This window comes from Candidatus Margulisiibacteriota bacterium, from assembly GCA_003242895.1.
Taxonomy (GTDB): Bacteria; Margulisbacteria; Riflemargulisbacteria; order GWF2-39-127; family GWF2-39-127; genus GWF2-39-127.
This window is the reverse complement of sequence record QKMY01000057.1, coordinates 57,672-149,428: the sequence shown is the minus strand read 5'-3', so window position 1 is coordinate 149,428 and position 91,757 is coordinate 57,672. Positions and strand designations below refer to the sequence as shown.

The window sequence follows — 91,757 nt, the reverse complement described above, 5'->3', positions numbered from 1 at the left end:
ATCCATTAGGTTGTTTTAATTATGGAAAGTATCTTTTCAGGTTGGGTTATCTTGAGAAAATGCAGGACGTTTTAGTTGCTTTATTTTAGGATATTACAGCTGGGCTCTTCATAGAAATATGATGCCGGTATTTGCAATGAAAACCCAAATTTACTTTTAAGAAGTTTTGTAGTTTCTTTTGCTTCTACAAATGATGTGCTCATAAAGATTGTTATTAATAACAGCCATATTTGTACTTGATGATTTAATTTTTTGATTGAGAACATATAAATATATTAACACTTATGTTACTTTAGTAAATATAATAGTTCGACAGGATGAGGTTTGTTTTCTGTCAAAAGAGGTTATTTAGCAAACTATAAAAAGGGGAGGGAGGGCGCGGAAATATGCGAGTTGGTAATAGAAAAAAATAAGTTATTTCTAACACTATTATTAAGTGTTTTTATCTTTTGTTTAATTGATAATCAGATATTAGGGTGTCGCTGCATAAGCGGTCAAAATCTGTAATAGAATTTAGAAAAACCGCCTAATAGTTGTAATAAAATATTTCTATTAACACAGAAAATACATAACGTTAGATTCTGAGATGATGAGTTTGCGTTTTATCTTGTAACGCAGTAAAACAATTGTAAAACAAACGAAACAAGTCAAGGGCTTCTCTTGAAGGTAATGGTTAAGCAATTGTTTTTAGATCGAATTTTGACAAAATTAAGCACGCTGTTATTTCAACTGCCGATTTTGACCGCTTATGCGGTAGAACCCCACTGTCTTGAAAAATAGCCGTTGGTGCTTTTTGAAAAAACCAGAAAACTTGACCGAAAAACAAGAGCAGCGGATGAAGGAACTTGCCAAGCAAAATTTAATGACCTATAAAACCAATTTGCTTAGAGAATCCTTTCAAAAATTCTGGCTTTATACCTGTCGGACTTCTGCTGAAAAATTCCTTGAAGATTGGGTGTTTATAGCTATGCGATCTAAAATTGAGCCTATAAAAAAAGTGGCAAAAATGCTTCGTAAACATAAGGAAAATATTCTTAATTGGTTTACAGTTTCTCCGCAAATATCTAATGGTACAGTTGAAGGATTTAATAACAATAATTCGTCAGCATTATGGCTTTAGGACATTTTCAGCTTTAGAGTTGGCTCTTTATCATTCTATGGGAGATTTGCCTATGCATCAACTTACCCACAGTTTTGTCTGAGGAGCCATAAAAATCTAATCCAGACATAATTTTATCATTTAACGAGGTTGCATTTGTATCAACATTTTCAGCGATATTTGAAGTATTTATCACGATGTAATTTTTTAGCACTTTATTTATATCCATAACTTCATTTATGTTCTGTTGTAAGCTTTGAGTATACACATCCAAATCTATAGAACCATCCTCAATCCCCATTTCAGAAAGCATTTTCTTCCGAGCCTCTTCATCTGTCATCTTCATGAGGTATGTTGCCTGTTTTATTAACTTCTCCTGTGTTTTCTGCAATATATCCACCTTATCTGAAACGGATAAAACATCTGTCTTGAGAGACTTATTTTCGGCTCTCAAAGCTTCATTCTCTCGTGTAAGATTTGCATTTTTTGTAAGTAGCTTATCTACAGTCTCTCTGGTCTCTACAATCATCTTCCTCTGCAATGATGTAGGTTGTTCCATAAAAGTGTCTATGTTCGATGCTTTTAGTAAGCAATTTGTATTGATGCTTACAGTAAGACTGCGGGATTTATTTATTTCTTCCATCCTAACAGTACAAAGTTTTGGTCTTTCCACCATCTTTCCTATCTTTTCATCCTTTTCTTTAATAGGACGGGTAAAATGATAATCCCTGACCTCTTCTAAACCTTCTATGTTATCCCTGCACCACTTTGCAAGTTCTGTAGTTTTTATCTTTTTCTTTTCTATTTCAGAAAACCTTATAACAGCCTCTAGTAGCTGGTCTTCTGTATATTTCTGAGTCTTTGCCATTCGTTATATTTCTCCTCTGCTTTAATGTTGCATCCCATACGATAGCGTGTGGCGTCTGTCTGAACCGATAAGAATACCTCTTCAAGTGCCGAGTCCTTACTTTTAATACTCATGGCATTGTTCATGAACTCAATTACACGCTTTGCACTATCATCAGCCTTCTTTTGCTGGAATTGCAAAAAGCATTCAAGTTCTGCCTTAGTCGGTCTATAATATTTACAACCCATACAGTCTGCAAGATGTCCCTGTTCGATGCAGTCGCTTAAATCCTCTTCATCTGCCAATCTCTTATGTGATATGCAGATAGACTTTCCAGTATCAACAGCAGTTTTTTCGCCCTGCTCGTATTGCTCTTTGGAATATCGCCATTCATAATCAAACTTTTTCTGAAGCTGTACTACTGAAGAAGCCCATATGGTCTCAGATATATTTGTGTAATATCCAGAACTTGTATTTATATTTATATGGTCTGCAAGCTGCCTGCATATATCCTCACCTAACTTCTGGAAATACAGGTTAGCCATTGCAATCGGTCTGCTATCGCCTGCCGTAACAGGCACAAACTCTGTGATTCCTGTTGCATACTTAGCAAAGTCATATCGGCTATTTCCAATGATATGTTCCTCTACGAAAGCTACTACAAGATGATTAAAAGCCTGCAACGAAAGCATGTCATTTATCATCAACTCGTTATACTCAAAAAGGAAACGTCTTTCCTGACCTTTGGTAAGTTCCACATATCTCTCGACATTTCTCATAACCTCTGAATAAGGGATCGCGTAAGTGAACTCCTTGTAATCCTTATTTACATCGTAATATACAGTCCTTGTTCCTTTTTTTAGCCTTGAGCGCCTTATTCTGAGATATGTCTTGCCATTCTCATGATAAATGCATTCCTTCGGCGTGAGAAGCATTTCTGTGGCTCTTATAGGAAGGATAAATGTTATATTTACCCAGAAATATATAGGAAACCATTTCTTGAACATATTATCATCAGGGTTTTTCCTATAAATACTGTTGACCTCGTTTTCAATCACCAGATAATTTATTATTGGTGAAAGAAGTCTCTGCGATGATTCCTTACTTTTTATCAGCTTTATGTTGGACGTTATCAGCTCAATCTGTGTATCAGGTGTATTTATGAAGCCAAGGAAATCTTCCAAGGTAGTAATAACAGTAGTTGTCAGTCTAAAATCTTTATCTGTGTACTTTTGAAGGAATTCCTTGATGGTATTTATCTTGTCTCTGGCAATGGTCTGATAAACATAGACTCCGTTGCAATAAATAGCATAGCATCTAAGCATGTTTTTCATTGTTTCTTCGGTAATTCCGAATTCCTTACCAATGTGCTTTTTGTAAGCTTCTGAATCAAGGGAGAAATCAAGACCATACTTTTTAACGTCTGAATAGCCCATCCATTTATCAGCCTCAAATATGCCTTCAAGCTTTCCACCATTTACAAGTGATTTATGTATCTCACGGCATTTGTTCAACAATTCAACACTGTAGACTTGATCTGTGTAGAGTATTACTTCTTCAGACTCTATTTTTCTTAAAATGTTATCCATTCAGAGCCTCCACAATAAGTTTTCGTGTTCCTGCTTTATCTTCTTCTGACATTTCCTTTATAATTGCGTTTATTATTTCCTGAAAAGCAGGTATTATCTGTGTTCTAAGTGCTATACCGTACTTTCTATTACCTGTAATAAGCTCTTTTTCCATGTAATCCTTTATCACTTTTACAAGTGAAGGAATTCCATCACTTGTGAACACATGATATGGGCAGAGATTTGCAAGACATGACTCGTATGTAGGATTCTCACAGCAAAAGCCTAATGCTTTCTTTTTACAGTAAATACCTGCATCCTTTGCCTTACCTTTTCCTTGTGCAAGAGCAAACATGGCTTTCAATATCTCAGTTGGTTCTTCTGATTTGCCCTGAGATAAAATCTCAGTCATTCTATTTGAAGCTACCAATGAAGTTCCTACTGTCTCCAGTTCATAAGCCGAGAGTGGAATCTGTTCCATTATCAGAGTCTGCTCTTTTGCAGAAAGCTTTTCAAAAGCATCTGGAAATGCTGCTATAAGTGCATTGTACAATGAAACGCTGAATACACCTCTCTGCATCATCATGTATAAAACAACTTCTGCGCTCTCACCCGTCAGACCGTGATCTTTCAGATAAATAGCTGTAGTATCTACATTTGCATGATTGCGGGCAAATGATGCTATCACATTAGCAACCAAAGTGGTATTCCCGTTATTCCTTGCCGACTGCTCAATTCCCTGCAAATATGATTTATTGAGCCTTCTTGAAGAAATGGAATGTTTTCCTGTTATATTAAATATGTCGTCTCCAAAGAAGTCCCTACAGATAATCCAATTTCTATAACGACTTGCTCTATGAGCATTCATGTATCCCTCGCCCGAAGTTATGTGATGATACTCTGCTATAAGAGCAAGTTTTCCAAAAATTGTCCTGAGGTCTGGCACAATCTCAGAACGGAGCTTTCCAAGTCCTGTCTTTTGCGGGACATTGTATGCCATTTCAATTTTTCTTATAGTGTATAGAGCAACACCGTCATATGTTTCATTAGAAATATTTCCATTCAGGATATCTGCCTTTAATGTATCTATGTTGATTTTAAATGGATTATCATTACTCTTAAAGTTTGGATAAACCCATCTGTCGCAGATATCTGAAGAACGCCAACCGCACACATAGTGACATGCTAAGAACATCCACATCTCTGCATAATTACTGTTTTCTAATGCCTTAAGAGTCAGGTTATGATCTTTGTCGTAATCACTGTTAAATAATATCTTTGCCAGTCTGACAAAGTCTTCATAAGGATACGCAGGCTCTGCATCACTTTCTCTCTTCTTCAAGTCGATGTTGTGGTATTTTACATTTTCATACTTAGCAACAAACTTAAAGAATTCTGTTAGAAGTTCCTTGGTTCTTACAGTTTCAGCATCTTCGATAGAAGAAACAAAATCCTCATCAATAAGCTGCTTTATATCAGGCATATCAAATATGGTTCTTACAAAGGCTGTAAGTGAAGGAGTGTATACATTATCCTCGTCTTCAATATAAGCAATGTATTTATTTATATAATCAAGGGCTACAGGATGTCCTTTGGAATGATTTATAATCCATCTTGCTTTTTCTTCTTCAGTCAGCCCAAATTCTCGAAAAAACTGTCTGCTCTTATAATCCAGAAATAAGGCATCTTCTTTTGTGATATAGAATTCTTCACGTTCAGGGATGTCGAATAGTATCTCTGTTGGTTCTTTTATTTCAATACCGAAATAGTCATATTCCTCAAGAAAGTCGATATATTTGTTTCTGTTTTTTACATACTTTGATTCAAATCTGTCATCATTATGCTGTTTCAAAAAATTCTTGATGCCAACATAGTTTGCTTTTTGTATCTGTATTTCATTGCAGGCAGATTTTAGAATCGAACCATCTCTGCTCTCTATAGCACCATTATCAATGTGGTACTGTAATACATCTGTCTTTATGCTAAGAGACCGTGAAGCATTGGGTATTGTAATGATGTTTTGGTTTGACCATGCATCCGCCAAAGCCATCATCTCCTAATAAATATCTTCCAATATCTGCGACTGGAATGTGTATGAGCTTTCTCTATATATATCTATAAGGTCAGCATTCTCATGTATGTAGTCATTCATGGACTCCTGACTCGAGTCCCCACGCCACTTCATGATTTCTCCGCTTGTAAGCTTTGCTTTTGTAAGCAGATACATTGTAAACCAATGTCTGAACATATGTGCACCTGGATACTCGACCTCATAGGTTTCTATAAACGCTGCATTATCTGCATATGTTCCCTGCTTTTCACAGGAAGTCTTTAATGCCGGTAAAAATCTTTCATAAAACAACGTCTTTACCCTGTCGGAATAAGTCTGCACTGTCATTGGATTACCCTGCTTATTAACAAACAACGGTGCATCAGGACTTGTTTTAAAGCCTTTACGCTCCATTATTTTGATATGCGTTTCATACAATTCATTTATATCAGCAACAAAGTCATTATAGACTTTCTGTACCCTGTTCTTCTTTATCGCGCCAGGATCTGTTTTACCTTTCCAATTTTTTAAGTATGGCGCTTTGTTTGTAATGTCTATCTCGATGCCTGATACCATTCCAAAACTTTTTCTGATTGTGCTAAGCCTTCCACAGCTTATATTGACTACTTCACCTTCTCGTATTCCTGCATAAGCTCCAAGGGCTATTCCAAGTGTAATATTAGGCTCATACTTCTTTGCTTCATAAATGAGAAGGTCTAAGTATCCATCTATAAGAATTCTATTCTTCTTATGAGTCGTTTTTGGAGCTGACACGTGCATTGAAGAATTGTGCGATATAACTGCTTTCTTATGATGCTTATCATCCTTTACAATAGTCAACGTCTTCAGTTCTCCTCCTTCATAGTTGAACGGAAGACTGTCTCTATTTGAACTGTAGTAAAGGATAAGGAAATCAACTACATAATCTCTGTATCTCAGCCATGTTCCTCTGTTATACTCTTTTTCTTCATCTTGCATCTTAATATGCTTTAAGAAACCTCTTATCGTTTCAAGGCTGCACTCATGTATCGAGTTTATATCAGTCTCTCTAAGCAGATAATTCAGAAAGTGACACACAGCATATGCTTTATACGATAGTGTCTTTCCATTCAGCAGTTCACTCTTTACCAAGTGACACAGGTATCTTTCCAATCCTGTGTAAAGAATAGGGATATCAGCATCCTCTTCATAAAGAACTATACATGGGTAGTTGTGCTTCTCTCCATCTTCTCCTTCCACGAATACCATCCTGTTCATAAACAAACACTTGCTTCTATCCTCTTTTACATCACCGTTTGGGAACTGAATAACGCTGTTCATCTTGTACCCATCTTCATAAAAATATACTTTATTTATCGTCTATCTTTAGAATAACGTCTATTTTATGTTATATCAACTTTATTCATTCATCCTTATATAATCAGTATTTATTCTATATATTATAAAGTATATTTATTTTTAGTTACCAACTATTGTCTCATATTATGAACGAAAACTCAAGAAAAGTACCAACCATTCACGATTCAAAATTTAGAATTGACGTGTGCGTTACCGTGAGACAAATAAAGATATCGGGATATAAAACCCGAATCTTTTGACATATCGACGAATACTAAAACTCATTAATGCAATCGATCATTTGCCTGAGTGTTCCGTAATCCCGCTGGATAAATTGCAATCCCAGGTAATGCATGTCTTTCATCTTGGGATTGTTCTTATCAAAAAACGGTTGTTCCTTTATACGGTGGATAGTCTTATCTTCCGTTAAGTCCTTAAATCGGCTAGAGAGAAATGACAATTGATTATCATTAAGATATTTCTTCACCCGAATGATTAATATATTGTCTTTCCAGTAACGATATGAATGAAAATTCTTATAAAAATTGAGGATTTCGTCACGTGCCTCTTCAGCGCTTGCCAAAATCTTATACAAACTTCGATCATTTGGCGAAACCAGATTATGGCGAACGTACTGTTTCACTGCGAACTCATCCCAGGATTTCCAGAAATCACTTCCCGGACAGTTGAGAAGGACAATCGGTACTATTGCGGTTTTTCCGTTCTGAATCATGGTCAGTGTCTCATATAATTCATCCATAGTCCCATACCCACCTGGGCATACGACAATCCCGGAGGATTCTTTTAAAAACATCAGTTTTCTGGTGAAGAAATACCGAAAGGTATAATCTTTAAGATCACCCTCGATGACCGGGTTCGAGGATTGCTCAAACGGCAGCATGATATTAAGCCCGAAACTATAATCCCGGCCAGCCCCTTCATTGCCGGCTTCCATTATCCCTGGCCCTGCCCCGGTTATAACGTAATAGCCAGCTTCACGTATGAGCTGCCCGAATCGCCTGGCAAGTTCATATTCTTCATGGCCTTTTTTTATCCTGGCTGAACCGAAAATAGTTATTTTGGCAACGCCTTTGTAGATTGAAAACATCCCAAAAGCGCCGAGAAGCTCTTGAACAGCTTTCACTATTGACATTAATTCCCATCGTTCAAGCTTGTAGAGGTTTGAAGTACGAGCAATAGAAAAAAGCATTTCGGTAATTACATCTTTATGATTTCCATGAAAAGGCAATTTAGATACCACTGCCTTGACTTTACCTATCAATTCATCCGTTAATTGATAGCCTGGCTTAGTATCATGCATATCCTCGCCTCCTAGTGTAATTAATCCTTATCAATCGTAGCGACAGCCATTCATAAGCATCAGCTACCTATCTATAATTTACTATTTATAATTTATACCCAGGAACTAATTTAATTAAACATTTTGAAAATAAATCTCATAACGTTAACAAGAGAAAAAAACATATCCGACGACATCCAACCAACAAGTCAATGCTGACTCCATCCCATTTAATCAGGACCCAGAAAGAAATTAATTCAATGAATAAACTGCTTGGTTATTCTGTGCGATCCTTTATAGTTCATGTTAACTTAAAATTGATTTATAGTATCAATCAATTGTCGAAGTGCACCAAAATCTCTCTGATTAAAATGCAATCCTAAATAATGCATATTCTTGAATCGAAGATTGTTTTTATCAAAAAATGGCTGGTCTTTGATGTTATGTACCCGTCCATCTTTACATATATCTTTGTAGGTTTTTGACAGATATTGTATTTCTGATTCCTTGAGTTGCTTCTTTACACGTATTATTAAGATATTTTCTTTCCAGTAACGATACGAGTGAAAATTCTTATAAAAATTAAGTATCTCATCACGGGCTTCCTCAGCACTGGTAATAATCCTATAAAGACTTCTGTCGTGTTTTGAAATAAGATTATGTTGAAGGTACTGTTTCACTGCGAACTCATCCCACGATTTCCAGAAATCACTTCCCGGACAGTTGAGCAGGACAATCGGTACTATTGCGGTTTTTCCGTTCTGGATCAGTGTCAGCGTCTCGTACAATTCATCCATGGTCCCATACCCACCTGGGCACACAACGATCCCGGAAGATTCTTTTACGAACATCAGTTTTCTGGTGAAGAAATACCGGAAGGTATAATCTTTCAGATCACCCTCGATAACCGGGTTCGATGATTGTTCAAACGGCAGCATTATATTAAGCCCGAAACTATTATCCCGTCCCGCGCCTTCATTCCCGGCTTCCATTATGCCAGGTCCGGCACCGGTTATAACGTAATAGCCAGCTTCGCGGATAAGCTGCCCGAATTGCCTGGCGAGCGCATATTCTTCATGATCCTTCGAAATTCGAGCTGAACCGAAAATACTTATTTTGGAGACATCTCTATAGATTGAAAACATTCCAAAGGCTCCAAGAAGCTCCTGGACTGCCCTGGCAATCGACATTAATTCCCATCGTTCTAATTTGTAAAGGTTTGTCGAACGGGCTATAGAAAAAAACATCTCTGTAATAACGTCTTTGTATTTACCTTGAAGTGGTAATTTGGAAACAATTGCTCTTACTTTATCTACGAGATCATCAGTTAATTGTCGACTAGCAATACTATCACGCATAATAACGCCTCCCTGCTATTTATTATAAAATCTCACATTCAAAAAAAGCATCAAATCCAGTTCATAATTTTATGCTAGTTACATGTATCCGGATTATCTACGTTTCAGGCTAATCTTTTGTGCTCTTTCCCATCCGGTTTTGAAATTTAATTTACTGCATCTAATCCAGGGCTAGTGATGAAATACAATTTCCTTGAAATAGAGACAATCCGTAATTTAAACTCTAAAAAATACCGGAACCTTTAAAAACGAAATGTGATAAGCTTAATTGTTTATCATGTCTGCTGAATTCTCATTATTAATTGTGAGCTTTTTGCTCATCGACAACAAGGTGCTAACTCCAGGAGAGAATATATATCGTACCTCATCCATAAACTGCTTAATAAGGAAAATGCCTCTTCCGCCTTTTCCCCAATTCTTTTTTGCTGCAATCCGCTCAAAAAATTCCGGATTAAAAGCTTTCCCGCCAAAATCTTTAACAGTAATCGTCAAATAGGCATCTTCTAAGACAAAATTGATATCGACGTTCATTTGCATATTATTAGCAGAACCATGATCGATAGCATTAATTACCGCCTCGTCGATGACTAATTGGAGATTAAATAATTCTTCTTCATCAACGTTCTGCCCTTCCAAGAGTTCACGCAAGCATTCCTTTACAACTCTCACTTGTTTCACGCTGCAAGGCACTGATAGGTTTTTGGCTCTCGATACCATAATCATCATTCCTTTGGTAAAGTTATTATTGTTACGTTCTTTTGATTATTACTGCCGATAGTTATGTTTCCACCATGCGCAGACAGAATGTAGCTTGCAAAAGCATGCGTTAAGTTAAGGTCCTTTAGCTCATCTTCGCTATCCATAAACTTATCAATCTGCTTTTCAAGAGAAAAAATCCGTTGCTTTTCATCATGAGAAAAAGATTTTCCATCATCCTCGATAATAAGCCTAACATAATTGACCTCAGGACCTACAGCAGCCGTATCCAAGACAACGCTAATGGAGCTGCCTTCAGATGACCTTAAAATCGCGTCAAGCAAAAGGTTCCGCAGTGTTTCTGCTATTGTTTCCTGATCAAATTTGATTTTTAAGTTTGCATCAATATTGATTACCATTTGAATTTGTTTTAAATGAATATATTCCTGAACATCGTTCATTATAGATTCAAATACTGGCAAAACTAATTGCGGTTTTCTTTCCAGCCGCATAGGCCCAGTATCAATATGAGCATAATAAATGAGCTTCGTGATAAGTTCTGATATAAACTCTATCCGCTTAAGCATTAGGACTTCCTGTTTCTTGACTGTCTCATCAGCGGTGCTGACAATCTTCTCTTTTTGAACATTGATAAGCTTGGCAATCGGCTCCTTTAACTGATAGGCTATAAGCATTAAAATTTCTGATTTTCTTCTTTCTTTCTCTTTTATTTTGGTAATATTTCTTAGAGCTACGATAATCCCTTCTCTTTCGTGCTCAGATGACTGTAGATACGTTATCTTACAAGAAAGAACAGTTCCTTCCGGCTTCAGAAGCACCACATCCAAGAGATCCGGCATTGAAATGCTACTTATCTCGGAAATCAAAGTGTTCAGTGCATTTGTATTTGATCCGCTATCCTGACTGAAATTGAATATCTGGTTAGCTGCCGGGTTTGCAACCGTGACTTTATAATTTTTATCAAGTAACATCACTCCATCAGCCATACCGTTAATTATAGACTCAATTTTTTTCTTTGATTCCTCAACTTCCTTAAAAAGAATTAAATTGTAAATTGTTGTTGCAGCTAACGCGCCTAAAATGTTAAGTATCTGTTCATCTCGGACATCATAAAGGCCTCCATTACGTTTGTTCAAAACTTCAATAGCGCCAAAAACATTGTCATCCATAGCTAGTGGGACGCAGATAATCGACTTTGTCTGGAATCCGGTTTCTTTATCTGACTTGTTGTACCACCTGGTATCAGTCGCAACATCTGAGATAAGAAGCGAGGCATTGTTCATAACAGTCCAGCCTACAATCCCTTTATTAACCGGAATTTTAACTCCTTTGAACTGCTCGGCTTTATCTCCTATTGCAGCTTTAATAGTAAAAAAGCCTGTCTCTTTCTCTTTGAGAATAATTGACCCGGCTTCAGCATCTATTAATATCACTGCGGCGTTTAGGATTTCATCTAACAAACGACTAATCTCTCTAATGGTATTTAGACTGGAGATTACGTTTATTATCTTTAAATAGTCTTCTTGCGTACCAAGAACTTTATCCAAGTAGGGCCTCCTATAATATTGTTAAGATAGAATGCAATTTTTTATACGTGATATAGCGATTATATCAAATGTACAATTATAATAAAATAAGTGCTCTCTATTATTGTAGCAGATATTAATATTTCTTGTTTATACTCTTTATTTTTCAATGTAATCATATTAACTTTTCGATAATTACGTTCCATCAATCTTTTTAAAAATTACCAGTATACATTTGTCTGGTGTTCTCCGAGAGACTTGCTCCTGCATACCTGTGAAGAATCAGGTTTTCGATTTATACTTGCATTAGCCCCTCTTCACGAACGGAATAAAGAATATAACTACTAAAGAAATGAATTAGCCGAGCGAGAGTATAAATTGTTCTTTTCAAAATATACCCAATCTCTTATAATAGATCTGTTTACAATACCAGACACATTACATTGCTTCATCATCAGAACATATTTGAAGCTCATAAATATATTTTGTGCATTAAAACCAATAACGGAGCAAAAAATCATGGTAAAAATCGGATATCGTCACATTGTCGACGAACTTAATACCTATATTCCTGGCAAACCTATAGAAGATGTCAAAAAAGAGTTTAAAATTACCGAAGTAATCAAGCTCGCATCGAACGAAAACCCACTCGGACCATCCTCAAAAGTCATCGACTCACTAAAAAATCATATCTCTTCAGTGAGTCTTTACCCTGATGGCAGCTGTAATTGTCTAAGGGATAATCTTGCACAAACCTATAATCTACCTCCGGAATGTTTTATTATCGGAAATGGCTCTGACGAAATACTCATGCTCATCGCTCAAACATTTATTAATCCTGGGGATGAGGTGCTTATTTCCAGTCAAACATTCTCAGAATACCTATTTACTTCAAAATGCCTGGAAGCTTCGATTAAAATAATTCCCCAGAAGGATTTCCGCTATGATATAGCAAGTTTCCCTCGCTATCTCACGGAAAAGACAAAGGTTATTTATCTGTGCAACCCGAATAATCCGACAGGAACAATCTACTCAAAAAAAGATTTTGATGACTTCATAGCTCAAATCCCCGCCAATGTATTAATTGTAATTGACGAAGCATATTACGAATATGTCAATAAAAGTGATTACCCGGAATCAATCAACTATCTCAGTACGCACAATAATGTATTAATACTTCGTACTTTTTCAAAAGTCTACGGCCTTGCAGGTCTGAGGATCGGGTATGCGATAGGAAATAAAAAACTCGTTGATCTCATTCATAAAGTAAGAGAGCCTTTCAATGTCAATAGCCTAGCCCAAATAGCTGCGATTGCTGCACTGAAAGATCAGGAGTATGTGCAAAAGATAAAATTGCTCAATGAGCAATCCCGGCAATATCTTTATGATCAATTTGACAAGCTGGAAATCACCTATATAGAAAGCGAAGCTAATTTCGTTCTCTTTGAAGTCAAAGAAAATGCTCAGGATATTTTCCAAAAGCTTCTCAAAAAAGGGATCATTGTTCGGCCTATGAACGGCTTTGGCTTACCGAATCACGTCCGGGTAACCACAGGTACGCTTGAAGAAACAAAAGAATTCATTGAAAAACTAAAAGAAATCTTAACAGAAAAGAATGTTGATGCAGTAATGAAAAGCCATTAGAGCTTCTTCTTACACTCCACAAAAAAAGGATATAACATGTTACTACATACCGAATTAAATGAAGAGCATAAAAAACTCAAAGCCAAAATGGTAAATTTTGGCGGATGGGAAATGCCGGTTATCTATAAGAGTGTCATCGATGAGCACAATGCAGTAAGAACTGAAGCCGGAATATTTGATGTCGGGCATATGGGGATTATTACCCTCGAAGGTCCGGAATGTTTACAATTCATACAAAAAGTAACCACCAATAACGCTAAAAACCTGGAAGTAGGCCAAATCCAATACTCGATGATCTGTAATGAAAACGGCGGTATTATTGATGACATTCTGGTATCCCGCCTTGCAGATAAATATATGCTAGTTATAAATGCTTCAAATACCAAAAAAGTATTATATTGGCTGGAAAAAAACAAAAAAGAAGAAGTCATTACCACCCAACTCAACCATACCCATTCAATGCTGGCAATCCAAGGGCCAAAATCTGAAGAGATACTCTCACGCATAGTAAATATCGATCTTGCAAACCTGAAATACTATCGATTGTCTCAAGGATTTGTTCTTGGAAAAAAAGCAATTATATCTCGCACAGGGTACACAGGCGAAGATGGCTTCGAATTGATCCTACGCCGTGATGAAATCAAAATTGTATGGAAGTATTTCATCGAAAATAATATTCAACCGTGCGGGCTTGGTGCGCGAGACACACTCCGGCTTGAGGCAGGAATGCCGTTATATGGGCATGAGCTGAATGAGAATACGACCCCGCTTTCAACACACCTAGACTGGGTCGTTAAATTCGACAAAGATTTTATCGGGAAATCGGCTATTGAAAAACAAAAGGAACTTGGTGTAACATCAAAAATAGCAGGAATTGAGATGCTCAGCAAAGCAATCCCCCGGGAAGGGTACGCAATTGCCAGCGGCGGAGTTGTAACTAGCGGAACATTCTCCCCAACGCTACAAAAACCTATTGGCATGGTATTAATAAAAAAAGAAGAAACTAACCCTGGAACAATAATCGAAGTTTCGATCAGAAACAAATTACACCAGGCAAGAACAATAGAGCTTCCTTTCTATAAAAGGAAGAAATAATTATTAAAGGCAATTATTAAATTGCCTCATTTATGCTCATAAAAATATAATCAAGGGGGCTAAAATTATGACGCCGGAAAATCTAAGATATAGCAAAGAACATGAATGGGTACAAGTAAAAAAAGATATAGCAATTATAGGAATAACCTATTATGCCCAAAAAGAATTGGGTGAACTGGTATATGTCGAACTACCTGAAGTTGGTGGTCAAGTTGAGCAAATGCAAGAATGCGGTGTTGTCGAATCAGTTAAGACCGTCAGCAATATTTACTCCCCGGTAACCGGAGAAGTGATCGCAATCAACGAAAATGCGATTGATACCCCAGATATCATCAATGATAGCCCATACGAAAATGGATGGCTCATGAAAGTCAAAATAGAAGATGAAGGCGAGATCGATGATCTTATGACAGCAGAAGAATATGACGCATATTTAGAAGAAAAGGGCTAATGGAATGAAATACAGTCCAATAACTGAAATTGATAAAACAATAATGTTCGAGGAAATGAAAATTACCGGATTTTCTTCATTAGTCGAAGATATCTCAGTTAAAACAGAAATCTCACATATACCTGATTTAAGTGAGATGGAAGTGAAATCCCACTTCCAGTCATTGATACAAAAAAACATAATTGGGTCCAAAACGTTTCTTGGAGCGGGAGCTTATAATCATTATATACCCAGTGTTATTAACCACATTGCCGGGAGATCGGAATACTATACAGCGTATACTCCTTACCAGCCGGAGATTAGCCAAGGAACTCTACAAGCGATCTTTGAGTTCCAAAGCATGATTTGCTCGCTTACCGGAATGGATATTGCCAATGCCTCAATGTATGACGGAGCAACGGCGGTAGCTGAAGCTGCAATTCTTGCCTGCAGCTCAACAAACCGATCAAAAATAATCGTTTCGGAAACGTTACATCCGGAATACATTAAAGTACTGGAAACTTACCTTATAAATAGAAACATAAGCGTAGAGATAACCAACATTCATCAAAATCAGTTCGATGAAAACACTGCTGCGGTTGTTAATGCCTGCCCTGATTTCTTTGGAGTTATCAAAGATTATCGGTCGGTAATTGATGCTATCCACAGTTGTAAAGGACTGTATATTGCAGTTGCAGACCCGATATCACTTGCGTTGCTGGAATCCCCCGGGAAGCTCAATGCGGATATTGTTGTTGGAGAAGGTCAGCCACTTGGAATTCCCATAAGTTTCGGAGGACCATATCTCGGTTTCATGGCAGCAAAAAAAGAATATCTTCGACTTCTTCCCGGAAGAATCATCGGGGCAACTATTGATAAAGAAGGAAAACAAGCGTTTGTTCTGACCTTCCAAACCCGGGAACAACATATCAGAAGAGAGAAGGCCACGTCAAATATCTGTTCAAATCAGGCCTTGTGCGCATTAAGAGCTACACTCTACATGGCACTAATGGGAGATAAGGGCATGACATCGGTTGCGCAAAGATGTTTGGAAAATAACCGATATTTTAAAGAAACTATATCAAAAATACCAGGTTTTCACATTAACGAAAATGAAATTACTTATAAAGAATTTGTGTTACAAACCCCCGTTCCAGCAGAAGAGATCAACAAAAAACTTCTTGCTGATTTCGGAATGATCGGCGGACTACCCCTCTCTAAATATTTTCCTGAGAGAAATAATGAAATGCTTATCTGTACGACAGAGATACTTACTTTCGATGACATTAACCAGTTTGTTTCTATCTGTAAATCTTTCGCGGCTTAGAGGAGTTAATTTTGAGTAAACTAATTTTTGAACATAGCCAAAAGGGGAAATCATCAAATATTATAAAAACCACTAAGGCTCCAATAAAATCGTTACCAAAAGAGCTTGTCAGGCAGGAGCCTATAGGACTTCCGGAAATAGCAGAAATAGACGTTGTAAGACATTATACTCAATTATCAACGCTCAATTTTGGAGTTGATTCTGGGTTCTACCCATTAGGCTCTTGCACCATGAAGTACAATCCCAAAATTAACGAAGATATGTCAGCACTTTCTGAGTTTGCAAATGTACATCCGCTACAGGATGAGTCTACTATTCAGGGAATACTTGAACTTCTTTATAATATGCAGCAGCATCTAAACAGCATATTCGGCTACGATGCATTCACACTTCAGCCAGTGGCCGGTGCTCACGGAGAGCTTACCGGATTGCTTATCATAAAGAAATATTTCGAGTCCAAATCCGAAAGCTTCAGGAATATTATTCTTATACCAGACTCAGCACATGGCACCAACCCTGCAAGTGCCACCAGTGTTGGCTATAGAACAAAATCAATTCCTTCCGGCCCACGAGGCGGAGTCGATATCGAAGCATTGAAAAAAGTGGTCTCTTCCACCCCAAATCTTGCAGGTTTAATGCTTACGAATCCGAATACGCTTGGCCTTTTTGACGAAAACATTATCGAAATCGCTGCAATAATCCATCAAGCCGGCGGTTTGCTTTATTATGACGGCGCGAATGCAAACGCCACCCTGGGAATTACTAAACCAGCGGAACTTGGATTCGATGTTGCACATATTAATTTACATAAAACGTTCGCAACACCTCATGGCGGCGGCGGTCCAGGCTCCGGGCCGGTCGGCGTCACAAAAGAATTAGCACCGTTTCTACCAGGTCCTATGATAACGAAAACTGCCAACGGATATACCTTTAATAATCCTGCGCAATCTATTGGCAAAGTACATTCATTCTACGGTAACGTAGGCGTCGTGATTAAAGCCTATGCTTATATTGTTACACTAGGCAGTCAAGGACTCCGAGAAGTATCGGAAAACGCTATTATTAATGCAAACTATATGATGGAACGACTAAAACCATACTATACTATCCCGTTTGGTTTTCGAACGTGTAAACACGAATTTGTAATCAGTATGAGCAAAGAAAAAAAAGAACACGGAGTAAGAGCATTGGATGTTGCGAAACGACTCATCGATTATGGATTCCACCCGCCAACAATTTATTTCCCGCTCATTGTCTCTGAATGTCTGATGATCGAGCCAACAGAAACAGAAAGCCGCGAATCACTCGACACGTTTTGTGACGCGATGATAGCTATCTCAAAAGAAATCAGAGAGACTCCCGAGCTTCTTCTCGAAGCGCCTCATAACACTCCGGTAAAACGGCTGGACGAAGCAAAAGCGGTTAAAGAACCGAAACTAACCTTCGCTTCATTTTGTAAGTAACCTTCGGAGTAAAACACATGAACGAGGTTGAAAGGCCACATCACTGGAACCTAATAATTGATTCACCTGATAATGCATGTAATAACATGCGCAAAGACATGGATCTTTTTTCTAATATTGAAGCAAATGAAATACCTGCAACACTTCGAATTTATTCCTGGGATCAACCATGTATTACTTATGGGTACAGTCAATCATTGGAAAACGACTTCTATATCGAGAAGATACCCAACCGCACACAGATAGCCGCCAAAAGACCTACCGGAGGCGGAATAGTATTTCATAATAGCGGAGATTTAACCTACAGTATTGTTACGAAACTTGAAACAACGAGACTACCGAAGGGAATAGAACAAAGCTGCACGCATATTCATAAAGCCATTGCTGGAATGCTATTGGAGCTGGGGATTATTGCCTCCATTGCAAAATCAACTCTATACAACAAAAATAAACATACTTTTGAAAGAATCTGTTTTGCAACACCGGCACGTTATGAGCTTGTCACCATCCAAGGTCAAAAAATAGCTGGAAGTGCACAAAAACGAGGGAAAAAAGCATTATTACAACAAGGTACTATTCCTTTTTCTTCCGATTATTCTTTTTGGATACCATTCTGTAAAAATACTGGATTCATTACTTCGCTGAAATCAAAATCAGCGGATATGGAATCATTAACTACCACAAACTTTACTTTTGATTATCTTGCTAAACTTCTGGCAGCTCATTTTGAAAAAAACTTAGGGATTATACTTACCGAAACCTCCGAAATAGACACAAAAACCCTCGATTGAGGGGATAACTCTCGAGGGTTTTATATTTATTTATTTTTATAAGTAACTATATTATAGACGTATTTAGTTGGCTGTTCACTGCGGCTGATAAACTATCAGCTTCGCTTGTATTTCCATATACAGTACTGATAGCATTTTTTATTGTCTCACCTAATATGGCTGTCATGGGTACCTGAGCGGCCATTTGCTTGGTCTCAGAAACAAAGCCAGGGCTTTCCCATACTGGAGTTGAAGAAACAAGACTTATTTTGCTAGGATTAATTCCTGGTGCACTTGCAATCATTCCGGCTAAATACTGATTTCCGGCTTCATCTGTAGATGTTTTTTTGGCTGGTGCTGCTGGTGCATCATCAGTCGGCTTATCATTCTTAACTGGTCCTCTATTTGTTAATATTCTTGGATTTTCTGGATTAATACCAAATGATGTCATAATATCCATCCCCTTTAATGATTATTTTCCACCTATATATATATCGTAAGCTATTCAATTTTGTTGCATTTTATTATCTGTTTTTTTTGCTATAGCTATATACTTTTTAAAACAACACAAAATATAGGTGCGAATACTAAGCTATTATCAATATTTCTTTACTATCTATATATCGTATTAACTTTTCATTTGTTGCAGTTAATCTTTTGTGTTATCGTTTCAAATAGTGAGTAAATAGCAATACTAATCCTGGACATCTAATATTTTCCCATAATTATTTTCGCTTAAACATAAAAAAGGGCAAAATTAATTGCCCTTTTTGTCAGATATGTTAATCTTCTTATACAACACTTACATATCTGTAACCTCCATGCTGTCTAAAGAAGATCCGGAGGAAATATCATGTTGGGTGTATTTGTAAATAAATACATAACAGACCTCCCAACACTTTTAATGTAATGATATTCTAGCATTATTTTTTAATAATGATAAGAAGAGATTATCATTATCTCAGGGCAATTGACTTTTTAAATCGCAATCTTCATAAAATTCTTAATTAAATACATCGGCTCGATATCACCTTCGGTTACGCTAAGGATCCCATGAGCAACTGGCATTGGCACATGCAGTTTCTCCGAAAGATAGACTGCATTCCGCAGAGCATTCATTCCTTCCGGCAGCGTTCCCATTTCTTCTTGCGCCCTGTCCAGCGAGTATCCTTCTGCCAAGAGCTGGCCAAGCCTCTTATTATAACTATGAGGGCTTAATGTAGTAGCTAACAGATCACCTAGACCTGCGAGATAATACACGCTCTCACTCTTTCCTCCAAGTGCTGTAACCAGAGCAACCATTTCCTCTAAGGCTTTTGTTAGAAACGCCGATTTGAAGTTAATACTATCCATCTCCATTCCGTCTATTATTCCTATTCCGATAACGTACAAATTCTTCAGGATTCCTGCCCACTCAACACCAATAGCATCCGAACTGAACCGGGCTCTGAAGGCTTGTGTCTCGATAGCACTCGCAACTTTGTACAAGGATTTTTGATTTTTTCCAGCTATGACTACCCCACAAGGAAGATCCTTAACAAATTCCGTGGCGATAGTAGGACCTGAGAGTACGAGCACTTCATTTCTAGGATAGATATCTTGAATCATTTCGGATGCTGTCATGCCTGTTTCGGCATCAACTCCTTTAACCAGGCTTACAAGCAGACAGTTATCTTTCAGTCGATGCCTGCAAGGATTCAATACGCGGGGAATATGACTCGATGGAATAGTGATAAATACGATATCTTTATTGTCGAAAGCTTCTTCGAGGTTACTTGTTGCTTCCAATTTCTCACTTAGCTCCATGTCAGGCAGGTATCTAGAGTTTGATTGTTGAGCATTAATTTCGTCTACTACTTCCTTTAAAAAATCCCAGCCCTTAACTTTGACTCCGCTTTCCGCCATCATGTTTGCAATCGCGGTCCCGATATTTCCCATACCTATGACTGCAATATTCAACTCGTTTTGCATATAGTCCTCCCCCTACCATTTTTGCAAGATTTAAACACTTTCAAGCCTTAAATTCAACACAAAAATTTCGGACGTTATATATACCTAAATCAATGTAGTTTTCGAAAAAGAAATGCAACTACCCCGCGCGAAACGCGGGGTAGTGATATTAAAAAATCCGAAAACCTAATCAATTTGGGTATTAAAGACTTTGCTATTACTTAATACAATAAACCTCGATCCTAAAGGTTGTTCCTGATCCTGGAATTGAATCCGCCACATATAGCTCGGCTTCATGTCTTTTGATTATCTCGGAACATAACATTAGCCCGATTCCGGTTCCATTTTCCTTTGTCGTAAACCTGTCTTTAAATACTCGATTCTTCTGTTCTTCCGACATCCCCATTCCATTATCTTTTATTTCTATTATGACCTGCGATCTTCCTTCGATGATCTGATTGAACGTCTTTATTGATACGATGCCTTTCTGCTCTTTCGGGATCGACTCAATTCCATTGACGATAAGGTTCATGAATACTTGATTCATTTCAGCAGCACTTCCGTACACTTTTGGAATTCCTTCCCCTAATTCAGTTTCTATTGACACATTTGATGGCAGCTTGAAATTCACAATGTTTAAGGTGGTAATTATTTCTTTATTGATATCAAACTCGCCTTTCGCCGCTTCCTGGAACTTAATAAACGATTTCATATTCGTTATGTGCATCCGAATGCGGTCCAATGCATCAAATAAGCTATCAATATCTTCGGAATATCGCTCATGGTTTACTTCGAAGAATTTGTCGCCAGAGTATTCGATCTTTGTTTTATTTGTTTCGAATATAGATCTAAGGTCATCAGTATAACGTTTATAGCCATTCATTCCGATAGTGATTGCAAGCAAGGGGGTATTAATTTCATGAGCTACACCAGCTACGATATCGCCTAATGCAGCCAATTTCTCTTTTTGTACCAGCATCGATTCCTGTCTTTTGATCTGCTCGTTTTGCTCGACGAGTATTTTATTTTTATCGGCCAGTTCTTCTGTACGCTCTTTTACTTTTTCTTCCAGTATTTCGGCATGCCGGGCAAGTTCCCTGTGCATATTCATGAGCTCCTCAGTGGTCCGGGCATTCTCAATTGAAATTGAGGCCTGTACCAGTATTGTTCCCAGGACTTCTCTCTTCTTCTCTGTAAACAATCCTCCGACTAACTTATTATCCAAATAGACTATCCCGATCAGCTCATCCCTTGTTCTCAGAGGGATACACAGGATACTCTTCAACCCATATTTCATAACGACATCATCGTTCTTCAACCAGGATTCCTCTCCCGCGTCTCCTACCAATACAGTATTTTCACTTTCAGTTGCCTTCTCGATCACTCTCCGGCATACTGGAATGTCGTTTATTTTTGACTCCCCGCCTACTTCACGGATCACCTTGATTGAAAGATCTCGTTCAGTCCCAGAATACAGGTACAAATATCCTCGTTGTGCACCAGTTATTTCTATCGAGACATCCATAATCTTTTCGAGAAGCTTGTCTAGTTCGAGGATGGAACTCAAATTATTGCTTACCTCAATGATTGAGGTCAAATCCCGCCTATCTGTTAATCGATCCTGAACACTTTCTGCTTGAACATCTTTGATACCCAGAATGTGAGTCAATCGTTCCAGGTAGGCAGTAGAATTGATTTCTTTGAATATCTGGAAGGCTTTGTCAAATTTTGGTCGAGAAGCCTTTTGACCTATCTCCTCATGTAAAAACCTGCCATATTCGTAATATGTCTTAGCTAATTCGTATTTACGACTAATGCTTTCAAGGTGCGCAATACTTTTTAAAAAATATGAATTCGCGGCTTTGTTATTCTTGACTAACGCAGAGTGTTTTGCTGCAATACGTAGCGATCCTCCATGATGGTTCGGCCACGGCTTCGTAGCTTTTAGGGCTTCGTTGATTGCCACCTTTATCTGTTTGATGGCTATTTTCCGGTCTGATTTACTAATTCCGAAACCGTCGCGCCGATATTTCTCAATATAGGAGTCTGCCAGAGAAATATAGAGATAAACGACCATATCCTTAAAAAAACTTTTGCCGGTTTTGCGATGGATATCTCTGGCTTTCTCTAAATGCTGTATCGCCAGGTCATAATCGCCTGACTCGAGGTACAGCAGTCCAATATCTGCATTTGCCCGGCAATGTACATACCAAATCTTCTTATCTTCACTGACCTGCAAACTTTTTTCACCGTATTTCCTGGCCTTCTCAAAGTCGCCGGTTTCGACAAACGCTCGCACCAACATATCGGCGGCACAGCAGATCCCATGTTCATCTTTATTCATTGTGCTTACATTAAAGTAAATAAAGTAACATTCCAGTGCTTTTTTATAATTCCCCTGAAACATGTTCGAAGTACCGCTCCATGCCATCGTATAAGCATACTCCCACATACTACCTATACGTTTCAAGGTTTCAGCCGCTGCTTTTTCAATTTCCAGGACATTTTCGTAATCACACGAACTTAGATAGCTAAACCCTGTCCACATTTTTACCTTTGCTAACTCTACTTCTTCGTCCAGCTCATTAAGCATTTTTATTGCACGATCACTAATTTTTTCTGCCTTCTTAAACAACCCGACAGTTACATATCCAATACTTACCATATTTAACGCCAATCCCAACTCTTTTGAAGTGCCGATTTTTGATTCCGCGATATTTACTGCCCGAAGTATTGACCATAGAAGCTTATTCACATTCATCATCGAGTATAGCGCTGCCATCTCCAGATACAACTGGGTAACTTCTTTAGCTGTTATTATTGAAGCATTATCGTTACCTAGCTTAACTTTCGGGGGGATTAGATTTCGGTATAAAAAAACCACCAACTCTTTCAAAAGAAATTTGATCTCCGAATATTTTCCTAAAGGAACCTTCTCGCCAAGAAGGGTTATGCTTTTGGTTAAACTCTCTTCACAGGCGTTAAGCTCGCCCAGCTTGAACCATGCACCGCCGATTTTCCGATAAATTGCGGCTTGATCAAGAGAAGTGTTTTTATATGGCAATAACGCGGTGTAAATTCGAACAGCATCTGCCATTTTTCCCATTACCTCGTATACTTCAGCAGTTTCATTATGAGCAGATATCCATACCTCTTCACCTACTTTTTGCTGCTCTTCCAGCAAAGCTATTGCTATTTCGAAATATTTGACCGCCTCTTCATTAGCATATCCCTCTTTTGCCTTTGCAGCCGCAGGAAGGCTATATAGTAACGACTTCTCTTTATTTTTTCCCGCCGTATAATGGTAAGCCAGATCAAATACTACTTTGTCTATTGTTTCTTTATTTATTTTCTCGATAGCGTCTGCTATTCGTACATGCAATTCTTCGATATTATTTCTATCGATCTTGCGATAAAAAGCATCACGGACCCTATCATGGACGAAAAGCAATTTACCACGCTCGCTGCTCAGTTCCAGCAGTTGCAGGCCAACACCTTCGTCGATCAGCTTAATAATTGTTTCTTTGTCATTATCAATAAGCTCAAATAACAGCTCCAGATCGAATTCTCTGCCGATTATTGCGCCGATTATCAAAACATTTAACAACTCATCATTTATCTTATTGATTCTACGCAAAATGAGATCGACCATGTTGGTGGGAATGATTAATTCTCTTATTTTATTCCACTTCTTCTCCCAGAGACCATCTATCCACTCAACTGCATTTTTATCGATAAGTTCCCGGACTACATTGATTGCATAAAACGGGTTGCCTTTTGTCTTTTCAAGGATATATTCACTCAATTCCTTAGATTTTTCCTGAGCCTCTCCCAGCAGGTTCGCGATTAACTTATTCATACGATTCAAATCGAAAGGCAGCAATTGTATTTCCGCTAAACCCTGGTCTTTCATTTTGTTCTTAATCTTGCTAAGACTATGCTCGGCATCAACCTCATTATCACGGTAGGTCCCAAGCATTACCAAGTGACTTTGGTTAATACGCTCACAGATTTCCTCCATCAAGCTCAAAGAACCTTCGTCAGCCCATTGCAGATCATCAATAAAGAGAACACAGACTTTGTTATTGCTACGCATGAGTTGACAGAAAAAATCAGCAGCGACCATCAAAAAACGTTTATTATCCTTCGTAGGATCTAAAGGCACTAATTTGGGAACATTTTCGAAAACGGAACTTATTCCGCTATTTATTTTTAATATTATTTCGCCTAGCTCCCCAACAACCTCTTTTAGTGCAGCTATTTCCTGTGCCTTTTGCGCATCCGGTAATTTGTCGAGAACTCTTAGATACTCATTTAATATATCCTTAAACGGCAAATATGGTATTTTGTTTACCTGGTCAACACATCTACCTCGGAACACCACTCCTTCAAGACTAAAAACCTCTCCCCGGACCTCTTCCGCAAGCCGGCTCTTTCCAATACCAGCCTCGCCACCGATCAGGCAGATCCCTCCTTTGCCGCCTTTGGCTTCTTTTATTAATTGCTTTACCGTAAAAAGCTCTTCGTCTCGACCAACCAGATTCGTCTGATAATTCAATTTTACTTTTTTGTCCTTTTCGCCAACGACGAAGGACTTCTCTCCCTTGCTGTACCGGTCCAGATCATACAATAGCCCGCCTATCTCTTGATATCTCAGTTCCGGCTCTTTCTCTATCAACTTCATGACGATCTTTGAGATTACCGCAGGGACCGCCCGGTCACTGCTTCCCGGACTAGGAGCTACCACCGCTACCTGTTCATGTAATAACCGGTTCACATCCCGCCCTTTAAACGGCTTCTCCCCGGTTAATAATTCATAAAAAATTATCCCTAATGAATACAGATCACTTCGTTCATCGATCCGTTTATTTACCACTCCCGTTGCTTCCGGTGACATATACCCGAAAATCATCACGATCTCGTTTTCTTCTTTTATCTTCCCCAACTCGAGTATCTGGGCCACCCCATAATCTCCTACCTTTACTTCCTGCGTTCCTTCATTCACCATGACATTCCGGGTGCTCAAGTCCCGATGCACTTTCCCAGACCTATGCAGGTACTCAATCCCGTGCCCAATCTGTTTGATTATCTCAATTGCCTCATCGACACTATGCCGCTTCCCTCGCTCCAGGACTTTGTCCAGACTTTCCCCAGCAAGTTTCTCGACTACCAGATACTGGCGTTCCTGATAATCTCCCGCCCCATATACCCTTACCAGGTTTTCATGTTCGAGCTTTACCGAGCCTTCCATGTCTTTTTTATATCTGAGAAGATCTTCGATGTATTTCGAGCTGACGTCCTCTTTGAGCAGCTTGATTACAACCTCGTTCTTCGCCTGGATATCTTCTGCTTCCCAGACTTCACTGGCGATTCCCATCCCCAGCCTCCGGACCAGCTGATACCGACCACCTATTGTTTGATTTTCTGCTATTAAAACACTCATAATTGTTACCCCCTCTTCCCCTTTATCATTTTTCTGCCAGTAAAATAATCGTATCAAGTACATAAAAAGGACGTTCAATTGACGTCCTTTTCTAAAACACACTATCATAATTCAATAACAACGCCTCATTTTAACCCTTTTGGAAGTTCCTCAATGTTTCTTACCAACTCCCTCGCATCTTTAATCACATTTTTATCTATAATTAAATTATAAATGCCTTTTTGATCTTTTTCATCAACAGCATCAATATATCCGGTCAACAACAATCTAATACTGTGTGGAGCTGCCTCTTTTGCTGCTTTCAAGACTTCAATACCATTATAGAGAGGCATCTTATAATCACTAACAATAATATTTAACTCTTTTGCATTACTCTGAATAAATTCGATAGCCAGCTTAGATTCCGAAAAACTTATGACATCATAATATATCGACAAATCTCTCGCTAAAAAATTAAGCAAAGTCAAATTATCATCTATTAATAACAACTTTTTCATAAGTCCATTCCTTAATCTTAAAATATTTTTGTTGTATCGATCATTTTTCGAGCAAATTAAAGAAACATAGCTAGCCCATGTCGATATTTGTGCAAATTTGAGTAAATAAGCATTGTCGTCGTTCTTATCCGTATCTAAATTATCTTAAAAATAAAAAAAAGTTTTTTCTCTTGTTTTTATTATATATTATTTAAAGTATACTTCAAATTTTTATTATCATTTTTCGTATTCATTCATCTACAATTGGGATTAAGAGCAAACACGACCTCATCATGGAGGGATTATTTACCGGAGGTGAATTTTTGTTCGTTAGATAACCGACTAGCCTCATTATTACTTACACTATATAATCATCTAAGTAGAAGCATCTTTTTGTTCTCATTTAAACAAAGATAAATACGCAGTTATCGCCTATTATACCGGAGGCAAGTTATACGTGAACATATTGCAAAAGATTATATCACGCAGTCGCTCTTCGTTACGAATACGATCGCTTTTGGTATCATTGTCTATACTCCTGCTACTCACTTTTCTGGGAATCGCGTCACTTTACAGCAATTATCGTATGAGAGAGCAAGATGTTGTGCAGCACAATCTTGATTTGACAAAAAGCGCCACCATCCTGATTAATGAATGGGTAAATGGAAATATCCGGGCATTAAGGGCGATTACTCTCTCCCGGTTTATGAATATCTCCAATATCAATGATATTAATTCCGATTTCATAACGTTCTATCTCACGAAGCAACCGGACTGGAAAGGAATCGCAATATTCAATCCCAGTGGCCATGCCATTGTGAGTACATTAACCAACGATAGTTTTATCAGTGATGATGATTTTTTTCTACGGACCAAACGCAATCTTGCAGGTACCGTGTCTAATCTAAAGATCGATCCCGTTACTCATAAGCGCTACTTGATCATTACCTATCCAATTACAAAAAAAGGCGTCTTAAAGGGAATTTTAGCCGTCTATCTAAGTCCGCACGAAATTGTTAGGCTGCTCGGCAAGCTCACGAAAAACGAAGCAACATTTATAAGCCTGTGGGGAAATGACCAGAATCTTATTGCTTCATCAAAAACCGGCATGGAAAAATTAGCAGAACCCTTTCAATATAAAGATTCCAGAAACATTTTTTCTGGTCGACATGGAACAATAAAGCTATTCGACACAACCAGCAATACCAAGCAGGTCCTGGGGTATGCCCCTATTCCTTCATATTTTCTTACGGTTATGACGATGACACCTCTTTCATCAGCCCATTATCAGGTTGCAAGAGATATGGAACCCTTCTTTCTTATAACACTTGTAATTGTTATCGTGAGCAGCTCTCTACTATTTCTCTCAGCAGCAACTATTAGCAAGCATCTGGATACACTGATGAAAGGCGCTCAATCGATAGAGAATGATAAATACGAGGGGACACTTACAATAAAGAGCACAAGAGAACTAGAAAATATGGCCAAAGCACTCAATGCCATAGCCCTTAAATGCGACCATCACAACAGAATAATGCGTGGATTAATGCACGAAAAGTCTTCTCAATCCGAATTACTAGATAAAGCGTTATCTTCTTTCAACCAATCTCTCGCCCATCTTAAATCCCCATTGCGAAGAATTAAGGCTGTCAGCAACATCCTGTTGTCTGAATATAGTCGGGGATTAGATGAACATGGGAAAAAATATCTTACCAGAATGGGTTCCGCAGCCCACTACTTAACACGGGCAACAGATGACCTGCTCCTCTTAGCTCATATTTCACGCAGCAAACTTAACTATAGAGAACTAAATCTCTCTTCTATCGCGACTAAAATAGTTAATGAACTGAAGAAAGCACATCCTGTCAGTACTACGCAATTTTATATTCAAGAGAAGCTGATAGCTCATGGAGATAATCACTTAATAAAAATAATGCTGGCAAATCTTCTTGTTAATGCCTGGAAATTTTCATCAAAAAACCAGCTTGCTCATATCGAGTTCGGGGCCAATGATACTGAAGGAAAAACAATATATTTTGTAAAAGATAATGGAATCGGCTTTGATATGGCCTATGCGAGCAAACTATTTACGCCCTTTCAACGTCTCCATAGAAAGGAAGAGTTTCCGGGGACTGGAATAGGACTAACTATCGTACATCATATACTACAACGTCTTGACGGAGAGATTTGGGTTGAAAGTTCAGTCAACCAAGGTACGACATTCTATTTTACTCTACCAGCACATTAGAATTTCCGATCAAGGCCACGATATTGAATTGCTTCCGCGAGATGGACAGACTTGATCGATGCTTCTCCTGCAAGATCAGCAATAGTCCTGGCCACTTTGATGATTTTATCAAACGACCTGGCGGATAGGCTCAAGCTGCGAATGGCATTTCTCATCAGCTGAGCGCAAGAATCATCCAGCGAACACGATTCCTTTATATGCTTTGGCGCCATCTGCGCATTACAATGGATCGGCTCACCATGAAGCCGCTTCTGCTGGATAGCTCGTGCACGCTCTACTCTTTTTCTTATATCCACGGAGGATTCTCCCGTCTTCTTCTGCATTAATTCATCCTCATTTAACCGACGTACTTCAATCTGAATATCAATTCTATCGAGCAAAGGCCCTGATAATTTCTGCCAGTATCTATCGCGGTTAGCAGGAGAACACGTGCATTCGATGGTCTGGTCGAACGCATACCCGCACGGACATGGATTCACAGCCGCAACAAACATAAACTGAGCCGGATAGGTAAGTGTTGACTTAGCCCTTGAGATCGTTACAACTCCATCTTCCAAAGGCTGACGAAGCACTTCCAAAGCTTCTCGCTTAAATTCGGCTAGTTCATCGAGAAAAAGCACACCGTTATGAGCAAGAGATACCGCACCTGGCCGAGGAACAGAAGAACCTCCAACCAGCGCAATATTGGATACGGTATGATGAGGACTCCTAAAAGGACGGGCAGTTATTAGGCTTTTATGCATAGGAAGCTGTCCTATAATGCTATAGATCTTCGTTATTTCTAAGGCTTCTTCCATAGTCATTGGCGGAAGTACAGTAGGAATGCGCTTGGCAATCATCGTTTTGCCACATCCGGGAGAACCGATCATGAGAAGGTTATGACCACCGGCCGCAGCGATTTCGATTCCACGCTTCACAAACTCCTGCCCTTTCACTTCCGAAAAGTCTACGGTATCTGTTACTGCCTCCTCAAACAATTTTTCGAAATCTATCTGGTATTTTTCCATTGGTTCGTAGTCACCTAAAATAGCCGCAGCTTGAGCAAGATTATTAAGGGGAATAATATCTATTCCCTGGACTAAAGCTCCTTCCTCTACATTCTTTTCCGGCAGAAAAACACGCCGGAAACCCTTTTCTTTTGCATACAGGCACATCGAAAGCACGCCCTGAATCGGCTTAATCCTCCCTTCCAGAGAAAGCTCCCCCAAGACTATAGAATCTTCAAGGTATTTCTTTGATATCTGGCCCGTCACAGCAAGGATACCGAATGCCATAGGCAAATCGTACATCGGTCCTTCTTTCCGTAAATAGGCCGGTGCCAGGTTAATCGTGAAATACTTATTTAAAGGAAATACATAGCCTGAATTTGTTATCGCTGCTTCAACCCTGTTTTTGCTCTCTTTCACTGCTGCATCGGGCAAACCGACAATATTGTGTCCAGGAAGCCCATGTTTGACATCTATTTCAACTTCAACGATATGTGCCTCAAGACCTTGAAGTGATGCACTAAATATTTTACCGAACATTTTTCATCCTCCGGGTTTTATTTACGTCAATGAATATATAACTATATTTTTATTGCGTCAAGCATGAAAAAAGATGCACAGCTAAGCATCTCTACTACAAAACATGAGATAAATGCTGTGAACTATCAGGAAACCGCATCACTTTTTAATATTGAAAATAACCTGAATCTCATGATACTCTTAGTATTAAGGGAAAATGAAAAAGCACAATATCATATCTATTATTTCTAATATTTCCTTAGTTACGGCTCTATTATTCAATGGCAATCTCCTCTGGAGTGACCGTGCCCAGGATATTGTTTCCGGTGCAGGAATTTTGTATCATAAGGCTTATCAAGATTATGCAGAGGAAAACTATGTCTCAGCTATCCATTATTTAAACAAAATAAAACAGGCAAGTGATCGCGAGCTACAAGGTAAGATGCTGTTCCTGCTAGGGAAGTCCTATGCAAACCAGAAGAAACCAGATAACGCCCTGAAATATTTTGATAAAGCAGCGAAGCAGGAAGTACCAATCAAGGATGCGATTCTTTATGAGCGGGCAAAAATATATTCTGCAAAAAAAAATTATATCGCTGCCAGAAAAGCATACACAGGTATAATTGAGAAATTTCCTCAAAGTCCTTTTATTCCCAAAGCCCTTTTTGATCTGGGCGAACTACATTTCAAAAACAACCAGTTCGCAAACGCGGAAAAAGAATACACTACGTTATTGCAGAAGTATCCAAACTTCATCAAAAACGACACCGTATTTTTCAACCTGGCTGTCATTTGCGAAAAAAATCAGAACTATCGGAAAGCCTATGAACACTATCAGAAAATTTTTTACAACTATCCCGATAGTGAGTACTCCGATAAAATACCAGGAAAACTCTACCACCTTTCGAATTACCTTCAAAATAGCAGACCGTTGCCAAAACCGGAAGATCTTTTGAACGCGGCGAAACTTCTGCATCAAAAAAGTCGCTTTAAAGAAAGTAATGATATGCTGGACAGATTACTTTCGTATTATCCGAAATCACCGCTAGCCCCTGAAGCAATGTATCGCATAGGGTTTAATAAGTATTCATACTATGCTTACGATTCTTCACTTATAGCATTCCAAGAGTTAATTGTTCGGTATCCCGCAGACAAGCATATCGACGAGGCCTATTTTTATCGAGCTAAAATATTTCAAATCCAAAAAAATACGAGCGCAGCAGTACAAGCATACAAAAAAATAATAGATTCATTTCCTCATGGCGACATAACCGATAAAGCGATTTACAATCTAGCGGCAATTTATTTAGAAAAAAAGGATAAGGTCCTCGCATATAATTATTATGAAAAGTTATACGAGCGTTACCCGGAATCTCCTCTTGCCGATGACGCAATTTGGGAACAAGGCTGGTTTTATTATATTACAGAACAATATAATCGAGCGTATAATGTGCTCAAAGTAGCTGCAACACTTCCTCAAGCTGACGATTTTACCGCAAAATGTGTTTTCTGGGCGGCAAAAGCTGCACAAAAAGATGGGAATGAAGAAGAAGCCTTTAGGCTCTATTCAAAACTATTTGATAAATTCGCGCATACTTACTATGCTTTTCGAGTATGGGACAAATTTTCAACGAACCAGGAACACAGACAAACGCTTCTTGCATTGCCAGGAAACAGCCTCAATCTTACGACCTCTGAAAATTATTCAATGGAGTCAAATTTAAGACTGAATATGCTGCGAGAATTCGGTTATGAAAGCGAATTTTTTGCTGAAGTCAGTCATTACAAGGAGACTAACGCACTCTCAGAACTATTTTCTAAAACGCTCATTAGCAAATACAAGTACTTTCAAGGAGATTATTATAATTGTGTCAAAGGTATTGAGAATATAGTTTATGAGGAATTTCAGAAATATAACCAGGTCCCAAAAGATGCTATAAAATTTGCGTATCCCAAAGTATACTGGAATTTAATTAATAAATATGCACAAGAATATTCTACCGACCCGTATCTTGTAATCGCTCTGATACGAGAGGAAAGCAGATTCAAAAAAGATGCCAAATCATGTACCAATGCGCAAGGGCTAATGCAGATAATGCCGGGAACAGCTAAGGACATTGCAAAACGCCTTCTGAAAAAAAATGCTTCAACTTATGATCTTACCTCAGCCGAAACAAATATAAGTATGGGCACCTATTATTTCACGAAGCTTCTTAGCAGATTTAATAATAATGTCATCCTTGCACTCGCTGGTTATAACGGTGGTCCTACAAATGCTTTAAAATGGTGGGATGGCAAAAAAAATGACGATATCGACGAGTTCATCGAAACCATACCTTTTAGCGAAACCCGTAATTACGTTCAGAAAGTCCTCAAAAGCTATTGGATGTATAAGAAAATATATTCAGATGATGAGCAGGCATTTATACTGTCAATGACTGACAACCACTAGCGGATTTCCTTAATATCTACGAAGTAATGAAAACGAAAAAGTAACCGTGGCCGAAAAATATACCTATTAAATTTTTGAAAGGTCTGTATTTGAAATAGAGCACATATACTGACATCTTATCGGATATATGGTAGTATATCTTATAAAAAATGATACATATAAATGATAGGGAAATTTCTCCGGAATCGTTACAAAATGAACAAAGAGTTGAAAAAAGTCTTCGTCCGTCTTCTCTTGATCAATACATTGGACAGGACACAATTAAAGATAATTTAAATATCATTATCCAGTCAGCATTAACACGAAAAGAACCTATCGACCACCTACTGTTTTATGGCCCACCAGGGTTAGGAAAGACTACCTTATCAACAATCATTGCCCATGAAATGAAAGTGAATATAAAAATCACATCCGGACCAGCAATCGAAAAACCAGGAGATATTGCTGCGATACTCACCAACTTACAGCAAAACGATATTTTGTTTATTGACGAAATACATCGTCTTAACCGATCTGTCGAAGAGATTCTTTACCCTGCCATGGAAGACTTTCAGCTTGATATCATAATTGGAAAAGGACCTTCCGCGCGATCGATCCGGCTAGATATTCCGGCTTTCACGTTAATAGGAGCAACAACCCAGGCAGGTAGAATATCCTCACCGCTTAGAGACAGATTCGGTTCGGTTAACCGGCTCGAATTCTATACCAATGAACAACTGCAAACAATCGTCATCCAAGCAGCTTCCTTTCTCAATGTACAAATCACCAAAGAAGGTGCCACAGAAATAGCGAAAAGAAGTAGAGGGACCCCAAGAATAGCCAACCGTCTTCTACGAAGAACACGCGACTGGGCCCTGGTAAAATCAGACGGAATAATCGATAAAAAAATTGCTATCGATGCGCTCACTGCACTTGAAATAGATGATCGCGGCCTCGACAAAACCGACAAGCGATTCCTGCTAGCTATCATCAATAACTATCAAGGCGGTCCGGTAGGCATAGATACGGTAGCTGCTTCAATAGCGGAAGAATCTATAACTATCGAAGACGTCGTCGAACCCTATCTCATGCAACTCGGGTTTATTAACAGGACTGCAAGAGGAAGAGTTGTCACCAAGTCAGCTTATGATTATCTAAAAATCGAACCATTAAGAGGGCAATTTGGGCAACAGGAATTGCTCTAGCATTAAGATATTTCTATATATTTAGTATAATGTTTTACATAACCAAAAAGCACACTACAAAAGGAGACACTCATGAGAGCAGCAACAATTGAACGAAAAACCTTTGAAACAGAAATAAAACTAACAATTAATCTGGATGGATCCGGGACTTCCCAAATAAATACTAAGATCCCATTCTTCGATCATATGCTCACACTTTTTTCCAAGCATGGAAGCTTTGATCTGATGGTTGAAGCAAATGGTGATATTGATGTTGATTTACACCACACGATTGAGGACATCGGAATATGCCTCGGACAAGCGTTGAAACAAGCCCTTGGCACAAAAAAAGGCATCAATCGATATGGATTTTTCATCCTGCCGATGGATGAAGCGCAATGCAAAACCGTTATTGATATAAGTAATCGTCCATATCTCAAATATTCCGTGTTATTTCCAACAGAAAAAACTGGGAATTTTGATGCGCAACTGGTTCAGGAATTCTTCCAGGCGTTAGTAGTTAATGGAGGGCTCACGCTCCATATCGATGTTGCACATGGAGAGAATGTCCATCATATTATCGAGGCGATTTTTAAATGTTTTGCCAGAGCACTATCACATGCGAGTTCAATTAATCCCAAAAGCGATGAAATCCCTTCAACTAAGGGCATACTATAAGGCTTGCCAATTAGTATAATAATGGTAAAATTAAATGGGTGAAATTTTATGCAATCGAAAGCTGGAGCAAAAGTTATACTTACAAAAAGAAACGTTAATAACGTAATTAATAGGCTTGCTCATGAAATTATCGAATCAATACCGGATTATCAAAATGTAGCTTTTATAGGAATAGTAAGCGGAGGAATACCAATCGCTGAAAAAACAGCCGCTGCAATAAAACGATTCGAAGGAATATCAATCCCTATCGGACAACTCGATGTATCATTTTACCGAGACGATCTCCAGATAAAAAAAGAGCAGGTTGCAGTAAGAGAAACTAGCATCCCTTGCGACTTACATCAAAAGGATGTAATATTATTCGACAATGTTATTTGCTCTGGAAGAACAATCCGGGCAGCGATGGACGCACTACTCGATTGGGGAAGGCCGAAGTCCATTAAATTAGCAGTGCTTATTGATAGAGAACATAGGGAATTCCCTATACAAGCTAACTTTGTCGGCAAAAAAATCGCTACTGAAAGAAACGACCTTGTCGTCACTAACTTTGAGGAATCTGAAAATGTAGTAATACTCATTGAAAATCAAAAAAAATAAGGTAAGGAATTATAAATGGTTCTTGATGGAAAAAAAACAAACAATAATGATAAACAAAAAAAAACAAACAAGAAAAGTAAAAAGCCTAAAATGATACCTGTTAATAATGATAAAAAAGGCTGGAAATCATTTTTCCTCTATATAGTTATATTTCTAGCTATTATTTCACTTCTTACTCCTTTCTGGAGTGAAAACCAAAAAGTGAAAGACATTTCATTTAGTGAATTCGCAAATGATGTCGATACCGGCAAAGTACAGAGTGTTGTTATTGACAGGTCATCCCTTAAGCTTAATGGAAAGTTTAAGGATGGCACGCTTTTCAAAACCAACATCATAGACTATCCGGGATTTGTTAGTTCTTTGCGAGAAAAAGGAGTCGAGATAAAAGTTAAATCTCAGGAATCTAATATGCTGGTAGGGTTTCTTATACAGTTACTACCTTTTATATTCATTATCGGTTTATGGTTTTTTATATTTCGACAAGCACAAGGCGCTAACAATCAAGCACTTTCTTTTGGAAAAAGCAGAGCTCGTCCCTGGGACTCAAAAGTAAAACAACAAATCACATTCAAAGATATCGGTGGTGCCGATGAAGCAGTCGAAGAGCTGCATGAGATTGTTGAGTTCTTAAAAGCACCACAGAAATTCCAGGCACTAGGCGCAAAAATACCTAAAGGCGTATTACTGATGGGCGCACCTGGCACAGGAAAGACTTTGCTTGCCAGAGCTGTCGCAGGAGAAGCTGACGTAGCTTTCTTCAGTCTCAGCGGTTCTGATTTTGTTGAAATGTTCGTCGGTGTCGGAGCAAGCAGGGTAAGAGACCTTTTTAAGCAAGCAAAAAAAAGCCAGCCGAGTATTATCTTCGTTGATGAAATTGATGCGGTAGGACGACAAAGAGGTGCTGGCCTGGGTGGAGGTCACGATGAACGAGAACAGACACTCAACCAACTACTGGTAGAAATGGATGGTTTTGAGACAAATACCAGTGTTATCATCATGGCAGCTACAAATAGACCAGATATTCTTGATCCGGCGCTACTTAGACCAGGAAGATTCGACCGACAGATAGTCGTTGACCGACCGGACATTAAAGGAAGAAAAGACATCCTGGCAATCCATACCAAAGATAAAAAGTTCGGGCCGGACATTAATATTGATGTTATCGCCCAAAGGACTCCAGGATTCACTGGAGCTGACCTGGCAAATATTGTTAATGAGGCAACGCTACTTACTGCGCGTAAAGACAAAACAGAAATAGGCATGTCCGAAGTGGAAGACGCTATTGACAGAATTATTGCCGGTCCACAGAAAAAAAACCGTGTCATGTCAGATAGAGAAAAAGAGATGGTAGCCTACCATGAGGTAGGACATGCGCTGGTAGCAAAACTCTTACCAGGCACGGACCCAGTCCATAAAATATCTATATTGCCACGAGGAATGGCGTTAGGCTACACACTCCAACTGCCTGAAGCAGATAAATATCTTGTTCCGAGAAAAGATCTCCTCGACCAAATAATGATCTTACTAGGCGGTAGGGTTGCCGAAAATTTACAATACGGGGATATTACCTCCGGATCAAGCAACGATATCAAAAAAGCGACAGAAATTGCTCATAGAATTGTTTGCGAGTACGGAATGAGCGACAAACTTGGGCCAAGAACATTCGGAAAAGGCCATGAACAGGTATTCCTCGGCAGGGATATCGGGGACAGAACCAAAGATTATGGAGAAGATACCGCAAATACCATTGATGAAGAAATCAAAATAATATTTGATACTTGTTACCAAAAAGCACAGAGCCTGCTAAAAGAGAATAAACTAGTCCTTGAAGCTATAGCTAAAAAACTGATAGAAATTGAGACTATAGAGAGAGATGCTTTTATTAATATTTTTGAAGAGTTGAAAGCTCCCCTAAAAGCTTAAACTATCGAACAGCTAAAAAGGCATTACGGCTCTCTGCTGTTAAATTGTACACACTGATTAAGGCGTCTTCTTGTTGTACAGACAAAGAGATATTTCTGCGTTTCATAACAATATCTGTTGTTGTTATAAACTTTTTAATATCATGCGGCTCGAAATTTTTATTATCACCCCAGATGAAATCAGGAACAAACCGAGGGAATATTCCCCCTCCAAAAAGGTTGCATCCGATACCAAAAACTGAACCGGTACTCAACAAACTTCCGATTCCGAACTTAGTATAATCACCGATTACTGAACCCATGAATTGAAGACCAGTATCAATAACATTATTATCATGGGTTATCTTAACCGTTGAATAGTTGTTTTTCAAATCACTCGTTGTCGTAAGTGCACCTAGATTAACCCAGGCACCGATATATGAATGCCCAACAAAACCTTCGTGATATTTATTGCTATACTCATAAAATATCGTTTCTTCAATTTCGCCGCCAACTCGACAATATTTTCCGATATTGCTACCTTCTCGCAAATAACCTTTTGACACAATAGCATTATCGCCAATATAAGAAGGCCCTTCAATATAAGAACCTGACTTGATTAGTACATTTTCTCCAATATATATTGGTCCTTTTCTTGCATCCAGAACGCATTCTGCCATAACTTCAGTATTTTTACCGATAAACATATTCTCCTCATCATACAATACGGCACGCGAATGCACACAGCCCTTGATAACACCAGATTGTTTCAAGGAGATAAAATCATTCGTAATTTGTTGCTGATTAAGACGGATAAAATCCCACGGATATTCAACTAAAGTTGCCTGAATTTCCCGAAAGGAGACTTTTTTCTGTAAAACCTTCATTATCTCAAGGGATCTGAATTCTTCTGTTATATATGGTTTAATGATATTAAGATTTTCATTCCGCAAATAAGCAAAAACAATATCTTTCCCTTTTACCAAAACAAAATCCCTATCCTCTCCATCAGGAAAAAAAGGATAACTTTCAGCTCCGGCAATCAGCCGGCCATTAACAAGAAGAACAGCGCCGCCAGTATTAAGCACATTCACGGGAACATTAGGATACTTATAGGAAAGCTGAGCTTTAAGAAAATTTCTGCTGAATAAAGAAAAATGAGCTTGAGGAAAGAGATGAACAATCTTTTCTACCAACGACTTTATTCCACATCTAAGCTCAAACACCGGTCGAGTTAACGTTAAAGGGTAAAAGTTTTTATATGACAGGTCTTCAAAAATTACGATGTTATCTATCATCAGATCTCCTTTGTCGCGCATAAAAAATTGTATTTATCATATCACGCACATTTTTATTTGAAAAGCTTGGCTAATTAATGCTTTGATAAGGTATTAATCCATGATATTATTTGTCAGGTTATGAAACGCGTATTTATCAAAAGCGACAGCCTATACACTGAGAATACTCTTATCTTCAAAGAGGATAACTTACACTATCTAAAAAACGTTCTGCGAGTCCGTGAAAACGAGAGGATACAAGCAGTTGATAGCAGTAAGCACATTACCTACGAAGCTACTATCTCACATATATCCAAAGCTATTGTAAAAGCAGAAATTATAAGCAGTGTGCAAGCAGACATTCAGGACCAGATTACAATCTCGATTATCCAAGGCATCCCAAAAAGTCAAAAAATGGACTATATTATACAAAAGTGCACGGAAATCGGCGCCGATCAATTCTATCCCCTGGCTTCCAAGCGATGTATCCCGGACATTTCTTTAAAAAAAGACAAAAAAATTGCGCGCTGGCAAAAAATAAGTTCTGAGGCAGCAAAACAATCGAGACGGATTACTGTTCCAGACATTCATGAACCGGTTGCTATCGGAAACCTCCAGAATATATTTGCACATCATGATATTAATATTATTCTCTGGGAAGAAGAGAACGCAATGACCCTGAAGCAAGCACTAAAACAGAAAACACCGAAATCGATATCTTTGACCATAGGTCCCGAAGGTGGATTCGAGCAAGAAGAGATTGTCAAAATGGTAGACTATGGTGGTATTCCTGTAACAATTGGAAATACAATACTAAGAACTGAAACTGCCCCTATCGCAGTTTGTGCGATGCTAACCTATGAATATCGATTATAAATTATGATTAATTTCTCAATTAAAACTCTTGGTTGTAAAGTAAACCAATATGAATCAGAAAAAATGGAATCGGGCTTGAAAGAGGCAGGATTCACGATGTCCCGTTCTTGGCTGAACTTGAATATTATCATTATCAATACCTGTGCAGTCACACATATTGCAGAACGAAAATCACGCCAGTTTATCAGAAAGGCGGCAAAATTAAATCCTACTGCTACAATTTTTATAACTGGTTGCGCAACTAAAACCGATAGCACCCGCCTTCAAGAAATTCTTGGAGTCAATGTTATCTATTTTGATAAAGAAATGGTGGTTAATCATATAAGAGATTTGTTTAAACCAAGTCTGAAGGCCACCCTTCCAGTTCAATATCACATTCCCATCGAAGAAGACACAACAGAACAACCAGATCATTGCAGATCGTATTTAATGATCCAGGATGGCTGTGAAAACTTCTGTTCATATTGCATCATTCCTCATATACGAGGAAGAAACAAACCTAAAGCGTTCCATGAGATTAAGAAAGAAATACTGGCCCTCAATAACAAAGGATGTAAGGAAATCGTCTTAACCGGGATCAATCTTGGGATGTACAAGGATGAAGATTACTCTTTAACTAACGTCTGCAGCCATATTTTTTATTCGTGCCCGGAGACACGGATCAGATTAAGTTCAATAGAACCGAACCTTATTCCCGACCATCTCGTAGATCTGATGGCGAACGAAAAAAGATTCTGTAAGCACCTCCATATTCCGCTACAATCCGGCAGCGATACTATTTTACGAAAGATGAATAGGAAATATTCAACCAGCGAGTATCTTAATCTTATTACCCGCATACGGGCACGTATTCCGGATATTTCAATAACTACAGATCTAATTATAGGGTTTCCTACTGAAAGTGAAAAAGAATTCTACGAGACCCTAACGTTTATTAAACGTTGCCAATTCTCAAAAATCCACATTTTCCCGTATTCCAGACGAATCGGGACACCAGCGGCTGAGCTTCAACAAAGTATTACCCAGACTGAGCTTCAAAAAAGACTGAACCTGGTGTCGTTTACAGAAAAAGAAATGAGATTGCATCACTTATCACAGTTTGTTAACACCTGCCAGGAAATTCTCCTTGAACAGGAAAAAGATGGATTTTTCTGGGGATACACATCAAATTATTTGCGAGTCTGCTTACCAAACAACAGTTATTCTTCAAATACCTTTGTTAATGTGCTAATTAATCGATTAGAAGAAGGTTTTCTGCATTCCCTCCCGCTATAATCCTTATAAGCTTATTATTACCCGTTAACCCAAGATAATTCTTTTCAAATATCCACAGATTTTGTTGCGTAATTCGGCAGGGACATAAATAGAATTAATTCTGCATTTATTAAATCTTCACTATCTACCTGCGTATCTAATAAAATGTTTAAATAAATATATTCTTGGGTAAATACTGAATAAGCCAGAATAAATATTCAATCATAAGGGGAGATAATAATGGATAACTCAAACTCACAAATCGCGCTTCATATGCCAAAAGGAGAAAAGTTTCTCACTGTTGCTCGATTAGCTGCCTCGGGCATAGCCTCAAAAATGAATTTCCCCCAAGATGAAATAGAAGATATAAAAATGGCCTTAACCGAAGCATGCAACAATACATTACCTTCTTTTAACGAATGCAAAAATAACATATGTATTAATTTCTTAATGCAATCTGATAAACTAGAGATTACAATCGAAGACAAAAGCCAGATTCTTGAAAAAGAGGACTATGAAAAGAAAAATGCGCTGGGAATATCCTTTATAAAAAGCCTGATGGATGAAATGGAATATATTACGGATAAAAAACTAGGGACAACAATAAAGATGTCAAAATATAAGGATGGTTGACAGAGCCATATAAACAAATCATTACGCAAAAAGCAAGGAAAACTTCCTTGCTTTTTTGTTTTTAATCAAAAGATATTATATTATATTTTTCAGCTATAAAAATGCCTATCTAATTATTGTCTGCTACCTTAAGTTATTCTCAATAACAGCTCTAACTTTTTGAGTCAGCTCATTGGGCTCGACACCTTGAACATGTATAGGAGGTGAAATAATAACATCGACAAAAGCAGGTCTAATAATGAAGCTATTTTTTTTCATCATATTGCGGGACCCTTTTATTGTAACAGGAACTATTGGAACTCCTGATTTAATTGCCAATTTAAAGCTACCTGGCTTAAACATTCCCAAGGTCCCATCCTTACTTCTAGTGCCCTCTGGAAATACGACATATGAGTAGCCTTTTTTTAATAATTCAGCCCCCTGATCAATAGCACCGAGCGACTGACGCGCATTCTTCCGATCAAGAAAGATACATCCCAGGTGCTTCATCCAGATACTGAATATCGGAATCTTCTTTAATTCTAGTTTGGAAATAAACGCTTTCGGCTTATCAATAAACCCAACCATAATGGGAATATCAAAATTTCCCTGATGGTTGCTTACGAAAAGTACGGCTCCTTCAAGAGGAACATTTTCCTCTCCAGTAACTCTAACGGTTGAACCCGTTACACCTATCATGCTTTTCGCCCAATGCTTGGTTACCCTGTTAATTATTTTATCTTTCTCAATAATATTATTTTTCCTGGCAAAAATAACAACCATTATTAACGATGGAAACGTTAATAACAGATACCACCAGAAATAAATAAAGAAATAAATAGCCCTTATCATACGACAACCTCAATAAATTTATTAATTTTAGCAAGAAAGTGCTAAGTGAAAACCCTCGTCATTTATTAGAGTCTACCATGTTTTAGGAATTATTTTAAGTAACAGCTAGTAATATAAGCTCCATTTTCGACATTCAAACATAAGATTGCTAATCACGCTAGCCAATATATCAATCAATAGCATTATTTTCCAAATACACTTGTTGCTTTATTGAGTATGCCCGGAAGAATATCGATTCCGCACTTCTTTGCAGTCATTTGATTGATTGAATAGGTAATGGTTCTGGGATAACTAGGTTTAATGCTCCCCGGCTTTTTACCATTAATTATGTCGTACGCTATCTCTCCAGCTTGCCGACCTACATCTTGATAATTACATTCAAAGGAAATCACAGCTCCGGCTTTGGTGAAAAATGATGATAACCCTACTATAGGAAAATTATATTTAAAACTTTCCATAAAAAGACCTTTTACAGTTAGCGGATTATATATATCGTTGTCAACAACCATAATGAATAAATCTATTAATCCTGAAATGTCCTTTACTGCTGACAACAAGTTCTGTGCAGAATCTATTTTCCTTCCTACAACCTTAAATCCCATTGAGGAAGCAGCAGAATATATTTGATCAAATTCCTTTGCAGACGTCGAGGAATAGATTATCCCGAGCCGGGTCCTACCGGGAAATATCCTGTCAATTTCCTTTAATTTAATATCTTCTTTAATTTCCATCGAGATCCCGGTACTGTTTGGACGCGTGTATTGACTTGGATTAACCACCATTGAAAATATCACAGGTATACTAGTTATAGACGCTTTTGCAGCATCTGCTGCTTTAGATCCAATAGCTAACACAATGTCTGAATGTAATGAATTTATCTGGTTCATTACAATAGAAACATCGTTTCTTTTTAGATTATATTCAACTGCTTTTACAGGAACCCCTTTCTCCTGCAAATAGGACTTAAATCCCATACTCACTTGCAGTAGCGGCTCATAATCTGCGGATAAAACAACTGCGACATCTATAGCAAGAACATTACTTATAACAAAGAATAAAAAAACCAAATTACAAAAAATAATTTTCATAAAGACTCTCGCCATAAAAACAACTCAATCCCCTATAGCTATATTGATACAATAATTACTATCGAGAATCTTTACAGTAATTATTGTAAGAGAATATATTTATGGAACAATAACAAAAATCTATTAGATGACTTATATCTTAAAGCGGTTAACAGTCTGCAATAGCTCATTCGTATCTCTTGCCAGCCGGTCTGACACTGATGCGACGACTTCGGTAACGCTATTAATCTCCGACAGACTGACAGAAACTTCTTCGCTGGAAGCTGCACTAGACTCTGCGAAACTATTAATCTTATCAATATTTTTTATAACGTCATTTGCAATTTCTACTTGCTCTCTTGTAGCACTCTCAATATTGCTGAACTTGTTAGTCAGGATACTGACCTTACCTGCTATAAGTTCTAATTGAGCTAACGCTATTCGCACAACAACAGCTCCTTCGTCAACTTCAAGTGTTTCCTGGCTCATACTGGCAACCACATTGTCCGTACCAATAATAATCTCATTAATAATCTCTTTGATCTGACTGATAGCCTCATTGGTACTTTCTGCTAATTTCCTAACTTCATCAGCTACAACGGAAAATCCTCTGCCGTGTTCCCCGGCTCTGGCAGCCTCAATTGCCGCATTCAATGATAACAAGTTGGTCTGCTTCGATATGATATTAATAACTTCGATGACCTGATGTATCTGCTCGCTTTTAGCTTTTAATTCGGATACTACCATACTTGATCCGGCAACACGTTTCTTTATTGCTTCAATTTTCTGTCTCGCGGTGTTAGCAGAAACCATACCTTCCTGTGCAGCTTGGGTTACTTCATTTGCATTTCTTCTTGTTTCGATATTCGACTGCGCAACGGTCGATATATGAGTATTCAACTTTCCGATTTCTTTTTTCGTTTTCACTGTCATTCCCGTCAAAGCGTGACCGCCCTTAGCCATTTCATCTGCAGAAATCGATATTTGCTGGGTTGTAACATTTACTTTATCTACACCGGAAACCAGCTCATCAACAAGCATTGCTGCAGTATTCGCAGTATCAAATATGTTTTTTATTATCAACCTTTGTGCATGAAGAAATTTATTAAAATATTTTGCTAATTCACCAATTTCATCTTGAGTAACAATATCAAGCATTTTGGTTAGATCGCCTTCACCCTCAGACATCTCTTTGATTTTCTTAAGGATCATATCGATCGGGGAAAAAACAGTCCGCAATAAGAATGAATACAGAAAAAAGACACCAAGAACTGTAATAAAAGAAAACATTAAAAAAGAAAAACCCAGAAGTATAAAGATCTCTCGTTTAAGAATACTCTTTGTAACAGAAATCTTTATCATTCCTATTGACTTCATCGTTGATTGTGCCGGTTCTACGGCAGGCATCTGAAAGACCAACGATTCTTTATCTTCTTCCTCGGTTTTGTATGAACCGAAATCAGACACAGTAGAATAAAAGGAATAATTATCAGCAAAAGAGATCACATACGGCTTATTAACTGCTTTTGTCAAAATTTCATTGAAATCATTTACTTTTTTAGTATAAACAGGTTCTTTTCCGAATTTAATAATAACTTTATTATTAGCATCGATTATTTCCATATACTCGATTTCTTTGTCTTGCATCACATTTTTTGCATAACTAGACAATTTCTCTACATCCTTTACCAGGATTTCGTATTTTAGATTCATGGAAAGTATCGATACGATGGAAGAGAACTTATCTTGGAGCTTCTGCTCTAAAATACTTTTGGTTTTGAAAAAAATAAATGAGGAGGTCAACAAAGCCATCAAAACCTGAATTATGCATATGTAGACAACAATTTTAAGCTTTAGCTGATTATTATATGTCCATGAAGATACTCTAGTATACAATCGGATAACCCTTCAAAAAAGTTCTTTTTTGTTATTATTTCCACCCTCTTCGGCTAAATAAAAGCAATATACCTATAATGAACTGAAAAGGTTATTACCTAAACATTTAGCTACATTAACAATAATAGCCAATTATCAAATAACATGCAAATTTTTTTCACGGCATATGCAAGTTATCCGGGATACCTGAATAAGATTTATTCATGTGAAGAGCTAATATTTTTACGGTTCTGCTTTTTCTCGGATATTTTATGTTTATTATCGAGAATATTCTGTTTGGACCTCCTGGAACGCCGGCGCTTCTGCCGCTTAATTTTTTCGAATGTTTGTATTCGCTCACTTTCTTTTCCAAGCAGCAACTCCTCTACTCTATCGCAAAGCTGTCTTCTTGCAAAAAATCGATTTAAAGCACGAGATCTATCACCTTGCGATTTAATTTCTATACCGGATAATAAATGCTTCAAATAGACACATGAGGCGGTTTTGTTAATTTTCTGTCCACCTTTTCCCGACCCAAGAATGAATTTTTCAATAATATCTTTCTCTAAGATACCCAAAGATTCCATTCTCTCCTTAAGTTGCTCCTCTTTTAAGGAGCTTACTACATTTTCAGACATAGACATACTCATCCTATTTGATAATTTTAACCATGATAATTTCTTTCAGTTTATGGATCTCTCTTCAAATCAATCGAATACAGACGTTTGTATATCCAGTAACTGTTGAGAACTTTTTTAACGTAATTCCGGCTTTCCTCATATGTAATATACTCTGTAAATTCCGATTCTGTGGCACCTCTGTTACTACTTATCCAGCGATTAGCAGCATTGATACCGCCGTTATACGCCGCTAATACCTGACTATAATTGTTCTTATAAGAATTTAAAAGGTATGAAAAATGTAATATCCCGATCTGAATATTAAAACTCGGAGAATAGAGGTCACCCCATTTTAGGTTAGAACTTTTCGCTACCGCTTGAGCTGTTTCCGGCATAAGTTGCATAAGACCTTTGGCACCTGCCCACGAAGTACAGGATGCATCAAATCGACTTTCCTCCCGAATTAATGCCATAACTAACAACGGGTCTATAGCATAACGCTCTGCCAATGGCAAAATTAACTCCTTGTAATAAAGGGGATAACTCTTCTTCCAGATTTCTTTTGGCAGGATTGAAAGACTATTACTTCTAGAAAAAGATCCCCAGACGCTCTCTCCTACCTGAATTGCTGAAGAATAATTCTTGTCATTCTCATATAGACTGATTAAAAATAGTGACAACTCGTAGTCTTCAGAAAGTTTGCTTTTCTGCTGATACGCCCTCACCAAAACTGCCGCGTCTTCATAATCCCCGATGGATAAAAATGTTTTTACTCTGGGAATGGCATTTTTCCATTTATTGAATACAGGAATGATTCCCTTTGTAGAAAAACCAGGAAGTTTAAGGTTTAATTCGTTATGTGCAAGATGTCCATAATAATTATAATCATAGTCCTGAGCTATTTTAGTTAACAGAGTTCTGCTCTGCTCTTGATTTCCGAGCTTTGCGTGGGCTACTGCCCTTCGGTAATAGAGCTCCGAACTTAGAAATTTCGAAGACTTATGCTGTGATGCCGCCTCATAATAATAATTAGCGGACGCGATGTTATTTGAGTTATCAGCTATCCGGCCTAATTGATAATATATCCAGGCAGTTTTCGAATCATTCGGATAATAGGTAAGCTGCAACTTATATCCATCAATTACTTTATCTATTTGGTCAGTTTTCCAGTATATCTTTATTAGAGAGTCTAACGCTGACTTTCCTACTTGAGCACCTTTGTAATTGTTGGCTAGCTCAATATACGCCTCTCTTGCATTTTCACGATCGCCTTGAGCTTCCATCGCTGCTACCCGCTGAAAAAGCGCCCAGCCGGCATACTCAGAATTATCGCCAAGCAAAGCAAAATATCTTTCTGCATTAAGATTATCCTGTAGTTTTAAATGTATTAATGCCAGATAGTAATAAGCATCAGACTTTTTTTCTGCGGCGGGATACAAAAGCAGGAATTGCTCATATGCTTTTTTGGCTTTTAGCCAGTTTTTGCCATTATAATAACCAGTTGCCTTATCCCACAGGGTTTTTTCAGAAAAATAGCGCCACTGTTCCCGGTCAAAATAGTATTCGCTCATTTTCTTTTTTATCTTAGTGCTAAGCGGAAACTCCGGATATTTCGCTACAAGCTCCTTCGCATATTTAACAGCTTCATTTTCATCAGAAATCAAAGCCAGATAATAGAGCGCAAAATCTTGTAACGGAGAAGAACTCTTCGCAACTCGTTCAAACAACTTCACTGCTTGAACTCTATCATTCTCTTTATAGTATTTTTTGGCCAGCTTATAATCGTTGAGAGAATCTCCCCAGCAAAAAGCCCCGAGCATCATGAATAAACCAAAACAAAATAACTTTTTCATTTTCTATCTAATTACCCCCGAATTAATAATCAGTTATGAAATTTATAGTACCAGTATAATTAAAGATGGGTTTGAGGATCTTCAAGATATCATAAATGAGATTGCACGAGCGACAAAATCACACAGACGATACTTGCATTTATTATAACAGATTTACAGCGATTAATCTCTATTTACAAGCCATTCCGTCAAGGCATTGCATACTAAATATTTTTGTCATAAAAACGCTAAAAAAAAGGGAGGCCAAACAAATACTAACGCATTGACTAGCCTGACTTTTGGACTACAATACACCCAACTTTTACAAACTAGGATAAATGATCTAAAGAAAGGAGCAATGCGATGAATATTCTTGAGCGGATAAAGAAAGACCATGACACTGCAAAAAACATAATGGCAGAATTATCGATAACAAACGAAGAAACTATAAAATCACGGACGGACCTATTCACTACACTGAAAAACGATCTTATCCTCCACATTAAAGCAGAAGAAGATATCCTCTATAATCCGCTTAAAAAAGAAAAGGAAGCGGCGGAACGCATGCTCGAATCAATAGAAGAGCACCATATCATCGAATTACTTCTCAATGAACTGAAAAGCAGACCAAAATCAGAAGAACGTTGGCTGCCACAACTACGAGTACTCCGGGAAATCGTTGAAAACCATATTAGAACCGAAGAAGAAGAAGTCTTTGACCTAGCCAGAGAAATACTAAGCAAAAATCAATTGGAGGAAATGGGGAATATATTCGAAACAAATAAAAGGGAAACCCGTGGGAGAATGAAAATGGCTGCTTAATATTCTCGAAAAGACCTATCCCTAAGAGAAAAGAAAGGAGCAGGTAATGATGGACATTCTACAACTCATTAAACGAGATCATGATTTAGTCAAGAATGCTCTTACTGAATTAAAAAGCACAACTGATAATACTCTAAGTAAACGGCAGGATCTATTTGAGACCATACTTACAGAGCTTTCTCTTCACTTATCTACAGAAGAAGATACGCTTTACCAAGCGTTTAAAGGCAAAGCCCAGGTCCATGAATTATTACTCGAATCTTTGGAAGAACACTATGAATTAGAATCGATGCTCGACAATCTTAGCAAAATGCCCGTTGACCAAGAGCGCTGGATTCCCAAACTTGTTGTCCTCATCGAACTTCTCATCCTCCATGCAGGAAAAGAGGAAATCAAAGTATTTCAGGCGACAAGAGATCTGTTTAATAGCGAGCAGCTAAATGAAATGGGAAGGCAGTTCGAATTACGAAAAAATGAAAGAAGAACTGAAATAAAAAAAGCCGCATAAACAAATCAATACTAGCTATTTGATCTTTTCAAGTAGAGGACTTATCATCGGTAAGTCCTCTACTTTTTAGCGCCTCAAATTTCTAGCTAACCCAGGCAATATAAGGTTAAATCAGCAATTAGTCTGAAGAAAAACCATATCCTTCGCGACATTCACCCTGATACATGTTAAAATTTATTGTAAGGGACAAAAAACATGCGCAATAACAAACACCCAAACAATGAAAATAACTATCAAAGAATAGCTCAAATACTCACGACAAAACTTCTTCGATTTTTTGAAGAAGATGAGTACAAAACCATAGTGCTTATCAGTAATCAAGGAAACATACGAATACTGGACGGCCAATCAAGAAAAGTCTTAGCAACTTTCAGTTATTATGATATTAATAACGGTAAATTCGACCATTACCTCAAAACAATTCAGAAGAGAAAAACGAGAAATAAAATTATTTTTGATGAAAGTAATGCTTTAAGGAACAAGCTCCTGGAACTGCAAAATCATGCAGATGAGCTCTATTCACGAATAAGTTCCTTAGAGCAGATCGAGAGAAAATACTATCTCCTTATGAGGGAAAGCGAACAGCAGACCCCTCAAGTATACGAAAATGATATTAATAGCGGATATTCCACGAAGATCGAGGTATTGCAGAAAAAAGTAGCACGCCTAAGACGGGAAAATTTTGTATTGCGCGAAGGAGATGAGAAGGAATGCAGCGATGAACTTAACTCTATCAGTTATTTTGAGCATCGATTAAGAAATGCAGTAATTTCCCAACTATATACAAAAATCATCCGTTACGGATTCGATGAACATGATAATAATTGCCTTAGAAAATTCACAACCAGAGAACTAATAGAATTAAACAATGCCGAACCTAAATTAGTAATCGAACTCCTGCTTGAGACAAAACACGACAATCATTTGTTGCGCCGGCTGGGTGTCGAGAGGCTTTTGAAAAATATTAACCGGCAGTTTGAGATAGAACACATAATCCTGGCTCACACAATAGAAAACCAGGAGCTTATCGAAAAATTAAAATATTTTACCAACAATGCTTTGAAATTCTTCAATATGCTACCTCTCAACCTTCAAAAAGAATTATTGGAGAAGCTGAATAATTGTACACAGCCGCGAATTTGGAACGGCGCGTTCATTAAAGGTTACTATTTCCTCTACAATATTTTAGAATACTCAACACAGGGAAAACATATCCTTCACGACCTGAAATTCAGTGTAAATAACGATGTAAAAATATTATTTAAAGAAACACTTTATGAAATATTCGGCAACTTTGTCTTTATAGAAAAAAATCATCTTTATGTTATATCCGGAATTATCGGCATGGCTAATATGTTAAAAGAAATGAAGCAACAGAGCGTTATTAAAGGTATTTTCGGGGAATTAGTTGCTGCTTATTATTACAAAAAAGCTTACGAAATGGAAATATTGGAATTTCAGAAAAGGATTGAGACGTCAACAGGAACGGTAGGTGAGATCGATATAATCGCCCTGGATAAAAACAATATTCTCTGGGATATCGAAGTAAAAAACTGGAGTGTTACCAGTATAGCGGCAACAGAAACACTTGTCCGAAAAGTTACTGACCAGTTACAAAACAAAGCAAGAAAGAAATTTCTTGAACAATTAAAAACAGAATATGAAAACATAAGGAACATTAAGATAGCAACGATTAAACGTCGAGCAATCCTCGTTAAAGATACTCCTTATAAATCCCATATTGCCAAAATAAAAAATGATCCGTCAATTCTTATCGAAGTCATAGATCTGGTGCCTGAATGGCTCACAAAAGGCATCTACAATCCGATCATTTAATCCAGATAATTCTTTTCAAGTTTTCATTGAGAACCCCAAAGAACTATTTATTTCCTTCAACAGAATTGTACTTACTATTTATTATTAAGATATCTACTCTTCTATTCTTTGTTTTTCCTGCAAACGAAGTATTAATGGCTATTGGCCTGAACTCAGCATAGCCAACTGCTGATAATCTCTTTGGGGCCATACCTGCACTATGGATCAATAGTTCCGTAACATTGGTTGCCCGAGCTGTCGATAGCTGCCAATTGGACCTATACTGATCGTTACTAATCGGGACATTATCGGTATGGCCTTCTATTCTTATATAATTATCTGTTTTATTGAGTATTTTTCCCAGGTCAATAAGCCTTCGCGAAAACTCAGATTTTATATACGATTGACCGGAATCGAAAAGCAATGTCTCGTTCACTCTAATAACGAGGCCCCTATCATCAAGCTGCGTTGATACATTTGCAGTCATTTTATTCTCTTCTAAATATTTATCAATTACCCCCTTAACCTCTTCTAATTTATATGCTTCCATCGCTTCCTGCTCTCGTTGAGCTTCATTCTGCTTCTGAAGTTCTTCGAAATATTTCTTCATGTCTTGCTCGTCAGATTGCGGCGTATTTAAATAGGGGGTAATCTGCCCTCCTTCAAAATTGGTCATTTCCGGAGTTCCTACTCCAAGCGATATTTTCAGTGATTCGCTAAGTTGCTTGTATTTACTAGCATCGAGCATACTCAAGGCGTACAATACCACAAAAAATATCATAAGCAGTGTTATCAGATCTGCATAGGTAAGAAGCCAACGCTCATGATTAACCGGTTTTTCTTCATGTTTCTTTCTCATACTTATTTCTTTTTCTTTAACGTGATTTCAAACTCGGCAAGCTCTCCTTTTTCTAGAAAGCCCTTTAGTTTTTCAACCATTAAGGTTGGGGACGCGCCTTCCTGTAAAAGCAATAACCCTTCCAGAAGGAATTGTCGCTCATACAGCTCAGATTTGTCATAAGCCTTAAGCTTTGCACCTAAAGGCAGGTAGGCTAAATTAGCAAAAGCAACACCGTATAATGTCGCGATAAACGCCATAGCAATTGCAGGACCTAACTTAGACGGATCACTCAGATTACTTAAAACATGGACAAGGCCCATTACCGTACCGATGATGCCCATAGTAGGAGAAAAACCTCCGGCAGCTTCAAACACCTCGATTCCTACTTTATGACGAATTGAAGCTAATTCCATATGCAACTCCAGGATATCCTTAAGTGTATTGCTCTCAACGCCATCAACCATCAACTGTAAGCCTTTTTTTAAAAAAGGATCTGATATTTTATCAATTTCCTTTTCTAAGCTTAATAGGCCCTCACCTCTTGTAATGGCTGAGAGATCTCTGAAATAGTTAATTGACTCTACCAAATCTCTTTTCTTATAGGAAACCAGGATTTTTAGGGCTCCTGGCAGACTTTTAAGTTCACTTAAAGGGAAGGCTACTCCTATAGCAGCAATCGTACCGCCGAATACAATCAATCCGGCTGTAGGGGCAAGCAGCGCTGTTACATGACCACCTTCCAAAGTAAAGGCTAAGATCATGCAGGCAAAACCCCAGAGCAAAAATATTATTGTTGATAATTGCATTTTTATCCTAACTTACTAATTTATTAAAAGCACTAACTATAATATCGATATGAAAGCTTATTTCGTTTATGTTTTTTTACGAAAAATGAATTACGTGGTAATATATAGATATCATCACTAAGGAAATTTATTTCGTTATTATATATTTTATCATTAATCTTGCCGGAAGAAAAAATATACAAAAATTTAATTGGAAAATTGTTTCCTCCGGTAGAAATCATAAGGGGGTCGATTATCATTTTAGGGATAAAAAATTGTTCGACTTGTGGCAGAGTTTTCTCAGGTCCGGGAGATATCTGTATCGAATGCAAAAAAGCTGAGGAGAAGTCTTTTGAGGTCGTTTACAAATACTTAAGAGATTATCCGAAGGCAACGCTCTCTGAGGTTGCAGCGATAACAGAGGTATCAGAAGAACTTATATCGAAATTCGTAAGGGAAGGCAGAATAAAAGCTGTTAACCTTCCGATAACGGGTTCATGCATTGCCTGCGGCAAATCAATTGATAAAGGACATTACTGTGTCTCTTGTATTAGCAAACTAAAAGTCGCAACTTCACAAGCAAAAGTTGATCTTGATAAAAAAATAATGTCAAATACCAACAGAGAAGGCCCGTTAATAAAAAGATTGCTTGAGTAATATCATGTTTACTGCTTGAGATCCAGAATAAGTTTAACCTCGCCGACCCCGATACCTAACTTCTTAGCGATCTCAGTAATTGATTTCCCGTTATCTGACAGCTCGTAAATTATTTCCTGTTTAGTTCTATGCTGTTTATCAATCTGAGCAAAGGTTGGTAAAACGGCATTATTCTGTTCATTGAGTTCGTCGTCATCATCGTCTTCTTCTACAACTACTAACTTTTTCTTTAGGGGTTGCTTCTTATCTATCTGTTTCGCAGGTTTTTCGGATTCCGGCAAAGAGCCTTCCTGCTTTAGTGCCTCAAGAGAGATAATTTTCTGATCAATTTGGGATAATAATGATACCAGATAATCGGTCTTCTCCTGGAATTCGTGTGTAATTCTGTCCGACTTTTCCTCAAGTTCAGATATCAAATGCGAAACTAAATTTTCCAGTTCTTCGCTTGATGCCCGGCTAGCGATACCTTCATCTTCCGACATAAGCCGTTTCTTTTTTAGAAACATAGAAATTCCTGCAATTGATAACAGGAAGCCACCAGCCGAAGTAAGTATAATTATTACTATGCTATAATCGATTTTCATAAAAAACTTTCCAAAATTTGGTACAAAATGATTATTACTAACAATAATCGACTTAATGCTATCAGAAAAATGATGTTTACGGGAAATAGCAGACTTTCCGGTATCTACTAAAACCGGAGTCGTATTTACTAGCGCCTGTGGCCTAGCTACGTTGCCAGTAGTGACTTCTTCGCTCAAAAGTTTTTTTTCGGAAGAATAATCAACTTTACCGATAGTCACAGCATCCCTGATGTTTTTTGCCCAATCACTAATCAGACTTTCGGCAGTCGAATTATTATATTTCACATCATCTTCGTAAACACGGAATACTTCTCTGTTCCCAACAATAGCAACCAAGGCTGTTGTTCCATTCAGGACTTTAATCGAAGACAAATCAATCCCGTTATTGCCAATTTCAGCAAGCATATCAGCGACAACTTTAGCTCGAACATAAGGGCTCCAGTAAATACCTTTTGAATAGAAACGAAGAACTATTTCATTGTTAACGTATACTACACCCACGTCATGACCATTATATTGTTCTGCCATAGCATTAATAATAGGTACCGAAGCACCGGCACTACACCCTAAAAGACTTAATACTATCATTAATATAGTGATGAATTTTCTAAACAATTTCCCACGCCCCTTATAAATAGATACTTCCATGATTAAACTAAAAACACATTACCAATTCTTACTTAACTTAATCAGGGTTTCGATATATATTTGCCTTATCCCCACACTGCATACCACTATAATCTGTAACTATTCACGAAGTTACCATAATTACGCCGAAAAATCAAACTTTTGCCCAAGGTCTTCATCGGTAGGAATAATATATTTACTTTCTTTTCCATCATCTTCCTCATTATTTTTTTTGTGCCTGCCTTGATCTGACTTCCCTTTGTTTTCGTCTTTAATCCTGGCATCTTCAGCTTCAAAGGGCTCCATAATCGTCTCCCTTTTTTCATCTCTCACGCGTTCCTGAGTATCCGCGATGTGATGCTGATGTACTTTATTCTGTTCCTGGAAGCTTACCTTCGTACTGTCAGGACGATCATTGAGCATGCCGCTAAAATCAATTGAACCAATGTAACTCATGTTTTTTTTCCTCGTACTTATTTACTGTTATCTTGCCCTGATCAAAACCAAAAACTACACCTTCCATTTTCTTTCTTATTTTCAAGATTGTTCCATTAATTCTAATTTCTACTCCGGGCCACACACCTCTTTTAGCTACAATTACCGGCTCTAAAACATACTTTTTTTCTAACAAAAAATTTTTAAATTCAAGGAGTTCATCTTCCAACTCTTTTTTCTTATATTTACTATCATATATTTTTTCTCCGAATTGTTCTATAAGTTCCGCTTTTTGAATAATATTTAGTCTCTCTGATCTTTTAATATTTTCGATATTATTATAATTCTTCTTTATTAAGTCCTCTATATTATTAACGTTTTTCATGAGTTCAAAATAATGAATATAGAGCCCATCTTCTTTGTAATATTCTTTCGAATAATTTACGGATACTACCGTCCTGACATAAACATCCGTACCAATTTCTCCTGCTGCAAATGAGATACCGGCATTATACTCTCCGCCCAGGACCAGCCCTTCACCTGACTCACCACCAACAATAATTTTACCTCCGCAATTAATATTATTATGAAGCAACCATCTTTCTGCATACAAGTCTTTCCCGACAATAATCCTGCTATTCTCAACAAACCTTGCTTCGATATTTTTTTTGACTGTTATAACATTCTTCTCAGTAGCAACAATCCCATTTTTGACTATAAGACTGATTCCTGCCTCGATACTTCCTCCGATAGCATTGCCATTTATAGTAATATTCTTTCCGGCCTTCACATAAAACCCTTGTTCAACGTCCCCAAGGATCTCAATTTCCCCAACAAAATCAATATTGCCAACTGAATAATTAATATTTCCATTAACCCTGATCTTTTTTAAGACATCGATCTTATTATTTTTATAAGTGGGAGTGCCAGAACAGGCAGCATAAAACTTTAACCCGGCAGATGAAATTTTTATGTTCTTTCCGGTTTCCAGAGAAATATCTTTACCATCGATACCTCGCAGTTCTTTTCCAAAGATGTTCGTTCCTGATTTTGCTCTCGTTAATGGTTTCTTCTCAGCAAGAAGCGTGCCTTCCTCAACGTTCACAATATAGTTCAAGTCTTTAAAATTAGCACGTCCACGGGCATCAATCCTTGGTATTCCTGATTTTCTTTCTATTTCGAAATGGAATACGATCTGAGCATCTTCTCCATTTTTAGGGTTCACACCTTCAGCAATTATAATTTTTCGGGATTGATTGGAATTATGAAGAAAATTTGATCTCTTTTCGAATAGCTTCTTCTTAATACCGAACTTTATTCCTTGGGAAGCCAGCAATCCCAGCATCCGATCGTAATCAGGGAATTCTTCTATATCTTCATCAGTCTGAATAAATGCTGATAATTCATCATCAGATACGACTAACGAGATTCCTTCGGTTAAGATTGTATTCATATATTATTAGGATTCTATCAAAATACTACATCATGTCTTTTTAACTTTGTTTTTAAATGAAAAATAGCTTTTCCGTGAATCTGGGATATTCTCGATTCGGAAACTTTAAGGATTTTAGCAATCTCTTTTAAGGTTAATTCCTCATAATAATACAGATTAATAACCATTTTTTCTTGATCGGACAAACAATCTAAAGCTCTTTCAAGCATTTCTCTCTGCTCATTTTTTTGGATGAAAACGTCAATCCCTTCAGCATTCTGATCAACAATGGTATCTACTTTATTATCGCCTTCTTCGCCATAGCTATTATTAGTATCAAGACTCAACAAAAAAGACAGATTCACTTCAGCCATCAATTTGTCCACATCATCCTTCGAAATCTGAAGTACAGCCGCAACTTCCTCTACACTAGCAGGCTTCCCTTTCTGGAGTTCAACTTTTGCGAAAGCTTTCTCTAACATCTGGGCTTTTCTACATAACGCTTGGCCACCCAAACTCAGTCGGCGAAGCTCATCAAGGATGGAGCCGCGAATTCTAGTCATGGCGTATGTCTTAAACTGAACCCCTCGGTTTTCGTCGAATTTCTTAGCGGCATCGATCAACCCCCAGCATCCGATAGATACCAGGTCATCGTTATCTAAACCGGGAGGCAGATTAATGCCCATTCTACCGACAACATACTTAACTAGAGGGATATACTGGATGACAAGATGTTCTTTCTCTACAGAAAGTGCAACACTGGAAGCCTTTTTTTCTTTTTCATTAATTTTATAGGTATCAGCCAGATATGTCATAAATTCTCTTTTCTTCCGATCTTTAAATTATACTTTAAAAAACATAAAGATTCTAACACGTATCCTATGGTCGACTTTCTATCTCGCTTTGCTTCTGCTTAATTTTTTCTTCTAAACTTTTTCTTTCGTTATCCAGATCTGCTATTTTTCTGCGCTCCAGTACTGCTAAAATATTCCTCAAAACTATAAGTCCAAATACCGTTCCTATCAAATAAAAAATGAAAAATGAAAAAATTGCTCTCCCGATCAGACTATTAAATGAAACGTTTGATAAATACCCTGCAACAGCAACGATAACCATCGCAATCATCCCAATTGAAATGGCAATCATTTTTATCATCGCTATCCTCCAAAAAACGAACCTAGTCTTTCAAATAAATTCTTTATGCCACCTCGATGTACCGTATCTTTTCTATTTAATAATCGAAGTGCTATTTCCCTGACACATTTACTCGCCTGGCTATGAGGATATGACAACAAAAAAGGACTTTGCTGCTTTACGCATTTGGAAACAACCGGGTCAGAAAGAATATGACCTAAATACTGAAGCTGATGATTCAAAAATTGCTGAGTTATCATACTCATTGAATGAAAAACTTGAACTGCTTCCTCTTTGCTCTTTACCATATTAACAATAATGCTAATATCCGCATCCGGTTTTTTACCTACAATAGTTTTTATTATAGCATATGCGTCCATCATAGCAGTAGGCTCTGGAGTTGTTATAATTATACTCTCGTTACTTGCAAGAAGAAAATTGATCACTGTCGGAGCCATTCCTGCGCCAATATCGATGACCAATATTTTACTCATATCGACTTTGTCAAAGATCTCCAGTTGTTCAAAAAATATCTGCTGCTGCTCAAGGTTAAGTGAGGTTAATTCTTCAACACCAGAAACTCCGGGAATTACATTTATGCCGCCGCAACACTCGATTACAATTTCACCGAAGCTTTTCTTGTTGTTGATGACATGCCCCAGATTGTACTTAGGAGAAAGCCCGCATAGAACGTCAATATTTGCCATACCTAAATCAGCATCCAGAAGTATCACTTTCTGTCCTAACTGATTGAGAGCGATGGAAATATTGACAGAAAAATTGGTTTTTCCAACGCCTCCTTTGCCACTTGCAACTGCAATTGTTCTCTTGTTATTTAATACAGCGGCGGCTGGTCGATGTACTTTGGCTAACTCCCTTAATTTGTCTGCTTGGTCCATAATTTTTCCTTATGATTATTTCTTGTTAGTATTACAAAGACTAGTTCCTGTTCCCTTTTTGAAAAGGGATTATAGCTCTAAAACACTTTGTCCCATAATTTTTTCAAGTAGATCTCTGTCTTTTGCAACTTCTAAGTCGTCAGGAACATTCTGTCCGGTAGTAAAGTACGAAAGCTTTTTATTGCTATTGTAAAGAACATTTATGATAACGCCAAATGTCGAGGTTTCATCCAGTTTAGTGAAAACGATATTTTCACTCTTAATTATATCAAATCTGCTTACCGTATCCTCAACATCTCCATCTTTTGAGGTGGCAGAGATAACCAATATATTCTCAATTCCTGGACCACCCATATCTAAAAATTTCTTAAGCTCTTTCATCTGCTGTGTGTTTTTGGGGCTTCTTCCCGCAGTGTCTATCAAAATCAAGTCTTCTTCTTTGTGAGCGGCTAGCGTCTGCTTGAATTCTTCTGGGGTAAAAACCACATCAATCGGCACTCCGATTATATTCGCGTAGGTCTTGAGCTGTTCGATCGCGGCGATCCGATAAGTATCAATAGTAATCAAAGCGACCTTCTTTTTTTGCATAAGTGTATAATTCGCTGCTAACTTTGCAATAGTAGTCGTCTTACCAACACCTGTTGACCCGATGAAAGCGATAATTTTCTGCTTTTGCTTCGGCAGTTCGATAGGTCCGCTGGTTCTGATCATCGAAAGCAGTTCGGCTCGTAGAAACTGTTCGACTTTTACCTTGTCCCTCAAGTCTTTGCCCAACATCTCTTCTTCTAATTTTTTGACGATTACGGCGATAATATTTTCCTTAATACCTAAGGCAATAAGGTATTCAAAAACTCCTGACAGATTGCGGTTATAATTCTTTGTATTTAGTGATTTAATGGAATTTATAACGACCGACAGGTTTTGAGATAAATGACCGAGTTGGCTCTCTACCAGACTTATCTGTTTCGATAATTTCTCTAACTTCTCGTCACTTGCTACCAATACCGGTTTCGCAGCTTCATTCGAAGCCACATTGATCTTAAAATGGCTTCTAGGAGAGGCTCCCGGAACATTATTTTCGATATTGAAATATTCTTTCTTCTTGGCAACGAGATCTTCGAGTATATTGATTTCCCCTCCGGCAGTTACCTCGACCATCTCTCTGCCGAAAAGACCGAACATACCGCCTTCAAATACATTCCGGCTATGAAGTATGACTGCATCAGGTCCAAAATCCTGCTTCACCTGCACTAAGGCTTCCTTCATATCTTTAGCTTTATATTTTTTTATCCTCATCTCATTTCCACCATCCCTAGCGATCTAATTTCTACTTCAGGAACAATTTCGTTATAGGCAAGGACAACTAACCCCGGCATTGTTTTGTCTATCATCCTCTTCAAATGGGGCCGCACTATTGACGAACATAGGACAATAGGTTGATATCCTTGAGAAACAATTTTCTCTGTTTTATCTGCAATAGCACTGAACAGCCGCTGCAAATATTCAGGGGCCAGAGCGGTGAAAGCTCCCTGTTCCGTGTACTGAATCGAATCAGCGATGTTTTGTTCAATTTCGGGATCAAAGGTGATGACATGAAGCACTCGATCCTCATCAGCGTACTGTTTGGAAATTTGTTTTCTCAGTGACTGCCTCACGTACTCCGTTAAATGATCAGGATCTTTGGTTTTGATACCATAATCAGCCAAGGTCTCCAGAATAATCAGAAGATTTCGGATTGATACTCTCTCAGAGAGCAATCGATGAAGTACTTTTTGAACCTCTCCATACGTCAGCACCTTGGGGATTAATTCTTCAATAACTGCAGGATAGTTTTCTTTCACGTTCTCAATTAGGGCTTGAACTTCCTGCCGGCCAACCAGTTCAGATGCATTATTTTTTATGGTTTCTGTAATGTGGGTCGTCACAACAGCCGACGCATCAACGACCGTATATCCGAGTGCTACGGCCCTGTTCTTGTCATTTTGAGTTATCCAGGTTGCCGGCAACCCAAAGGTAGGTTCTGTCGTATCATATCCCTGAATCTTATCTTTGGCAGTACCCGGATTCATAGCAAGATAGCGTCCAACCATTAACTCCCCGACAGATACTTCTACTCCGTGCATTTTTATGACATATTTATTCGGTGGCAAATTCATGTTATCTCTTATTCTTATAGGTGGAACAATTATTCCAAATTCAAGAGCGGTCTGCTTCCTGATACTTGTAATACTATCCAGCAAATCTCCCCCCTGTTCGGGATCAACCAACGGGATCAAGGCATAGCCGATTTCCAACTCGACCGGATCAAAATGAAGAAGAGGCATGACGCTCTCAGGAGTGCCGGCTGATACTTTTTTCTCTTTTTCTTCTTCTTTCTTCTGTTTAATATCGTCTTTCTTCTGATTCTCGGACATAGTATAGGCCACATAGCCAACGAGTCCGGAAAGTATAATAAAAGGGATTTTTGGAATGCCCGGAATAAAAACCATAAAAAACGAAACACCCGCGGCTATAGCAATAACTCTAGAACTGGAAAACACCTGTGAAACAATCTGTTTGCCTAAATTCGATACCGAGGCAGCCCGAGTAACGATGATACCCGTTGAAACAGAAACCAGCAAAGAAGGTATCTGAAGGGTAATCCCGGCACCAACAGTGAGAAGTGTATAGGTTTGCAGTGCCTGAACAAAGGACATTTTTAGCTGCATAATACCAATAATAAAACCTGCGATGATATTCACCACAATAATAATTATCGACGAAATAGAGTCACCACGAATAAACTTCGTAGAACCGTCCATGGCGCCATAGAAGTCGGCTTCTGCGGAAATCGATTCTCGCTTTGCCCTTGCCTGGGATTCGGTTATCAGTCCGGCGTTGAGGTCCGCATCAATACTCATTTGCTTACCAGGCATGGCATCCAACGTAAACCTGGCTGCAACTTCTGCAACCCGCTGTGCGCCGCTCGTTATAACGATGAATTGGACAACGATCAGAACTATAAAGATAACAATCCCGACAACATAATTACCACCGACAACAAAGTTACCAAAAGCATTAATAATATTACCCGCTGAAGCATTAATAAGTATCGCCCTGGTAATTAATATACCCAGCGCTACCCGGAACATCGTCATAATAACTAAAAAGGATGGGAAAATCGAGAACTGGACCGGCTCAACCACATATAACGTCACAAGAAGCGTTATCAGTGAAATTGTCAGGTTAAAAGCAACCATAACATCGACAATAAACGTCGGGACCGGGAAAAGCATCATACCCAGTATTACAACAATACTAATTGCAACTAGAAGATCTGATCCACGCTCATTCTTTGCTGTAGCGGCTTGAGCCATTCGATATCCTTAGTCCACGCTGGTGCCAGTAAGCATAAGCAAAGACTACAATACAATATTTGTGTTATATGCAAAAATTTGTTACTTATTTCTATTATAGTTTTTATTTGGCCATTTGTGAAGGAACTTCAAGAAATAACCGGCATTACAAGAAAACTTTACTATAGCCCGAATGTTTTACCGGTAAGCTTGTTAACGTAGGTAAGAATTTCGGCAACCGCATTAAAGAGGTCCTGAGGTATCTCTTCCCCAATTTCCACGGTTTTAAATAGTGTTCTCGCCAGAGGTTTGTTTTCGATTATCGGTACGCCTGATTCTTTCGCAAGGTCCTTGATTTGTTCGGCAATAAGCTGGGCACCCTTTGCGACGACTTTCGGAGCGACCATATTGTCTGCATCATACAGTAACGCAACTGCAATATGGGTCGGGTTCGTTACCACCACGTCTGCCTTAGGGACTGAGGTCATCATACGGCTCCTCATCATCTGACGCATCCGTCTTCTGATCTCGCCCTTTATTTGTGGATTTCCTTCAGTCCTTTTTGACTCATCCTTTACTTCCTGCTTACTCATTTTAAGAGACTCTTCATGAGTATGCCTCTGCCAATAGTAATCAGCTATAGATATTATTATGAAAAAAATAGCTACTCTCAAAGATATCTGATAACATACATCCGCAATAGTAAAAAAGGCACTCGTCAAATCTGAGTCGATAAGAGGAATCAGGTCAGGAATAGCCTTCTTGATCACACCGTAAACTATCCAGCTAATTACAACAATCTTAAGCAGTGACTTAACAAGCATTTCTAAACCCCGTTTAGAAAAAATCCTCGCGAACCCTGTAAACGGATTAATTTTGTTAAAGGAAGGCTTGATCGGTTCAAACGAAAAAAAGAAACCGATTTGAGCATAATTGACGCCCACAGCAGCAAGTGCAATGATCAGCATAAAAGGCAGCAGGATCACAGCCATCTTTATAAACGCATCCATCTCATAAGCTAAAACATTTTGATGGGTAAAATCCATTTCGTGCAAATGGCTAAGAATATACTGCAAATAATTCTTTAACTGATCCATTATCCCCCTGCCAAAAAACTTGAGGAGCAGTAAGGCGGCAACAAAGGTTATGGTTGCAGATATTTCGCTACTTTTCGCAACTTGACCTTTTTTTCTTGCGTCCTGTTTTCTACGGGGGGTAGCATTTTCAGTTTTTGAAGGATCAGCCATTATTATTCCTCATCAGGGATTTCCTAATGCTTTTACAACAGCAAATAGATCATCTTTCATACTCATAATCAAATTAAGAAATACCGGATAAAAAAGAGTAAATGAAAACATGAGAAGTATCAGCCCGATTATAATCTGCAAAGGAATTCCAACAAAAAAAACATTTAATTGTGGAACCGTTTTAGACATAATACCTAAGGTAAATGTCAATATAAACAGAATTCCGGCTATAGGCATAGCAATCTGAAACCCAATGGAAAATATTCTGGTGAACAGATTTAGCAATAGATCAATTATTCTTCCATCAATAACAAGCCCATTGATTGGAATGACTTCAAAACTTTTAACAACTGCACTTATTAAATAGTAATGACTATTGGTTAACAAAAAAATCAATATGGCGATAAAGTAAAACAACTGACCTATAACAGAAGCCTGATCTCTGTTCATGGGGTCAACAACGCTCGCCATGTGAAGCCCCATACCCATATCAACCATCTTCCCTGCAAACTGAATAATATTCATAATAACCATTGCCGCGAAACCAATAATCACACCAACAAGCAATTCCCTGAAAAGAATAATAGCATATCCCAAAAAATCCATAGGAATTTCAAAACTAGTAGCTACCACTTGAGGCAGTATTACAAACGAAAAAAAAACAGAAGCAAAAACTTTTACTCGTTGAGGCAAGCTGGCAGCGCCAAAAACAGGAGACAAAACAAAAATACCGCTTATTCGAAGCAGTACTATTAGAAAAATCTGAAAATTTTTAAGTGTTATATCTAAAAAATACATTTACATTGCAAAATAATACAGATTAGTAAAAATCTTTGCGGTAAAATCAGTTATTACCGTCAGCATCCAGCCACTCAGGACTAAAACGGTGATACCGACAACGATCAGCTTTGGAACAAACGTGAGGGTGGCATCCTGAATCTGGGTCACTGCCTGAAAAATGCTGATCAGCAATCCAACTATTAACCCTGTGACTAAGGCAGGTGCTGATAACATCAGCGCGGTATAAGCCGCTTCCTGTGCTATTCCTATTACTATATCCTGATTCATTAGATACTCCTACATACTAGTCTAAAATTCAAACAGCATAAAAGTCAAGACAAAAATCACGACAGGGAAAAAGAAACCTGAGAATGAAAGAACGATTTGCAGCTAATGAAAGCTCATTACTAAAGATCTGGCAACCAAGCTCCATCCATCGACTAAAATGAACAAGAGTATTTTAAATGGCAAGGATATCATTACAGGAGGTAACATCATCATACCCATAGACATTAATAACGAGGCGATAACAATATCGAGAACGAGGAATGGTACAAATACTGCAAAACCCATTTGGAACGCTGTCTTAATCTCGCTGATAATAAAAGAAGAAATCAAAACATGGGTAGGAATGTCAGCCCTATTTTTCGGACGGGGAAGTTTGGCAAGTTGAACAAAAAGCGCCAAGTCTTTTTGCCTGGTCTGCCGAAACATAAAATCACGTAAGGGTGCCATTCCTTGCGTCATGGCTTCTTCTTGCGAAATCTTTCCGGCAGTGAAAGGCTTGACAGCATTATCATTAATCTTCGTAAACGTTGGTGCCATCACAAAAAACGTTAAAAACAAGGCTAATCCGACAATAAGCTGCGTCGGTGGGGCCTGCTGGGTTCCCAGCGCATTCCGAACAAAGGATAGGACAATGACAATCCTGGTAAATGAGGTCATCATAATTAATAATGACGGTGCCAGAGATAATACAGTTAATAAGATCAATACTTGCAGGGAGGTATTCATCTCCGCAGGCGAATTCGCCTGAGACACCCCGATATTAATGTTGGGCAGAGGAATAGGCGCTGCCCACGTCAATACGGGAAACAGGAACATAATTAAACCCAAGAAAATGAAAACATATTTTTTGGTATTTAACAAAAAACTATCTCCCTGACAGCTTATTAATATGGTCAAGTATTTTTTGAGAGCTTTGGGCAATCCTCTCGTCAACTGGAGAGCGTTTTTTCCCTAAAACACTTAAAAGACTACCTTTAAAATCCATAGAATCTACCGGTTTCTCAACTTTTTTCATTGCAGCTATCTTATCAGTATCAGTTATTTCACAGATAACATTAATAGCCTGGCTGGTTATCCCTAAAACAAAAAATCTGTCTACTATCTCAACAACATGGAGTGCCTGGTTTGGTTTTATATAAAAAGTATCGAGCACTGCGAAGTTAGTCCCTTCACCTTTCATCGACACTTTATTTTCATAAAATAACTTCAGGATTCTAATGGTGACATAGAGAAGAATGATTACTATCGTTAATTTCCAGATAAAACCAAATATTGACCTGAAAATGGATTTATTCTGAGATGCGGTTCCAGGTTCTTTGTAATCTTCCCATGACAGTTTTTCTTCCTGCTGCTGCTCGTTCTGGGATACAAAACTATCAGTGCCAGCGGGAATATCCGTAGCCAATGCCAATGCACATCCGGACAGAAAGGCAATCAACAGGATACAGCTTACTAGGAACGAAATTTTCCGTGAAATTTTAAGTTTGATCATAATTAATTATTATTTGCTTCATTTGTAGGATTTAATAACTCAGTGATCCTCAGTCCGAATTTCTCATCGATAACTACAACTTCACCTTTGGCAATTACTTTTCCATTTACAAGCAACTCAATTGGCTCACCCGCCAACCTGTTAATCTCGACAACTGATCCAGGACCTAAATCAAGTATATCTTTAATATACATGGTTGTTCGCCCAAGTTCAACCGTCAGTTCCATAGGAACATCAAGTATCATGCCAATATCATTTTTGCCTTGATATGCAGATTGCCTGTCAAAGGAAGAAAACTGCATCGATTGAGCTCTAGTATCCTGTTTGATCGGTTTTGACTGAGCGGCATTTCGAGAATTGTCGGTCCTTGATGGTGAAGATGAAACCGGGCTATCGCCTGAGAGTAAAGCATCTATCTCGTTTTGAGATAGCTCACTTGCTGCTCCAGGAGAAGATGAAGAAGAAGATTCGGAACTATCACCCTGTGCCATATTTGAAAGCAGAGCATCAATTTCTTCTTGTGTCATTTCTGTGCCCATTATATACTCCTCCCACTTTAAAAATACTTGCTACTTCTTTCAGCGCTATGAGCGTTCTAAAAAGTACCAATCAAAAATCCTGATACCATAAAAAACTTACTGGATAACAAATTCTTTAAAGTAGACGTTTTTAATTTTACCTTTGGTCATCGCATTATTTATTCGAAAAGCAATTTCTTGCCGCAAACTATCTTTTCCCTCAACACTACTGATATCCTTAAATGTTTTTGAGGAAAGGATATTTATAATGATATTCCGCATGAACGGGACCATCTTTTCTAATTCTTTATTAGCCCCACCCTCTCCTTCACCTTCTTTTTTCTTATCTTCACCAGCGAGACCTTCTATCTCCAGTTCTATGGTTGTCTTCAAATATCGCCTTCCATTATAGTCGATTAAATTAACGATAAAGGGTTCGAGTGGAAACATAGTACCCATTTCGACTGTCTTTTCAGCATGCTGCTTTTCTTCCGGTTTTTCAACCTTAATACTTTTATGCGTAGCAAAATATCCTGTAATTATTGTCAGTATAGCCATAATTACTAAGCCGCCGATTATTGCATGAAGAGGCGTTAAACCTAAATAAATTTTCTTTTTTGAGCCTTCAGGTTGTTTATTCTGATTTTCATTTTCGTTTTTTTCTTCTGCCAATATAACCACCTGTATTCGTTTTTATTCAGAAATTAATTTATATATATAATATATCACAAAACAAAACAAAGTTTTATCTTTTTTCATTCTCACTAATGCCCAGCGGCTTATCTGGTCCGGTTTACGGTTACGGACCAGCTCATAACCGCAAACCTTATCAGAAAAAAATATTAAAAAACTAATAGTAACGATTATCGCTTGATATTTACCAGAGTATTAAGCAAGTCATCTGCTGTAGAGATTGTTTTTGCATTCGCTTGAAACCCTCTTTGATAAATAATCATATTGGCAAATTCCGTTGCGATATCTACATTACTCATTTCGAGCGTACCGGTTGACACCTTACCTCTGCCTCCCAAGGTTGCCATACCGATCTGAGGATCTCCCGAGTTATTCGTTTCACCAAAGCTGCTATCAGCCATTTTCTGAAGACCGCTCGGGTTATTAAAGTTGGCTATGGCTATTTGTGCCAGGCTTCTACTGAGACCGTTCGAGAACCTGCCGACTATAATACCCATCTGATCGATCGTGTACGAATCCAGGTTTCCCTTAGTATATCCATCCTGTGAGGTCGAAATGACACTTGAATCAGAAGCAAATTGAGTAATATCGCCAAAATCAAGCTTGATCGTTGCGGACTGAGATCCGTTAATACCACCGATATTAATCTTGTCATTTGTTGTACTGAGCAGTTGGCCATACTGGTTGAAGGTCAACTCTCCGGTCCCGCTCACCTGATTCCCTGTAGCCGACCAGCCCCAGGTATTGGCATTAGTCCTCTCAAAGGTAAGGATCACGTTTCTAGGAGCACCAAGTGAATCATATACCCTGGCTGTTGTAGAGTGTATCTCAGGGGATAAGGTCTTTACAACCGCAACACCTTCAGAAAAACCTTCCTGTCCTGAAGAAACAATGATGCCGTTCATCCCTATTATACCAGAATCACCTGACGAAAATGAAAGATGGGTCGTATCATTACTAAAAGATCCGGAAGAACCTGTACTCGGGATAAATCCCCAGGTTATCGAAGCAGGAATGACAGAAGTCGTGTCAAAATTGACACCTCCGGCATTTGCAGGGGTTTTTGAAAAAAGAAGGTCTGCAATCCCGTAGGTTGCTGCAGAAGCGCTCACGGTATCATTCACCGCAACTGTTTTGGAAACTCCCGCGGTATTCCTTTTAATCGAAAGATTTCCCTGGGCTAGTGTTGCGGTTACACCGGGGATTGTCCTGTTGATGTTTTCTAGAACCGTCTCAACAGTATCAGTACCTGCAACAATAATATCGTTTGAAACACCATCAACAATAACCTTTAAGGTATAAGTCCCATCACCGTTGTCCCCACCTATAGTAGGAGTACTCCCGGAGATACGATTCGATTCCATAATGATCAATTCCGATATCTTTTGGTATTTGTGGGAGATTAACGGTGATTCGCCCGCTAACCCGGTCCTTTCTCCGACTACTTTCTGCGGCGTAATTGCAATAGTGTGAGTTCCAACTGTATCGTAGGTGGTTGCTACCCCGTTTACCTGACCGGTCCAGTTTCCTTCAACGTTTCCCATTCCTGCGGAGTTACCGGCTTGCAACTGGGCTTCTCCTTGAACGTAAGACGAAGCGTTAAGGTTATAGCCATATTTGATCGCATCCGTCTGTTTCGCTTTAATTGTGATACCACTGGGTATAGTAACATCTGAAATATTCTGCGAAGTGTTGATTTCTGTCAATGCATCATTAACATTCCATCCCATAACATGAAGACCGGAAATATGGACTAAATTACCTTGCGCATCTATTGAAAAGTTACCTGCACGCGAATATCTATAATTACCGGAGTCACCTTCACCGAAAATGAAAAACCCATTTCCTTCAACCGCTAGATCTGTGAAGTTGCCTGTGGACTGCAAATTACCTTGCGCCATAGAAACATCGATAGATCCTAATTTAGAACCGAGACCTACTTGCATGCCGTTCGTACCACCCATCCCACCATCTACCGGCGAAGAAGCACCGGTTAATGTCTGGGAAAGCAAATCTTGAAACGTTACCCGTGAGGTCTTAAAACCTATTGTATTAACATTGGCAATATTATTACCAATTACATCCAGCCCGGTTTTGTGATTAACGAGGCCAGAAAGACCAGCAAACATCGATCTTAACATATAAGATCAACCTCCTTCCAAGCGATTCTTTAACTCATTCGGAGCTAAAGACAGCTCTCCTCTACGAGGTCCAAGCTGCTAACTAATAACTGCACTATCAATATTTGTAATAACATTTTCTTTCATTCCTGCAACATCCATTGCTGTAATGACTTTTCGATTCGTAATACTCACAATCATTGCCAGATTATCTACCATTATCAGAGATTCTTTGGCTCCTTTGTCACTCGCCTTGTTAACTGCATTATTTAATCGAGAAAGCTGCTCTGCCGAGACAGTCAGGTTCCTTTTTTGCAGCCTGTCTATCGCATGAGACGAAAATTCCAAGCCCATATCAGCATCTTGAAGTGTCCGGCGCAATGAATTCTCGAATTCACCTCGGGGAACAGCTTGTTTCTGTTTCGGGCCACTAATACCAATCCGCTCTGCGGCTATTCTCTGTGCTGCTGAAATAATTGCGTCCTCTTTCACTGTTTACTTCCACCTTCCTTTCGTTTAACTAATTATTTAGGCTTGATAATTCGACACAGTTACAACATCCTCTACCTCTACAGTCTTGAGATGCGCATTTTTCAATACATCTGAGATCTTTTTTCCATAGTCAGCATATCGAGAATCTATATCTAAAACAAAATTTTCAGCATTAGGCTGAAATTTGGATGTTATCCGGCCATTATTATCAAGATAGCCCTTATTCTTAAGCTCATTCCAGATATCCTCCGACTTAAAAGCCGTATCCCGAACGACATCTGAAAATGCGGCTTCCGGGATCTTCATTGCAAGTGGATTACCTGATTCATCTAACTCATAACCAGTATCCACAGTAGCATAATATTTACCTGCCTGCTTCGCTATCATCACGACTGAACCACTGGTAATGATCGTCTCATGAGTTTCCGAATTTTCAGTCTCAGCTTGTATATACTTGCCAATCATTGAAAACGCCTGAACACCTTCTGTTGCTAAAGCGACATTCTTCATTTGTTCCAATGATGTGAACTGAGACAATTGTGCAATCATCTGTTGATTATCCATCGGAGCGGAAGGGTCCTGGTAGCGTAGCTGCGTTACCAGCAATTGCAGGAAGTCATCTTTCCCCAAAGAGTCTTTCGTTTTTCTCGAATCCTCGGTACTTGTTGTAGCTGAACCAACACTAGTAATATCCATATACTTCTCCTTATACCTTATAGTCTAAAATCCCTTGAAGAGCATATCCGACTTCTGAAAGGACCTCGGCAACATCCTTATCATCATCCTCGAGGACAGAAAAGCGGCGCTTCTTGATAGATCGAGGAAGCTCATTCTGCTTCTGCTGCTGAGTAAACTCCTGACCAGTCCTGACAATTACTGAAAAATCCTTAACTTGTAAACCTGTTTGCTCTTGTAAAGACTGCTTCAATTGGTTCGCTCCTGCCATCACGGCATCTTTCACGCTCTCACTCTCCACGACCATACTTGTAACCAATACTTGCTTTCCTGCCTGCATTTTGTCATCAACCAGTTGGACCTTGATTGTTACTTCACCGAGCATTGGCGGATTCAACTTCATCCTAACTTCATTCTGTGGCGGGTTATAATGCATCTTCACACCGTTGTCGATCTGATCAATAATTGCGTTACGAAATTTACCCGCATCTGAAACAGCAGCAGAAGCTGTAATCCTCGGTTCAAGCTGAGATTGATTCTGTTGCCCCAAAATGTTACCGATAGATACTTTCGTTTCCATCAAGGGCCGCTCCATATCATTATCCCTAAATACTTTCTTCAATATAATTTCTTCTTTGTTCGTCATCCTCTGATTATCCAGGGTTAAAGAATTCACCACCGTAACGTTTTGGATTTTCGTTTTATTTTCAGAAGAAATATCCTTTACCACTTTGATCTCTCGATCTTGGGCATCAGACGCAGCTTTTGCGGGATCCTCTACTCTCTTGGCATCTCCAGGGTACAAAGCCATTTTAAGCCCCTGCAATTCCAATAAAGCAGTATCTTTTGGACGTATCGCAGATTGATCAATACTATTTTCTTTTGAAGCTTTTGCGATGGCATTATGGATCTGGTCGGAAAGAAGAGGAAATTTCTGCAATAAATCGTTAATCTTCTTATTTAATTCGGCATTCGAAGTTTGCTGGCTTTTGTGATTAATTTCATTATTGCTTAGGTTACCGCTATCTTTGATTTGATTGGACGCAAAGCTATTTAGGGCAAGTCCTGGATCAGCAGTTTTCCCGATACCGGCTTTCTCAACTCCACCGCGTAACTTCAATGCACTAATAACGGATTCTATATCATCGAGCATTTCTTTGTTATTGGCGGAAAGAGTATTCTTATTCTTCACGATATTTTCCAGTTCCCTTATCATTAAAGCATTAGGAACTAAATAGTATACGTTTTCTATAAGAACCTGTACCTTTTTGTCCGGATTCTTATCGCCTTGCTCAGTCACTGCCTTTTCTGATTCTTTATCCGTATCGCTCATTGCGGTGAGTCTCTGCTTCTCTCTATTCGGCTCTTTCTCAACTTTTTTGTTGCCATCGAGTTCTCCGGAAGCTACCTCCTCAAGCAATTTCTTGAAATTAGAATTCCATCCCTTTTCTTCCGATGTATCCTGTGTAGAAAAATCGGAGTACGGGAAGGTATTCGTGTCAATAAGTGCAATTTCCATTTTTCACCTCCTTTTCTATCTAATCTGTTATTCTTTCAAGCCTTTTATCGACCGGAAAGTCAATCATAAATTTATTTATTTGCCTTTTTATCTGCAAGCAGCTTTGTGATCGTAGCGGCTCTATCAGCGTCCATTACCGCTAGAATCTTTGCTAGTTTTCTATCCTGCATATTCGATAAAATATCGGCGACTTGTCCGTCTGACATTTTCCCAAAGATATCCAAGGCCTCGCCAGAAGGCATCGCCTCATAAACTCTTACTATCTTTTTCAATAGTTTAGTTCGTGCTGCTTCGTCTTCTTTTGAAAGCTTTTCCGGTAGTTTCGTGACAACAATTTCATTCTTTGTTGCGACTTTCACTTCAGGTTTAACCTCAGGTTGGACAACAGGATTTTGAACCAAACTCTGATAATCTGATTCCTTTACCAGGGTCGTCACTCCTGACGCGATTCTAATATTATTTATCCAGGCAATTGCCTGCTGCAAAGGAGTTGAGTTATTCACCATTGCGTCAGCCTGATTTACCTGGTCAAGAATATCGTTTCCATGGACAATGCTAAGGTTGCCGGAAACAATCTTCGGAATAAGCTTCAGCATATCGGCTTGTTCCTTAATAAAACTCTTAAGTTTTTCAGCTACCTCATCCGCTCTGGCATATTCGTTATTATAAGGACCTTTATTATAAATTCTTATTACCAACTGATCGTTCAGGAAAATCTCGCCCACATTCTTCCCATCATAGAACTGTCGTTTCATAACAACCTGATCTTTTAACGGTTCCTTATTCTGCTCTTCAATCTGCACATAAGGATCGTCTTTTCGGTAGACTCTGGAAAATTTTGGATACACTATTTTGGTATTAAGATTATAGGGAGTAAGTTCAGTCTGCGTACTAAGGTTGTCCAGCTCTGCAGACCTACTGACTACCGACGAAATAAACGGCAGATTTTTTGCAATTTCTTTTGGAACTACGTTTAAAAAGCTCAGTACTGCTAAAAACATATATAAAAATAGCAATATTGCAGCGACGTACCCGCCAATTCGAAATAACCGCGGGTTTTTAATAAAGGCAAATACGACATTTAACTGATGAAGCTTCTGTGATACCTTATTTTCTTCTTCCGCCATACACGTTCCCCTTAGAGCTCAGAGCGATAAGCCCTTCGTAATATTCTCTTTCATAGCAGGTACAATTCGAGGGTATAGAACCCTCGTTTAGTAAATTCGCAGGTATCCGTTGAACTCGTGCGAACCAGATCATCATTATCTTTGAATAAATTATATCAATGGATTAGATATTGCCCAAATCTTTGAGAATTCTTTTGATATACTGTTGAGTTTCTCTATAGGGAGGGATTCCGTTATATTTATCTACGGCTCCTGGTCCGGCATTATAAGCGGCTAAGGCTTTTGTAACATCCTGGTATTTCCGTAAAAGCCCACTTAGATATTTGGTTCCACCTTCAATATTCTGGGAGACATCAAAAGGATCATCCACATCTAGTGAGTCTGCGGTTCCAGGCATGAGCTGCATGAGCCCCTGTGCACCAACAGGAGACTGAGCATTCGGATTAAAATTACTTTCGGCCTTGATAACCGCAGTTATCAATTTAGGGTCGACTTTATACATTTCAGAATATTTGCCAATATTGTCTTCTATCTTTTTTTTCAGATTAACATCAGCTATATTATTTTTTAAAGTTAAAGCAAAATCCGAATGTTGTCCGGTTTTAATATTTGTGTCAATATTAGTTTGAGCTACTCCGAAATTGCGTTCAATTTCGCTTATACGTCTCTGGATACTATCTATCGAGTCAAACATTATATACCTTTCATAACGAATTCATTCTCTCGCGCCGCAGCCATAGTGGCTATTTCGTCGAGAACCTTATTCTCTTCTTTATCTACCATCAATAAATATTCATTTATTTGCTTTTCTTTTAACTCTTCTATTATTCTACGATCTTTACGAGCTTGAATCAATTCTGCCCTTTTCTGATTAACAACATTCGCTGCCTGGTTAACTTTTATCTGGGTTGCAGCTATTTTATTTTGAAGTTTTTTAAAAAAACACTGGTACTGGAGTTCCTGATCAGATGAAATTCTCTGCTGCAAGCGTCTCGCTTTTTGCTGTTGTCTTTCTTCAGACAATTCTGAAGATGCCTGGATTAGAAAATCTTTTTCCGTTTCTAATTTACGAACCGCCTTCGCAAATTGTTCTTTAACAAAATCTTCTTTCCTGATCTTCAAATCTAAAAGCTTCTGTAGTTTAAATTTGAACTTTTTCATAAAGCATTTTTCCTATTCAAATTTAATTTGCAAATATTTTTATCAACTGCCCAACAACATCCTGAAAGGTCACTTTTTCGGTAACTTTTTGCTTAAGAAAACTATTAATACTGTCGATTTTCGTAATTGCATAATCTATTTTGGGATTCGATCCTTTAATATATGCGCCAATATTGATAAGATCTTGTGCCTCGTTATACGTCGACATTATGTCCCTCAGGCCTCCAGCAATCCGCTGCTGCTCATCGCTCGTTACCTCAACCATCAAACGCGAAAGGCTTTCTAAGACATCAATTGCAGGATAGTGGTTCATCGCTGCAATTTTGCGCGAAAGAACAATATGTCCATCTAAAATACTTCTCGAAGCATCAGCAATCGGCTCATTCATATCATCAGCATCAACCAATACCGTATAGAGTCCCGTTATTGTGCCGCAATCAGAAGTACCGGCCCGCTCGAGCAGTTTCGGCAACATCGCAAATACCGAAGGTGTATATCCTTTCGTTGCAGGCGGCTCCCCGATGGTTAGACCTACTTCACGCTGAGCCATACAGAATCTGGTAATCGAATCCATCATGAGCAACACATTCTTACCTTGATCACGAAAATACTCAGCGATTGCAGTCGCCACAAAAGCTCCTTTAATACGAATAAGCGCAGGCTGGTCAGAAGTAGCAACAATAACAACAGACCGCCTTAGTCCGTCTTCTCCCAGATCTTTTTCAATAAAATCACGAACTTCACGTCCTCGTTCGCCAATAAGCGCAATAACATTAACATCAGCTTCGGTATTCCGTGCCATCATACCTAACAGTGTACTTTTACCAACCCCAGAGCCGGCAAAAATACCTATCCTCTGACCCTTACCAATTGTCATAAGTCCGTCGACTGCACGAACACCAACAGCCAGTGGCTGATTAATACGGCGCCTCAAAAGTGGATTCGGAGGTTGCTTTGAGACTTCATAATATGAGCTAGCTTTTACTATCCCTTTTCCGTCAAGCGGGTTTCCCAAACCATCAAGAACTCTTCCGAGTATATGGTTTGAAACTGCCACCTTAAACGGCTTCCCTGTTGCCAACACATTACTTCCAGGTGCAACACCTTTCATGTCGCCCAGAGGCATCAATAGTACTTTGTTTTCTTTAAAACCTACAACTTCTGCACGGATTTTTTCTTTGTTGTTATTTTCTATGAAACATATCTCACCAACCGATACACCAGGGCCATCCGACCCTATAAGGAGTCCTACAATATAATTGACTTTCCCCATCGCAGTTATAGTGTCAATTGACTTTATTTTTTCTATATATTTGGGTATATTTATTGTGTAGTCCATGATTGTCGTAACTCTTATTATTAGATAGTAGGCAGCGGTTTGCACTTACCGTTAATGTACTTCACTCATTCAAAAAAACATCCTTAATCTTATGAAACTGTTCCTCAATGTCGCCATTAATATCACCGACTGAAGTTTCTATGATACAGCCGCCTTCAAAAACCTGATCGGATTCTTCAATATCGATCATTTTTAATCCCCGCACTTTTCTTTGGAAATATTCTTTTTTCTCTTCTACCATATCAAAATCATTGTGGTTTACTTTTATTATAATGTGATTTCTTTCTCTGGTTTTTGCCAAACATTTTGTTATAATTTCCAAAACAATAGCTTTGTTCGCTTTTACCTCATACCCTACTATCTTTTTGGCAATCTCAAAAATTATTTCTAATACATGATTCTCAATTGATTGAAAAATTTCGACAAGATTCTTATCGATCATCTGTTTAATATTTTGTATTGCAGTTATTCCCGCAGAAAACTCATCCTCTATTTCATTTCGAGCTTGCCCTAATCCTTGTTTATAGCCTTCTTCTCGAGCAGACTCCTTGATCAGGACCGCCTCTCTTTTCGCGGTTTCGACAATAGCATTAGCTACTGCCTGAGCATCTTCTTTTATCCGAGTTGCTTCTTCTTTTCCTTGTTCAATAATATTAGATCGATCTTGTTCGAGAGCTTCATACTCCACTTGAGAATGAAACGTCTCCATTGCTAAGCTTGATATTGAAAAACTATCTCCAGTACTTTTTTTAATGATATTAGACAAATTTTTCTTCATCCCCTTCTCGCGAGATAACAATTTCTTCGGCTTCGTCAAGGCTCCTGATAATATTTACGATCCTTTGCTGAGCCTCTTCTACCTGCTTTAATCGAACCGGACCAAGATATTCCATCTCTTCTTTCAAGTTCTCAGCAGCCCTCTCAGACATGTTTTTGAATATTTTTGCCTTGAGCTCATCGGAACAGGTTTTCAGCGCTAAACTAAGATCCTTATTCTCAACGTCTTTCAGTACCCTTTGCATCGATCGATCATCAAGTAAAAGAATATCCTCAAATACAAACATCATTTTTCTAACTTCCTCAGCCAACTCAGGATCTTGACGACCTAACGAGTCGAGGATTGTACGTTCTGTCGTTCTATTAACTTTATTCAAAACATCCACCAATGTCCGAACACCGCCGGTTTGTGAAAAGTCCTGGCCAATTACCATTGAGAGTTTCATCTCCAGTACTTTTTCTATTTGACTCACGACATCCGGAGACGTCTGATCCATCTGAGCAATTCTTTTCGCCACATCAGATTGCATATCTTCAGGCAAAGAAGATAATATTTGCGCTGCCAGCTCCGAAGGCAAATAAGCCAGTATCAAAGCTATTGTTTGTGGTTGTTCCCCTTGAATAAAGTTAAGAACCTGGGTTGGATCAGCTTTTTTAATAAATTCAAAAGGATTAGTCTGCAAAGAAGTGGAGAGATTATCAATAATTGCTTTTGCTCTATCCGGACCAAGTGCTTTTTCGAGGACTTCCATGGCATAATGAACCCCCCCCTTAGCAATATATTCCTGAGCTTTCGTTAAATGATAAAATTCTTCTACTATTTTATATTGCTGGTCAGGCGGAATCTTCCCAAGATTGGCAATTTCTAAGGTAAGCGCTTCAATCTCGGACTCCGTAAGCTGCTTAAAAACAGTTGAAGAAACATCTTTCCCAAGAGCAATTAATAGAATAGCCGCCTTTTTTGCCCCTTTAGCATCACCCATAATTAGTTTACCTTCTTATTTTCTATTTCATTACCCAATAACAAACCCTCAAGGCGCAACAAGGCACACCCTTAATTCACTGTTATCGAACTATAACAACTAGTCTTCAGCTAACCAGCTTCTTAGCAATTTAATGAAACCTTCAGAGTCTTTCTTCGCTAATCTCTCAATCTGCTTTTGCATCGCAACTTTCTTTTGGGCTTCGGCAGTAGGCATCGACATTCTCTCCAGGCGTTCAAGTTCCATCTCAATTTCTTTTTCGCGCTCTTCTAATTCTTTATCAAGATCAGCTGATTCTTGAGTCTGTGGAGCTGGAGATTTCGGAAGCCTTCGTAAGGCATTAAAAAGGAAGAGTACAAACACGAGAATGACAACCCCAATTCCAACTGCTTTGGCAACAGACATAACCATATTCATCAATTCGGCTTTTTCAAGCTCTTTCTTATCTTGAATCATAGCAGATTTATCAAAAGCGATATTTTTTATTACCAAAGAATCGCCCCTCGCCTCATTAATGCCAATTGCAGCTTTAACTATTTGGGAAATAGCTCCCGTTTGCTCATCATTCACTTGACGATCCAACATAACAGCAACCGAAAGCCGTTTTACCGAGCCCGGAGCTTTTACTTCATGCTTAATTCTCTTCGTAACTTCATAATTTTTAACTTCTTCCAAACGGGAATACTTTGAGGAATTGCCGCTTTGTCCAGCATTTTTAAGGCCTGGAATATTTGAATCCGTTCCTGCCATTCCACCGCCGGATTGAGCGCCTTCACCAGAATAACTTTCTTCAGTCGTCTTCTCTGAGCGTGGGATTTTTTCTTCAGACGGTTCGTAGATCTCAGACTCAGTCTTTTCCTGGTTAAAATCCAATTCGGCACTTACCCTCACAACTGATTTATTCTGACCGATTACGGTAACCAGCATGGATTGTATTCTTTTCTCAAGTACTCGTTCAAAAGTATTTTGCGCTTCCATCTGGTTTGATGAAAACCCACCTTCTCCATACGTCGATTCTTCTTTGCTATAGAGCAAATTACCATTGGTGTCAATAACCGTAATATTCTCCGGTTTCAACCCTTTAATGGCGCTAGCAACAAGATGGACAATGCCTTTAATCTGCTTAGGATTAAGTTCGCCGCCACCAATAAGGTCGAGAACGATTGAAGCTGTCGTTTCCTGCTTTTCATCGGAAAAAATCTGTTCATCAGGAATAGCGATATGAACTCGCGCCTGCTTAATCTGAGAAATCTTGGTTATCGTTCTTTCAAGTTCTGTCTGCAATGCTCTCTGGTAGTTGAGTTTTTGCGTAAAATCAGTTGCTCCCAGTTTAAAATTATCGAATACCTCAAACCCAACGCCACTACCTTTTGGTAATCCTTGAGAGGCCATCTGGATACGTAGTTCGTACACGTTTTTCTTCGGGACCAAGATCGTGTTCCCACCGGCATCAAGCTTATAAGGTATTTTAGCTTCGCCCAGTTTAGAAATAATCTGGCCGGCATCCTGGCTATCCAAGTTAGAAAATAGGGTTTCGTAATCGGGTTTTGTACCCCACATACCAATAAAGAAAAGCGACAAAAAGATAACAATAGTTAAAAGCATTATTGTTATCTTTTGTGTCGTCTCTAAAGACTGCCAAAGTTTCTTGAATTGATTAAGTGCGTCTAATATCAACTTCTGCATTTATATTATATTCACACCTTAAATAGTATCGTTAGCATACCCGTTGAACTTCCGGGACGGAACAAAAGATTTATTATAGTTCTTTTTTGTTATTTTAGCTTTATTTTTTAATAACAACAAGGAGGTAATGCAAAAGGCACCAGATTATCTACCGATATCCAATGCTTTGAGTTCCATATTCTTGGCTAGATTAAACATGGTTATGTTAGCCTCGTAAGCCCTTGAGGCTGAAAGCATGTCTACCATTTCATTAACCACGCTGACATTAGGATATTTTACATACCCATTTTTATCCGCATTCGGATGGTTTGGGTCAAATACCATTTTAGGGGGATTTTTATCACTTACTACCTGAGAAACTTTAACACCGCCACCAACTTTGTTTGAAAAAACCGTGGCAAATTGAGACCCCTGAACAGCCTCCAACATAACGCTTTTCCTTTTATATGGTCCGCCGTCCTCAGAGTTTGTTGTCTCACTATTAGCTATGTTATCGGCAATAACATTCATACGCATTTGTTCAGCGCTCATACCAGAACTACTTATATCTGCGATATCGAAAAAACCCACGGAATTCCCCTTTTTTTTTAACGATTATGAGATTCCGAATAAACTATCGGCCTCGAATAACATCCTTCATCAATCTAAACCGTCTAGCGGCGATTTGGGTAAGTGCCTGATAATAAATGGCATTTTTGGCTGATTCTGAGGTTTCTTTATTAATATCTACGTTATTAAGATCATTTCGAAAAGCAGTATCATTAGGCTGACTAACAAACATTGCCGTCTTATTATTTCCATTGTCTCCGAGAGAAAAATGATTTTGGTGCGTACTAAAAATACCAGCAAAATTATTATCATTTGATCCGGTGTTTTTCATCATTTTACTGAAAGCAACGTCTGATCTTCTGAAACGAGGAGTATTAATGTTAGCTATATTGTTTGCAAGAACCTGCTGGCGTAATGTCGAATAATCAAGGCCGCGTTCTATTGAACTATAAAAACCATCGTTAACAATATTATCCATAATATGGGCTCTTTATTTATGACTCTAGACTAGTGTACTACCAATTATTATATCAATCGTGAAAATTGGTGTCAATTAAGTTAATCCCAGCAATTCTCTAACTTTCGGTTTGACTCGATACATTTTTTGTATTATAAAAGAACTATGATACTAAAAAATTATTATACCCTCAAAGATACAAGAGAAATAACCGGGTGCACCCATCGCCAGCTACAATACTGGGAAAAAAAAGGATATATTTCGCCAAAACTCGGATCACGAAATGTCAGATATTATAGAAAAGAGGATATTGAAAGCATTAAGCAACTTATTGAAGCCAAAAACAGCGGAAAAACACTTGGCGAAGCATGGGGAGAAAACAAATTAAGTATCACGGTTAAAAACCCTTTAATCTTTTCTCTTGACCATCAGACACTCAATAAAATAAATCAACTGACAACTGAATGGATGGCTGCGAACAATCTACTTATTGAACAGTTACTCGGAACGTCTGAACTTGAAAAAAACACTCCGGGATATCCATTTTCTTTGTATAAAAGTGAGCACATCGAAACCTTAAAACAAAATATAGAAACCATAAAAAAAACTATAAAAAAAAGAGAAAAGATTGATGATTGTCTAAAACTATTTCTAAAAGACATTCAACCCGGAAAAAAAATTGAGCTTACACCGGAAGAAAGCAATATCAATACACTGGATGCGCTCATACTCTACTGGGCAAAAGCAAAAAAAGGCAGTTACAACAAAAATGAACTTTTACAGATTAGAGAATCTTTTTCCGATCGACTACGGCGTGGAGAAGCCTTTTGCGATATCATTATGGCAATAAAAATGATTGAAGCAGTTAGCTAAATCATGGCATCAAAAACTTTTGAACTCATAGGAGAACTTTTATACGCCCCGAAATGCTTTTCTAAATGTTTCTTTTTTCCAAAAGTACCGACTTCTTTATTGATTTCAGCGAGCTTTTCTATAATTATCTTAATATTTGCATCTTCCATCGACTGAATAGCAGCTACCTTTTCGGCCAGTAATTTTTCTTTTTTATTGACTTCAACTAATACTGATTTATCAGAAACACTCATTCGTTTCTTTATTGTTTGCAACTCAGCTTCAAAAATATTTATCTTGTACATGATGTTCTTCTTTTTTTCCATGATCGGATCGAATTTTTCATAGTTACCGTCAGCAAGAACAGTCTTCTCATAAATAATTATCTTTTGCAGCTCAGTATAGAGGACATCCTCAGCTTCTCTAAGTCTTATAATTTTGTTGGATATGTCATTACTCATGAAAGCCTTTCATTTCAATAAAATTATGCTAAGCCTTTTAATACCTAATTCTATCATATAAACCGGTCCCCAGGCAAAACAAGCGGAAACCGCTATAAAATGGTCTTCGAAATATTGATAAATGCCTGCGCTGTTTTGGTAGAGGTTTAAGGAAAACATCTGGTATAATACAAGCTAAGATACATAAAGATTGATCAATGCCCTAAAACAGACTGATTATTAATCCGTCTATGAATGAATTCATACACCAAGGAGTACCCTATGAATATTCTTGTCACCGGAGGTGCCGGGTTTATAGGCAGATGGATAGTTAAGCAATTACTTGATCAGGGACACTTTGTCTGGGTACTTGATAATCTATCTAACGGGAAAAAAGAAAACATTATCCAGTTCCTTAATCATCAGAATTTCAAAGGATTCGTTCAAGGAGACATTAAGAACATTCCAATTGTACAAGCTCTTTTTAAAAACAAGTTCGATATTTGCTACCATCTTGCCGCCTCAATAAATGTACAAGACAGTATAGATGATCCGAGAAAAACCTTTGATAACGATGCGACAGGGACTTTGAACGTACTGGAGTCCTGCAAAACAACCGGAACAAAAATCGTCTATATGAGTACCTGTATGGTATATGACCGGGCCGATTCACAACTTGGGATAAATGAGCTTTCCCCCCTCAAAGCTGCATCCCCTTATGCAGGAGCCAAACTTGCAGGGGAATATCTCGTGCAGTCTTATTATTACGCATATGGATTACCCGCGGTCATTGTTCGTCCTTTTAACACTTATGGCCCCTATCAAAAAAATTCTGGCGAAGGCGGGGTCGTTGCTATTTTTATAAGCAAAGAGCTAAAAAACGAAGAGCTCTCTATCTATGGAGATGGGTTCCAAACAAGGGATCTCCTGTACGTAGAGGATTGTGCTCGCTTCGTTATCGAATGCGGCCTCGCTAAGAATGCGAACGGACAGGTTATTAATGCCGGAACCGGGATAGACGTCTCGATTAACACCCTGGCAGAAATTATCTGTCCCGATAAAACACGAATAAGACATATCCCGCATATTCATCCACAAAGCGAAATACCCAAGCTTCTATGTGACTATTCTAAGGCAAATAAATTGCTATCCTGGGCGCCTCAAGTCAAACTCGAAGAAGGTATCTCAAGGACACGGACATGGTTAAAAACAGGGAGGAACTAATTTTTTTTACACCACCCTATCTAAAGCATTTCAACATTTTGACGCAATTCCTTTAAAAGACATACGATAAACCATTATAGTAGTTCTATAATTACCGATGTTTGGCTTTACTTTCCTGCCGGGAAAATACTAGTTAACCAAAACAAACGAGGTGCCTAATGACTATAAAAACATTATTTGATCAAAAGAAAATAAGATTCTTTTCCATTTATTTCAAAGAATTTAACCATACCAAACTAACACTCGATCCTTCACTTCTAAAATGTCAAAATGTACAGTTACTAGGCAGGTACATAGAGAACCTCAATCGACGATAGCCAGTCATACATAACTAATTCGTGTTGCTGCTAACCGAACCCTAGCTCATTTTTTTATAAGGAATAATCCGCCTCAAATTATATTACAAGTGATATCTTCAATTTTCTGATATTTATTGTAGTTATCCATGATTTATCATGACAACTGCGTATTGTTTTTTATTTAAAAAGTAGTACACTAATGTTGATTACAGTTATAAAAGGGGATTTTTATGAAAGATAATGATGATGACGATAAGCCAATTTTTGATGAAATACAAAAAGACTTATCTGATCTTTTAAAAAGTAAATATAATATTAATGCTATATTTGGTTTTGAAAACCCTGAGGGTCCGACGAAAGAAAATATTCCGGAAGAGGAAATAGAAGAAAATCCTGAAGAAAAGTTAGAATTTGCTTTTAAACCGAAAGAACTCAAAACCTATATCGATAAGTACGTTATTAAGCAGGACGAGGCAAAAAAAGCTCTGGCAATTGCAATCTGTGACCATTTCAATCACATAGCGCAAGTTCGAAAAGGTGCTGACGAGAAGACATATGTGAAGCAAAACATCATTATGATCGGACCTACAGGCGTAGGAAAAACGTATCTAATTAAAACTGTTGCCGAGTTGATTGGTGTACCATTTGTAAAAGGAGATGCAACTAAGTATTCCGAAACAGGATATGTTGGCGGAGATGTTGAAGATCTGGTACGACAACTCGTCAAAAAATCTAATGGAAATATAGATCTTGCTCAATATGGGATTATTTTCCTTGATGAAATAGATAAAATTGCCAGCGCTCAAGGCGGACCAATGGGTAGAGATGTGGGCGGCAGAGGTGTCCAGTCCAATTTACTAAAGCTCATGGAAGATACTGATGTACCGCTTACAACTCCATGGGATATTCAATCTCAACTACAGAGTGTAATGGGCGGAAAAAAAGCCCCTAAAAAGGATACCATAAACACTAAACATATATTATTCATAGTGAGCGGTGTTTTTGACGGCCTTATCGATATTGTAAAAAAACGCCTCAAAGGAAGTCAGATAGGATTTTTGGGACAGGAAGCCACAGCGCTGTCAGATTTTGATATTCTTTTTAGAACAGGCACTGAGGACCTTATAAAATTCGGAATGGAACCGGAGTTCATAGGCCGGTTACCAATTCGTGTTTTCTGCCAGGACCTGGAACAAAAAGATCTTTTTGATATCTTAAAAAACTCGGAAGGTTCTATTCTCAAGCAATATATTACCTCTTTTTCTGCCTATGGAATTAGCATTTTCCTGGAAGACAGCGCACTTACCGAGATAGCAAAACAGGCGGCTAAAGAAAAAACCGGAGCGCGAAGCCTTGGAACTATTCTAGAAAAAACTTTTCGTGATTTCAAATTTGAGCTTCCTTCAACAGATATTAAATATTTTGTTGCAACCGAAAGCCTTATTAAAAATCCAAAAAGTGAACTCCACCGGATAATAGAGGATCCGGCCTACGCTAGACTACATTTTTATAAATTGAAACTTGATGACTTTATTCAAAAAATCTCACAAAAAGCAGATCTCCATGTTGCCATAACTCCTGAAGCCAGCAGCTATATAATTTCTCAGAGTGCTGACGATGATAAGGATATTGATCAGCTTTGTTACGAATTGTTTCATAATTATGAATATGGATTGAAGCTAATTAAAAAAAACAAACCTGACTCCGAGTTTGAAATAGATATGAATGTTGTAAAAAATCCGGATAAAGTAATGGAAGAAAAGATCAAAGAGTCTTTTAAATAAAAAAGATAGAGTTTCTTGCACTCGCTTTTTATAATATAAAGTGCGCTTAAAAACTTATCAATAGAAGACTAAATACTATATTCTTTTGAGCTATGGAATTTAATCTGAAATAATTTCAAAAATCTTACGATAACTTCATTAAATAAAACAATAAGGGGGGCTTTATTTTATAATGAAAAAAAAAGTAATACAAGTTGACCAGAAAATACCTATTTTAACTGAACTCGATACAAAAACTATAAATAATATACACAACTATATTATTTCCAGTCCATTTTCCTTCTCGGTAAAAAATATTACAGATAAATTTAACATATCTGCATCAAAAGCGGTGCAATACCTTGATTACCTTAGTGGAATAGAAAGAGAATTCGATGTAACTGCAAAAGATTTGAGAGGTATTAGAAAAGTTAAAAGACATGCGACTGTCGATCAATCAGCGCTTTTTGATATTGAAAAAAATGATGAAATCTGGAAAACTTTAATAACACTTGAAGTTATCAATAAAGAAAATAGGACCACAGGAAAATTTTCTTATTCTAATAAAAAATTCTTAGATTCTTTCAACCAAACCTTTGGTAGTAATTCCGAGAAAATACTAAATATTTTAAAAAGATCTTTAGACAACACTTATTTTTATGAAACTCTAGAGTTCAATACCGACGTCAATAGAGATTATGATTTCAGGGCTACTAACGAAGGGGGAAGAGATTATTCTCCTAAAAATACAGCTTATTATATATGGTCATGGATAGATATACTTGAAAATAGATGCTCAACTCTGGGAATAGAAAATAACAAAACAGTATTGATCACACATGATGGCAGAAAGTATGATCAGGAAATTGTAGACGCTGCGATATATGCTGCCAGATTAAGGGGATATGATGTAGTTTTCGGATACGCCGACCAAGGGATCGATAACAAGGGTAACCCTAAAATGCTTCCGTCATGCGTATCTGCATTCTCTCATCAGGTACGTGTAGCAAAGCCGGCGATGAGTGTTTTTTTGACAGCAAGTCATGTATCAAGACCGATAGAAGATATTGTAGTCGGGACAAAAGTATCATTTATCGGAAAATCCGGTTTATTAGAAAGCATGACGACGTATGACATTAAAATCACAACTCCAAAGAACATAAAAAAACTCATGGATAACAATAAACTTAATGAATTAATGCAGCCTCTAGGAAACTATAAATCCTTTGACGTAGGGGAATCACACACTAACATGGCAGTTCTGGGAGTATTATCTGCGCTGGGATATGTTAAGGGTGAGACCATGTATTCCATAGCGCAAAAGCTTAACAATTCTCCGAACATCAACGCCAAAGTACAAGAAGAACTAGGAAAGTTACCGGAACTACCTATGCCATTTCGAGGAATTAAAGCTGCGATTGAAGGCTCAAACACATCCAGCGGTATACTCATGAAAAAAGCATTAGAAATGTTGGGAGCAGATACGACAATACTTAATGCAGAAGTCATACCCATTGAAGGAGAGCATACTGCAGACCCTTCTATCAATGAAAACCTAGAACCGATGATCAAAGTTATGAACGAGACTTTTGCAGAATTTGGGATTGCATTTGACCTTGATGGAGATAGAGGGTCTATTGTTATTCGATCTAAAAATGGGGAATCACAAGTACTTGCACCAGACAAAGTCGGACAGCTTCTCCTTCCATTCTTAATGAAGGAAGGTGGCTACTCAAAAGCCATAGAAGAAGGAAAACCAGTAGCTATTATTACGGATTGTTTATCGACAAAAGCCATTCACGATGAAGCCAAGCGATTAGGGATTGAAACATTTATTACCGATGCCGGATATGTATACCTTAAGGCTAAGGCGAGAGAACTTAGAGATGAAGGATATGTCGTTTTAGGATATTTTGAAGCATCCGGACATACGTGGCTAGACTATACGGGTGAATACGAAAATCCAATCACAGTAGGTTTATTATTTGCCGCTATGGCAGTAAATGAAGCGAAAAAAGCACATTTGTACGACGGAAATTCAATCCAAACCGGTGCCATTTTTGGTATTAGTGAAAAGAAAGAAATTCCATACCACCGCGATGCACCAAGATTTCAACCGGAATTCGGACAAAAGGTAATAGACACTGTTGCAGCTTTACCAGAAAATGATACCGGCTGGAAGTCCAATGCTGATGGCCCTATACCGCAAAAACTTATTGGCCTCGCAAGAAGTGTGAGCATAAAAATTGCTGAAGAAATTTTTAAAGCAGAATCCACCTTTGAGACGCCCATAGGTCGAATAACAGTTGACGAATTCGAAAAAAAATGGGATGACCAGGATAAAATATGGAGATTTGGAAAAATCAATTTTACTATGAATGGAACCCATTTAGGCTCATTTGTAACTCGAGGTTCATCAAATGACCCAACTGCAGTTCAAGTCGCTGAAGTTGCAGGGTTTGATGCAGAAATATTCGATGGCACCAAGATATCAAAAGAAGAAGCAGAGAAGAGATATGCTGTCGTAGTTGGACTAGTGCTTGAAAAACTTGAGCAAGCAGGTGCAGTTAAGTTATCGACGCAAAAACCATCAAAAAATATGGAGATTGTTCTTCCTATTATAGAAAAATATCGCGCTATGCAAACACCGGTTTAATCTTTCATACTTATTTATAACTGAAGGGCTGTCATATTATTCTGACAGCCCTATTTTTTTTTCTAGCTACAAACTAAAAGCAAGATCCAAGAACTACTTATTATAAGCGTAACGATTACCTAGTTATTAAATAATATAATGTCTGATTGCTCGGTAATAACTCGAAATTGATTGCGCTATTCTTATTCTTTGTTGTTATCTCCTGTTTTGTTTTACCGTCAAACCCTACCGAATAAACATGAATTCCGGCCGAACTATTTTTTATGTTGATACTTGCTTTTACGCCTTCCAGTAATATTGGAGCATCACCAATATCGATGATCTGTGTCTTTACTGTATTATAGATCATACCTGTATTTTCTGCTCGAGCTGTAGCTACAACCAGAATTTTTTTTGACTCTGCTAGCGGTTTACCATCTTTCGAAACAAAAAACAACGAAGCGAAGTCCGTATCTACGGTAAAGTTTATGTTAGCAATTTCAATAGGTATGCTTTTAAGATACCCTATTGCTCCTATTATTTTCTGGCTATTTAATGTGATTATGCCTTTCTTACTATTCCACTCCATCTGCCCTGTAGTGCTCTTGAGCACACTCCCTTTTTTTCCTATATACGTATTCACAAGGTTTAAGCTCGGATCATAATTATTAGGGGCTTTATCAAAAGATTTCGAAACAGCGGTCACAAGCGATAACTCCGGTTTATCAAAAACACCGCGATCTTCTTTTATTAAGTCTTTTAATGCATCATCGCTAACATACTCGCATACAGTAACTTTTGCCGGCGTAATACCTGTACTGTAAAAAGCTTCTCCCGCAACTTGGAGTTGAGAAACAACATTGGGAAACGAAGCGACGTCAAAATTATCGGAAAAAACTTCCGGATATCGTGGGCTGTTAAAACTAAACTGTAGGAGCGCATCCCAATCCTGCAACTTCGCATACGAAGCCATAATCGCTGGTCCTTCAAAATAATAATCACCCGGCCAGGCAGTGTTCCACTCAGATACCACAAAAGGCTTGCCTTTCACTTTTTGTGCTGCAAGAATCGCAGGAATAGATTTTTCGGGATATTTAATCATTGATAGGTTATCAAACACAACACCTGTACCGTACCCAAATTGAGGGTGGTTCCAATAGCGATGCCTGTCGATAAAATCAAGTCCTGCATTTGCCTTGATGTCGAATTCAATATTCTCCCAATGATTAGAACCCGCAACAGGTGACTTTAATCCAATTGAGCGAAGATATTTAAACATCTCAGCAAAATATTTTTTCTCCAGTTCATAATAGAACTGCAGGGTATCCTTTTCTCTCAGATCATTTTTTGCTTCTGTTGGACGGTATTTCGCAAGCATCGTTTTACCTCGACGCACAGTCCCTTTATTCAGCTTTTCATCGGATTCAAGCAATGGAGCTCCATGGCTGTCAGACCATTCAATATCAAGATCATCATGAGTTTTATACTTCTTTTTAAGCCATTTCTGCCACAGAGCGTTCAACTTATTCGTACTTGATTCAGGCAGCCATGGTTGCTGCGCAACGTAAAACAGTGAATTCTCATTCACGATACCAACCATCGCAATTGCCGGATCTTTTAGGTATTGCTTTTGCGTATACGGGTTTACATGTAACAACAAATCTTTTGCATATTTTTTTTGCAGTGCTATAAGTCTGCCATCGTATAAGCCAGTCACTTTTGCACCATTATCTATTTTATCGTGATCATTGACCTTATCTCCTTCTTTAAAGCCCCGATGTACCAACAGGTCGAGATAAATATAGACCCCGCGCTTCTCCAGCTCGGAAATAAAAAAATCGACCTTATCAAGATTTTCCTTAGAGAAATGCTGGGTATCATTATACGTTTTGTCAAAAATATTCGGATCAGACCAGGCAGCATCTAAATGGTGAATACGGACAATGTTGAATCCTAAACGCGCAATCCGATCAGCTAACACACTCGCTTCATTTTTCGAGAGAAAGAGCTGGGGACCAAAAACGTTCGTGCCATAAAATCTGGCTCTCTCGCCATTCTCAAAATAAAAATGGTCATTTTTGACTTTAACAAACCCGTTTTTCCCAGCTGGAGCCTGAAGATTAGGAGATAAATCCAATACACTTCCCGGCTTAATTTCCTGAGGAGCAAAAGTAAACCAATTCTTGGTATTCGTTTTAACAAAATCTTCTCCTACTATCTTTTCACCATTTTTACCAAAAGCATTCATAACAATGTCATCGAACCAGGCTTCGCCTTTGCAGTTAAGCAGTCCTACAAAAAGTTCGACTTTCGTCGTACCTTCAGGCACTTCAAATGCCTGTTCAACTTTCTTCCAGTCAAAATTTCCGGCTGCTTCGTGCACAATTGGCCAGCCACCAAGACGAACACCTTGTTCATTTTTGAATTCCACATTAATTCTAGCTTTTTCCCAAGGCTGTTCGCCCTGAACAATTTTTTTAATTTTCATCCAGGCAGAAATCTTGATATTTTTAATCTTTGTAGAATCTATCTTGATAGACTGTGTGGCAAAGGACCACATATTAGACTCATTATTAATAAAAAGCAGGCCATCACCATTATAACCAGGATACTGTATTCCCCAGTCTGCGCTACCACCATAAACCCATCCCTGCCAGATCTCAAAATCTCCATTTATAACAAAATTATACTGATCCCGGGGGAGCGGCTTATTCGGAACTACTTTAAAATGGGAAAAATCAATTTCACCACTGCAATTCCAAAGTCCGATATTGAGCTGAACAATACGAGTGGCCCTTGGTACCTGAAATACTTTCTTAACCTGTTTCCAGTCAAAACTTCCGGTATAAGACCCAACTTCAGGCCAATCGCCAATCTGTTTACTATTCTTATCAAAAAATAGCACCTGGATTTTTCCGGTTTCCCAAGGCTGATTCCCCCGAGTAACAGAAGACGCTCTCACATAACCAGCTACACTCAATAGGGAGATTTGCCTTCCATCAATTGCAATCTTTTGAGAACCGATAGCAGATCCCGGCTCGTCATTTTTAATATGCAAATAATACTTTCCGGTTTTTTTGTCTTTAATGGTTTTTGAGTTATAAGGCTTCTCACCCCAATTATCGGGAATCCCATTATTATCGATGTCAGCTGAAAAATCAGGATTTTTCAGAAAATTCGTTATTTCAAGAGTATCTATTTTGGCTTGTTTTTTAGCCTGTACAGAAATTCCTGTTACTTTAAAAATATCTGATTTTATGATGAAAAATATCGATGTTATAATAATACCGGCAGCAACAATTAAAATGGCAGCGTTTCTTTTTTTCATTCCTGTTTCCCTTCACGTTAATTAATAGATTTACATGATAATTTATCAGAATTAATTATTAATTATAAGACATTTCTGGATAATATTTAGATAAAACATGAATAATGATAGCAAGTTCAGAACATATATAGAAGCGTATTTCAAAACAAAACCATTAATACTTGTATACCCTTAAAGGAAGATATATCTGCACCTTTTCCCCTGGATTAACGTTGATTTCGCGACTAAGAGAGCCATATACCGAATAATCTTCAGGCACCGTAAACATATCAACGGTAAAAACCTGTTTCCCGGAAGGAACTGAATTGATTATAAACGCACCATTTTCATCTGATTTGCAGGCATCGACACCTTTAACCTGAACTCTTACTCCAGAAATAAGTGGTTCTCCCGGATCATAAATGTTGTTATTATTCTGGTCTAAAAATACTATTCCCTGAACAAGTGATTTAGATGAAAGCCCAAAAGATATAGATTGATCCTGATTTGAATTAAAATATACAGTTCGACGGTCTAATGTTGTAAAAATATACTCACTTCGCAAGACTTCCGGCTCGATGTAAATATCCACATTTGCCCCGTTAACATTATTGAAACTAAAAGCCCCATTTACATCAGTAACCGCAACATTACCATCACTTAAACGGACCTTTATACCTTCAAACCCAGTTTCGCTAGCGGACATTACACCGTCACCATCATTGTCAATAAAAACTGATCCCTTAATCTTTCCATAGCCGGTAGAAAGATGTACTCCGCTATCCAAGAACATTGTCATACCAAAAGTATACTCAGTTACTCTTCGGTCAATACTTAAATCCTTGTCTCCATTAACATTCTTGATATTACCTTCCAAATAAATCCGCTGATCAGCAGCGTTTCTCCATTCTATACGACTTCGCAACAGACTATAGTTCTGCACAACTCTAAAAGAAGTATCATAATCGTCTTGATACCGAGCATAGACATCTAAGTAGAATGGAGTTGTAGCGAGCCTTAATTGCGGCATCGATAAATAGGCCCTCAAACTTTGAGGTGAAAAGTTATCTCTATTACCTGAACGGCTATTCCACTGCTTTTCAACAACAACACTCGCTCCGGCAAATAGGCCATACTGAAATCCAGCAATAGAAGAACTCATACTATAATCCTGGTTACTACTAACATTCTCCTCAAAAGAAGAGGGAGTATATTTAATATAAACTCTTGTTTTTTGAACCGGAGCTAAATAAGAAAGTTCATAATTCTGTCCCTGCCCAATCCCGGAACCCAAAAAGTTACCACGATTCTGCCTCCATAAGCTATGGGTAAAACCCCAGTTATTATAATTGAAGTAAGTAGTCGTGTTGATATCCTGGTTATTGTAGTTTCTATCATATTGAGTATCAACATATTGGTCGACACTGCTGGAAAAAGTTAAGTAATCATTGTATTTGTATCCCGAATTTAGATATAAACCTCTGATCCCATTATAGGAAATGAAATCATTCACAGCTTTATATCCTTGAGAGGCATTTCGATAAGCGGAGTTAATAAAAAACCCGCTATTTTCATAGTTAAGACCTATCTTGCCAGCAAGTCTGCGGCCATTCACAGCTAATTCACCAAGAGTATCTATGTTTTTATTAAGCCGATAGTTTCCGTAGAGGCCAAGGACTAATGACCTAGGCAGATTTTTCTCGGATTTCATTACAGTTGCAAACCCGATGGAGAAATCTCGATCGAATGGAGTAAGTACATTTAATCCAAGAAAATATTGGGTTGGTCTTTCATCACGGTAATTGTCTTTTCCCCACCACCCATATCGGTTAGCTCCGTAAGAAATATTGACGTTAGAAATGCCATACTTAGTCGCATATGTAATTCCCTGAATAGCCTGAAAGGGCAAAACGAACTCGGAGTAACGTAACGTTTGATCACCAAAAGTAAACTTCGTCGACTCCTTTTGAAAAGAAAGCTTGACGCTACTGACACTGCGAGCAATTCCAGCAGCTTCTTTATTTACTTTATAGCCTATTTGGCTTTGCATAAACCCATAATTTGTATTTCCATAGCCATCCAGCACATAATAATCAGAAATATACTCATACCTATTTGCCGTTATCTTTGATTCTGACTCGCCTATTTTCCTTCCAGCAGATATTCCAAACTTAAAACCTGGTTGCAAATCTCCTTTTCCAGTAGATCCGCGTCTTACGATTTCGGGTCTTTTCACAATGACTTTATATG

The 91,757-nt window shown here is 38.2% G+C and carries 75 protein-coding genes and 1 pseudogene (1 of these 76 only partly in view); 24 read left to right on the top strand and 52 right to left on the bottom strand.

What is annotated here, in order from left to right; genetic code table 11:
• The first annotated feature begins 769 nt into the window (after window positions 1-769).
• A pseudogene (locus DKM50_10365) lies at window positions 770-1,120 on the top strand (ISL3 family transposase).
• A gap of 13 nt (window positions 1,121-1,133) precedes the next feature.
• On the opposite strand, the gene DKM50_10360 reads toward DKM50_10365, so the two are convergent.
• The 8 genes from DKM50_10360 to DKM50_10325 form a co-directional block, all read right to left on the bottom strand.
• Window positions 1,134-1,967 (bottom strand): hypothetical protein, encoded by an 834-nt coding sequence (locus DKM50_10360; GenBank protein ID PZM78954.1) that lies wholly within the window; start codon window positions 1,965-1,967, stop codon window positions 1,134-1,136.
• A complete protein-coding gene (locus tag DKM50_10355) occupies window positions 1,928-3,535 on the bottom strand; it encodes a hypothetical protein (protein ID PZM78953.1) in 1,608 nt (535 codons plus the stop codon). The genes DKM50_10360 and DKM50_10355 overlap by 40 nt, the downstream gene beginning before the upstream one ends.
• Window positions 3,528-5,564 (bottom strand): hypothetical protein, encoded by a 2,037-nt coding sequence (locus DKM50_10350; protein ID PZM78952.1) that lies wholly within the window; start codon window positions 5,562-5,564, stop codon window positions 3,528-3,530. Before DKM50_10350 ends, DKM50_10355 begins: the two co-directional genes overlap by 8 nt.
• 6 nt (window positions 5,565-5,570) lie before the next feature.
• Entirely contained in the window at window positions 5,571-6,884 is a 1,314-nt protein-coding gene (locus tag DKM50_10345) for a hypothetical protein (protein ID PZM78951.1), read from the bottom strand.
• A gap of 292 nt (window positions 6,885-7,176) precedes the next feature.
• The gene (locus DKM50_10340; protein ID PZM78950.1) at window positions 7,177-8,223 is read right to left on the bottom strand and encodes a cytochrome D ubiquinol oxidase subunit II; all 1,047 of its coding nucleotides are present in this window, start codon (window positions 8,221-8,223) and stop codon (window positions 7,177-7,179) included.
• A 290-nt stretch (window positions 8,224-8,513) separates the two neighbouring features.
• Complete coding sequence (locus DKM50_10335; GenBank protein ID PZM78949.1) at window positions 8,514-9,560, bottom strand: cytochrome D ubiquinol oxidase subunit II; 1,047 nt, start codon at window positions 9,558-9,560, stop codon at window positions 8,514-8,516.
• Between the two features lie 264 nt (window positions 9,561-9,824).
• A complete protein-coding gene (locus tag DKM50_10330; protein ID PZM78948.1) occupies window positions 9,825-10,286 on the bottom strand; it encodes a hypothetical protein in 462 nt (153 codons plus the stop codon).
• Window positions 10,283-11,824 carry a hypothetical protein gene (locus tag DKM50_10325; GenBank protein ID PZM78947.1) on the bottom strand — a complete coding sequence of 514 codons (1,542 nt, stop codon included), beginning with the start codon at window positions 11,822-11,824 and terminating at the stop codon, window positions 10,283-10,285. Before DKM50_10325 ends, DKM50_10330 begins: the two co-directional genes overlap by 4 nt.
• 498 nt (window positions 11,825-12,322) lie before the next feature.
• Here DKM50_10325 and DKM50_10320 point away from each other — a divergent pair, with 498 nt between their 5' ends.
• The 6 genes from DKM50_10320 to DKM50_10295 all read left to right on the top strand — a co-directional run bounded on the left by DKM50_10320 (window position 12,323) and on the right by DKM50_10295 (window position 18,553).
• The gene (locus tag DKM50_10320; GenBank protein ID PZM78946.1) at window positions 12,323-13,447 is read left to right on the top strand and encodes a histidinol-phosphate transaminase; all 1,125 of its coding nucleotides are present in this window, start codon (window positions 12,323-12,325) and stop codon (window positions 13,445-13,447) included.
• 36 nt (window positions 13,448-13,483) lie between these two features.
• The gene (gene gcvT / locus DKM50_10315) at window positions 13,484-14,542 is read left to right on the top strand and encodes a glycine cleavage system aminomethyltransferase GcvT (GenBank protein ID PZM78945.1); all 1,059 of its coding nucleotides are present in this window, start codon (window positions 13,484-13,486) and stop codon (window positions 14,540-14,542) included.
• 64 nt (window positions 14,543-14,606) lie between these two features.
• Window positions 14,607-14,993, top strand: a complete 387-nt coding sequence (gene gcvH, locus DKM50_10310) for a glycine cleavage system protein GcvH (protein PZM78944.1) — start codon at window positions 14,607-14,609, stop codon at window positions 14,991-14,993.
• A gap of 4 nt (window positions 14,994-14,997) precedes the next feature.
• Window positions 14,998-16,299, top strand: coding sequence for an aminomethyl-transferring glycine dehydrogenase subunit GcvPA (locus tag DKM50_10305; protein PZM78943.1), 1,302 nt, complete (start codon window positions 14,998-15,000; stop codon window positions 16,297-16,299).
• 8 nt (window positions 16,300-16,307) lie between these two features.
• The gene (locus tag DKM50_10300) at window positions 16,308-17,762 is read left to right on the top strand and encodes an aminomethyl-transferring glycine dehydrogenase subunit GcvPB (GenBank protein PZM78942.1); all 1,455 of its coding nucleotides are present in this window, start codon (window positions 16,308-16,310) and stop codon (window positions 17,760-17,762) included.
• Window positions 17,763-17,779: 17 nt separating this feature from the next.
• Window positions 17,780-18,553, top strand: coding sequence for a hypothetical protein (locus DKM50_10295; protein PZM78941.1), 774 nt, complete (start codon window positions 17,780-17,782; stop codon window positions 18,551-18,553).
• A gap of 46 nt (window positions 18,554-18,599) precedes the next feature.
• Here the strand turns inward: DKM50_10295 and DKM50_10290 are convergent, their stop codons facing one another.
• The 4 genes from DKM50_10290 to DKM50_10275 form a co-directional block, all read right to left on the bottom strand.
• Window positions 18,600-18,983: a hypothetical protein gene (locus DKM50_10290; GenBank protein ID PZM78940.1), complete on the bottom strand. Its 384-nt coding sequence runs from the start codon at window positions 18,981-18,983 to the stop codon at window positions 18,600-18,602.
• A gap of 527 nt (window positions 18,984-19,510) precedes the next feature.
• A complete protein-coding gene (locus DKM50_10285; protein PZM78939.1) occupies window positions 19,511-20,503 on the bottom strand; it encodes a hypothetical protein in 993 nt (330 codons plus the stop codon).
• Between the two features lie 196 nt (window positions 20,504-20,699).
• On the bottom strand, window positions 20,700-26,033 hold the full coding sequence (locus DKM50_10280; GenBank protein ID PZM78938.1) for a hypothetical protein: 5,334 nt from the start codon (window positions 26,031-26,033) through the stop codon (window positions 20,700-20,702).
• A 17-nt stretch (window positions 26,034-26,050) separates the two neighbouring features.
• The gene (locus DKM50_10275) at window positions 26,051-26,422 is read right to left on the bottom strand and encodes a hypothetical protein (protein ID PZM78937.1); all 372 of its coding nucleotides are present in this window, start codon (window positions 26,420-26,422) and stop codon (window positions 26,051-26,053) included.
• A 565-nt stretch (window positions 26,423-26,987) separates the two neighbouring features.
• Between DKM50_10275 and DKM50_10270 the strand changes: the two genes are divergently transcribed.
• Window positions 26,988-28,649: a hypothetical protein gene (locus DKM50_10270; GenBank protein ID PZM78936.1), complete on the top strand. Its 1,662-nt coding sequence runs from the start codon at window positions 26,988-26,990 to the stop codon at window positions 28,647-28,649.
• On the opposite strand, the gene DKM50_10265 is transcribed toward DKM50_10270, so the two are convergent.
• Window positions 28,646-30,175, bottom strand: coding sequence for a hypothetical protein (locus DKM50_10265; GenBank protein ID PZM78935.1), 1,530 nt, complete (start codon window positions 30,173-30,175; stop codon window positions 28,646-28,648). The genes DKM50_10270 and DKM50_10265 overlap by 4 nt on opposite strands.
• Before the next feature lie 196 nt (window positions 30,176-30,371).
• On the opposite strand from DKM50_10265, the gene DKM50_10260 reads away from it, so the two are divergent.
• The 5 genes from DKM50_10260 to DKM50_10240 all read left to right on the top strand — a co-directional run bounded on the left by DKM50_10260 (window position 30,372) and on the right by DKM50_10240 (window position 36,967).
• The gene (locus DKM50_10260) at window positions 30,372-32,606 is read left to right on the top strand and encodes a hypothetical protein (protein ID PZM78934.1); all 2,235 of its coding nucleotides are present in this window, start codon (window positions 30,372-30,374) and stop codon (window positions 32,604-32,606) included.
• Between the two features lie 149 nt (window positions 32,607-32,755).
• Window positions 32,756-33,790, top strand: a complete 1,035-nt coding sequence (locus tag DKM50_10255) for a Holliday junction branch migration DNA helicase RuvB (protein PZM78933.1) — start codon at window positions 32,756-32,758, stop codon at window positions 33,788-33,790.
• 72 nt (window positions 33,791-33,862) lie between these two features.
• Window positions 33,863-34,447: an imidazoleglycerol-phosphate dehydratase HisB gene (locus DKM50_10250; protein ID PZM78932.1), complete on the top strand. Its 585-nt coding sequence runs from the start codon at window positions 33,863-33,865 to the stop codon at window positions 34,445-34,447.
• 48 nt (window positions 34,448-34,495) lie between these two features.
• A complete protein-coding gene (locus tag DKM50_10245; protein ID PZM78931.1) occupies window positions 34,496-35,044 on the top strand; it encodes a bifunctional pyr operon transcriptional regulator/uracil phosphoribosyltransferase PyrR in 549 nt (182 codons plus the stop codon).
• A gap of 90 nt (window positions 35,045-35,134) precedes the next feature.
• Window positions 35,135-36,967, top strand: coding sequence for a cell division protein FtsH (locus tag DKM50_10240; GenBank protein ID PZM78960.1), 1,833 nt, complete (start codon window positions 35,135-35,137; stop codon window positions 36,965-36,967).
• Window position 36,968: 1 nt separating this feature from the next.
• On the opposite strand, the gene DKM50_10235 is transcribed toward DKM50_10240, so the two are convergent.
• Window positions 36,969-38,264 (bottom strand): hypothetical protein, encoded by a 1,296-nt coding sequence (locus tag DKM50_10235; protein PZM78930.1) that lies wholly within the window; start codon window positions 38,262-38,264, stop codon window positions 36,969-36,971.
• Window positions 38,265-38,363: 99 nt separating this feature from the next.
• Here DKM50_10235 and DKM50_10230 point away from each other — a divergent pair, with 99 nt between their 5' ends.
• The 3 genes from DKM50_10230 (at window position 38,364) to DKM50_10220 (ending at window position 40,985) form a co-directional block, all read left to right on the top strand.
• Window positions 38,364-39,098, top strand: coding sequence for a 16S rRNA methyltransferase (locus DKM50_10230; GenBank protein PZM78929.1), 735 nt, complete (start codon window positions 38,364-38,366; stop codon window positions 39,096-39,098).
• A 3-nt stretch (window positions 39,099-39,101) separates the two neighbouring features.
• Window positions 39,102-40,373 (top strand): tRNA (N(6)-L-threonylcarbamoyladenosine(37)-C(2))-methylthiotransferase MtaB, encoded by a 1,272-nt coding sequence (locus tag DKM50_10225; GenBank protein ID PZM78928.1) that lies wholly within the window; start codon window positions 39,102-39,104, stop codon window positions 40,371-40,373.
• A 219-nt stretch (window positions 40,374-40,592) separates the two neighbouring features.
• Complete coding sequence (locus tag DKM50_10220) at window positions 40,593-40,985, top strand: histidine kinase (GenBank protein ID PZM78927.1); 393 nt, start codon at window positions 40,593-40,595, stop codon at window positions 40,983-40,985.
• Between the two features lie 123 nt (window positions 40,986-41,108).
• On the opposite strand, the gene DKM50_10215 is transcribed toward DKM50_10220, so the two are convergent.
• From DKM50_10215 to DKM50_10195, 5 genes are all read right to left on the bottom strand, one after another.
• Complete coding sequence (locus tag DKM50_10215) at window positions 41,109-41,816, bottom strand: 1-acyl-sn-glycerol-3-phosphate acyltransferase (protein PZM78926.1); 708 nt, start codon at window positions 41,814-41,816, stop codon at window positions 41,109-41,111.
• 182 nt (window positions 41,817-41,998) lie between these two features.
• Window positions 41,999-42,919, bottom strand: a complete 921-nt coding sequence (locus DKM50_10210) for a hypothetical protein (GenBank protein ID PZM78925.1) — start codon at window positions 42,917-42,919, stop codon at window positions 41,999-42,001.
• A 117-nt stretch (window positions 42,920-43,036) separates the two neighbouring features.
• A complete protein-coding gene (locus DKM50_10205; GenBank protein PZM78924.1) occupies window positions 43,037-44,779 on the bottom strand; it encodes a hypothetical protein in 1,743 nt (580 codons plus the stop codon).
• Window positions 44,780-44,976: 197 nt separating this feature from the next.
• Entirely contained in the window at window positions 44,977-45,396 is a 420-nt protein-coding gene (locus DKM50_10200; GenBank protein ID PZM78923.1) for a peptide chain release factor-like protein, read from the bottom strand.
• 50 nt (window positions 45,397-45,446) lie between these two features.
• Window positions 45,447-47,231 carry a hypothetical protein gene (locus tag DKM50_10195; GenBank protein ID PZM78922.1) on the bottom strand — a complete coding sequence of 595 codons (1,785 nt, stop codon included), beginning with the start codon at window positions 47,229-47,231 and terminating at the stop codon, window positions 45,447-45,449.
• Between the two features lie 342 nt (window positions 47,232-47,573).
• On the opposite strand from DKM50_10195, the gene DKM50_10190 reads away from it, so the two are divergent.
• The 3 genes from DKM50_10190 to DKM50_10180 all read left to right on the top strand — a co-directional run bounded on the left by DKM50_10190 (window position 47,574) and on the right by DKM50_10180 (window position 50,376).
• Window positions 47,574-48,032, top strand: a complete 459-nt coding sequence (locus tag DKM50_10190; GenBank protein PZM78921.1) for a hypothetical protein — start codon at window positions 47,574-47,576, stop codon at window positions 48,030-48,032.
• A gap of 46 nt (window positions 48,033-48,078) precedes the next feature.
• The gene (locus tag DKM50_10185) at window positions 48,079-48,540 is read left to right on the top strand and encodes a hypothetical protein (protein ID PZM78920.1); all 462 of its coding nucleotides are present in this window, start codon (window positions 48,079-48,081) and stop codon (window positions 48,538-48,540) included.
• A 195-nt stretch (window positions 48,541-48,735) separates the two neighbouring features.
• Entirely contained in the window at window positions 48,736-50,376 is a 1,641-nt protein-coding gene (locus DKM50_10180; GenBank protein PZM78919.1) for a hypothetical protein, read from the top strand.
• Window positions 50,377-50,419: 43 nt separating this feature from the next.
• Here DKM50_10180 and DKM50_10175 read toward each other — a convergent pair whose 3' ends face one another.
• A complete protein-coding gene (locus DKM50_10175; GenBank protein ID PZM78918.1) occupies window positions 50,420-51,214 on the bottom strand; it encodes a chemotaxis protein MotB in 795 nt (264 codons plus the stop codon).
• A 2-nt stretch (window positions 51,215-51,216) separates the two neighbouring features.
• The gene (locus DKM50_10170) at window positions 51,217-52,002 is read right to left on the bottom strand and encodes a flagellar motor protein (GenBank protein ID PZM78917.1); all 786 of its coding nucleotides are present in this window, start codon (window positions 52,000-52,002) and stop codon (window positions 51,217-51,219) included.
• Window positions 52,003-52,161: 159 nt separating this feature from the next.
• Between DKM50_10170 and DKM50_10165 the strand changes: the two genes are divergently transcribed.
• Window positions 52,162-52,638, top strand: coding sequence for a hypothetical protein (locus tag DKM50_10165; protein ID PZM78916.1), 477 nt, complete (start codon window positions 52,162-52,164; stop codon window positions 52,636-52,638).
• Between the two features lie 8 nt (window positions 52,639-52,646).
• On the opposite strand, the gene DKM50_10160 is transcribed toward DKM50_10165, so the two are convergent.
• The 28 genes from DKM50_10160 to flgB all read right to left on the bottom strand — a co-directional run bounded on the left by DKM50_10160 (window position 52,647) and on the right by flgB (window position 79,008).
• On the bottom strand, window positions 52,647-53,837 hold the full coding sequence (locus DKM50_10160; GenBank protein ID PZM78915.1) for a hypothetical protein: 1,191 nt from the start codon (window positions 53,835-53,837) through the stop codon (window positions 52,647-52,649).
• Between the two features lie 153 nt (window positions 53,838-53,990).
• Window positions 53,991-54,305, bottom strand: a complete 315-nt coding sequence (locus tag DKM50_10155; GenBank protein PZM78914.1) for a hypothetical protein — start codon at window positions 54,303-54,305, stop codon at window positions 53,991-53,993.
• A complete protein-coding gene (locus DKM50_10150) occupies window positions 54,283-55,737 on the bottom strand; it encodes a hypothetical protein (GenBank protein ID PZM78913.1) in 1,455 nt (484 codons plus the stop codon). Before DKM50_10150 ends, DKM50_10155 begins: the two co-directional genes overlap by 23 nt.
• A gap of 17 nt (window positions 55,738-55,754) precedes the next feature.
• Window positions 55,755-56,531: a FliA/WhiG family RNA polymerase sigma factor gene (locus DKM50_10145; protein ID PZM78912.1), complete on the bottom strand. Its 777-nt coding sequence runs from the start codon at window positions 56,529-56,531 to the stop codon at window positions 55,755-55,757.
• Window positions 56,532-56,595: 64 nt separating this feature from the next.
• Window positions 56,596-56,871 (bottom strand): hypothetical protein, encoded by a 276-nt coding sequence (locus DKM50_10140; GenBank protein PZM78911.1) that lies wholly within the window; start codon window positions 56,869-56,871, stop codon window positions 56,596-56,598.
• Between the two features lie 2 nt (window positions 56,872-56,873).
• Window positions 56,874-57,749, bottom strand: coding sequence for a MinD/ParA family protein (locus DKM50_10135; GenBank protein ID PZM78910.1), 876 nt, complete (start codon window positions 57,747-57,749; stop codon window positions 56,874-56,876).
• Window positions 57,750-57,818: 69 nt separating this feature from the next.
• Complete coding sequence (locus DKM50_10130) at window positions 57,819-59,045, bottom strand: flagellar biosynthesis protein FlhF (protein ID PZM78909.1); 1,227 nt, start codon at window positions 59,043-59,045, stop codon at window positions 57,819-57,821.
• On the bottom strand, window positions 59,042-61,105 hold the full coding sequence (flhA, locus tag DKM50_10125) for a flagellar biosynthesis protein FlhA (protein ID PZM78908.1): 2,064 nt from the start codon (window positions 61,103-61,105) through the stop codon (window positions 59,042-59,044). The genes DKM50_10130 and flhA overlap by 4 nt, the downstream gene beginning before the upstream one ends.
• 161 nt (window positions 61,106-61,266) lie before the next feature.
• Window positions 61,267-62,331, bottom strand: coding sequence for a flagellar biosynthesis protein FlhB (gene flhB, locus DKM50_10120; GenBank protein ID PZM78907.1), 1,065 nt, complete (start codon window positions 62,329-62,331; stop codon window positions 61,267-61,269).
• Between the two features lie 12 nt (window positions 62,332-62,343).
• Window positions 62,344-63,129 carry a flagellar biosynthetic protein FliR gene (gene fliR, locus DKM50_10115; protein ID PZM78906.1) on the bottom strand — a complete coding sequence of 262 codons (786 nt, stop codon included), beginning with the start codon at window positions 63,127-63,129 and terminating at the stop codon, window positions 62,344-62,346.
• Entirely contained in the window at window positions 63,130-63,399 is a 270-nt protein-coding gene (gene fliQ, locus DKM50_10110; GenBank protein PZM78905.1) for a flagellar biosynthetic protein FliQ, read from the bottom strand.
• A 102-nt stretch (window positions 63,400-63,501) separates the two neighbouring features.
• The gene (gene fliP, locus DKM50_10105) at window positions 63,502-64,215 is read right to left on the bottom strand and encodes a flagellar biosynthetic protein FliP (protein PZM78959.1); all 714 of its coding nucleotides are present in this window, start codon (window positions 64,213-64,215) and stop codon (window positions 63,502-63,504) included.
• A 49-nt stretch (window positions 64,216-64,264) separates the two neighbouring features.
• Window positions 64,265-64,891: a hypothetical protein gene (locus DKM50_10100; GenBank protein PZM78904.1), complete on the bottom strand. Its 627-nt coding sequence runs from the start codon at window positions 64,889-64,891 to the stop codon at window positions 64,265-64,267.
• A 2-nt stretch (window positions 64,892-64,893) separates the two neighbouring features.
• Window positions 64,894-65,430, bottom strand: a complete 537-nt coding sequence (gene fliN, locus DKM50_10095) for a flagellar motor switch protein FliN (GenBank protein PZM78903.1) — start codon at window positions 65,428-65,430, stop codon at window positions 64,894-64,896.
• A 96-nt stretch (window positions 65,431-65,526) separates the two neighbouring features.
• Window positions 65,527-66,081, bottom strand: a complete 555-nt coding sequence (locus DKM50_10090) for a hypothetical protein (GenBank protein ID PZM78902.1) — start codon at window positions 66,079-66,081, stop codon at window positions 65,527-65,529.
• A 191-nt stretch (window positions 66,082-66,272) separates the two neighbouring features.
• Entirely contained in the window at window positions 66,273-68,243 is a 1,971-nt protein-coding gene (locus DKM50_10085; protein ID PZM78901.1) for a hypothetical protein, read from the bottom strand.
• Between the two features lie 78 nt (window positions 68,244-68,321).
• Complete coding sequence (locus DKM50_10080) at window positions 68,322-68,576, bottom strand: hypothetical protein (GenBank protein ID PZM78958.1); 255 nt, start codon at window positions 68,574-68,576, stop codon at window positions 68,322-68,324.
• A gap of 174 nt (window positions 68,577-68,750) precedes the next feature.
• Window positions 68,751-69,410, bottom strand: coding sequence for a hypothetical protein (locus tag DKM50_10075; protein ID PZM78900.1), 660 nt, complete (start codon window positions 69,408-69,410; stop codon window positions 68,751-68,753).
• 10 nt (window positions 69,411-69,420) lie between these two features.
• Complete coding sequence (locus DKM50_10070) at window positions 69,421-70,908, bottom strand: hypothetical protein (protein PZM78899.1); 1,488 nt, start codon at window positions 70,906-70,908, stop codon at window positions 69,421-69,423.
• Window positions 70,909-70,979: 71 nt separating this feature from the next.
• A complete protein-coding gene (locus tag DKM50_10065) occupies window positions 70,980-72,035 on the bottom strand; it encodes a hypothetical protein (protein ID PZM78898.1) in 1,056 nt (351 codons plus the stop codon).
• A 163-nt stretch (window positions 72,036-72,198) separates the two neighbouring features.
• The gene (locus tag DKM50_10060; GenBank protein PZM78897.1) at window positions 72,199-72,729 is read right to left on the bottom strand and encodes a lytic transglycosylase domain-containing protein; all 531 of its coding nucleotides are present in this window, start codon (window positions 72,727-72,729) and stop codon (window positions 72,199-72,201) included.
• Window positions 72,729-73,196 carry a flagellar export protein FliJ gene (gene fliJ / locus DKM50_10055; GenBank protein ID PZM78896.1) on the bottom strand — a complete coding sequence of 156 codons (468 nt, stop codon included), beginning with the start codon at window positions 73,194-73,196 and terminating at the stop codon, window positions 72,729-72,731. The genes DKM50_10060 and fliJ overlap by 1 nt, the downstream gene beginning before the upstream one ends.
• Window positions 73,197-73,218: 22 nt before the next feature.
• Window positions 73,219-74,535, bottom strand: a complete 1,317-nt coding sequence (locus DKM50_10050; GenBank protein ID PZM78895.1) for an EscN/YscN/HrcN family type III secretion system ATPase — start codon at window positions 74,533-74,535, stop codon at window positions 73,219-73,221.
• Window positions 74,536-74,596: 61 nt separating this feature from the next.
• The gene (locus DKM50_10045) at window positions 74,597-75,313 is read right to left on the bottom strand and encodes a hypothetical protein (GenBank protein PZM78894.1); all 717 of its coding nucleotides are present in this window, start codon (window positions 75,311-75,313) and stop codon (window positions 74,597-74,599) included.
• On the bottom strand, window positions 75,294-76,295 hold the full coding sequence (locus tag DKM50_10040) for a flagellar motor switch protein FliG (protein ID PZM78893.1): 1,002 nt from the start codon (window positions 76,293-76,295) through the stop codon (window positions 75,294-75,296). The genes DKM50_10045 and DKM50_10040 overlap by 20 nt, the downstream gene beginning before the upstream one ends.
• A 99-nt stretch (window positions 76,296-76,394) precedes the next feature.
• On the bottom strand, window positions 76,395-77,981 hold the full coding sequence (gene fliF, locus DKM50_10035) for a flagellar M-ring protein FliF (GenBank protein ID PZM78892.1): 1,587 nt from the start codon (window positions 77,979-77,981) through the stop codon (window positions 76,395-76,397).
• A gap of 144 nt (window positions 77,982-78,125) precedes the next feature.
• On the bottom strand, window positions 78,126-78,551 hold the full coding sequence (gene flgC / locus DKM50_10030) for a flagellar basal body rod protein FlgC (protein PZM78891.1): 426 nt from the start codon (window positions 78,549-78,551) through the stop codon (window positions 78,126-78,128).
• A 43-nt stretch (window positions 78,552-78,594) separates the two neighbouring features.
• Window positions 78,595-79,008 (bottom strand): flagellar basal body rod protein FlgB, encoded by a 414-nt coding sequence (gene flgB / locus DKM50_10025; protein ID PZM78890.1) that lies wholly within the window; start codon window positions 79,006-79,008, stop codon window positions 78,595-78,597.
• Between the two features lie 144 nt (window positions 79,009-79,152).
• Between flgB and DKM50_10020 the strand changes: the two genes are divergently transcribed.
• A complete protein-coding gene (locus tag DKM50_10020; protein PZM78889.1) occupies window positions 79,153-79,860 on the top strand; it encodes a hypothetical protein in 708 nt (235 codons plus the stop codon).
• On the opposite strand, the gene DKM50_10015 is transcribed toward DKM50_10020, so the two are convergent.
• A complete protein-coding gene (locus DKM50_10015) occupies window positions 79,857-80,300 on the bottom strand; it encodes a hypothetical protein (GenBank protein PZM78888.1) in 444 nt (147 codons plus the stop codon). The two genes, DKM50_10020 and DKM50_10015, sit on opposite strands and share 4 nt — an antisense overlap.
• Window positions 80,301-80,561: 261 nt before the next feature.
• Here DKM50_10015 and DKM50_10010 point away from each other — a divergent pair, with 261 nt between their 5' ends.
• The 3 genes from DKM50_10010 (at window position 80,562) to DKM50_10000 (ending at window position 86,221) form a co-directional block, all read left to right on the top strand.
• Window positions 80,562-81,503: an NAD-dependent dehydratase gene (locus DKM50_10010; GenBank protein PZM78887.1), complete on the top strand. Its 942-nt coding sequence runs from the start codon at window positions 80,562-80,564 to the stop codon at window positions 81,501-81,503.
• A gap of 529 nt (window positions 81,504-82,032) precedes the next feature.
• Window positions 82,033-83,586 carry an ATP-dependent protease gene (locus DKM50_10005; protein ID PZM78886.1) on the top strand — a complete coding sequence of 518 codons (1,554 nt, stop codon included), beginning with the start codon at window positions 82,033-82,035 and terminating at the stop codon, window positions 83,584-83,586.
• A 172-nt stretch (window positions 83,587-83,758) separates the two neighbouring features.
• Window positions 83,759-86,221 carry a hypothetical protein gene (locus DKM50_10000; GenBank protein PZM78885.1) on the top strand — a complete coding sequence of 821 codons (2,463 nt, stop codon included), beginning with the start codon at window positions 83,759-83,761 and terminating at the stop codon, window positions 86,219-86,221.
• Window positions 86,222-86,336: 115 nt separating this feature from the next.
• Here DKM50_10000 and DKM50_09995 read toward each other — a convergent pair whose 3' ends face one another.
• Window positions 86,337-89,528: a hypothetical protein gene (locus tag DKM50_09995; GenBank protein ID PZM78884.1), complete on the bottom strand. Its 3,192-nt coding sequence runs from the start codon at window positions 89,526-89,528 to the stop codon at window positions 86,337-86,339.
• A gap of 154 nt (window positions 89,529-89,682) precedes the next feature.
• Window positions 89,683-91,757: the 3' portion of a hypothetical protein gene (locus DKM50_09990; protein ID PZM78883.1), read on the bottom strand. The gene runs 241 nt beyond the window's last position; the window shows 2,075 of its 2,316 coding nt (coding positions 242-2,316); its start codon lies off the right edge, out of view; it ends in the stop codon at window positions 89,683-89,685.

What these genes read in the sequence shown, in the direction of transcription:
- flhA (PZM78908.1), bottom strand. Translation starts at nt 61,105, where the DNA reads ATGGCTCAAGCCGCTACAGCAAAGAATGAGCGTGGATCAGATCTTCTA.
- DKM50_10180 (PZM78919.1), top strand. Translation starts at nt 48,736, where the DNA reads ATGCGCAATAACAAACACCCAAACAATGAAAATAACTATCAAAGAATA.
- DKM50_10280 (PZM78938.1), bottom strand. Translation starts at nt 26,033, where the DNA reads ATGATAGTGTGTTTTAGAAAAGGACGTCAATTGAACGTCCTTTTTATG.
- DKM50_10215 (PZM78926.1), bottom strand. Translation starts at nt 41,816, where the DNA reads ATGATAAGGGCTATTTATTTCTTTATTTATTTCTGGTGGTATCTGTTA.
- DKM50_10285 (PZM78939.1), bottom strand. Translation starts at nt 20,503, where the DNA reads ATGCAAAACGAGTTGAATATTGCAGTCATAGGTATGGGAAATATCGGG.
- DKM50_10000 (PZM78885.1), top strand. Translation starts at nt 83,759, where the DNA reads ATGAAAAAAAAAGTAATACAAGTTGACCAGAAAATACCTATTTTAACT.
- DKM50_10210 (PZM78925.1), bottom strand. Translation starts at nt 42,919, where the DNA reads ATGGCGAGAGTCTTTATGAAAATTATTTTTTGTAATTTGGTTTTTTTA.
- DKM50_10140 (PZM78911.1), bottom strand. Translation starts at nt 56,871, where the DNA reads ATGATAAAAATGATTGCCATTTCAATTGGGATGATTGCGATGGTTATC.
- DKM50_09995 (PZM78884.1), bottom strand. Translation starts at nt 89,528, where the DNA reads ATGAAAAAAAGAAACGCTGCCATTTTAATTGTTGCTGCCGGTATTATT.
- DKM50_10255 (PZM78933.1), top strand. Translation starts at nt 32,756, where the DNA reads ATGATACATATAAATGATAGGGAAATTTCTCCGGAATCGTTACAAAAT.
- DKM50_10040 (PZM78893.1), bottom strand. Translation starts at nt 76,295, where the DNA reads ATGGGTGATGCTAAAGGGGCAAAAAAGGCGGCTATTCTATTAATTGCT.
- DKM50_10235 (PZM78930.1), bottom strand. Translation starts at nt 38,264, where the DNA reads ATGCGCGACAAAGGAGATCTGATGATAGATAACATCGTAATTTTTGAA.
- DKM50_10145 (PZM78912.1), bottom strand. Translation starts at nt 56,531, where the DNA reads ATGACATATCTGGCTGATACCTATAAAATTAATGAAAAAGAAAAAAAG.
- DKM50_10320 (PZM78946.1), top strand. Translation starts at nt 12,323, where the DNA reads ATGGTAAAAATCGGATATCGTCACATTGTCGACGAACTTAATACCTAT.
- DKM50_10350 (PZM78952.1), bottom strand. Translation starts at nt 5,564, where the DNA reads ATGGCTTTGGCGGATGCATGGTCAAACCAAAACATCATTACAATACCC.
- DKM50_10340 (PZM78950.1), bottom strand. Translation starts at nt 8,223, where the DNA reads ATGCATGATACTAAGCCAGGCTATCAATTAACGGATGAATTGATAGGT.
- DKM50_10015 (PZM78888.1), bottom strand. Translation starts at nt 80,300, where the DNA reads ATGAGTAATGACATATCCAACAAAATTATAAGACTTAGAGAAGCTGAG.
- DKM50_10230 (PZM78929.1), top strand. Translation starts at nt 38,364, where the DNA reads ATGAAACGCGTATTTATCAAAAGCGACAGCCTATACACTGAGAATACT.
- fliJ (PZM78896.1), bottom strand. Translation starts at nt 73,196, where the DNA reads ATGAAAAAGTTCAAATTTAAACTACAGAAGCTTTTAGATTTGAAGATC.
- DKM50_10175 (PZM78918.1), bottom strand. Translation starts at nt 51,214, where the DNA reads ATGAGAAAGAAACATGAAGAAAAACCGGTTAATCATGAGCGTTGGCTT.
- DKM50_10080 (PZM78958.1), bottom strand. Translation starts at nt 68,576, where the DNA reads ATGGGCTTGGAATTTTCGTCTCATGCGATAGACAGGCTGCAAAAAAGG.
- DKM50_10305 (PZM78943.1), top strand. Translation starts at nt 14,998, where the DNA reads ATGAAATACAGTCCAATAACTGAAATTGATAAAACAATAATGTTCGAG.
- DKM50_10225 (PZM78928.1), top strand. Translation starts at nt 39,102, where the DNA reads ATGATTAATTTCTCAATTAAAACTCTTGGTTGTAAAGTAAACCAATAT.
- DKM50_10250 (PZM78932.1), top strand. Translation starts at nt 33,863, where the DNA reads ATGAGAGCAGCAACAATTGAACGAAAAACCTTTGAAACAGAAATAAAA.
- DKM50_10345 (PZM78951.1), bottom strand. Translation starts at nt 6,884, where the DNA reads ATGAACAGCGTTATTCAGTTCCCAAACGGTGATGTAAAAGAGGATAGA.
- DKM50_10220 (PZM78927.1), top strand. Translation starts at nt 40,593, where the DNA reads ATGGATAACTCAAACTCACAAATCGCGCTTCATATGCCAAAAGGAGAA.
- DKM50_10290 (PZM78940.1), bottom strand. Translation starts at nt 18,983, where the DNA reads ATGACATCATTTGGTATTAATCCAGAAAATCCAAGAATATTAACAAAT.
- DKM50_10330 (PZM78948.1), bottom strand. Translation starts at nt 10,286, where the DNA reads ATGATGATTATGGTATCGAGAGCCAAAAACCTATCAGTGCCTTGCAGC.
- DKM50_10275 (PZM78937.1), bottom strand. Translation starts at nt 26,422, where the DNA reads ATGAAAAAGTTGTTATTAATAGATGATAATTTGACTTTGCTTAATTTT.
- DKM50_10195 (PZM78922.1), bottom strand. Translation starts at nt 47,231, where the DNA reads ATGAAAAAGTTATTTTGTTTTGGTTTATTCATGATGCTCGGGGCTTTT.
- flgB (PZM78890.1), bottom strand. Translation starts at nt 79,008, where the DNA reads ATGGATAATATTGTTAACGATGGTTTTTATAGTTCAATAGAACGCGGC.
- DKM50_10200 (PZM78923.1), bottom strand. Translation starts at nt 45,396, where the DNA reads ATGTCTGAAAATGTAGTAAGCTCCTTAAAAGAGGAGCAACTTAAGGAG.
- DKM50_10065 (PZM78898.1), bottom strand. Translation starts at nt 72,035, where the DNA reads ATGGCGGAAGAAGAAAATAAGGTATCACAGAAGCTTCATCAGTTAAAT.
- gcvT (PZM78945.1), top strand. Translation starts at nt 13,484, where the DNA reads ATGTTACTACATACCGAATTAAATGAAGAGCATAAAAAACTCAAAGCC.
- DKM50_10260 (PZM78934.1), top strand. Translation starts at nt 30,372, where the DNA reads ATGAAAAAGCACAATATCATATCTATTATTTCTAATATTTCCTTAGTT.
- DKM50_10135 (PZM78910.1), bottom strand. Translation starts at nt 57,749, where the DNA reads ATGGACCAAGCAGACAAATTAAGGGAGTTAGCCAAAGTACATCGACCA.
- DKM50_10190 (PZM78921.1), top strand. Translation starts at nt 47,574, where the DNA reads ATGAATATTCTTGAGCGGATAAAGAAAGACCATGACACTGCAAAAAAC.
- DKM50_10245 (PZM78931.1), top strand. Translation starts at nt 34,496, where the DNA reads ATGCAATCGAAAGCTGGAGCAAAAGTTATACTTACAAAAAGAAACGTT.
- DKM50_10155 (PZM78914.1), bottom strand. Translation starts at nt 54,305, where the DNA reads ATGAGTTACATTGGTTCAATTGATTTTAGCGGCATGCTCAATGATCGT.
- flhB (PZM78907.1), bottom strand. Translation starts at nt 62,331, where the DNA reads ATGGCTGATCCTTCAAAAACTGAAAATGCTACCCCCCGTAGAAAACAG.
- DKM50_10010 (PZM78887.1), top strand. Translation starts at nt 80,562, where the DNA reads ATGAATATTCTTGTCACCGGAGGTGCCGGGTTTATAGGCAGATGGATA.
- DKM50_10130 (PZM78909.1), bottom strand. Translation starts at nt 59,045, where the DNA reads ATGAGGATAAAAAAATATAAAGCTAAAGATATGAAGGAAGCCTTAGTG.
- DKM50_10185 (PZM78920.1), top strand. Translation starts at nt 48,079, where the DNA reads ATGATGGACATTCTACAACTCATTAAACGAGATCATGATTTAGTCAAG.
- fliN (PZM78903.1), bottom strand. Translation starts at nt 65,430, where the DNA reads ATGGGCACAGAAATGACACAAGAAGAAATTGATGCTCTGCTTTCAAAT.
- fliQ (PZM78905.1), bottom strand. Translation starts at nt 63,399, where the DNA reads ATGAATCAGGATATAGTAATAGGAATAGCACAGGAAGCGGCTTATACC.
- DKM50_10150 (PZM78913.1), bottom strand. Translation starts at nt 55,737, where the DNA reads ATGAATACAATCTTAACCGAAGGAATCTCGTTAGTCGTATCTGATGAT.
- DKM50_10240 (PZM78960.1), top strand. Translation starts at nt 35,135, where the DNA reads ATGATACCTGTTAATAATGATAAAAAAGGCTGGAAATCATTTTTCCTC.
- DKM50_10020 (PZM78889.1), top strand. Translation starts at nt 79,153, where the DNA reads ATGATACTAAAAAATTATTATACCCTCAAAGATACAAGAGAAATAACC.
- DKM50_10270 (PZM78936.1), top strand. Translation starts at nt 26,988, where the DNA reads ATGAGAGAGCAAGATGTTGTGCAGCACAATCTTGATTTGACAAAAAGC.
- DKM50_10170 (PZM78917.1), bottom strand. Translation starts at nt 52,002, where the DNA reads ATGCAATTATCAACAATAATATTTTTGCTCTGGGGTTTTGCCTGCATG.
- DKM50_10045 (PZM78894.1), bottom strand. Translation starts at nt 75,313, where the DNA reads ATGAAGAAAAATTTGTCTAATATCATTAAAAAAAGTACTGGAGATAGT.
- DKM50_10070 (PZM78899.1), bottom strand. Translation starts at nt 70,908, where the DNA reads ATGGAAATTGCACTTATTGACACGAATACCTTCCCGTACTCCGATTTT.
- DKM50_10085 (PZM78901.1), bottom strand. Translation starts at nt 68,243, where the DNA reads ATGTTAAGATCGATGTTTGCTGGTCTTTCTGGCCTCGTTAATCACAAA.
- fliP (PZM78959.1), bottom strand. Translation starts at nt 64,215, where the DNA reads ATGTTCCTGTTTCCCGTATTGACGTGGGCAGCGCCTATTCCTCTGCCC.
- fliF (PZM78892.1), bottom strand. Translation starts at nt 77,981, where the DNA reads ATGCAGAAGTTGATATTAGACGCACTTAATCAATTCAAGAAACTTTGG.
- fliR (PZM78906.1), bottom strand. Translation starts at nt 63,129, where the DNA reads ATGTATTTTTTAGATATAACACTTAAAAATTTTCAGATTTTTCTAATA.
- DKM50_10360 (PZM78954.1), bottom strand. Translation starts at nt 1,967, where the DNA reads ATGGCAAAGACTCAGAAATATACAGAAGACCAGCTACTAGAGGCTGTT.
- DKM50_10075 (PZM78900.1), bottom strand. Translation starts at nt 69,410, where the DNA reads ATGGATATTACTAGTGTTGGTTCAGCTACAACAAGTACCGAGGATTCG.
- DKM50_10060 (PZM78897.1), bottom strand. Translation starts at nt 72,729, where the DNA reads ATGTTTGACTCGATAGATAGTATCCAGAGACGTATAAGCGAAATTGAA.
- DKM50_10005 (PZM78886.1), top strand. Translation starts at nt 82,033, where the DNA reads ATGAAAGATAATGATGATGACGATAAGCCAATTTTTGATGAAATACAA.
- DKM50_10335 (PZM78949.1), bottom strand. Translation starts at nt 9,560, where the DNA reads ATGCGTGATAGTATTGCTAGTCGACAATTAACTGATGATCTCGTAGAT.
- DKM50_10355 (PZM78953.1), bottom strand. Translation starts at nt 3,535, where the DNA reads ATGGATAACATTTTAAGAAAAATAGAGTCTGAAGAAGTAATACTCTAC.
- DKM50_10050 (PZM78895.1), bottom strand. Translation starts at nt 74,535, where the DNA reads ATGGACTACACAATAAATATACCCAAATATATAGAAAAAATAAAGTCA.
- DKM50_10100 (PZM78904.1), bottom strand. Translation starts at nt 64,891, where the DNA reads ATGATCAAACTTAAAATTTCACGGAAAATTTCGTTCCTAGTAAGCTGT.
- DKM50_10265 (PZM78935.1), bottom strand. Translation starts at nt 30,175, where the DNA reads ATGTTCGGTAAAATATTTAGTGCATCACTTCAAGGTCTTGAGGCACAT.
- DKM50_10295 (PZM78941.1), top strand. Translation starts at nt 17,780, where the DNA reads ATGAACGAGGTTGAAAGGCCACATCACTGGAACCTAATAATTGATTCA.